Raw genomic sequence first — 115,343 nt, forward strand, 5'->3', positions numbered from 1 at the left:
CGAACCGTAAATGGCCGCCGACGAAGCGTCTTTAAGGACATCAATGGACTCAATGTCATTGGGGTTAATGTCGGCCAACGGGTTGTTTCCGACCGAACCTCCCGCCGAACCCGTAAATACGGTTACGCCGTCAACAATGATCAGTGGATAAACCGACGAGGTGATGGAGTTGATACCACGGATGCGGAAAACGGGCGTGCTGTTCAAGGCGCCACTCGGCTGGACGATGTTGACCCCCGCCGCTTGCCCTCCTAATAACTGGTCGAGACTTTGAGCTGGTCGATTTTCTAACTGCGCCGCCGACACTTTCACGGCTGAGCCCGTAAATGCCTTTTTGCTTTCACTACCGTAGCCCGTTACGACCACTTCCGAAAGCTGCTTGGCGTCTTCTTCGAGGTCAATGACAATGGGGCTTGATTCTACTTTTACTTCTTTGGATTTGTAACCGATAAAACTAACCACGAGCGTAAACGGAAATTTCTGCCCCGTTTGCAGGTGAAAAGCCCCTTCTTGGTTGGTAGAAGCACCGTTGGTTGTCCCTTTGATTTGAATGGTTGCACCGATGACGGGCTCATTGGTACGTTGGTCAAATATGCGCCCGTTTAATTTGGCGTTGATGGTTGGCTCGCTGTTTTGGGCGTGGAGGGTGTACGTTCCCAAGAATGCCAACGCCAAGAGAAGTATGGAGACTGTTTTTCTCATTTTTGTCAAAATGTTAGGTGAGTTAAAACGAAACTGGCAATTAAAATATTTAGACTATATATTTTATATATAAACAAAAAACGGTACAGACTTATTCTCCTTCTCAGGGGTTTTCCCTTAGAAGTATCACGTTCGACTCATTAAATAAGGATTGTTAAATGCCTATAATGTAGTCTTTGCACAAATAAACTCACATCATTGCGCTCTTTAGCCTACTTTCTTTATCTAGGTAGAAGAGACGTGCAAATGTGAGCTTATTTGAAACAAAAAACAAAAAATAAATATGATTTTTTTTAGTAAAACAACCCTTTTCTCTATCTGTTTATAGTACTAAAAATAGTACGTCTGATAGGTAGAGTTTTTCTAAGAAAACGGTTGATTTACCCTTTTTCAATGTGCAATGATGTCATGGAAAGGCTCCCCGAAAGAATATCATCGTTGAAAAAACGTACATTTTCGTCTTCTTCCTGTAACCCTAATACGTAAAGCAAAGGGAAGAAATGATCGGGGGTAGGGATGGCGTTGTTGGCATACTCACCCAGGGATTGGTATTTTAGCAGAGGAGTATGATTTTTATCGGCTATCAACTTGTTGAATTTTTCCTTTGCTTCAATGGCCCAGTCAAACGGCTTGGCATTGTTAGAAGTCGTGTAGAGGTTATGAATAATATTGCCACTACCCAAAATCAGCACCCCTTTTCGGCGGAGCGAAGCCAGTTGCTTACCAAGTTGATAATGGTACTCAGCGGGTTTGGTATAATCGACACTTAGCTGAATCACAGGAATGTTAGCGTTTGGATAAAGTCTCCGAATGACCGTCCAAGCGCCATGGTCTAACCCCCAGTCATGGCTGAATTCCACCTGAGTTGTTTTGATTAATTCACGTGTTTCTTGGGCCAATGACAAGTTCCCTTTGGGCGTATATTTAACATCGAAAAGTTCTTTTGGGAAATTACTGAACGAGTGAATGGTGCGTTGCTCTTCCAAGGCCGTTACGAACGTGCCTTTGGTAAGCCAATGAGCCGAAATGCACAGGATAGCTTTAGGTGGTTCCAGTTTTTGTCCGAGCTCTTTCCATGCGTTGCTGTAGGCGTTATCGGTAATACCATTCATGGGACTTCCGTGCCCAATAAACAACAAAGGGGTTCGGTTGGACGATGGATTGTGGTTGAGGAGTTTCAACACATTGGCGTTCGCAGTGTAACCAGCTAGTGGTAAAAGCGATAAGGTTTGGAGAAATTCTTTCCTTTTCATCGTTGATTTGGTTTTATTTTGATACACCCCAAGGGCTATTTTTTGAATCTCTTTCAATTTTATCGAACAGAAAAAAGAAGCTTCTGCCCCATAATTTTCGGATGTCAGCTTCCGAATACCCTCTTTTTAATAGCTCACGTGTGATATTTTCGGCTTCTCCTACGTTGGCGTAGCCCGTTACTCCGCCTCCGTGGTTGAAATCGGAACTTATCCCAACGTGATCAATGCCGATGCGTTGCACGGCATAATCTACCGAATCCAGGTAGTCGTTGAGTGTCGCAAACTGCCAACCGTTTCGAGAAAATTTCAGGTAGGCTACCTGAAACTTGGCATAATCGGCTTTGCTTAATTTGTCGGCGGGGTTTCCGTCGCTAGGTTTTAGACCAAAAGGAGCATAAACTTGCTTGATATATTCTTCTTGATGTTTGGGGTTGCTGGCCACATAGCTCGAATACGCCACAATGTGCACGATGCCCCCCTTGTTGGCAATGGCCTTCAATTCTTCATCGCTCAAATTTCGAGTATTGTCTATCTTGCCTTGTACGCCTGAGTTGGAAGCGATTACGGGATGTTTACTGGCTTCAACGATTTGTAGCGTGGCTTTTCGGGAAGCTTGTGAAACGTCGATGATGACGCCCAATTCATTGAGTTTTTTCACGGCTTCGTAGCCCAATGGCGTTAGTCCCGAATTTTCGGTATCCCCGTAGGCTGCCACGGGGCGCGACGAGCCCGAAAAAGCATTGTTGCCGACGTGATTGAACGAAAAAATCCGTACTCCTTCGGCGTAAAGTTGGTCGATAACGTTCAAATCGTTGAACCAAAAAGCATTCTGGAATCCTAAGATAATACCGTGCTTTTTGCTGAATCCTAGCCGTTCATAATCGGGCGAGTTATAAACAAATTCCAATTTTTCGGGGTTAGCTTTTACCCATTTTTGGATAGCTCTTAATTTTTGGTAAACGATTTTTTGAGCTTCTTCAAAATTGGCTTTTGTGGGGGCGGAAGTGCGAGCAGCTACTGTCAGGTTCACAATATCTAACTTTCCTCGCTCCAGTTTGGGCAAATCAACTTGGTCGTTTGTCTCCAAGTTGGGGTTGGTAGCTGGACTATTAAAGTCATCTCGTACATCGGCATGAGCGTCAAAAGTGATGACCACCTCATGGAGCGTTTTATAGTCAAGCTCTGAAGGCTTTGTTTCTAAATAATTTGTTTGCATAGTAAATAAGGTTTATATATAGTTTATATAGAATAAATAAGAGCACGTTGCCTTATGTCTTCATTGCCTATTTCTTTCGAGAAAAAAGCGTTGGATTGAACGAAACCATCAAATAACTCCAGACGGGCGTCGCGGTGGTGTTCCGTATTTTTTTCAGTAGCAACGTACTGGACGTGGGGTCGTAAAACGATAGCCCGTAGTTGAGGTCAATGTAGTTGGTTGGTTTATAATTGACGGAGAAATCGGTTTCGTATCCGAGGTATTTTTGAGCTTGGGTTGCCAAGGCGTATTGGCTGTAAAACAAGTGGTTGTCGAGGCGCAACTGTAGTTTTTTGGTGAGGCGGTAAAACAAAAAAAGATAGGGATTAAACAAGCCTTTGTTGGCTACGTCGGTGGGAAACTTTGCGTAAAAGTTCATGTTACCCATAAATTTCCATGCAACCCCGTAGGCGATTTCGTACGAATTGGAATAGCCACTTTTAACATCGGCTGGATTACCGCTAAGCAGTTCAGCTCCCACCCTCAACGTAAATTTTTTAAGCGTAGCGCTGACCTCGGGTTGAATATAATAGGCCCTCACGCGTTGATTTTGTTGGTTTCGTCCGTATTGGTAAAAAGCACTGAGCGTGGTATAAATGCCTTTTAGGTTGTATTCCAATCGGCCACCCGTCGCGTAACGTTTGGCATTAAAATAGGTTTTGTCAAAGAGCTCTGCCGAATTGATGAGGGTATAAGTGAGCTGCTGGTGGGTTCCCTTTAGTTGATGTACCAACAAATACTGGTACTTATGCGAAGCCACGGGCGAATAACTAGCCTCGAAGCGGTTGCCGTAATTTCGCGTGAAAAAGGCAGCAAAATCGGTTCTCAACGAACGGGTAACGTACTGAAGCCGAATGCCTTCGTGCGAACGATGTTGCTGCGACCATGGAGCGGCCGAAAACATCCGTCCGTTGTCTAACTGAAAATTTTGCCGACCAATAAGGGCCGAAAAATGCTTGCCTATTTTTGGTTCGATGTATAATTCATTGAAATTGAGACTCCCTACCTGCGAGCTAACGCCATCTTTTAAGAATAAATGAATTTCCTGAAAAGACACACGGAGGTTAAAGTTTTTGCGTAGATTGTTGATATTAAGCCTGTTACGCTGACTGATGAAGGTCGTTGGGTCAAACGTTTCTTCCGAAGAAAGCCGATAGTTTTCTTTAAATTCTAAGCGCGGACGTATTTCTACGCTGACCGAAAGGTCGTTTTTGACCGAATCTTCTGCGGGTTTTTGAGCAATTAGTAAAGCAGTAACAAGCGCAAGAAAAGACATGATGAAAATTTACGATAGTACGGTTATTTCTCTGGTTTATGCAGGACAGCGCCGTCGGGTTTGATTTGCCACGACGCAATGGCGTTGAAATGGTAGCCTCCGTCCGCACCTCGGGCAGCAATGAGCTGCTGGTACGTAGGTTGAACGTAGCCCGTTTCGTCCGTTACGCGACTCATAATTTCGGTGGATTCTCCTTTCCACTCCCACAAGTACCGAAACTGCACGTGGGCTTTGTCCAAAATCGGTTCTTGCAGTCGGGCCAGTTGCCACGATTTTCCTGCGTTGGTGCTAACCTCTACTTGGACTACTTTGCCGCGTCCACTCCACGCCAAACCTCTGATTTCAACCCAGCCTTTTTCGATGCGTTGGGGATAGGAAGGGTAGGTTATAATGGAACGCGCATCAATGTCAAAGCTGAATTGTCGGATTTTTCCGTTGACACTTTCGGTATATTTAGACGTTTCTTCGCGGGTCATAAAGGGCGCGTCCGACAGTTCGAGGCGGCGTAACCATTTTACACTGGTGTTGCCTTCCCAACCTGGCAAAAATAACCGAACGGGGTAGCCTTGTTCGGGACGAAGGGCTTCGCCGTTTTGGGCGTAGGCAATAATGGCGTCGTCCCAGCCTTTTTTGACGGGAATACTGCGGGTCATCACGGCGGCATCGCCTCCTTCGGCCAAAAACCACGACGCGTTGGGCTTGACGCCAACTTCCCGAAAAAGCGTCGAAAGTTTGACCCCTGTCCACTCACTTTGACTGGTGAGCCCGCAAATTTCTTGGGGCGAGAGCGTTTCTTTGCCCGTGCGGTAGTTGCCCGAACATTCCAAAAAAGCAATGCGGGATACCGAAGGAAAACGTTTGAGGTCAGACAGTTTGAAAACCAACGGTTTTTCGACCAATCCGTGAATCAGTAACTCGTGTTTGTTGGGGTCAATGGTAGGCACCCCCGCGTGGTGACGCTCAAAGTGCAAATCGGAGGGGGTAATCATTCCGTAAAAATCCTGCAAAGGAGAGCGCGACGAAATATCGGAAGGCTTTTTAACCAATTTTTCAAACGAAGAACGGGTACCTACTTCGCCCGCCAGCGTACCTACTACTTTGGTGGGGTCGTCGGGCAAATCGCCGACTGTAATGGCTTGTTGAAGGTTTTTGCCTTGGGCCGTTTGTACGATGGCTACGGCGGCGGTAGCGGCACCACCTAATAATTTTCGTCGGCTAAATTTGGGGGCAATCTGCCCAATCTCAATGAGTTTGTTTTTCATCGTTATTTGATTTCGGGGCCACCTTTGCGGTTGTCGGGAATGAATAGTTGATGGGCAGGCATTACAACCTTGGGCAGACTTTTGGCATCAATCACCGTCGTTTCGTCGATGATTTTGTTGGCATGAAGCAAGTACGCCGTTAGGTGATACACTTCCTCGTCGGTCAACGAGCCAGGGGCGTTGAAAGGCATTGCGCGGCGCACGTAGTCAAAAACCGTGGTAGCGTACGGCCAATAATTGCCAATGGTACGTTCGGGGCGTTTGCCCGCAGCAGGCACCGAAGAGACCAGCGAGCCGTTGGGGCCACCCACGCCGCCTATCCCGTGACAGGGAGCGCATTTGAGCTCAAAAATGGATTTTCCTTTGGCCGAAATGCCCGAACCAATGGGCAATCCTTTGCCGTCGGGGCGGACATCAATGTCTAGTTTTTTGATTTCTACTTGGGTCGCCACTCTGCCAAGTCCGAAAGAACGGGGAAAATGAGCGGTATCCGAAGCAATGTTTTGGGAAGGGGTTTGGGGAGGGTTTTCTGCGTGAAAAACTCCCAAAGTTGGAATCAACAATGGGAGTAATACAACGGTCAAGAGTACCCTGCTTAGAGTTTTGGGCATTTTTTTAATGTTTAGTGGTCTCCGTGGTACTTTTCACCCGCTTTGATGGCTACCTGCAACCGATTTTCTTTGGTAGGCAACGGGCAAGTAGCATACGGGGTAAAAGCACAGGGAGGGTTGTAAGCTTTGTTAAAATCAATGTACGTATATCCCTCAGCGTCGGGGGCAGGCGCGTCCAAGAAACGTCCGCCACCGTAAGTATCGTGTTTGTTGGTCAAATCTCCAAACACAAAGTGAGGACGTTCTTTCGATCCTACTGACTCAAGGCTATATTCTTTGCCATCAATCGTAAATACAAATTTACCAGGAGATGCCTGTTCGTACGACCGTCCAGTGATGTCCAAAATGGTAAGTTTTTTACCTTCCGTCGGAATAAATTTCGCCTTCACTTTCCAGTCTGTCGTAATCGGAAAAGTTTCGATGCCTTTGAATGCCTTTACGTAGGTACCTTCCAAGTCGCGCAAGCGAATGGCAAATTTATCACCCCGTTGGATAATAAACCAGCGCAACGTTTTGTGTTTCAAAACCGTGGGTTTGCCTTGATAGGGGAAAAGTTCGGCGTTGGCGACTGCCTGTTCGCCCAACTGCACCGCTGCTTGGGGTGCTGCTTCAAACGTTACTTTACCATCCTTTAAAATAACTTTTCCCAAAAACGCGTCGCTGTGTTCCGCTGGAAAAACGATGCTATTTTTTTCGTTTCCGCCAATGGTATTTTCGCCTTCTTTGAGCCAAAAAAGCCCCGCCAAGTTGAGCCATCCCTCTTCGGCTTTCAGGCTTTCGATGCGTTTTTGATGCCACGATTTAATCTCGGCTTCGTGCGGGTTATCACTACGAAAAGCCAACAGGCTCACGCCCAACAGGAGAGCGCCTACGAAAGTTACGGGTGTTTTCATTTTTTTTGTTTTGATGTTAGTGGTACGGTATTAATCCAACAAAAGCTTGTTTGTCACAATCTCCACGTTGGGGAGTGGGAATGTGTAATTAGAATCGGTCGGTTTGACCTCGGGAGCGCTCAACGCACTGCTTGACTTGGCAGGGAGTGGCAACAAGTTGCGCAGCAAATCGTTGGAACGAAACCCTTCGCCTAGCAATTCAATGCGGCGCTCTTTTAAAATGGTGTTGACCAAAGCCGTTTGCGTACCAATCGCGCTCTGAGGGAATACATAGCTGGCATCGGAGCGGTTACGCACGGCTTTCAAAAGTTCAACGGCCTTGGTCAAATCGCCCGTGCGAGCAGCGGCTTCGGCGTAGTTGAGCAATACTTCCGAATAACGAATAATCGGCATATAATCCAAGAAAGGAGAAGGCTTGCTATACTTGGTAAGAAACTGAAGCCCCGATGCCGTCCGCGCAAACGTGCGACGAAGGTCGGCCGTCCGCCATTCGGTTTCTCCCCAAATTCCGTTGGGATTGAGGTTGTATTCCGAATTGGCGTTAAAGACGTACGGAAACGACGATTGCCCACCGACATTGTCCAAATCTGTCATCGGCACCGACAGGATAGATTCGGTCGAGGTGTAATTGGTCGTAAAAATTTCGACGATGTTTTGAAGCTTGTGGTTGACGCCCGAACCTGCCGCGTAGGGAGCGGTTTCAGAGACGATTTTCTTGGCTTCTTCAATCACTTTGGCGTAGTTACCGCTGTTGAGATAGACCCGCGTTTTGAGGGCAATGGCCGTATTGCGGTGGGCGCGGGTGGTGTTGAGGAGAGCCGTGGCGTGGTTCAACGGTAAATCGGCTTCGGCTTCGTTCAAGTCTTTGATAATCTGCGCGTAAACTTCGGCTACGGTGCTGCGTTTGAGGTCGTTGTTGTCCGTTGAAGTTTCGGCTTGCAAGCGCAATGGCAGTCCTTTTGACGCGCCTTTGTCTTCGTTGAAGGGGCGGGCGTAGAGGGTGACTAAGGCAAAATAACTCAGCGCACGGGCAAATTTTGCTTCGGCAATGTACTGTTTGTTGAGTGCGGCGCTTACTTTGGTTGGGTTGTCGTTCAGCCCTTTGATTAGAATATTGGCATTGTTAATGGCCGTGTACGCCGCCGACCAAAAACCTGCCACGAAGTTTGAGCCCGAATTAAGCGTTTGATTCCAAGCTTCGTAGGCGGTAAAGGTATTGCTAGTACGGTTGATAAACTCTTCGCCTCGGGCTTCGGTGTAGGTGTAGTAATTGCCCCCGTAGAAGTTGGCGTTTTTGATGGATTTGTAAACGCCATTGACTAACCCCAAAATTCGATCAGGGGTATCAAAAGCATTGGCGCCGCTGATGGCGGTTTCTGGTTGGGGATTGAGTAGTTCTTGGTCGTTGCACGAGGCCGTTGACAATACCAACCCCACGCACAATGCGCCAATGATGCCTCTTTTTCCGATGTATTTCTGACTTTTTTTCATTTTCAATTGATTTAGCGACAAATGTTACGCCTCTACCGAGGCTACTTTGGATTCTTCAAAACCTTTGATTTTCTACAAACGTTGCGCCTCTCCGAGGCTGGTTTGGATTCTTCAAAACCTTTGATTTTTCTACAAATGTTGCGCCTCTACCGAGGCTACTTTGGATTCTTCAAAACCTTTGATAATGAAAGTTTTAGCGGTAAACGATTAACGGATAACGGTTAACAATTAACAGATAACGGCTAACGCCCCCCCTAAAAACTCACATTTAAGCCAAAGGTGAAGGTTCTTGCTTGACCCACCGAGTTCTTTTCGATGCCTGGCGTCACGTTTGAGTTTCCGTTGACCGACGATTCTGGGTCGGTGCCCGTGTATTTGGTCAACAAAAACAAATTAGAGCCTTGGGCATAGACCCGAACCGTGCTAAGTCCGAGCTTCGTGAACACAGGATTGGCAGGAATGCGGTACCCAAGTGATGCGTTTTGCAAACGGAGAAAATCTCCTTTTTCGGCGTTGGTTGATACGGGAAACGACGAACCGCTCGAAAGTTGGTCGTTGTACACCAAGCGCGGGATGTCGGTGATGTCACCTGGTTTTTGCCAACGGTTCAAGATTTCGGTAGAGTTGTTGTAGGCGCGTTGGTCGAGAAGGGTAGCGCGGGTACCGTTCATGATGTAGTTACCTCCCGCAAACGACAAACTCACAGCCGCATCGAAGTTCTTGTATTTGAAGGTGTTGGTCAAGCCACCGTACCATTTGGGAAGTGCGTTGCCAATGAGGTAGTAATCTGCTCCCGTAATGGCAGGTGCTTTTGTGCCGTCCAAGTACGTCCACTGGCTTTGCCCTGGCAATACCACTTGGCTGTACTGCACTTTTTCCCCTTTGGCATTGATAAAAATACGCTGTCCGTTGTCGGGATTGACGCCTGCGGTTTTGGCGCCGTACAAACTTCCTACCGAATAACCCACGCGTGTGATGTTGGTGGTTTCGTACGACACGTGCGTGGTTCCCACGATGTCCGTATTGCCTTGGGCCAACGCCGTTACTTGGTTTTCTAACGAGGTGATATTGAACGAGGTATTCCACGAAAAGTCTCCTTTACGAAGTACAGTGGCGTTGATACCCAACTCAAGCCCACGGTTGTACATCGAACCTACGTTACCCAAAATAGCATTGCCAGGAATCCCTTTGGAAACCGCTTGCGGAGCGCTCAAAATTAGACCGTTGACGTCGTTGTTGAAATACGTGACTTCCACTTGAACGCGGTCGTTCCACAAGCCCAAATCTGCTCCGATGTTGGTTTGATTGCTGGTTTCCCAACCCAAATTGGAGTTGCCTGCTTGCGAAATTCCCCAAGTTGGAACGCTGCCGTAAAGCGAGCCACTGTAGAGTTCGAGCGAACTGTAGGCGTCGTTGAGGTTTCCGTTGCCTACGCGTCCCCAGCTGGCGCGGAGTTTGACGTTGCTTAGCACGTTAGAAAGGGGCAAGTTTTTGTAAAATGGTTCTTCTGACAAGGCCCAGCCACCCGATACACCACCAAAGTTTCCGTATTTTTTACCCGCTCCCAACGCCGAGTTACCGTCGCGGCGGAAGTTGAAGGTAACGAAGTATTTTTTGTTGAAGTCGTAGTTCAAACGGGAAAAGAACGAAAGGAAAGCGCGTTCGCTAATTTCATTTCCAGTCGCCGAGATGGCTCCCCAGTTTCCTTGGTAATTTTCAAAGAATGGGTCGGAGGTTTGCGTGCGCGATGCTCCCCATGCGGTATAGTCAAACTTCTGAATATCATACCCTACCAATGCCGAAGCTGAGTGCTTTCCACCAAAACCAAGGTTGTATGAAAGTGTGTTAGTCCAGTTCCACGTATCCCTGATTCCAGTGGTGTTGGTAGCGTTCCCGCGCGTTGAAAAACCATTTCCTTGGATGGCGCTGTCAAAGCTTACGTTGTCCGTACGGAGGCGGTCAATCGAATAAGAAGAGGTAAAATCGAGGTTTTTAGCGAGATTAGCTACGGCTGAAAGGGTACCAATAATGCGGTCGTTTTCGGACGTGTAGCGGTTTTCTCTCAACAACGCCACGGGGTTTCCCCAGTTGCTTACCACTTGGTTGTTGCCCATGCCGATGGTATTGAGGGCAGAAGGGTTGATGTTGTACGAACCGTCGGCGTTAAAGGCAGGAATGTTGGGCGATAGTGCCGTTGCCAAGCGGGCTGCTCCTACCAAGAAGAAGTTGGAGTTGGGCAATGAACCCGCGTATGGTGATTTGTTGTAACTACTGTTGTACGAAACGCTTCCTTTTAATTTCAACCAAGACGTAATTTCTTGGTCAATGTTGAAACGAATCGCTTTGCGTTTAAACTCGTTGGCGACCAAAAAGCCATTTTGGTTGGTATAGTTAGCCGAAAAGTAGTACGACGTAGTGGGTGTACCGCCCGAAATATTGATGTTATGACTTTGAGATGTCCCCGTGCGGTAAATGTAATCGTACCAGCGCGTGTCAATCGGGTTTTTGTTTTCGTCATAGTTAGGGAAAAATAAAGCCGAAGCGACTCTGTCGTTGTTGGCATTTCCTCCCAAAATTTTGGCATTTAATACTGCTTCGTTTTTGATGGCGATGTACTGTTCGGCGTTCAATAACTCAGGCAAACGCACGACGTTGGATACGCCCGCCCAGGTTTCATACGTAATGCGAGGCTTGCCTGCTTTTCCGCGCTTGGTCGTAATGAGCAATACCCCCGCCGCTGCCCGCGAACCGTAAATAGACGTAGAGGCGGCGTCTTTCAATACGTCAATGGATTCAATATCAGCGGGATTGATGTCGCCAAGGGGGTTGTTAGGAACGGCCGTACTGGTCGAAACGTTGCCCGTGTTGATGGGAATCCCATCGACGACAATCAGCGGATACGAGCTCAACGAAATGGAGTTGACGCCCCGAATCCGAATCACGGGCGGGTTGTTCAAAACCCCGTTGGGTTGACCAATACTCACCCCAGGTGCACGGCCTTGAAGGGCTTGGTCAAAGCTCTGCACGGGCTGTTCTTTGATGGCTTCGCCCGAAACCCGCACAGCTGAACCCGTAAATTCGGCTTTGGTTTGCGTACCATAGCCAACTACCCGAACTTCACTGAGTTGTTTGGTGTCAGATGTTAATTCGATAGAAAAAGTAGATTGATTAGCGACGGCTTTTTCAATGGAAGTATATCCAATAAAAGAAAAAATGAGGGTAGAATTATCGTTAACAGACAGTTTGAAAGCGCCTTGTTGGTCGGAAATGGTTCCCGTTTGCATGCCTTTGACAATGACCGAGACGCCTGGTAGCGCCTCGCCCGTTTCTTTGTCTTTGATGGTTCCTGATACGGACTTTTGGGCCAAAGCAGTAATGGCCGAACTCACTATCAGCAGTAAAATGAATCGTAGTTCTCTGATTTTCATAAAAATAATGGTTAGTACATTGTTAGATAAGTTGTTTTAAATTTTACCCGCGGATTGGCGCAGATTTAATGCCGCAGATATTCGCCGATGAGACTAGCTTCATTGAGTTCTTTATCAGCGAAAATCTGCGTTTGTATTATTCAGCGGGTTTCTGCGGGTAAGAAATGAAATTGTTTACTTGACAATGTAGTTAGTTAAAAATGAGTTTTTAATTGTACTTTCCAGCCTCTAGCGTACTGCGTGACAAAGCATATTTTTTCTCGTAGCGGTCGAGTACGACTCGGATAGAATCTTTGTGTTCGTCAATTCCCGTCAACACCACCCGATTGCCACCGTTCTGAACGTCATACTTTAGAATCATGCGGTTGCGTTTGCCAGGACGAGATTCGGCCTCAATGCCTTTGACGCGGCGAGTTGAATACGCAATGGGTTCAATCTTAGGGGCTTCGGGGCCAATGATGGCCAAAGCTTCTTTAGGAATCCAGTTGTCTTCTTTTTTCTTTTCGTTCTTCTTTTTGCCTGGGGCATTGGTGCGTCCGTCGCCGCCAAAATCGGTTCGATTTCCTAAGAATTCACGCCCTTCTTGGCGTTGCCCACGGTTTTTGTCTTGCAAATACAGCACGCGGTGAACGGTGTCGGCTTCGTAGTAAAACACACGTTGGCCACCCGCTACACCCGTCAATTCAAACGTACGGTTGATGTCGCGCATGGGAGCGCCGCCGCCGTTGGATAAATCCAAATCCACAGGTTTGTTGACTTTGAAGGTAAGCGTGGTCCATTTTTCAAACGTGGCTTGCTGCCAGCGCAAAGTATCCAGCGGCGAAAAAGGAATCACTTGGCCTTTGTGACGAAACTCCGTGACGTGGTAATTTCCCCGCAACTGTGGGATGCCTTTGAGGGCAGGTTGTTTGTAAGGGTCGTACAAAAAGTTGATGACCGACAAGTACGTAAAAACGGGTAAAAACAAAATGAGCGTGCCTGTTTTGAGCGAAATGCGCGTAATACGCTGCCAAGCTTCGGAAAAAGTAGGGTAGTAGGTGGTAGGAATAGTCGGCTTCTCCAAAATGAGCAGGTTGTAGAGTTTTGGAATGTAGTCAACTAATAAAAAGGCCGAAAACAACACAAAGTAAGAGCTGTAAACGTGTACGCCGCCGTCGTAGGAAAAGTTGACATAGACGATGTCGGCCAGTGCGCCAAACAGTAAAATGGCACCCCAAAAGGTAGTGGCTCTAAAAAACAATAACGCTCCCGCTGCTACTTCAACTACGCCCGTAAATACTTCGTACCAAGGCACAATCCCAATCGAAAGCCAGTAGATTTTTTGGAGGGTCAAATCCCCAAAATTGGTATTCAATACCCCCCAAGACGGGTAAGGAAGTTGCGTAGGTGTGAGCTTGGTGAAGCCAAATCCAATGATGCCAATGCCTGCGCGGTAGCGCACAATCACGCGAAGCCAGTAGTAAAGCAAGTTGTATTCCTTACGGTCTTTTTTGGTGACGGTGGCAATGCCCGTCCATGCCAATCCTACAACGATAGCAAACAGGAAGGTAATGACCCAAACGGCGTACCCGTTGAGGGTGCTGCCAAAGATGCGGTTGCCAAAGAAGTTTAAACCAGAACCAAAACGCGCCACGTCGTACAGGTCGCGGTAGTGCAGGTGGAGCCAATCAAACGTCGCCACTTCTTTGTACCAGTCGAGGTTGTTGGGCAACGACATGGCCACAAAAAAGACAAACGCAATGCGGAACGCAATTTTTTTCCACAGCGGCCATGCAGTACCCGACGCCTGTGCTGGTTCTTTGTGTTGCGGAAATGGCTCCGTTACCGATTGTATGTTTAGAGCGGAAGCCGCTCCTAAATCGACCCTTTCCGAAGTGATTTTTAGTGTCTTTGACATAGCAGTAAAGCGTTTGAGTTTAGAGTTTTAAGCCGCTCCGACGTCCTGTTTTTTGCGCTTCGAACGTGAGGTATTTTTTGTTGATTTTGTGCAGTACAGCATACACCGAATCCCGCCGTTCGTTGATTCCCGAGAGGACAATCGTTGAGTCATTGGGTTGAGAATAATGCAATTCAAGGGCTTCGTTCGCGTAGTGCTTGTTACGGTTTTTGAGGTGCAAAACGTGTTGTTTTTCATCCACTTCGTAACTGTAATAATGACGCCCCTGCGAACCTGCCAATTCATAAGTGCGGTCGTCGTCGTTGGTGTGAATCTCTTCAGTGTTGGTCAAATCCAATTTTACCGAACGATTTGATTTAATACTGAGTGTATTCCATTTTTCAAATACCACATCTTGCCAGCGCGTTGAGTCTGTTTTTGAGTAGGGCAGGGGTGTGGAATTGACCTTAAATTCGCTGACGTTGTAAATCCCTTCTGAATGCGGTAAGCCTTGCTTGGCGGGGAATTGGTACGGCCCTTTTTTGTAGGCTGCGTAGGTTTCTGCGCCATACACCACCACAAACAAAAGAATATAAACGGCTTTCAACGCCCAACGAGCTTTTTGCCAATTGGCCTGAAAAACAGGTTGATACTTGTTGGGAAGCGTAGGTTTTTCGAGCGATACCAACGTAAACAAGCGGAGGGCGTCGTACGAAAACAAAAAGAGGGCTAACGTAATGAGGTAAAAACTATAGATGTATTCGCCGCCTTCGTAGGCGATGTTGGAGACAAAGACGTTGCCCGTAAAAGGCAAAATAATGAGCGTACCAATGGTGGCAGTTTTGCGGTGGAGCAACAGAAGCCCACCCACAATTTCGACCAAACCCAAGAACGATTGGTAATTAGGGACGACGCCCAAGCCCAACGAAAATAGTTTCCAAGCCGTGAAGTCACCGTAATTGGTATTGAGGTTGCTGAGTGAGGGGAGGGGCGATTGCAACGGAAAAAACTTAATGAATCCGTAGGCAATCACACCAAGTGCTAAGCGGTAGCGCACCAAAACGCGGATTCCGTAGTAAAGCTTGTTGTAATCAGTCGTTGGTTTGTCGATTCGTGACCAAATGAGCGCACCAATGCCCGCCAAAACGGCCACAATCAGCCAGTTTGCAAAGCTTTCTTGTCCTATGAAATTTGGAGAGTATTTGGACAAATAAAAGATATTTCGGTAGCTAAACGCCCAATCTTCGGTTACAAATAAGTGCTTAAAAAATCGAAGGTCGAGCGGAAGAACCTGAATTAGGAAATAGAGCCCAAAGAATCGAAAAATGTTTTTTTCCCATCCTTGCCATTCGGTAGAATCGTCGAGGAGTAATTCTTTTGCCATGGTTGGTTCTAACGGTTATAAGGTGAATAGAAGTTGTTATGATTTGGACTACCCCCTCACCAAACTCCTCCCCGTACGCCGTTGCGGCTTGTGAGGGAGGATGTTAAGAGGTGTTAGGGGTTAATAGCCAGGGTTTTGTTCCAATGCTTTGTCAGAAAGAAGTTGCTGAACAGGGATAGGCAACACGTAGCGATTAGCCTCCGAAAGACTAAAGACGGCAGGAGCGCGCCCCGTACGGACGATGTCGTACCAACGGTGTGGTTCTAACGCAAATTCTACGCGACGCTCGTTTTCAATCGCCAACAACAAATCGTTTTTGGTAGCGGCTGTACTGGCAGCAATGCCCGCGCGGTCGCGAATCAAGTTCAAATCAGCCAAGCCAAGTGTGAGTTTATCTTGTTGGGCGCGCGCTTCGGCCCGAATCAAAATGATTTCCGCAATACGAAGTACGTAGCTTGGGTCAGAGGCAGGGTTGCGGTAGTACAAATTTCCGTACCAGCGGTTTTGGTTGTCTTTGGCGACCAATGCACTGCGCGTTCCTCCCACGGCGGGGTTGTTGAGCAAAGCCACGAGGGCATCGTTGGGAGCCCACTGGCGTGTACCACCGTTGGTTTGGGGTTGCCATTGTCCACGGTGGCTGTTTACTTCGGTGGTACCGTTGTAAAAAATCTCAAAAATAGATTCAGTCGTTCCGCGGGCATCGTTAGCAAAAAACGCACTAAACGGTTTTGTCAATTTGTAATTAGTAGCGTCACTGATGACCTTATCGGCATATTCTTCGGCTTTGACCCACTCTTTTTGGTACAAATGATAACGCGCTCTCAAGGCCCAAACGGTTTTGCGGGTAGCCCGATAACGGTCAGTGGTGGCGGGTAAAAGTGGTTCGGCCGTTTCTAAGTCCTTGAGTACTTGGGCGTAGGTTTCGGCAACGCTGCTGCGTTTGATTCCGCTGTTGTCGGTGGGGTTGATGGTCGGTTTGGTAATAAGAGGTACACCACCCCACGTCCGAGCCAAGTCAAAATAGGCCAATGCACGCGCAAAATAAGCTTCTCCAATGTACTGATTCCGAAGGGCATCGGTTAGTTGGGCATCTTTAACGGCGGGTACTTTGTCGATGACGTTGTTGGCGCGGTTGATGGTTCGGTAAATCGAAATCCAAGCCGAGCTAATGGTTGAATTGTCGGCATTGACTTTTTTATTGATAAACTCTTGAACCTGCGACTGCGAACCCGTCCAAACGATATTATCGCCCGACAAATAACCAATGGATTGGAAAGAAGTGCCGTAGTAACTGCCGTCGGCGAGGGCGCTATAGACTCCTCTTACGGCTGTTTCGGCCGAAGAACGATCCACAATGGTGGCGGCGTCGGAGATAAATTCTTTGGGCTGAACATCCAGAAATTTTTCGCAAGAACTACTTGCCAGCGCCAAGCTTACCCAGAGTATATGATGTTTGAATTTCATTGTTTTGTTCAATTTTTAGAATGTAACATTGATACCAATCTGTACTCCTAGCGGTTGGGGAGGTGTACCTAAGTCGATGCCTTGCTGGTTTTGGTCGCTGCTTGCACTCGACTCAGGATCTAAACCTGTGTATTTGGTCAATAGCCAAAGATTGGTTCCCGAAGCGTACACGCGAAGCTGGTCAGCTCCAATTTTACGACTAACTGATTTTGGAATCGAGTACCCTACGTTGAGTGAGCGAAGGCGCACAAACGAGCCATCTTCTAACCAACGGCTGCCGCCGTCGCGGTAGTTGTTGACGTTGATGCCATCGGGACGAGGTACGTCGGTGATGTCGCCAGGTTTTTGCCAACGTTGGTTGTTTTTGGCAAAAATGATTCGTGCCGCGTCGCGCGCGCCGCCTCCTTCGCCAAAGAAGCGGTTGTGGTTATAAATCTTGTTGCCGTATTGGAAAGAGAAAAATAAGCCAATATCAAAGCCTTTGTAGGAGAAGTTATTGGTCAAGCCTCCAAAGAATTTTGGCCAAATACTGCCCACAATTTGGCGGTCAGCCACGGTGATTTGTCCGTCTTTGTTGACGTCATCGTAAATGACATTTCCCGTTTGTGGGTCAACGCCCAGTTCTTTATATACCCAGAACGAATACAGTGGCGTGCCCTGTTGCTGTAAAATCAAATCGCGGCTTCCGTAACGAAGGGGGTTGGGTAGTTTTTCAATGTTGTTGATGTTGCGGGCAATGTTGAAACTGGTAGTCCATTGTAAATCACCCTTGCGAATGTTGACCGAACTGATGCCCAGTTCAAAACCTTTGTTGGTGATTTCGGCGGCGTTCGACCAGTAGTTGCTAAACCCTGACGTGGCGGGCAAGGCCAATTGCAGCAAACCGTTGGTGGTGTATTTGTTATAGACGTTAAATTCTACGTTGAGGCGTTGGTCTAAGAAAGAAGCATCAAGTCCGACGTTAAATTGACGCGTACGTTCCCATTGTAAATCGGCGTTACCCAACTGTTGAGGGGCAGTTCCTGCTGAACTTTGGTAGCCCGAACCACCCGTCCAAAGACCTTGCGAGGCAAAGTTTCCAATGCCGTTTTGGTTTCCAATCACCCCGACGCTGGCCCGTAGTTTGAGGTCGCTCAGCACCCGAACGTCCTGCAAAAATGCTTCTTGTTTAATCCGCCACGCGACCCCCGCCGAAGGGAAAAAGCCCCACTTGCGGTTGTTCCCGAAGCGAGACGAACCATCGGCCCGAGCGCTGAAATCAATGAGGTATTTTCCGCCAAAATTGTAATCTATTTTGGCAAAAAATGAGGCCAAGTTGCTTTTGCTCCAACTTTGGGAAGCGGCAGTAGTGGCGGCCGACGAAATTTGGGTAAATTGGTTATTGGCAAAACCGCGCCCTTCGGCATACGTACGGGTCAGCAAATCGCTTTGAAGCGTATTTCCTACCAAAACTCCAAACGAGTGTTTGACCCCTATTTTCTGACGGAAGGTAAGCGTTTGTTCGTTCAGCCAAGTGGTAAATTGACTAATCGAAGACGTTGCCAAACCGTTCGGACTTCCCGAAATCAACAAGTTGTTCCAGTATTCAGATTCGTTGTAGTTGTTGTAATCAACGCCCCAGCTGCTGCGGAATTTTAGGTTGGGTAAAAGTTGAACATCCGCGTATAAGTTGCCAATGTAACGCAAGCTGGCGGAGTTAACGTTGTAATTATCAAGCAATAACGTAAGATTGTCAAATCCTGCGCGCCCCACCAAAACCCCTTGTTCGTTGACGGGCGAAAGGTACGTTGGCGTGTGCAATGCCGCTTGTAGGAGTCCTCCCGCAGGGCCATCTCCCGCGCGGGCTTGGTTGCGGTACGTACGGGTAAAGGTGTTGCTCACGCCTACCTGAACGTTGTCGTTTACTTTCTGGTCAAGGTTAACTTTAAAACTGGCGCGTTGGAACGTAATCGGTTTAATGATAGCTTCTTGCGTGTTGAGACCACCGCCAATGTAGTACTTGGTACTTTTGGTACCGCCCGAAAGCGAAAGGTCGTAATTAGACAAGCTTGCCGTGCGGAACAGTTCACTCAAACGGTCGTACGTTTGTTGTTCTTCGGGTAGCCCACGTCCGCCTTCTGTTACTGGGCGGAAGGGACGGTTGGCAAACGTGCGGTTGAGCGAAGGGGTATCTTTGCCCGTGTTGATCCACCATTCATTGACAAGCTGGGCGTGTTCTGGCCCCGTGGTCAATTCCCACAATTTGGTGGCTTTGGCTTGTCCGTACGATGCGTTCAACGAAATCTTTGGCTTTTGTTCAAAACTTCCGCGTTTGGTCGTAATCAAAATCACCCCGTTGGCACCGCGAGAACCGTACAAAGCCGTCGCTTCGGCGTCTTTGAGGACTTCGATACTTTCAATATCATTGGGATTGAGGTCGGCAATGGGGGAAGTAGCTTTACCGCCCGTTCCGATGGTTTGCAACGAATTATTGTTGATAAACACGCCATCCACGACGTAAAGCGGGTCGTTGTCGGCGTTGATGGAAGTTGCCCCGCGTACTCGAATGTTGACTGCTTCTCCAGGAACTCCCGTGTTGCTGGAAATCTGTACACCCGATACTTTGCCTTGCAATTGGGCGTCGAAACTGCCCGCTTGGATGGTTTTTGATTCGGCAGGGTCAATTTTTGAAATGGAACCAATGAGGTCTTTTCGCTCAAGCGTTCCGTAGCCAACGACCACAACCTCAGAGAGTTGTTTGGTGTCAGGCGCAATTTCAAGAACTACTTTGTCTGAATTGACAATGAGTTCTTTGGTCAAATAACCAATGTAACTGACGACGACCGTGAAGGGTAATTTTTGGCCCGTTCGAAGGGTAAATTTACCATCCGCATCGCTGGTACTTCCGTTGGTGGTTCCCTTGATGACGACCGACGCACCTACCAATGCCTCCCGTGTCTTTTGGTCGATGAGCTTACCCGAAACCGTCGCGTTGATGGTCGGCGTAGTTTGGGCCGAAGCCAGCCATGAGGTAAATAGCAGTAAGCCCCACAGAGATAAAATTTTTTTCATTACTTTGCAGTGGTTAAATAAAACAAATGGTTGTGCCACTTCCTGTGAAGGAAATGGTATCATTTTAGCCAATGAGCCTTTGTTGCTTTAGCTTGTGCCAGGGTAGTTGCCGCTACTCTGGCACGTTTTGTTTATTGGTGATTTAAAAATGGTTACTTCAAAATTTGTTTCTGGATTAAAGACTATCGAATAAATATAGAAATTTTTGTAGGTTTTTCGTTTTTTCTTTATTCTGTGTATATTATCTCATTTGAATGATTTCCTGTAAGCTGTATTTGCCCGTAAATAACTAACCATTGGTTTACTGGTTAGTGGATATTTTTAAAATAAATGGAAGAAATGAGTTTGGGTTTGACCAGAAGCTTACTACCATTGGTATAGAAGCTGCTGATTGTTAATTGTGGGCACAAAGTTGAAAAGCCTGTTTCATATAAACAAGCTTTAAATATAATTTTTTTTATAATTATCACCCTAAAATCTATCTATTTATAGTAAATAAATTAGTCTATATGTAAAATATATTGGCATAAAATCTTCTAAATGTATTATTTATTCTCGTTTTGAGCGTATTCTAGGGGTAAAATGGTACTTTTTGAAGAGTAGTAGCGACTAAATGCCTTGTTTAGACTAAAAAATGAAGGCATAAACTCCTAATAATCAATAGACTAATTGAAATTTCATTTTTTAATTTTTTTTGAAAAATAGTTGGAAAATTGTTTTTTTATTTCTCACCTTTGCATTCACAATCACTGAGCGAAGTGATATACCATTTGGCTATTTATTCAACTAAGCTAAGTTTTGTTCTTCACTTGAAAGTGAAGCTTTTTTAGAAAAAGTATCGCTCATCAAAATTCATCGAAAATTTTTTAACAATTAATCATTTGAATGCAGTCTTTCATTTATACAAAATATCTACAATGTATATAGGAATAATTATTTTTTAAACTTAAATTAAGAAACACCATGAAAAAAGTACCAGTTGTTGTTGCCTCATTTATGTTGTTTGGAGGCGTTTCGCAAGCTCGTCCGTCGAAAAAGGAAAGCTCGTATGCTGTTGATACCCGAAACAGTAAGTTGGTTTGGGTGGACAAGAAAGTGACGGGAGAACACACGGGTTTTGTTCCCATCACCAATGGAAGCCTCGTGTGGGCAGACAACAAGCTCAAAGGGGGGAACTTTGACATTGATGTTAAAAACTTAACCGTAACTGACATTACGGATGCTTCGTACAACGAAAAGTTGGTGGGGCACCTTAAAAATGATGACTTTTTTGCCGTCGCAAAATACCCCAAAGCAAGTTTTGTAATTTCTTCGGTGACGCCCAAAGGGGCTAACAACTACGAAATAGTGGGTAAACTTACCATCAAGGGCATTACGCAAGAAGTTAGGTTTCCAGCCGTGGTAAAAGCCGAGAAATCGCTCCTTACTGCCCAGGCCAAGATTAAGGTGGACCGTACTAAGTTTGATATTCGTTATCGGTCGAGCAACTTTTTCGAAAACTTGGGAGATAAGGCCATCGAAAACGACTTTACGCTTGACGTTAATTTAGTGGCAAATGCCTCGTCAAGCCAACAATAAAAGGGGGGAAGTCCCCAAAAATTAGTCTGTATGTATATTTAAGGTGGGTTAGTTATTTCAAATAACCGTCGGGGGCTTACCCCGACGGAGTATTTTCCTCCACCTCTCTAACATTCCAATCATCAGACACCATGAAAATATACTTTGATAATGCAGCAACTACCCCCATCGACCGTGAGGTATTAGGGGCGTTGATGCCCTATTTGACCACTTTTTACGGCAACCCATCCTCCAGTCATGGATTTGGACGGCAAGCACGCGAAGCCATTGAAACAAACCGAGCCCAAATTGGGAAGCTACTCAATGCGCCTTCTGAGGCTATTTATTTTACATCGGGCGCAACGGAGGCGTTGAATTGGGTGATTACCGCAGCGGTGAATGCGTACGAACTTCGGCACGTCATCACAAGTCCTACTGAGCACAAAGCCGTGCTGCAACCCCTTCGTTGGTTGCAAAAAGAGCATAAAATCCAGCTACATTACGTGGAGCTAGATGAAAAAGGGCAGATAGATATAGGCCATTTGCAAGAATTATTGAAAGAGTTTCCGCATTCATTGGTGGCGCTTATGCACGGCAATAATGAAATCGGAAACCTGCATGATTTGGAGTTGATTGGCCGTCTGTGCCAAGCTGCTGGAGCGCTTTTTTTATCGGATACCACCCAAACAATTGGTAAGTATCCGTTTGATTTACAGCGTCTTCCTGTTGATTTTTTAGTTGGGTCGGGGCACAAGTTTCACGCCCAAAAAGGCGTGGGTTTTGTGTATGTTTCACCCAAACGTAAGATAAAACCTTTATTACACGGTGGAGGACAGGAGCGTTCGCTCCGTTCGGGAACGGAAAATGTAGCGGCCATCGTCGGAATCGGAAAAGCCCTTGAAGTAGCTTACCAAGACCTAGAGGCCCACGAAAAGAGCATTCGTTTTGTGAAAAACCGCCTGATTAAACAACTCGAAAATTTGGGAATAGGCTGTACGTTTAACGGTGAGAGTGCTTCTTCGGAAAATAGCCTTTATACGTTACTCCACGTCGCGTTTCCCGCCTTAAAATCTGGAGAGTCTTTGCTGAGTTACTTGGATTTATACGGCATTGCTGCCTCGGGTGGGAGTGCGTGTTCCAATCTTCAAGCCACTGATTCTCACGTATTGACGGCGCTTCAAGCCGCGCCCGAAGCCCAACATATTCGTTTTTCGTTTAGTAAATACAACACGCCTGGCGAAGTGGATTATGTCACCCAAAGTTTGAGCGAGATTTACGAAAACGACCGCCGAACTTTCCATCCAAAACGCTTGCGAAACGATTTGAATGAACGATTTTTTGAACCCTTAAACGTATTATATCGTCATGTCACTAAAATTTGAAACTTTACAATTACACGCAGGCCAGACTGCCGATCCCACCACCAACGCGCGGGCTGTGCCTATTTACCAAACCACCTCGTACGTTTTTAATAACGCCGAACACGGGGCCAATTTGTTTGCGCTCAAAGAGTTTGGAAATATTTACACCCGTATCATGAATCCTACCCACGATGTGTTTGAAAAGCGTATCGCGGCTTTGGAAGGGGGAGTGGCTGCCCTTGCTACGGGTTCGGGACATGCGGCACAGTTTTTGGCAATCAATAACATTACGACGGTTGGCGATAACTTCGTCACTACGTCGTTTTTATACGGCGGAACGTACAATCAATTTAAAAATTCTTTCAAAAACCTTGGGGTAGAAGCTCGTTTTGTGGACGGCGACAACGTGGATGCTTTCGAGCGGTTGATTGATGAAAAAACCAAGTTTTTGTACCTAGAAACCATTGGAAATCCAGGCTTTAATGTTCCAGATTTTGAAGCTTTTGCGAAACTTGCCGACAAATATGACCTGCCGATTATTGTGGATAATACGTTTGGTGCGGGTGGAGCGATTGCCCAACCCATCAAGTACGGAGCGCACGTAGTAGTATCGTCGGCTACGAAATGGATTGGCGGCCACGGGACAACCATGGGTGGGGGCATCGTTGATGCTGGAACGTACAATTGGGGAAATGGAAAATACCCGCAGTTTACAGACCCCTCGCCGAGTTATCACGGATTGGTGCTCAACGACGTTTTTGGGGTTGGAGGCCCCTTTGGCAACATTCAATTTATCATTCGAGCACGGGTAGAGGGTTTGCGTGATTGGGGGCCTGCTCAGTCGCCTTTTAACTCGTTTTTACTACTCCAGGGGCTCGAAACGCTGACATTGCGCGTAGAACGTATCGGTGAAAACGCCCTTGCTTTGGCGCAGTGGCTTCAAAACCAACCGCAAGTGGAGAGCGTGAATTACCTTGGTTTGGAGGAAAATCCTTACCATGAACTGGCGAAAAAGTACTTTACGCGAGGATTTGGCGGGGTACTTTCGTTCAAATTAAAAGGTGGCCGCGAGCAGGCTGAAAAATTTGTCAATAATTTGAAGTTAATCAGTCACTTAGCAAACGTAGGTGACGCCAAAACGTTGATTATTCATCCCGCTTCTACGACCCATTCGCAGTTGTCGGCCGATGAGCAGCGCACGGCGGGTGTTGATCCTAATTTGTTGCGTATTTCGGTGGGTATCGAACATATCGACGACATCAAAGAGGATATAAGTCAAGCACTTAGCCTCGGGTAATTTTTTATTGAGTCTTTTTCATAGCCCTGTATAGGGAGAGTGAAAGGGAATTTGGGAAATGAGTCAATTTGGGGTAATCGCTTGAATTATCCCAAATTTTATTTTCCAAAGGACATTCCTCAAACTGAATAACGGTCGGACTATCGTCTGACCGATGCCCAGAAGATCAGACGACAGTCAGACCGTATCGTGTGTACAATCTGGCTGAAAAAATTGTATAGAATTCTCGGTCTGACTACCGTCTGACCGATGCCCAGAAGGTCAGACGACAGTCAGACCGTATCGTGTGTACAAGCTGGCTGAAAAAATTGTATAGAATTGGTGGGTTGAATAAAGCAAAAATCCCCGAAGCATTGCTTCAGGGATTTTTTTATGACAGGCAAGAAAAAAAGCTACTCTAATCCTATTTTTCGCCATACGGGCAACAGCCAATCATAGACGTAACAACCCGCGCAAATGCCCGCCAGAGATTCGAGTGCCGCAAAGAAAGTTAAAATGCCTGCCACCCAAATCGCTGAAATACCTAGTAAATGTAAAACGGTGATGGTGACTGAAAAAGCAAATCCAACCCGCGCCGCAAAACGTTTGGGAGGAAAGTAAATGGGTTTGGTTGGAAAAGAAAATAGCTTGACAATTAGGTCGCTTATCCGAGCTAACGGACTGTATTTTCCCGCATCGAATGCGCGTAAACCAAAGTCAATAACCAACAAAATGGGCAAAAGCAGCCAACCTGTTTCGAGATAGCCAATAGCCAGTATCAACACTAAAAAGGCGATAGTACGCACTTTGTATTCGTTGATTTGAGCGATATGTTTGATTTCTGACATGGTGATGGTCCGTTACTTCCCGCCTGTGGCTGCGTTTATTTTGGGAGCTTCAGTCGCAAGCAATTGATTGACATCGTCGTTAAATTCTTTCACAAATTCTTCGTAGTACGCGCCCGTAGCAGGCCCAGTGTAGCCTGTGTGAATCTTGGTCACTTTTCCCGTGCGGTCGATATAAATCGTAGTGGGAAACGAGAGTACTTCGCTCAGTTCAGGCAGCACCGACGACGCATATTTTTTGTCGGCTACCCCCGCAAACAGCAAGTCATAGTCGATGCCAAACCGATTTTTGAGGGCTTCTAGGCGTGTTTTGGCAAAGGCGGGGTCGTTTTTGCGCTCAAATGATAGTCCAATGATTTCGACTCCCCTTGCGCGGTTGGCTTTGTACCAAGGCGCCAAAAATTGCGCCTCATCTACGCAGTTGGGGCACCAGCTTCCCAAGACCGTTACAATCACTGCTTTGCCTTGGTATTTAGGGTCTTTGAGTGACACCGTTTTGCCCGTAAAAGCGTCAGGAAAGGAAAAATGAAGGGTAGAAGCGCCTTCTTTAAGGGTGGTTAGGTGGTAGGCATCAGGAAGGGCGGCTTTTTCATTGCGCGTTCCTTTGAGGAGTTGATTTCCCCGAAAACCGATAAATTCGCCCGTCAATTCGTTTCCTGAGATTTTTCCTTTGATGAGCGTTGGGTTGGAACCACTGAAGGCGGAAAGAAAAAACGCTTCCCCTTTCACCGTGCCTTCTAAATAGCGAAAGTCACCCGTAGTAGTTAGAAATGTCCCCGTTAATTTACTCCCCACTTGTTCAAACACTCCAACCACGTTGCGACCATTGCCTTTGTCGTCGCTGATGGTCACGTCCCATTTGCCTTTGAGGCTGATGTTGGCAACGGGGGTTACTTCAAAAAATCGGTATTTCTTGCCAAACTCGGCTTTAAACGGGATTCCTGCATCGGCTACATTGCGTTTAAAAGCGCCTGAAAGCTGCGTTGGAGAGTCAATCTTAGCGGCCAATACGGCATCATAGACCTCCACGGGAAAAAACAAAGAATCTCCTTTTTGCGTCACTCCTTTTAATTCAAAGCGTTCGGAGCCGTTCAAGAGGTAAGCGGTCTGACCTTTTAATTCAAAATTGAAGGGGGCTTCTTGTCCTGCGGGAAAAGCAAAGGAGCCTCGCCAATGGCCTTGTTGAGGAGCGACTTGGGCTTGGGCAAAACTTGCACCAAAGAGGGCGGTAATCATTGTGAGCTTTTTCATACAATTCTGCTGGTTTAAAGTTGATAAGTGCGTGATTATTAATTGTTAAAATATTAGCTATCAAACCCCATTTCAGTGAGCGCAGCGCGCGCTTTGCTGTCAACGGAGTTTTTGTATTCGTGTTTTTTGTAAGAAATTGCCTTCTCAAAATAGGCTTTGGCTTGCTGGCGTTGCCCTTTTTCTTGGTAGTAATAACCAATCTGCAACGACGCGCTCGGTGCGAAATACCAACTTTCTTTGGCCGACAATTGAATGGCTTTTTCAAACGAAGCCAAGGCTTGGTCACTTTGATGCGTACGTTGAAACACTTTCCCCGCTCGGAAATAATACTCGGCGCGTTCTTTAGGGGTTTCTAGGTCTTTTTCAGTAAGTTGAGTCAGCAATTCCGCCGCTTTTTCGTAATACCCACCGTCAGAAGCATGTTTGATTTTGAGCAGGGTTTTGTTCGGAAGTTGGTGTGTTTTTGAATAGCTTTCGTAGAACTTCTCGGCGGCTTTGTCCGACTCCGCGTAAGCCACGCCCACCGACGGAATCCGCGACAATGATTGTTGAGCCTTCGTTGAATCGCCCGTGAGCCACTGACACAGCGCTAGTTTGTAATAGGCTTCTTTGAGGTAAGATTTGCCTTTGAATTGACGGATATAAAGCGCATACAACCGACTTGCTTCGACGTAGTCGCCTTTGAGCAAATGGGCGTCGGCGCGGTAGAGTGTAAAAATAGAAAGTGCGGGATAGGAGGGGTCAGATGGTGCTTTTTTGAGCAGTTTCAACGCCTGCTCGTTGCGGGTACTTTTGAGCGAAATGGCCGTGGCTAACCAATAAAAACTAAGATTATCCGATTGATTTTCAATTGTATTGAGCAGTTCGGTGTTTTCGCGTTCGTCAAATTTTAAAACAAATTCTTGAATAAAAAAGGACGTAAGCAGTGCTTCGTTTCCCCACTCTTTGTCTTTGGTAGCTCGGCGCAATTCAGCAACGCCCTGAGCAATGTTACCCTTTAAACCCAGCAATTTGAGTACCCAACGGTGGTTGTCGGGAACGGAGCCAATGACGATGTGTAGGCAGCCCAGCGATTTGTACGTTGGTAGAAATTGAGGATACAATTTTTGGTTTTCTTCCAACAACTTCGCCGCTTGAATCACATTCCAAGCCGCTTTTACCTCATTCCCAAAACGAATGCGCACGACTGCCGACAGTAGTTTGATTTCGGCCCGCAAAAACCGATGGTAAGGTGACTGTTCGTCGAGGTCTTCAATGGCGTCGAGGCGTTCATCTTCGTGGGTTAGGAACGCATTATAAGCATCTTCGGTGTCGGTGTTGAGTAAGTGAATTGTTTCGGCATAATGCTCCACGTAAGCCCGAAACGGATTGGTTGATTTTTCGGACGCGGCCAATTTTTTTGCACCTTCCAGCCGAAGTTTAAACACTTCTTGGTGGGCTTTTTGCAGGGTTGGGGTAAAGTCAAAGTCAGCCGCTTGTACCAAAGATACAATCGAAAAATAGCCCACAAAAAGCGCGAAATAGGTTTTTATACTAAACATAACTCAGTTCTGAATGCTTCGGGTAACACATACGGTTGTAGCGATGCTTCGACTTGGACTTCCAGCGTTGCGTTGAACATCGTTGCGGCAACCAATTGAGTCGCAAAACTCACGAGCAAAATGACCTGTTCCTGCGAGTAGCGTTGGGTAAGGGCATCGTACAGTTCATCGGGGATTTTTCCTCCTTCGGTGGCTATTTTTGAGCCAAATAAAATCACAAGCAATTCGTCTTCTTCCACTTCTAACAGGTCGGGATTTTCTCCTAATTCCAGTAAGTTTTTCCTGAAAAAAGCCGAGAAAACCGCGCTTTGAGCGGATTGAGCAATGAGGTAGCCAAACATCAAGGCAAGGCGTTTGCCGAGCAGCTGGTGTACTTGCGTATATTGCTTATCGACAATGCTATGGATTTCGGAAGGGATAAGGACAGGAATGCTCTTTGACATCGGTTCGGTTAGTTTCGGGGTTCGTAGATGTTTGCGGCTACTTTTTCTGTCACTAGTTTGGGGACGTACTTGGGTAGGTGCGCATTGAGGACGTTGAGAAAACCAGGGATGATTTCTGATTTTTTGGCAAACAACCCTTTAACGGCAATCTTGCCTACGGCTTCGGGCGTCATATTCACTTTGGACGCTGTCTTTTTGGTATGTTCGCCCATTCTGGCGCGATAGACAAAATCGGTGTCGGTGCTGCCTGGGCTGAGGGTCGAAACGGAAAGGCCAGTTTCCCTTAACTCAAACCGAAGGCTGCGCGTAAACGACAATACCGCCGCTTTGGAGGCCGCATAAACGGCGAGGTAGGGCACAGACTGGTAGGCAGTTGTGCTGGCTACATTGAGCAAATAGGTTTCTCCGTTGTTTTTTAGGATAGAAACAAACAGGTATGAAAGCCGCACGACCGCTTTGAAGTTGACATCCACCATGTTGAGTTGCTCTTCAATATTGAGGTCGGTAAATCGCCCCGTCAGTCCAAACCCTGCGTTGTTAATCGCCACCTTTAATTTATCCTTGAAGGGAGCCACCCATTTTTCAATGTTGGCGACAGCTTCTGGTTCGGATAAATCTTGCACAAAGGTGTGAACACTGAGCGCAGGGTAGCGCCCGCGCAGTTCGGTTTGGGTATATTCGAGCACCTCTTGGTCAAAATCGACCAAGAGGAGGTGGTACTGACGTTGAGCAAGTTCGTTGGCAATGGCCTTTCCGATGCCTTTGGCCGAGCCTGTTACGAGGGCATATTGGGGATTGTTCATGGGGAAATACGAATTACGAATGAGTGAATTATTACAAGCCAATGGAGCTTATTTAACAACATATTTCGCAAGACGCTGGTAAAAAGGGGTTTTGCTATGTTCGTTTTTGGGTACGTATTTTCCTGTCACGATGGGTACATACATGACGCGACGGCGCGACTGTTCACCCTCAAAAACACTGGCTTCTACCCGATGCCACAAGTCGCCGTCGTGAATGGTCAAATCACCCGCTTCAATATCGAGCCCTACTTCGTTGACGTCGGGCTGGTGGTCGATGAATTGTTTTTTGCGGAAAAGCGTCTGAAAAACGCCTTGGGTGTGCGTACCCGGTAACACCTTGAGACCCCCGTTGCGGCTTAGGCAGTCATCAAGGTGAGTACCGATATTGAGCATTTTGTGAATCTTTTGTCCTAAAAACAAGTCCCGTGGGCTATCGGTATGCCATCCCATAGAGGTAAACTTGCTGTGTTTGTCTCGAACGTAATGGTTAAAGACCAGCCCATCTTTTTCGTCTTCTCCCACGCGGGCATCGCCGCCGATTAAAGCCGTAAGCGATTGGATACGAGGGTCTTGGATATATTCGCGTAGGATGGGGCTAAACTTTGACGCAAAGCAAATTCGCTGAACCAACGGACTGCCGTCGAGGTCTTTGCCAAACTTGAGGGGCACTCCGTTGATTTTTTGTTCGCCATCGGCCAAAATTTGTTCTTCAATCCGCTTGAATTCGTTGAGAAACAACTGAACGGTGTCTTTGGCAATGAAATTTTTGAAGTGTAAAAAACCGTTTTGATTGAAAAACGAGATTTGTTCTTCCGTCAATTTTTCGTTGAAAGTAAAGGTCTGAGTGTCTAATCTTTTCATAATTGTATCAGGTTTTGAAAATAAATATCAATTTTATAGATTTTATAGATTAATTGGTAAAAATAAAACACAAGGCTTAAAAAGCAAACGTTAGTCAAATACCTCGTCTTTTACTTCGATTCGGAGTTGGTGGGTATTAAAAACGTGCGAATTGGGAGCTACACTTTTGGTTAAAAATACGCTGCCTCCAATGATGCTGTTTTTACCAATGACGGTTTTTCCACCAAGGATGGTAGTTCGGGCGTAAATGATGACGTTGTCTTCTACCGTAGGGTGGCGTTTTACTTCGGCCAGCTCCTTTGCTACTTGCAATGCTCCTAGCGTAACCCCTTGATAAATAGAAACATTGTTTCCAATAATGGCCGTTGCACCGATTACAATGCCTGTACTGTGATCAATCATAAACGGGACTCCAATTTTCGCCGCAGGGTGAATGTCGGTGCCCGTATTTCGGTGCGCATACTCGCTCAAAATCCGTGGCAAAACGGGTACTTTTAAGAGCGTTAATTGATGAGCAATGCGGTAAACGGCAATGGCGTAAAAGCCAGGGTATGAAACGATTACTTCGTGAATGCTCGTGGCGGCAGGGTCAAACTCATAGATTTTGGCGGCGTCGGCTCGTAAATGATGATAGACCGTTTCCAATGATTGATAAAAGGCATTGACTGTCCCTTCAATATCGGCTTCCGTAGGGTCTAAGTAGCTCAATAAAATATTCTCAAGGTCGATTTGATTCTTCTTGAGGATACCCACGTAGGTTGCCTTTTTGTGCAAACGGTTGTTGGGAAAAAGAAACTCAAAAAGGTTCGTCAACCAATCAATCGAATCTTGGATTTTTGGCGTTGCTTCCCATTCTGCTTTGTGCGTATGGTGAAGTTTGTCGATAAATTCCTTTACGTCAGACATAATGAAAGAAAGGTTTCAATTCTGAAACCTGATAGGTTTTTAAAACCTATCAGGTTTGGGGTTATTTTTTATGTTGCAAACGATAGAGCGTTTCTACCAACGTGTCGATGTCGGCGCAGGTATTGTAAAACGCCAACGAAGGTCGAACGGTACTTTCCAAGCCAAAACGCCGCAAAATTGGCTGCGCACAATGGTGTCCCGTACGAACCGCAATTCCCTCTTTGTTAAGGGCTTGCCCTACTTCGTCGTTAGTGTGACCCTTCAAGGTAAACGACAAAACACTGGCTTTGTCGGGAGCAGTACCTACCAATCGAAGCCCTGGAATGTCTTTCAACAACTGGGTGGCGTAGTGCAACAATTGATGTTCGTACTGGTAAATGAGGTTCATGCCTAAACCTGTGACGTAGTCAATGGCTGCGCCGAGCCCCACTGCGTCGGCGATGTTTCCCGTCCCAGCTTCAAAACGAGAAGGAGCGGGGTGGTAAACGGTACGCTCAAACGTCACGTCTTTGATCATATTTCCTCCACCTTGCCAAGGTTGAATCTGATTCAGCAAGTCTTCTTTGCCATAAACCACACCAATGCCCGTTGGCCCGAACACCTTGTGTCCCGAAAAGACAAAAAAGTCGGCGTTTAAGTAACGAACATCCACGCTCATGTGCGAAACCGATTGGGCGCCATCGACGAGCACTTTTGCGCCAATCTGATGCGCGAGTTCAACGATTTGCTTAGCTGGAGTAACCGTACCTAAGGCGTTGGAAACCTGCGTGAACGATACGAGTTTGGTGCGGGAGTTGAGCAATTTTACGTACTCTTCCAGGATTACTTGGCCATCATCATCCACGGGAATCACACGCAAACGCGCGCCTTTTTTCTGCGCCAATTGCTGCCAAGGTACAATGTTGGCGTGGTGCTCAAGGTGGCTGACAATGATTTCGTCACCTGCGTTAATAAATTGTTCTCCAAAACTTTTAGCCACCAAATTAATCGCTTCCGTTGCCCCCCGAACAAACACAATTTCGTTGGTCGAAGCGGCATTCAAAAACGCCCTAACTTTTTCGCGGGCGGCTTCGTAGGCATCGGTAGCGCGAGCAGCTAATTCGTGGGCAGCGCGGTGAATGTTTGAGTTTTCGTGTTCGTAAAAATAACTCAAACGGTCGATGACCAACTTAGGCTTTTGGGTCGTAGCCGCGTTATCTAACCAAATCAGAGGTTTCCCGTTGACAGTTTCCTGAAGAATGGGAAAATCTTTCTTGATGAGTGCAGCGTCCAACGGGAGCTTTGGAGTTGATTTTAAGCTACTGGCGGAAGCTGTTGTTGGAGAAACAAAAGGCAATTGCGGTACGAAACCATCCCCTAAGCCGTGCAAAGCGTTACCCGAAAGAAAATAGTAAGGGCTGCCTAGTTGAGGTACTGACGCAATGTGGTTCGACCCCGAAAGTGCTTCCAGTGCGTGTTGTAATTCGGATTCAAACGAAAAATTGGATTGGTAGGGCAACTGTTCTGGGGATGTTTCCCTGCCCGACCCAATAGAGGAAGGGATAGCGTCACTTTTTAAGTTTTCGTCGGGAAAACTGGTTTGTGGATTTTCCAGATTAATGTTGTTGCCGTGCTGAATCGCCGAGGGCGACGCACCGCTTCCCGCGACGGAGCTAGGAATTCGTCCGCCGTTTGAGCTAATGCTGGCAGGTTCGACCACGTGCGGCGTAGTCGGTTCTGTACCAGTAGCGACAAAAGCCGTTGGGTCGTGCAAAGTCGGTGTAATGCCAAGGCCGCCCAATGCAGGCGGCGTGGGTGCGCCGTCTGCAAAATAGAAAGGAACCTCATTGGGAGCACCTGCGTGAACAGGTGCAAGGGCATGAATCGCCTGTTTGGCAAACCCTTGCGCAATCGGATGCTCACCTGGCAAAGCAGCAAAAAACTGATTGGCCAGTGCTTCCAATGCTGCTACGTCGGGCAGTCCTGTCGAGGTATTAATACTTGTACTCATGGTAGTTGCCGATTTCAACGTCTTCCAAAACTGCAATGGCATCGTCCACCAATACTGCTAACGAGCAGTAAAGTGAAACAAGGTAAGAGGCGATGGCCTTGTCGTTGATGCCCATAAAACGAACCGAAAGTCCAGGGGTTTGCTCGCCTTGCAAGCCAGGTTGGATGAGTCCTACAACTCCCTGACGGCTCTCGCCCGTGCGCAGCAAAATAATTTTGGTTTTATTGTTTTGGATAGGAAGCTTGTCCGAAGGAATCAACGGAATGCCCCGCCAAGTAATAAACTGTGACCCAAACAATGAAACAGTTGGCGGCGGTACGCCACGGCGCGTACACTCACGACCAAACGCCGCAATGGCCAACGGGTGGAGCAAAAAGAACCCAGGTTCTTTCCAAACTTTGGCAATCAGCTCGTCCAAATCATCGGGAGTAGGAGGGCCAAGGCGGGTTTTGATGACTTGCGACGGAACGACGCTGTGCAGCAAACCGTATTCTTTGTTATTGATAAGTTCGCTTTCTTGGCGCTCTTTAATGGTTTCAATCGCCAAGCGCAACTGCTCCGAAATCTGATTGTAAGGCTTGCTGTACAAATCAGAAACGCGCGTGTGAACGTCCACAATGGTTTGTACGGCCGACAAATTGTATTCACGCGGATTGTCAATGTAATCGACGAATGTTTGGGGAAGAACCCGCTCGTCGCGCGCCGAACAATCGACTTCAACGCTGTTGGCGTTTTTGACTTTGTTGAGACGGTAAACGCCTGATTCTACAGGAACCCAGTTCAAAAGGCGAGTCAACCAGCGAGGGGTGATGGTCACCATTTGCGGCACGGTACGGGTCGCAATCGCCAGCTGTCTAGCGGCTACGTCGCCTAAGGCCGTTTGCTTGTTTTTGTTGGATGTGTCTGACATAAGATGGATTTATTTTAGTGCAATTTTTACGGCCCGTTCAATTTCTTTTTCTGAAACAGCATATTCAAAGTCCTTGTCAACGTAGTCATAGACGATGTATCGGTTTCGGCTTATGACAAACGTGGCAGGGAAAGGTACATCCTCCGAAATCCCCGCAATGCGGTCCCAAACGGGTTCAAATTCGGAATAGACCCCCAGTGCTTCGCTGATTTTATTGTTTAAATCTTGGACTATGTTAAACTCAATCCCATAATCTTGTACTGTATGAACAATGTGTTTGAATTGCTCAGTGCTGATAACAAGCATGTTAGCGCCTAATTTTGAGATAACGTCAAACGCTTTGTTGAGGCGGTCGAGGTGGGTTGCGCCGTATTTTTCCCATGCAGGACTGTATGTACTAAGTACCAAAGGGCCTTCATTTAGCAAATCGTGCAGATAGAAAAAACTGTTTGATTCCAAATAGACGGGCAGGTTTTGCCATACACCTACCTCGGCATTCACCCGAATGTTGGGGAGAAGTCCGCGATTTTTTACGGGCTGTACTTTTTGATAAGAAGTTGGTAATGATGAGATAAAATAATCTTCTCCAATGTTTTTTATGATGGCTCTCATGTTGTATTAAGAATTTGGGAGGTAAATGTTTCCGTAGAGTAAGCGTAGGTATTGGCGTTCGATGCTTCGTAAGTAAACCAAGGCTGCTACTAATAAGCCCGCCGAAAGTACAAAGGTGGTCGGAGTAGGGTAGTAGTAATAAACGACGCCCATCAAACTACCTATCCGTAGGTATTCGAGGTAAAATACCCATCTGCGTTGTTCTAAGATGGCCCCACTGTTGACCAAGGTCAATAAAATAAACAAAGAAATAGCGAGCTGTACTGGCAGCGGAACGTAGTGTTCTAACAGCAAAAACCAAAAGAGTAAAAAGAGCGTAAACGCCATTTGACCCAGTACATAACCTTTAAATCGGTGAGTGGGAGCTTGTACTTTTCGGTGAGATAAAAAAAGGATTTCTGCTTTTGATCTCATTCGTTCATCAAACTCAGCAGGTTTACCAAATACGACTTTTAGTTTGTTCCAGAACCCTTTTTGTGATGTTACGGCAAGTCCTAGTTCGACAAAAAAGTGAAAGTGTTGCCATAAAAAGCTGTGACTTCCGAGTGGTTTTGTTAGGCCATAGACGGGCGCTTCAGTTTCTTTGGCAAACGTCCCAAACAGTTTGTCCCAGATGATGAACATATCCCCGTAGTTTTTATCGAGATACTGTTCATTGGCCGCGTGGTGAACGCGGTGGTGCGACGGCGTTACTAAGATATATTCTAAGATTCCTAATTTTCCAATGAGCTGTGTATGCGTAAAGAAGGGGTAAATCCCGTGAATGATAAGTACGACCGTAATCATTTCCGCTGGAAAACCAATGATGGGAATGATGGTCCAAAAGAATGTTCGGGCTACGGCCTGAATGATAGTGATTCGGGTACCCGTAGTTAAATTAAAGTCTTCGCTTTGGTGATGAACGACGTGCGCCGCCCAAAAAATATTTACTTCATGGCCAAGCCGATGGTACCAATACCACAAAAAATCAGTAAACAACAGTAAAAGAATCCAATGAAGCAGTGTCGGTTGGATGTCAAGTAGCGCAAAATGCCGATGCAAATAGTCATAGACAAAGTAAAAAGCGCCTGCGGTAAACAGGTCAATCAAGCGCTCTGCAATCCCAACGTTGAGGTTAGCAATGGTTTCATTAAAGTGAAAATACTTTTTCCCTGTTTTTCTAGCTATAAAGTATTCTAATCCGATAAAAAATAAGAAAAGGGGAACAGCAAAGGCAAAGATGTTGATGTTCATGGCGTTGAGCATTAAAACAAAGTCAAAATATTGCGTAGGCTAAGAAGTACAATAACGATTCCGACAATTACCATTAAGATTTTTGGGTTTACTTTCCCGCACACATACGCCGCAAAGGGAGAAGCGATGACGCCGCCAAGAAGTAACCCGATAACCACACGCCAGTTGTCAATGCCAATCAGTAGGGTAAACATCCCTGCTCCTGCAGCTGCGATAAAAAACTCGGCGGTATTGACCGAACCAATGGTGTAGCGAGGGTCACGACCGCTTCCAATCAAGGTGGAGGTAACAACAGGTCCCCAGCCACCGCCTCCAACGGCATCGACAAAGCCGCCAAGGAGTGCCAAAGGCCCGACGTATTTGGTTTTTGCTTTTGCTTTCTTTTTGCCTAAGGCTTTGCGAATCACCACAATGCCCATAACAAGTAGATAAATGGAAATGTAGGGTTTAATCAAATTGCCGTCAAACGAACTCAAAATATAGGCACCCGTGACTGCCCCAATAATGCCAGGAATGAGCAAAAGCTTGAACAGTTTTTTGTTGACATTCCCAAACTTCCAATGCGACAAGCCCGAAGCGCCGCTCGTGAATACTTCCGCAATGTGCACACTCGCACTCGCGGCTGCGGGAGGGACGCCCAAGCTCAACAAAAGTGACGTAGAGCTTATTCCGTAGGCCATTCCTAAAGCACCGTCGATGGTTTGGGCCAGAAAACCTGCCCCAATAAAAAGGAGGGTTTCGGAGGTAAATAAGTCCTTAAAACTCAGTTTCAGGTTGGCTCCCCAAAGCTGCCATCCTCCCAGACCCACGGCGGCTACTAAGATAAAAGCAAAAAGCCCGAAGAGAATGTAATCACCTCCAAATACTCTTTTTTGAACGGATGTCTGTGCCATGGTTGTGTTTGTTTAGGGTTTGAACGAGGGTTAAAAACGAAACCCTCGTTCAAAATACAGTGAGATTATAGCGTGTATCGAAGCGTTACGCCGTAGGTACGTGGATCACCCAAAATACCGCCGATTTGGCCTGCGCTGCCTGGAGCGACCAACAATTGCTCGTAGTAATCTTTGTTGCCTAAGTTTCTTCCCCAGATGAAAATAGACAAGCCATTTGATGCTCTGAAACCTACGCGGCCGTTGAGCAACGCGTATCCTTCAATGTCTAAGAAAGCCGAAGGTGAAGGGCTTGACGAGAATGTAGAGCGGTAATACACATCAAGACCACCGAAGAAATTGCCTTTTAGTCCCAATAGGCTTCCTTTGCCCGTAATTTCAGTACCAAGTGATCCTGCGTATTTTGAAATACCTGGTAACTGACCTCCCGAAACATCTTTGAAAGCTTGTGCGCCACCCACTTCTTCAATTGGCACTGGAGCGTTGGTGAATTTCACGTACTTCCCGTCTGTGTAGGCAAAAGCACCCGTGAAAGAGAGGTGGTTATTTGCTTTGATGTTTCCATCTATTTCTAAACCAATCACTCTTACGCGTTCAGCATTGGCCAAATATCCTCTATTTACCCCAGGTTCAGGAGTTTGTACTTGCGTTTGGTAATCTTTTATGTCGGTGTTATGAAATACGATGTTCAACACGGAGTTGACAGAAGGCTTGGTTTTTAACCCAAATTCAAGGTGAGAAACCGCTTCTGGTTTAACCGTAGCCAATTCAGTCAATACTCGACCGCTTGCCGTTGGCAAACCACCTACGTTGACACCAATTGGTTTATAGCTCAGTGAATACGTTCCGAAAGCATTGACGTTTTTGTTGAATTTATACTGTACCGTTAGCTGTCCAGAGAAATTACCTTCAGAGGCATCAATGTCGAAGGTTTGGTTACTATATACCCCATTTTTCAAGGCCAATAAAGCGGCGTCGGTAGTTTGTAAGCCTCCGTAGGTAACTCGACTGTAGTTAGCTTTCTTTGTGTCGTTGTTGTATCTAATACCTGGTAAGATGTGCAATTTGCTGGTGATGGCCCAGTCCGCTTGCGCAAATAATGCTACGCTGGATGACTTGATGCCGTAGGTAGTTTTGATACCAAAATTATCAAACAAGCCAGGAGTTTTCCAAAGCGCACTGGTAGAGCTTTGGGCAAAACGCCACTGTGCCGAACCTGCTTCTTCAGTGTGCACTGGATCTGTTCTTAGGTCTTGCCACAAACCGAAAGCACCAATTACGCCGCTTAGTTTGTCATTGATTTTTCCTGAATATCTGAATTCTTGCGAAAACTGGTCATGGGCAGAGGTTCCTGACGATATGGTGAAAGAAGGCAAGCCAGTGTAATCGCGGTCGTTAAGGGGATCCCATTTCCAATAACGCCATGCCGTTGTTGAGGTCAACGTTCCTTTGCCGATTTTAAAGTCTGCATTCAAGGACAATCCACCTAATTGGTTACCAGCTCTTGACGGCGTATCTAAGTCTAATATTCTTTCAAAAGCACTTTGATAGGGCAATTTATAGTTCAAATCGGCAATGATGGCGTTGAACTGACGGTAAGCTGCGCGTTGGGTAGTGACTACTTTAGCGACTGGCCAACCGTACCCCACAGGTTTTTGGTCAGTGATGTCAGCGATAAACGTGATGTTTATCTTTTCAGTTGGCTTGTACAAAAACTGCGTTCTGACGCCGATATTGTTGATGTCATTGATATTGGTTTGGGTGCGAGTATTATAAAACAACCCATTTCTTTGTGTACCCGAAAACGAAACCCTTGCCGCTAGTTTTTTGCTCAATGGGCCAGAGATAGAAGTTTTTGCTTGAATGAAGCCGTAATTCCCGTAACTAAGTTCAAAGCTGGCGGTTGGGTCAAAACTAGGAGTACGTGAGGTAATATTGAAGGCGCCCGCAGTTGTATTTTTTCCAAATAATGTTCCTTGTGGCCCACGAAGTACTTCTACCTGGTCGATGTCAATAAAATCGAGGGCAGTAGCTGCTGGGCGAGCATAATACACCCCATCTACATAAAATCCAACACCAGGGTCAATTCCGTCGTTGGTTAATCCGTAGGTTGAGCCTAATCCTCTGATATTGAGGGTGGTGTTTCGAGCGTTTGAGGCATAAAGCTGAACGGTTGGTACCAATTCCTTCAAACGGTTTACGTTAAAAGCACCTTGGTCTTCTACCGTTACACCGCGTACTACTGAAATCGGAATGGGAATGTCTTGTACCGACTCTTGGCGACGACGCGAAGTAACTACCACGTCTTCGAGTTGGTTAGAACCAGCTTCCAAACGAATCTCAACTTTAGGTTCGTTGACAATAAGTTCGCGGGTTTTATACCCAATGTAAGTTACAATGAGGGTAAATGGAAGTTTTTGTCCCGTAACGAGTCGAAACTCACCATTAGCGTCGGTAGAAGCGCCATTGGTGGTACCCTTGATGGACACCGAAGCGCCAATAAGGCGTTCGTTGGTGACGGCATCGATGACGGTTCCCGATAAGGTAGCATTAATAACGGGTGTGTTTTGTGCATTCGATTGAAGTACAAAAAAGAGCAAACCTATCGAATAGAATACTTTTAGAGCCTGTTTCATAATCGTGGCGAATTGGACAGTTTTTGGTGGTTTTTTTTGTGGTTTTAACAAATACTTATATCCTATCGAATATATGTATTATTAGGGCTTTTAAATGGCCAGAGATTTTTTCTCTGGCCATTTTGCTGGTTGCAAAGGTCTAACAGTGATTCGTTAAATCCAACTATTTTATGAAAAATATTTTTTAGATAGATTTTGTATTTTAGTAAAAGTACTTGATAATCAATCGTTTTTACACGAAAAGAGGCGACTTTTCAGCCGCCTCTTTTCGTGTAAAAATATAAAATTAATTACTACTTATTTCTACCTGTCGAAATCATCGCACAACGGAAACCAATCATGGCCGTCGAAGAATCTTGTGATAAGAAACGGCGTGTACCTGGTGATAACCAATAAGCTACGTCGTTCCAAGAACCTCCTTTATACACACGGAGTTTGTCGTTGATTACTGAGTTGTTACCTTTTACGTCATAGCGTTTTTCTTCGTCCAAGAAACCATCACGACGCAACGGGTTCAAGTCTTTGAAGTCCATTGATGACAACGGACGATAAACGTCATATACCCACTCGTTTACGTTTCCAGCCATGTTGTACAAACCGAAATCATTGGCAGGGTATTTATACACCTCTTCCGTGATAATGGCACCGTCGTTTGACTTACCAGCAATACCCGCATAGTCACCTTTGGCACGCTTGAAGTTGGCCATCATTTCACCTTTGTGTTTGCCACGTGGATTACGCAACGATGAGCCATCCCAAGGATAAATACGTTGGTTCGACTGGTTTTCGTCGGCGTACTGTGTACCAATCATTGCTTTGGCGGCATATTCCCACTCAGCTTCGGTTGGAAGACGGTAGTTCGGTAGCACGTAGCCACTTTCTACCGCAGGGCGCGCGTTGGTCATCAATGCTTCCGACTCAGCCATAGCTTGGCCTTTTTTCTTCTTACCACCTAGCGACGATTTCTTTGGTTTGCCCGTAGCTTGTTTGGCTAGGTTATCGTTCACAAAGTTGGTACGCCAGATAGAATAGTCGTTTGCTTGTACCCACGATACACCCACTACTGGGTACATACGGAAACCTGGGTGACGGAAGTAGTACGTTACGTACGAGTCGTTGAACGACAAGGGATCGTACCAAACCGTTGTGTCAGGAAGTGCTTTAGAAGCTACCTCAGCCGATGAGTCGCGCTGTACATAATGGAGGTATTCGAGGTAGTTGAGGTTGGTAATCTCGGTTTCATCCATGTAGAAAGACTGCACACTGACCGTACGCTCACGATTGTCACGAGAGTTCATCACATCCTCTTCCAACGCCCCCATGGTAAAACGGCCTCCTTCGATAAACACAAGGTTAGGACCTACCACTTGCGATTTGTAAGGCATTACTGCGAAGCCTTCTGGCTCGGCAGACGTTGCTGCAACACCTTTCTTCCCTTTTTTGGCTTTGCCATTTTTAGAAGCAAAATCCACGTTCGTTGCTGTACTTTTCTTGCCTGGATTGAGGCTCGAAGGGTGTTTCGACTTACAAGCACTGATCAGCACTGTGGCTGAGAGCACCCAAATCGCCGCTTTCATACTGAATTTGACCATTTAGATTAAATAGTTAATCGTTATTAGTTATCCTTGTAATCGTTAATTACGAATTTTTGTACCTTAAATGTTTGTTTATTAACTCGGCAAAAGTACAATTATTGCCTTAAAAGAACTAAGAATCCGTCGATTTGTTGTCTATCAATAACTTTGCCAAACTTCAACAAGGCCGTTTTTCTTGTTTTTTCGTTCAAATAACGAATCCTATTTTGGCGGTATTGTTATAAGTAAAAAAGATTTTCAATAAAATGTCCCTTCGTCTTTCTCAGTTATACATACGATGTTGGCAATTGCTTCATCTCTGCATGGGTATCATTTGTTGGGGAGCAAGTACCACAACTAACGCCCAAACACCTGATTCGATTGCGTTGGAAGTGAAATTTGCCCTTAACTATTTGGAAAAGAGCCAGTGTGCGCTCACCATTGAAGGCAAAGAATATGCGGGCGAATGGCCTGCTTACATGCAAATGCACACGCGTTTTGTCCTATTAGGTACACGCCACAAGTACCGAGACTCAAACAGTTTTACCACAATTGGTATTCATAACTTGTTGGCCGAAATGTATTTGTCGGACACCGCTTTGCAAGAAATTCGTCCCATGCTGCTCAAAGCCTACCCCGAAATTTGTTCGTACGCGACCGATTTGGAATTTAATTTTTGGAAAAAAATGTCGCCCAATCGTGACTTACAACGGGGGGCAGAACCGCAGCCTGTGCCGTTGGTGCGGCGTCCAACGCAGTATAAATTGAATTCTCGGTATATCAATAATGCTGCCAACGTCGAAAATGACGCCGATGATACGGCTTCGGGCAACTTGGCGATTTGGTACCACAACCGCATCTTTGGCACAAATGACAGTTTGGTAAGCCATCGGCTTTTTGACGCGTTTTTGGACGAAAATCGTAAGAACCGCCATTGGTATAATTACTTATTTAATGGCTTGCCTAATTCAAGTGCTTATATGACTTGGCTAGGAAAGGAGGCGGAATTTAAACGTTGGAATATCTTAAAAACGATTGGACACAACCAGACATTTTTTCTGAAAAGTAGCATTTGCTATCCAACGCCTTATCAGCCTTACATTCCGTACGGTACCAACGACCTAGACGCCGTCGTGAACGCCAACGTACTGACCTATTTGGCCAAAAAAGGGGAACTTCCCCAAAGCCGTGGGAGGGTAGGGGCAAAAAACTTTATTGAACACCAGGCAAAAATGCAGCGTTGGCGGCGAGCGGCGACGTATTATCCCAACCGCTACCATTTTCATTATGCAGTCGCCAAAGCCTTGGCTGCGGGCGATTCTTCGTTACGACCAACTGCCAAAATCATGTTAAGTCACCTCGTGGCGTCGCAGCGGGACAATGGAAGTTTTCGGAGTCGTCGAAAAGTAAATCACCGAGATGTGGTGCAGTCGTCGGCTTATGCGCTGTTGGCGATGTTGTATTTTAAAGAAGCAGGAGTCGATGTTCCTAAAGAAAAAATAGGGTTACTTGTACAGTTTTTAAGCCGTCAAAAACAGCAGGAAAAAGACCAGATTTATTGGAAGGGAGGGGTGTTTTTTTCGGGAGGAACGGTGGTGCGGAATGTGCTTTACTTTACATCCGATGCTTACACAACGGCATTGATTGCCTTGGGTTTGCAAAAATTTCTTCAACTTTACTGAGCGCTTCCAACAGTGGGAGGCGTGGGCTGAATCGTGATTTTAAGCAGGGTTTGGGCGCTACCAATGGCTAATGCGGTGTTTTCGGAAGTAAAAACGGCTTCGTAAATGCTAAATTGGTCGTTGAGTTGTACGCCAAAGCGCTTGTATTTTCCTGTGTTGTCGCCCAATAAAATTTGGCCGTTGCAAGCGGTGTAAAGCTCGTATTTGTGGTTGGTCACGCGCCCCCAAACCAAGCCCGAAAGTGGGATTTCGGAACGCTGCCGATTGCGATGAACGCGCCCTTTTTTCCCAATCCACCCACCCATGGCTACGTACTGCGAAGGGCTGTCAAACTGAATTTCGTGAAAAATACTATTGCCTATTTTTTCCTGACGTTTCCATTGGTCGTTGGATAGGGCGTACAAAAAAGTCTTGTTTGGGGTGTACATCAAGGCATATACTTGCTGATTATGAGGGTTATACTTAACGCACCAAACCATTTGAAAAGGATTGCTATAGACTTTTTTCCAAGTGCGACCTCGGTCAATGGATTTGAGAATAAAACCCAAAGGAACGGTTTTCTGAGAGTGGGCAATGGCCGAATTGCCCCCGCAGATGAACGCCGTAGAGTCGTTGACGACGGCCATATTGTAAAAGCATGCTTTTTCGTAGCCTTTCACCCGTATCACTTCCCACGTTTTTGACACTAAGTTGTGTTTGTAAATCACTCCTTTATCGCCGCAAGCAATCAGATTTTGGTCGTCGAAGCGGTCAAATTTATAAATATCAACGTGTTGGTTGGGGTACGAAATGTCGGATAATTGGCCGTAGGCATCGCTGGCTTTGAGGGTGCCGTATTTCCCGCCAATCCAAAATTGGTTGGCAACGGGAATAATATCATAAAAAGAAGAGTCACTAAAAGACGTTCCTTGTTGGAGAACTTGGATACTAACCTCTTGAGCACAAACGGCCAAGGAGGTTAAGAGTAAGAGGATGATAGACGTTATTTGGGCTGTAAATTTCAACTATACGAGTTTTTTCTTTCCTGCAAAAATACGCAGTGGGCGGTTCTTTCCCAACTATCCTAAAGACAACTTACTGGGCTTTTACCACTATGGAAAGAATAAAACAAAAAAAACGGGCCATTCCAAGGCAGATGGAATGGCCCGTTTTGCTTATGGTACTATCTATTAGTGAAGAGCGTGACGCATACGGGTGGCGTTGTTTTTGACTTTCCGAAAGAACAAGTCACGGTGTGCTTGATCTACGTTTGTGTTGAGTCCATCCTGCTTGGGATGATAAGTTGAATAAAGCAACGCCGATGAAACTGCAAGTCCGATGAGTCCGACGCCCATGATTATTAACAAAATGAGAGCTTCCATACAATTGAACAGTTTTTTAAGTGAAACATCAACAAAAACGTAGTGTAGGGGTGCTAAACAGTTCCTCTACGGATAAACCCAATCAGGAACGAGATAACGGCAAATACCAAAAGAATGTGAATAAGCCCAGAAGCGCTGTAGGCAAATGCGCCAATTAACCAGCCTATTACTAAAATAACCGCGATAATATACAAGAGAGAGCGCATGATTGAAAATGGTTTTAGGTTGAAAAATTGATTGATGCTCAGTAAGTTAAAAACCTTGTTCCAGTGCCAAAACCACCCGAAAAATGGGGAAAATGAGGCGAGACATGGGAGAAAATGTGGAACAAATGCCACAGTTGGGGCAAACAATGGCTTTGGAACGCGTGTTTTATTACTAATAGAAAACATGAAAAACTATGAAAGCACAGATGAATAACCTAGGCGTCAAGACTTTACAGTTGCTTAACTGGGTCTTTTTTGTAGTGATGATTGCGGCCAACTACCTTGCCGTAGCGCTACCTTTAAATCATAAAACCACGGGACAGCTTTCTGACCAATATCCTAATTTGTTTGTTCCTGCCCCTATCACATTTTCCATTTGGGGAGTGATTTATCTTCTCCTTTTTTGGTTTTGTGTCAAACAAAGCAAGTCGATGTTTCAAAGAAATGTGGATCCTGCCACGGGCGAAACGGTTAGAAGTATCGGGTTGGGTTTTGTGACGACCTGCTTTCTGAATGCCTCTTGGATTTGTTTGTGGCATTTTGAATACATCGCCATTTCGGTGGTCGTTATGGTGTTGTTATTGGCCCAATTGGTTCAAATCAACCGTAAAATAGATGGAATTGCCCCTGCGCTTACGCTTGGAAGTCGGGTGGCACTAAAAGCGCCATTTGGGATGTATTTGGGCTGGATTTGCATTGCCACGATTGCCAACGTGACGGCCTATTTGGTGAGTTGGGGCTGGACAGAAAACGAAGTGTCGTGGGCAAGTACGATGGTTGTCATTGGAGCCATTGTGACGGGTATTGCTCTGAACCTACTGCGCAATGGCTACCTGAGCCTTTCAGTTTTGTGGGCTTTTACGGGCATCCTCATTGCACGTCATCAAGCAGCAGAGTACCACCGTATTTTGGTGTGGGCCACGGTGTTTGCCATGCTGCTTGTGGTGGGTGCGTTGGCGATTGAGTTATTGCGGTCGTTGTTCCGAAAAACAATCATCAGACCATTTCCTCCTCAGCAAAGGACGTATATTTCGCAAGTGGAAACATCACAGTAAAAGTAGTGCCTTTTTCAAGTTCGGATTCGACTTCGACCGTCGCTTGATGCGAATGTAAAATGGTAAGCGTAGCGGCCAGTCCCAGCCCTAAACCGTTTGTTTTTGAGGTGAAATAAGGCTCAAACAAACGGTTTAGGTTTTCTGGACTAATGCCCGAGCCATTGTCTTGGACTTTGACAAAACAAGTTTCGTCGTCGATGTACGTAACAATGGTCAGCACGCCCGATTCGGGTTCCATGGCCTCGATGGCATTGATAATAAGATTGAGTAGGGCAATTTTAATCTTTGACGCATCCAATTCCAAAAGGCACGCTGGCCCAAATTCTTTGATGAGCGTTATTTTCTTCAAATTGATGCGGTCGATGGCCTCAGCAAGCGCTGCTTCCAAAATATCTTGAATAGAAACGTGTTTGAGAATCGTTTCTTGGGGTTTAAACGAATTGAGGAGTTCGGTAATAAGACCGTTGATTCGGTGGCCGTTACGTCGAATAATATCCGTAAAAAGGCGCAAATCTTCGTCTTCAAGCTCGGGTTCTAGTTGGTCGAGCGACAAGTGAATGTTGGTAAGGGGATTCCGAACTTCGTGGGCAAGCGTTCGTACAAGACGGGCCGTAGAAGCGGCTTTTTCGGCCAATAATCTGTCCCGTTCAAGTTTTTTACGGGCCGTAATGTCCTGAATAACAATCATAATGTACGGAAGCCCCTCGCTGTCGGTATGCCTGCTGATGTGGAGCGAGCAGAGTGTCCGTTCGTTGTTTTTACGGAGCAATAGCGCATCGAAATGGTCCAACGAATCGCGGTGTTCAAGCGCCAGCACGTAGCGGTCGTAATCAGAAACGGTGACAAACAAATCGCGAAAATGAAGCTGTCGGATGTCAGTTTCGTCAAACCCAAGGAGGGTGAGGGCGGCGGTATTGTGGTAAAAAATGAGTCCATTGGGGCGCTTCAAAAGAACAGCATCTTTTATGTGTTCAAAGATGTTGCGCAGTCGGGTTTCGCTTTCTCGAAGCCGCCGAACACTCTCTGCACGCTCCAATGAGTACCGAATACACCGATTTAATTTCTCAGAATCCAACTCACTTTTAACCAGATAATCCATCGCCCCAAGACGCATGGCTTCGAGGTCGATGTGCTGGTCGCCTTTGCCCGTAAGCAGCACAATGGGGCAGCTTACACCCCTGTCGAGGGCCATTTTGAGCAAGTCGATACCCGTTTTTGCTCCCAACAAAAAATCAAAAAAACACAGGTCGAAGTTATCCTGCGTGAGTTTTTTGATGCCCTCGTTAAATGAGTTTGCCCAAGTGATATCAAACTTCTTGGAAGGTATTTCTTTGATGTAATCGGAGGTCAAATAAAAATCATCTTCGTCGTCGTCAACGATGAGGAGTTTGAGGGTTTCGGTGCTCATGTGCGTTAAAAAAGCTTACTTACGATTTTGAGGAAGTTGGACAATATCAAGCCAGTAGTGGCCGAGGGTTCGGGCTATTTCGGTAAATTCGGTGAATGTGACGGGTTTGGTAATAAAACTATTTACCCCCAATTGGTACGTTTTTAAGACGTCCTGTTCGGCTTTGGACGTAGTGAGGGCAACGATTGGTATGGTACGGAGCGTTTCGTCCGACTTAATTTCTTTGAGGGCTTCGCGACCGTCCATTTTGGGCATATTGAGGTCAAGCAAAATAAGCGAAGGACGTGGTGCATCGGCGGGTTCGGCGTATTTGTTGCGTTTTTTGAGGTAATCAAGCAACTCAAGACCATCGTTTACAAAGCGAATGTCAATATAAGAACGGGCTTCTTCAAAGGCTTCTTTGGTGAAAAGTTGGTCGTCTTCATCATCCTCGGCGACCAAAATTAATGCTCGATTTTTGCTGTAGTGGGTGTCGTGTGCTTCCAAAATGGTTGGTGTTACAGGTTAAACATAGGTTAAAATGAGGCAGTTATTTGACAGGCAAGTAAAAGACGAACTCGGCTCCTTGCTCTTCTTGGCCTTCGGCCTCGATATATCCTTGGTGGGTTTCCACAATTTTTCGACAAATGGCCAACCCCAAGCCCGTTCCTTCGTACTCGGAGCGCCCATGAAGCCGTTGGAAAATCCCAAAAATGCGTTGATTGTATTCGGGCGCAAAGCCAATGCCGTTGTCTTGGACCGAAAATTTATAATAATGTAGCTCAGAATTAAGCTGAGGGTTGTATTTTATGTCATTTTTACTGACCTCAGCTGCCGAAATTTCAATGCTTGGTTTGGTGTCTTTTTTGCTGAATTTCAGAGCGTTGTCGATGAGGTTTTGAAATAACTGACGCATCTGAACGGGTTGGGCGTCCACCGTTGGCAAGTCACCAATCGTGACGGTGGCTTGTTTTTCTTGGACTTTCAGTTCGAGGTCTTCAAGTACTTGTTTAATAACCTCTTGTAGCGAAACCGTTTGCAGCGATTCCATCTGGCGTGATGCCCGCGAGTAGGTCAGAAGCCCTTCGATGAGGTGGTTCATCCGTTGGGCGGCATTGGTCATGCGGCCGAGCAAAAAACGCCCGTCGTCGCCGAGACTTTCTTGGTATTTCTTTTCGAGACGTTCGCCAAACGCAATGATTTTGCGCAGTGGCTCTTGTAAATCGTGGGAAGCTACGTACGCAAATTGCTCCAGCTCACGGTTACTTTTATTGACGGCTTCGAGTTGGCGTTCGAGTTCGCGTTTATAAATTTCAAGCTGAGTGACGTCAATGCAAACTCCAACGATTTTTTGGACTTTTCCGTGTTCGTCAAAATGGCTTTTTGCCCGAATAGAAATGTACTTCAAGTCGCCATTTTTATCAACCAAGCGGTGGTTGAGTTCGTTGATGGCATTTTTTCCTGCCAATAATTCGGCCGCAAAATCATCAATGGCCTTGATGTCGCTAGGATGTCCAAACTGATTGTAAAACCCTTCGGGAACAGTATGGTTGGGACACGTGCTTGAGTCAATGCCTAGCAAATGAAACATACCTTCCGACCAGCGAAAACTTTGTTGGCCCAACTGCCACTCCCAGCTTCCAAACTTAAAAATGGATTCTGCCTCTTCCATTTGCGCCTGCTGACGTTCGAGCTCGACAATTTTTTTGGCAAGTTCGTCTTCGTAGCGCTTGGTCAAGGTAATGTCCGAAACGGTGCCAATCAGCGAAAAGCTTTGCTCGTCAAAAAAAGCATGGGTGCGAAGCAAAACCTGTTTTTGTTGGCCATTGGTGTCAATCATCCCGTGCTCAATTTCATAGTACGGGTCTTTGGAGGCAAGGTGAGCTTGGGCAATGGCCTGAACGCGCTCACGCTCCTGCGTGGGAATCAGCTCCGAGTAAGTTTGAAACGGAACAAAGCTGTCGGGATAATCTTTGACAGACAGCCCCGTAATATCAAAAACACCGTTGGACCAATACACCTTGTCGTTGGCGGGGTAATTGCTTACAGCCCATGAGCCAAACTTAAGTGCGCGCTCGGTGTCTTCGATGTGTTGTTGTTTTTTATAAATTGTTTGCTCCCTGAGTTGCGACTGAGTGACGTCTTCGGCAGTAAGAATCAGGTAGTGGTTATTTCCTTCTTCGTCTTTTTTAAGGACAGTGCCACGGTTACGAAGCGTAAGAATGTCGCCATTTTTGTGGCGAAATCCCATCATAAATTCTACATTTTCTCCGATCTGAAGGTTGTGGAATTTTTCTGAGATTTGCGTTGAAAAATTAGCACGGTCTTCAATAATCATAATCGGCCCAAACGTGTCGCCCATGTCGTGAATATCGTCGAGCGAATACCCCAGCAATTCAGTGACTCGGTCACTGACAAATGCTAACTTGTTGATTTTTAGGTCAATCACGTAAATAAGGTCAGGTAGAATACGGCAAAGCAATTCTACTTGGCTTCCAATCAAGTCGAGCTGAAATGTTTTAAGCGGATTATCGTAGGGTACGGTCATGGTATCTTAAATGCCAAAAACAGCTAGGAGTGCTAGCTGTTTAAGTTGAGGCTTTTCATTTTGTTATAAAGCGTTTTTCGGTCGATGCCCAAAGCGGCGGCTGCTTTACTTTTATTGAAATTAACCTGCTTCAACACATTCAAAATCATTTCGTATTCGGCTTCCAACGCGGCGGCTTTTAGGTCGGTTTTGTTAAACACAGCTTTCGCGGCTACGGGTACCGCCACGACGGGTTGGGGCGGTGCATAAATGGGTGCTTCTACGGGCGGCGGTGGTATGGAGGCTACCGCAGGGGTACTGGGTTCTAAAAATAGCAATCGACTGTAATTCAGCAATTCAAATGGGAGCGTTCGGGCTTCTATCATGCTTCCTTCCGATAGCAACGTGGAACGTTTGATGACGTTTCGCATCTCGCGGAGGTTGCCAGGCCAAGGATATTCTTCAAACGCCTGAATGACTTCGGCCGAAAAACCACGGACATTTTTCCCCAATTCCTCGTTGGTTTTATCAAGAAAAAACTGGGCAAACGCCATGAGGTCTTGCTTGCGATCACGAAGCGGTGGGACATCGATGCTAAACTCGTTGAAACGGTAATACAAATCTTCGCGGAATTTTCCTCGGCGGGCGGCTTCGATGAGGCGCTCGTTGGAGGCAACAATGATGCGAACGTCAACTTCGAGTTCGCGATTTCCGCCTATTCGACGCACTTTCCGTTCTTGCACCACGCGGAGTAAAGACACTTGAACATCGTAAGGTAAATTTCCAATTTCGTCCAAAAAGAGCGTACCGCCATTGGCCATTTCAAAATGACCGATTTTTTGGGTGAGTGCGCCCGTAAATGAACCCTTTTCGTGCCCAAACAACTCACTCGCAGCCAAGTCGCGAGAAATAGCCCCGCAGTCCATGGCCACAAACGGCCCGTTGGCGCGCTTGCTTCGGCGGTGGATTTCGAGGGCAACGGCTTCTTTTCCTGAGCCACTTTCGCCGTAAACGAGAACGCTATAATTGGTCGGGGCAACCAAGTCAACTTGTTTGTACAACTGCTGAGATTCGGGGCCATTTCCTAAAATATAAGCAGGCGCGGGGCCACTGCTTTTTTTACGGGACGACGATGGGCTGTTGGTTTCTTCCTCGACCGAAGCCGCCGCAGGCACAATGTGGTGGGTGGGCTGGCTGAGGGCTTTTTTGATGGTCAATAGAATTTCGTCGGGAAAAAGGGGCTTCGTAATGTAATCATAAGCCCCTTGTTTCATGACGTTGATGGCCACTTTTATGTCGGAATAACCCGTTATAATGAGCACTGGAACGTAAGGAAACCGCTCTTTGATTTGGGCTAATATCGTAACGCCGTCCATATCTCCTAGCTTGAAATCCGTCAAAACAAGGTCTGGACGAAAGTCGTCGAGGGTGGCCAAACCAGTGACACCATTGTGCGCAATGGCCACATCAAACCCATTTTTACTTAAAAAGCGGCGTAAAAGTAAGCAGATGTCGGTGTCGTCGTCGATGACTAAGATTTTTTGTGCCATGAGATGCAAAAACTAATTAAAATCAAGTAAGTACGTTATAAAATTCGCCGCATGGTTGCGGACGGAATATCGAGTAAATCGCGGTATTTGGCGATCGTTCTACGAGCCAATGAATACCCTTGTTGCGCCAAAAGTTCCGTTAATTGGGTGTCGTTGAGCGGCTGAGATTTGTCTTCTTGCCCCACCAACGCGACCAAAGCGGATTGAATCTGGCGGTTGGAAACTTCTTCGCCGTTGTCGGTTTTAACACCTTCGGTAAATAAGTCTTTTAAATGAATAATTCCAAACGGAGTTTGGGCATATTTTCCACTTGTGGTTCGCGAAATGGTTGATACATCCATTTTGATGCGTTCGGCAATGTCGCGCAACACCATTGGTTTCAAGTGCCGTACATCTCCCGTCAAAAAATACGCACGTTGCAAATTTACAATGGTACGCATGGTTTTGAGCATGGTCGCTTCGCGTTGCAAAATGGCTTCGATTAACCACTGGGCGGCCGAAATTTTTGAGTTGACGTAACTAGCCGCCGAGCGCGATGTGCCCACAGATTTGGCATAATCGGTATTGACCTTCAGCGGTGGAATCCCGCGCGTGTTAAGTCCAACTTCGATGGCCTCGTTTTCGACTGTTATGATGTAATCAGGCACAATGGTTTCTTTCATCACCATGGCTGAACTGCTGCCGCCATCGACAATTGGGTAAGGGCGGAGGGTGCTAATGAGCGCAATTGCCTCTTTCAATTCGTGCTGTTGCAGGCCGCTCATGCGCATAATTTTATCATAATTACGGGCCGCAACTTCCTCAAAAAGGTCATCGACCAGCCACGAAGCTACGCCCGCAACGGGACTTTTTTCGCGGGCCAACTGCATCAACAGGCAATCTTTTAAGTCGCGCGCTCCCAAACCAATAGGCTCCATTTTTCGGAGACAATCAACCAAAAAATGCACGTCTTCTTCTTCCACAAATACCCCCGTCGTAAACGAAACGTCATCTGCTAGGGTGCTTACTGAAGCAGGTAAATAACCTTGGTCAGTGAGGGAATCTATCAGAAAATCAGTAAGTTGAAGTTGCTTTTCTGAAAACGGCAACAAGTGAAATTGTTCTTTTAATTCACTCCGCCAATCGGTGGTTTCGACCACCACAGGCGTATATAGTTTGTCATCGTCGGAGCCATGGTCAATGCGCGTCCGATAGTCGGGTAAGTCATCGTTGCTAAACTCGTCCCAGTCCATGTAGTCTTGGGTACGGTCTTCGGCTTGTGCGCTCGACGAAAACTCCGCGTCGTTCGCCTCTCCGTCTTGCTCGTCGTTTTGGCGTTCTTCCAAGAGAGGATTTTCTTCCAACTCGTTTTTGATGTACTGCTCAAGCTCCAGTGAATTCAATTGCAGAAAATTCAGCAACTGAATTTGGGAGGGCGAGATTTTAAGCGTTTGCTTTTGCGATTGTAACAGGTTAAAGGCAGGTGCGGCCATGGTGTGGTATGGGAATTGTTCTGTGGTTGTGGTATTAAAAAAATATGCCCAAGTTTCACTTTTGGGTATTTTTTTTGAAAAATGGGGCAGCAAATTTTAGTTAATTCTAAAAAAATGCTGAATTTTGATAGACTTGGTAACAGTTTCGCATGAGAACAAGAGCGCAGAAAATTAAAGTGTGGTTTTTGATTCGTTTTTTACCCAAATTGGGGAAATATTTCCACAGTTTTTCGGGTAAAAAAATTCCCAATTTGAATCCTTTGTATTCCGTCCCCAGTGCTCTTTTTACCATTATTTTGGCGACGTTTGTCAGCTTACTTTTATTGGTTTTTTTGAGTTGGGTTACCTTCAATCACTTTGAAGAGATGGGAAAACGGACGAATGATGTGGCGCATTCGTACCAAATCCGATTTTTGAACAAAGAACTAATCAAGACATTAGTTGATATAGAAACAGGTCAGCGGGGTTTTCTACTGTCGCATCAGGAGCATTTTTTGGGGCCTTACCAACAAGGACTCGAAAACATAAAGCATTACCAGTCGGACTTGCGGGCGCTCGTGAGCGACAATGATACCCAATTGAAGCGGCTAGATTCACTTGATTTATTTATAAAACAACGGTTGATTTTCATTAGAGGGAACATTGCCCGTGCGAAAGAAAATATCCCAATCGACCTAAAGACCTTGAATTTTGGAAAAGGGTATATGGATAAGATTCGGGCTACCTCCGAGCGTTTTGATCAGCAGGAAAAAGGTTACTTAGAAGTCCGCATTGAATTACAAAAAAGTGCTGACCACAACATGTCGCTGTATCTATTGGGGCTGTGTGGGTTAGCCTTGGCTTTTTTGGCCGTCTTTTTCCGTCTTTTGTACGTTGAATTGAGCCGTCGGATTGGGTTTCAAACGGAATTGGAAAATAAATTGTCAGAACTCGAACGTACCAATGCCGAATTGGAACAATTTGCTTACGTAGCTTCGCACGATTTGCAGGAGCCGTTGCGGAAAATTCGAGCATTTAGCGAACGATTGCAGGTTCGGCACGCGCCACAGCTCAACGAAGATGCCCAAAATAGCCTGGTGAAGATAAGTCAGTCGGCGATGCGGATGCAAAACCTCATCAATGACCTCTTGGCATTTTCAAAAGCGACCAATCGAAGGGAAGAAAATTTTGAAAAAGTGGACTTAAACGAGGTGCTAAAAAATATACGAGAAGAATTGTCGGAGCGAATTGTACAGAAAAATGCACGCATCATAAGTCAGCCACTTCCTGAGGTGTTGGGGGTACGAAGTCAGTTTGAACAATTGTTTACTAACCTGATTTCCAACTCAATGAAGTATTGCCACGAGGGCGTTGCCCCACTGGTGACGATTGACTACCAACAGGTAGCGGGGGGAGAAATACCGAATGCGGGCGATTTGCAGAGCGAAAATATATACCACCGAATTACGTTTATAGATAACGGGATAGGTTTTGAACCTCAATATGCTGAGAAAATTTTCGTAATTTTCCAGCGATTACACAGCCGTAACGAATTTGAAGGAACGGGAATTGGTCTTTCGTTGTGCCGTAGAATTGTCACCAATCATAACGGATACATACTGGCCGAACCTCGTCAGGGAGAATCGGGGGCCATTTTTCACGTTTACCTTCCCAAATAACCTAAACGAATGAACAAAGCAATAACGATTCTTATTTGTGACGACGACGAAGATGATGTGTATTTATTGAAGTCGGTCATGGAAGAATGTGGTATAAAAAATCCGATTGTGTATGCAAAAAATGGGCTTGAAGCAATAGCAAACCTCAATTCTCCTGCGTTGCAAAACAGAATTGGTTTGGTACTGCTCGACCTAAATATGCCAAAAATGGATGGGAGGGAAGTGCTAAAAGCCGTAAAATCGGATGGATTGTTACGGCGTATTCCTATTGTGATTCTGACGACATCGAGCGCCAGTGAAGACATCGACAATTGCTATTCGATGGGGGCCAATTGTTTTATTACGAAACCTGCTTCGTACGAAAACTTCAACGATACCGTCAAAACGTTGCTTAAATTTTGGACCCAACTGAGTCGTTTGCCCGTGGGGGCTAATTAGCGCTTATCGGTTGCTTTTTTAAACCACCTCAGTCCTTTTTCTAGGAACGATGTGCTGTTGCGTTGAATGACGTTGGCGGCGGCATTTTGAACCAAAAAAGGAACAACTAGCCGTGGCAACCAACCTGCTTTTTTGAGTAAGCGACGGCGAAGCAACAGGTCAACACCGATGCCAACGCCCACGTAAAGAAGGCCTTTGCGGGGTCTAGCAAACACATCTTTCACGACACCCAGGGCTTGCCGAGCAGGATTAAGCTCCTGTTGAATGGCTTGTACACGGGTGTGCATGTGAAGTTGTGACAAAGCTAATTTATTCTTCAAATTGGCGCGTTCGGCCCGAATATCTTCGATGGTTTGGATGTTATTTTTCATAATAAAATTGTTTGATAAAGGCATTGACAACGGGAACCCGAATAAATTGGTCTTTGACCCAAAATAGAACGAGTCCTACAATTCCATAAAAAAGACCCACTAAAAAAAAGCCTTTGGCGGGGCTATGAAGCCATTCGCCTAGCAACCAAGCTACTCCCAAGCTGAGAAATAAAAGCACGATAGTGCCGATGGTACCTAAAATCAACAACGACACGACGTGAGAAGCGGCGCGGGCTGATTTTTCTGAGAGGTCGAGAACGCCTAAGTTCCAACGGGCTTCGAGGTAGGTAGTGGCAGAATCGAGCCAATCGGTGGCGTTATCTTTGATTTCATGGGCTGATTTGATGACTTCCATGGCGGTAAGGGAAATGACCAAGCGAGCTGCCTCGCTTGGTCGGGATGAATGAAGGGGTTATGATTTGAGCGAGTTGGCAAATTGCCCTGCTTCCGATTCTACTCGGTCTTTGATTTCAGCTACTTTGCCTACTACTTTCGATTTTGCATTTTGCGCAGCGTCTTCTACTTCTTCGGCGACTTGGGCGTATTGTGTACGTCCATTTTGGAGCGCGTCTAGCAAATCTGAAGCGAAATTATTCGCGGTTTCGCGAAGTTTTTCACGGATATCGCTTCCTTTTTCTGGCGCAAACATCATTCCGATTACGGCACCTGCTGCGGCTGCCGCAGCTACGCCCAATACTACTTTTGAATTGTTAGTCATGGCAATTATTTGTTTAAATGATTTGTGATGATTTATTCATTTACTGATGAATTCGAACAATAAGATAAAAAGGCTGTTCCAAAGCCAAGAAGGGGGATTTGAGTGGAAAATTGAGGCATTTTTACCCCGATTGGGGAGATTCTACCAAAACCAGCCCGTATTTCTACGTGCTACTGGCACGGTTTTTTAATGTTAATACATATATTGCTTACCACTACCGTAAGCATCCCCACTACTGAAAGATTAGCCTTTTATTTAATGATTTATTGAAATGGATAATGCGAGTTTAGAGAAGGTCTATGAGAGAGCATTGATAATCGACGACGAACTGGATACGTGTCTATTATTAGGAATGTTTCTTAAAAAATACGGTATCGTGTCGATGCGGGCCCACAGCCTTGCAGATGGCCTTGCCAAGCTGACCGCGGAAGCCCCTCAGTTGATTTTTCTGGACAATAACCTTCCCGACGGAACGGGCATTGATTATATCGCACAAGTGAGACAACAAATGCCGCAAGCCAAACTCGTGATGATGACGGCCATGAGCGCCTTACGCGAACAAGCCCTGGCACTTGGCGCAGATGGTTTTGTTGAAAAGCCGCTGGATGTGAAGAAGATAGCGAGTGTTTTGTAATGATCGTTTTTTGAATGAGCGATTGGCGTTCATTCTTTTTTTTGCTAAAAAAAAAGCCTGCGAGCATTGCTCACAGGCGCGTTTGTTTTAAGACGTTTAGCTGCTAAGCGGATACATCTTCTTTGATTTCTTTCGTTTTCTTTGATATTTTTTCGCCTACCTCGTGGGCTTTTTCTTTGGTTTTGTCCCACGCATCTTCAGCCGCGTCTTTGGCATCTTCCCAAATATCTTCGGCTTTTTCTTTGGCGTCATCCCAAGCGTCTTCTGCTTTGTCCTTAAATTGTTCCCATTTGCTGTCGGCTTTTTCAGCTGCTACTTCAGCTTTGGCTTGGGCCTTGGCTACTGCTACTTCCACTTTGGCTTCTGCTTTTGTGGCGGCTTTTTCCATTTTTTCGATGCCTTCTTGAGCGGTTTCTTTGATTTTTTGTTCTGTGGTTTTCATGTTAATTGAGTTTTATGGTTTTCAAATTTATTTTCCAATGGTGGTGTCACTTTCGGTGACGATGGCGGAGTCTGTAGGCTGCACTTTGCCAAAACGCTGTTCGTTGGGGCGGGTTACAAAACCTGCGAAATACGCGGCTACCATTAACCCGATGCCTACCAACAAAACGGTAAGCGTGATTTTGGAGGCGGAATACTTCCTCGACTCCGCCGAGTCTCTTGCACTTTTTCTTTCTATGTTATTCATGGTTGCTGTCTTTAATTTGTGGTCATAACTGTTTGGTAATGAATTGTATAAAAAATAAATACCATACTTATTTGTGAGAAAAAATGAGGTGTATTTTCCCCAATTTGACCTTTTAGGGACTTTTTTAGCGTTCTAATTCCCCAATGTGCTTCCTAAAAATGGGTGGAACTGTTTTGTTGGCTTATTGGCTACTCATTCACTAAACAACGTAAGACCATGATACAGAACGAAGTAATAACACGGACGCTCAATGAGCTTTTAAGAATTAACAACGACCGTCTTTCTGGTTATCAAATTGCCGCTTCTGATACCAAAGACGAAGGCTTGAAAGTTATTTTTTCGAGTATGTACAATGAAAGCGTCAATTTTGCGGAAACCCTAGCCGCTTACATACGCGAAGCGGGTGAAATCCCCGCGAATGAAGGAACGTTGGTAGGGATTCTCCACCAAGCTTGGCTCAATTTTAAAGCGGCTGTGGTGGGTAATGACCGAAACGGTATTTTGAGCTCGTGCGAGTTTGGGGATGAAGCGGCTATTGAGGCGTACCAAGCAGCACTGGAAGTGGAAGATATTCAAGCAAACGCTGAAATCAAGGGGGTATTGCTGGGACAAAAGGGGAGTATCGAACAATCACTTAAAGTGATTCAGTCGCTCCACCATAGCCAAGCGGCAAATACCTACGAGCAAGAAACCATGAAGCTGATGGAAGAGTAGAAGAGCATTAGGAATTACGAATTGGGGGATTAGAAATGCTAAATCCAACTATCGTAATTCCTAATTTTTAACTCCTAATTTATTTTTTCCCCATTTCAATGTCGATGATTTGTTTTCCTTTGTCTTTCAAGTAACTCTTTACCAAAAGGTCGTAGGCTTTGTAGCCGTCGTCGGCATTGGTAAAAATAAGGAGTCCTTCGCGGGTTTTAGGAAAAATAAACACCAAGGTTTTAACGCCTTCATCGGCGCCACCGTGCGAAAGCGCATAGTCTCCATTGGCCAATTCATACATTTCCCAGCCCAGTCCAAAGTATTTGTTTTCTTTGGTTTTAACTTGGTGTTTCACCATTTCTTCGGCCACAGCTTTGCTAAGGCCCTCGTTGTTGAGTACCGAAACCAAAAACTTGCCATAGTCTTCGATGGTCGTTACCAAGTCGTCGGCTGCATTGGGTGTGGTGGTTTTGTTTATGTTGTATGGAATACCTTGCGTATTATAACCCACGGCAAAACGACTTTCGTCAAACGAGCCATCCCAGTAAAAGTGCGTGTCTTTCATTCCGATGGGTTCCAGTACCCATTCTTTGGCAAGTTGGTCTAGCGACTTTTTAAATTTCTTTTCCAACGCTTTGCGGAGGTATTCCAACCCCTCGCCCGAATACCCATAGGCAGTACCTGGGTCGGAGTTAAAGGCTAATTTTTGGGTAGGGTGATTCCGACGCCAGTTTGGAAAGCCCGTTTGGTGTGACAAAACGTGCCGCGTGGTCAATTGGGCGTGGCGCGGGTCATTTTTAAGGTCGGGGTCAATCCAATAATTGGCCAAGGGTTCGTCCAACTTCCATTTTCCTGCACTCACCAAGCGAAGCGTCAAAATGGCTACGACAGGTTTTGTCAACGATGCCACGTTAAAAAGGGCATTGTAGGGCGCCGTTTCTCCTTTTTTTATTTCCCCATAGACGTTTATTTCTTTTAATTTCCCCTCACGAATAATCCCTACTCCCAGCGCTGGAATGTGGTTTTGGGCGAGCCATTGTTTGATTCCTTCTTCATTTTCAAACGTATTTGCTTCTTTATCAGGTGCATCGGTGGTTTGGTGGTCGAAACTAAGGCCACGTGCAAACCGCCATTTTCCCGCTTCCAAGAGCCACAAATGCGTAAATCGGGCAATGCTTGCAAACCGTTCGGGTTGGCCTTTATTGGTTTCATAAAACCGATGCCGCCCCGACTGAATTGCCCCGTAAATGACGCCATCTTTGGCCAGAGGATAAACTTCCATACTGCCTTTTACCAATTCACGGCGCGACTGATAACGCTCTGGATGGGCACAAAGGCCATTTTTAAGGCTATTGATGAAAGCACGTTTTCCCATCGTAATGCCACCTTTGTCGTGGTAAAACTCAAAGTTTTCGCTAACAAGTTCTTCCAACGGTCCTAAATCGCAGGTGTTGAAAGTAATGTTGAACATAATACTATCTTGGCCTTGGATGGCTTTGAAAAGATTATCTGTTTGGGCGTTGGCTGTGAAGAAGAAGAGGATACTCGACACAAGAATTAAAGTAATACGTTTCATGGCTGTTTGGGAGAAATGAATTTACTATCTTATTTATTTAACTTTCGTTCGATTAAAAAGCTGATAATGAGGCTTATACCGCCAAAAAGGAAAATCATGGATAAAAAAGCACCTTGAGGAGGTACATCGAAATGGGTATGAGCAAAGTTGCCAAACAAAATGCCGACGCCAATGCCAACGAGCAATAAACCGTACCTTAGGGTGGCAGATAAGGTACTTTTTTGGTTAAAAAACTCAGCGGTAGAAAGTCCGCGTTCCATAAGCGACATGCGTTCGCGGTGGCGGGTCATGAGCAATACGTAAAGAGTTCCGAATACAGAACCAAAGGCCGTAATTGACACAATACAATCTCTTAATATCTCGTCCATAACAGTTAATTTTTAGGTGACTGCTCATAGGACACGAGAAGTGCAAGACTGGTTACAAAATTCTATGATTACTTATGTGAAAATTCTACAGTGCCCTATGTGTTTTATGAGGTAACCACATAGTTCACACAGTATTTTTCACATAGAAAACAGAGTTCAAAGCTGTATTCTATGATTACTATGTGAAAATTCTAACGTGCCCTATGTGTTTTAAAATGAATGCCCTAAATTCCGCAGTATAATTCACGAATCTGTAACCAATGCTCTCAAACGCCTGTCATATGTAGGAATGGAACAGCAAGACTACAAATACATTGACCAAGTTCTGAAGGGCGACCATCGCGCGTATGCGTATTTGGTGGATAAGTATAAGTACATGGTTTATACGATTGCGGTAAAAATGGTGGAAAACGAAGCCGAAGCCGAGGATATTGCCCAAGAGGTTTTTATCAAAGCGTATCGTCAGCTTTATCGTTTTGAACGACGGTCGAAGTTTTCGACGTGGCTATACACCATTGCGTACCGAACGGCAGCCTCAAAGTTGAAAGAAAATGCGTTGGATACGGCTCCGTTGACGGACGAATTATCGGATACGTATTGGTCGGAGGAAACCTCCACGGAAGCACCACCGATGGAAGCCTCTGAACAACAACGGTTTGTCAGAGACGCCATTAGTCAATTGCCTAAGTTAGAAGCGGTGGTCGTAACGCTTTATTATTTGGATGAACGTTCGGTCAAGGAAATCCAAGAAATTACGGGCCTGACGGCCGAAAATATTAAAATTCGACTGTTTCGCGCCCGAAAAAAGCTGGAACATTCCTTGCGTTTTTTGTTGGAGTAGGCTCAAACCGTTGCAGTTAGACTTATATGCCTTATATGGTTTTATAAAATTATACTCGTTGATTAGGAAACTAAGATGGAAGAGGAAAAAGAAAATAAGCTGCAAGAACTTCTGAAAAAAGCTGATTGGGACGCCCCAAGCCCGCTTTTTACGGACAAACTTATGCTAAAAATTGAGGCAGAAGCGGCGTTGTCGGAAGTAAAAGAACCTGCGCTTCGGATGTTGTTGCAGCAGCATGGCCTCGAAAAAACAGCTCCCGATTTTACGAAAAATGTGTTGACGCAAATCGCACCTCCCAAAACCGTATTTGCGCCTATTATACCCACCTACGTGTGGTACATGGTGGCAACTTTTGTGGGTGCATTGCTGGTTTTTGGGTTGTTTTTTCCACAAAAAAACTCCTCAGGAACTGTGCCCCGAGGAGTGAAGTTGATTTCCTTCGACGTATCAAAACTTACTTCTGCCATACCCGACCAATTGTTGATGGGTGCAGTGGCTGTTTGTGTTTTGTTGGTGTTTGATTACGTGATTCGGTACGGCAAAAACAACGTTCAACAAGTCTAGGCTTTTACCCGACTCTTCTCGCTGTCGGAGCCACCCGTTTGACGAAGGTTGAGCGTTTTTCCTTTGTTAAATCGGTACGAAAAGGTGAGCGTAGCCACGCGGGTATCCAAATAGCTAAACCAATTGGCTTCGGCATTGGCTATGTTTCGGATGTCTCCTTTGATTTGATTGGTATAAAATACGTCGCTGACGTTCAATTTTAGCGTGCCTTTGTTCTTCATAATGCGTTTGGAAACCCCTGCTCGTACGTTTCCAATGGGATAAATGAGCAATTGACCTAACAAAAAGGTGGTTTGGTAGGAGCCTGCCAACTCCGCCGCCCATCCGTCTTTGAGCTGAAATTGGTTGGTAGGAACCACAGCCCAATAAAACCGCGAATCGTCGAGTTTTTGGCCGTAGAGTGTCGCCTTGAATCCGTTACTGATGTATTCAGTATAAAGGTTGAGCGACCACCATTTGGCCAACTGAAAGCTTCCATTTACAGAAATGCCGTACGAAATTCGCTGCCCAAAATTTCCTGGGCGACTGTAATAAATAGTGCCGCGTTGTTCGTTGGTTTCGGAAATGACGTTTTTGGCGATGCTGTATTGAAGCGTCGTCGTAATGCGTTGTTTGAAGGTGTGAGACAATTCAAAATTATACGAGAAAGTAGGCTGTAAAAATGGGTTTCCGCCGTAGTACGTAAAACGGTCGAGCGGGTAGGAGAAGGGGTTCATGTCCTGATAATTAGGACGTTCAATGCGCCGCCCAAACGAAAAACCTAACAAGTGCACCGCCGCTGAGTCCAACCGATACTGCATGTACAAAGTAGGGAACAAGTTGTTGTAGTTGCGAGTAAACGTCGAATCTTTGGTTTGTTTATTTCCTAACTGATGCCCGCGAATATTGGTGTTTTCAAACCGAAGCCCTGCTTGAACTGTCAATCGACGCAGTTCTTTTGCATAATTGAGGTAGCCTGCGTTGATGTTTTCGTTGTAGTTGAAGCTATTGGTAAATTCATAATTGGGGAAAAGTTTACCGTCAACTTGGTCAGAAAAATCAGCGACGTTGCCCGTACTGATAAAACTTGTTTTGACACCCGTTTCAAATTTTCCGCCGCTAGCCAACGGATGCACATAGTCAATTTTGGCCGTACCGATGTCGATGTTTGTGGGCAAAGAAGACACCAAAACCGACTGACTAACGAATTTATTTTGGGCATCAAAAAGTGAATTGGTGAGCGACTGTACCGTGGTTGCTTGGTAGTGAATATAGTCAACGTTGGTAGAAAGCTCTTTGCCCGTGCTGTCAAGTTTGTAGGCGTAGTTGAGGTTGATGCTGCCGTTTTTTAGGGTCTTGTCCGTCGGGCTGATGGCTTCCACCAAGCTAGTAACTTCGTTGGAAGCGTTGAAAACCTTGGCTTTGTTGGTGACATCCACGTGCGATGGATTAATAAAGCCCGTAAGAACGACCCCAAATGTAGCTTTTTTAGAGGCATAATAATCAAAACCCACTTTGGCATTGTTGCCGCCAATGTTCCGTTGAATGTAGGAATTTTGGGTAAATGCCGAGGAAAAAATGGTCGTATTGGGCTGAAAATACCGCCGCCAAATGGTTAAATCTTGGTAGCTATTGTTTTGATTTACACTCAGGTTACTAAAAAAGTTAAACTTATTGATGCGGTAATTGAAGTTAAAGCTGTTGTTGGAACGACGATACGTGCCTTGTCCGTAGCTCAGGCTGAGTCCACCATTAAAGCCTTTGACGGTATTCTTTTTAAGACGAATGTTAATCACCCCTGCGTTGCCAGCGGCATCGTATTTGGCGGGAGGGTTGGGCATAATTTCGATGGTTTCGACCGAACCCGCGGCCAATGACTTGAGGTAGTTCGACAAATCTTCCGCCGACAAATAAGTGGGTTTGTCGTCGATAAAAACCACGACGCCCGTTTTGCCCTTGAGGCGAATCCCTCCGTTGGGGTCGATGGCCAAGCCTGGTGATTTTTCCAGCACATCCATGGCATTGGTACCTGCGTTGCTAATCAGGGCATCAACATTAATAACTGTTCGGTCAATTTTGGTTTCTACAAAGGGTTTTTTGCCCGTTACTTTCACTTCGGCTAACGTTTTTTCGCCCTCACTGAGTTGAATTAGGGGCAATACAAGGTCAGATTGCCCCACTTCAAAGGCTTTACTTAGGTATTTTTGATAGGTTAAGTGTGAAATGCTTATGAGGTAAGCGCCTGCTTTGATGTTTAGAAGTTCAAAATTACCGTTTGGCTCAGTAATGGCTGCTTTAACGAATGTGGAATCTTTGGATTTTAACAGCGAAATAACGGCGCCATCGAGGGGCTGCTGGGACGTATTAGCGACGTTTCCGCTGATTTTGGCAGTTTGAGCGAGTAAGAAATGGGTGGATAGTAACAGTAAAAAGATAGCTCTTGTCATTGGAATTTGGGTTGTTGAAATAATGATGTGTCACTAAAGTTGTGCCAAGATTAAAAATGGTTTGATATACAGGTAGTTGAGTGAATATGTGAATGAGTTCTTGTCCGAAACTGAACAATTTCTGTGCAAAATCGGACGTTGCTCTGGGCCTTTTTCGCACCTAAGGGGTCAGATATGAGTATCCTCCCGCACGTTTGGTGCCGTTGGTTTCTCCAAACCAACGCAGAGGTTTCTCAAAACCTCGTGATGGGTCGGATATAAGTATCCTCCCGCACCTTTGGGTCGGATATGAGTATCCTCCCGCACGTTTGGTGCCGTTGGTTTCTCCAAACCAACGCAGAGGTTTCTCAAAACCTCGTGATGGGTCGGATATAAGTATCCTCCCGCACCTTTGGGCCGGATATGAGTATCCTCCCGCACAGTTGGTGCCGTTGGTTTCTCCAAACCAACGCAGAGGTTTCTCAAAACCTCGTGAACCGTTATTGAAGGTTTTGAGAAACCTTTGGGGCGGATATAAGTATCCTCCCCAAAGGTTGGTCGTGCTGTTGGTTTCTCCAAACCAACGCAGAGGTTTCTCAAAACCTCGCGAACCGTTAGCAAAGGTTTTGCGAAACCTTTGGTGGTCGGATATAAGTATCCTCCCGCACGCGTATCCTCTCGCACGGGCAGGGTTAGTGCGTCGAACGGTAAAGCCATTGGCCAAAATCATAGCCACTTCCAAAAATTTTAAATAGGCAAGCGGCTATAAATACCACTACAAAAACTTTGAATAGCTTGGATTTTACCAGTTGAGAAGTTTCCATCGTTGTGAGTCGTTTAGTTTATGCTTTCTTTTTGAGGGCTTTGAAGATGCCATTAGGTTGGGTTAGCAAAAATTCCTTCGCATCTTGGCTGAACGAAATCGAATAGCCGTTCAATCCCTTTAGCCGAAACTTTCCTTTCCCGAGCGCTTCTAATTCGCGGGTAGGCTGGTTGGGGAGCGATAGGTACAAAATTTCGTCAGCATTAAGGTCCACTTTCATGGCCATACCATTGAGATTATACTCGCCTACGTAGCGTTGAAGGACAACTTTGGGTAATTTTTTGACTTTAGGCAACCACGTAAATTCCAGCGGATGAATCAATTCAGGTTCAAAAGCAATGGAAGCACTGGCTATTTCGGCCTCAGTATTTTGGTTAAATACAATTCGCTGAACACTACTTTCGGATGCCACTTTTCCATTTTTATCGACAGGTAAGGCGTCAAAAACGTCGTGCCCGTAGGGGCGTAAATACCATTGCTGCAACGGAAAAACGGCAAAAAGCGAGTCATTACGGTTCACAATTTCAAACGTTCCGTATCCTTTGTGTTGGAAGTAACCCTCGTATTCGTCTGCTGGATGCGCGGGCTTGACGTTGGTTTTGGTCAAGCTCGCCATTTGGCTCTTGGCACTCTTGGCAGCGTTTTTGGCCGCCATGTCGGAGGTGTACAGGTAGCTTTGCCAATCTTTGTCGGGGAGGCCGAGCATTCGGTCGGCGAGAATGTTTCGAACAACGGACGGAACCCGCGACACGGCTTGGTTGCAGAAAACAACAATGCCTACGCCGTCGGTGGGAAAGAAGCAAGTGTTGGTCGAAAATCCTGAGATATTTCCGCCGTGTTCTACCCGATAATGTCCGCGATAGGAAGATAAAAACCAGCCAAGGCCGTAATTCTCAAAGTGTAATGAGGGGTTGCTGGTCGATGGGGCAGCGTCACGCACAATCATTTGGGAACTGATGGCTTCGCGTACGTAGTCGGCAGGGAGGAGGCGTTTGCCTTTGTAAATGCCGTTGTTTGCCCACAACATGACCCATTTGGCCATTTCACTGACGGAAGTATTAATACCTCCCACTGCCGACATCACATCTAGGTTGAAGTAATCCAAGGGTATAATTTTGTCATCTTCAGAAACGGTATAGCACAACGAACGGTCGTTGTAAAGCGTCATGCTATCGACCGAAAAAGTAACGTCTTTCATTCCTAAAGGCTGAAAAATGCGTTCCCTTACAAAAGCACGGTACGATTGCCCAGAGAGGTTTTCGACCATTTTTCCCTGTGCCGCAAACATGAAATTGTTGTATTGCCATTTTTCGCGCAACCCATAATTAGGCTCTAAGTACTGAACCCGTTTGAGCAACGTATCCACGGAATGGGTGGAAAATAGCGCCCAGGCTTGGTCGTGGCGAGGCAAGCCCGTTCGGTGGCACATCAAGTCGCGAACGGTGATGTTTTTGTTCATCTCCTCGTTGTAAAACGACAATTGAGGTAAATATTCGCGGACAGAATGGTTAAAGTCAATTTTATTTTCGGCTCGTAGCAAGCCTAAAGCGGTGCAGGTAAAGGGTTTGGTACAGCTTCCTGCGGCAAATTGGGTGTACTCGGTGACGGGGCGCTTGGTGTCGATATCGGCATAACCAAAGCCTTTGGCATAGATAATTTTGTCTTTTTCCACCACTGCCACGGCAAAACCTGCGCATTTCCATTCGTTGAGGACGCGGGCAAAGAGGGTGTCCAATCCTGCAAAACGGGCGTCGGGAGTGGGTTGCTGGGCAAAGGCAGTGCTTACTAAAAGCGTCAAAAATAGGATAGTTTTCTTCATCGTAGTGTGTTTTCAAACTGTGGGGTAAAACTACGGCGAAGCTGAGGAAACGGTTTGTCAAATCCTGCTAATTCGTAAAAATGATAGGTTGAACGCATCAAAATAGAAAGTAACTATTTATTGCTCCAGAGGAGCCATATCTTAGTAGAAAGCAATAATTAGGTTCTTCAGAAAGCCCCATGGGGGTGACCTCTTTCACCGAGTATTGGCCGCTCCGATGGGGCTTTGGGAAGGGGGTATTTACATTTTCTACAAATGTTTCGCCTCTCCGAGGCTGTTTCTTTAAATGCGTTTAACCTGTAAAAATGACGGCTTTTTATGGAGCAAATAAATTGTATCCCACAGATACTCACAGATTGAAAAAACACAGATGCACGCAGAAACTTAGGGCTAGAAACTTTCTTTTTGAAGCCAACTGGTGGGGGAAATACCAAAGTGTTTTTTAAAAGCTTTGCTAAAGGAATGGATGTCAGCAAAACCAGAGGCTATTGCTGCTTCAGTCACCGATGCTCGTTCGCGACCAAGCAACTGAGCGGCATGATTTAGGCGTTTTTGGTGGAGGTATTGGTGGGGAGTGTGGCCAAAAACTTGTTTAAAAAGACGAAAAAAATGATACTCTGAAAGGCAAGCCTCGGTAGCGACGGTTTCGATGGCTAGTGGAAATTGAAAAAGCGCGTCGATGCACTCTTTGCCCCGATGAAGTCGGCGGTAGAGGTCTTTCTTTGTGGAGGGTTTAAGGCTGGGGATGGCATGAAGTTGCTTAAAAACAGGTATTTGGTCGGCAACGATTAGCTCCGAAAGCGTATAAAAAAAATCGTTTTCAATGGGGGAGTTCAATAAGTCATTCTGTAAAAAATCTGTATGAAGTTGCCGTAATAGGTGCCCTAAGCGGGTGTTGGTGGCCGAGTATTGTTGTTCCAAAAAAAGATGTGAGCTAAAAAAATGGCCTAAATTCGCGTCGGGATAAGCCGTATCTGGTCGCTGGCGACTGGCGACGACGTCGGCCAATAATTCAGGGACTATATTGATGCAAATTCCTTTCACAAATTCGCCTTTGTCTATTTCTACGTGACCATCGCTGGTATTGTTAGATAGCAAATAGTTGCCCGCCCCCACGGGATACGCCTGCCCGTTGAGGGTATAATGTTCGACCCCGTTGAGCACGTATTTAATGGCAAAACCGTGTGATTTGATGGGATGGTAAAATTCTTTCAATGACGAAACCACCAGCAAATTGTTGCGGAAATTGACTCCCTCCAATACATTTTTGGTTTGCTCCGATAAATGAACCATGGCGTTTTAAAGCGATAATTTTTCAAATAAAGTACTTATCCATTGCCGACAACCGATTATTTGATGAGTGGTGTAATTTTAATTTTTATGTACATTTGAACGTCCACCTACCCATCAAGCAACAAACCTCTTACATCTATGATTGAACATTTTCCTTTTTTTCTCGCGCTGATTGTCGTCATTTTGTTACTGATTATGCTGGCCGACAAGATAAAAGTAGCCTATCCTGTGCTGTTGGTCATCACGGGCTTAATCATCAGTTTTTTTCCTGGTATCCCAAAAATACAAATCAAACCTGAGCTAATTTTTATCATTTTTCTGCCGCCGTTGTTGTACGATGCTGCCTTTGCCATGTCGTGGAAAGAACTGTGGCGTTGGAGGCGTATTGTTGGCAGTTTTGCATTCGTTGTGGTATTTTTAACGGCCTTTTCGGTGGCGTTGGTGGCCAATTGGTGCATTCCTGGCATTTCGTTGGCATTGGGCTTTTTGTTGGGTGGTATTGTTTCCCCGCCCGATGCAGTAAGTGCCAGTGCCATCTTAAAATTTGTGAAACTTCCACGACGAATGTCCTCCATCATGGAAGGAGAAAGCCTACTCAATGATGCTTCCTCGCTGATTATCTTTCGTTTTGCGATGCTCACCGTCGCCACGGGTCAGTTTGTTTGGCACGAGGCGGCGTTAAGTTTTGGGTGGATGGTCATTGGGGGTTCGGTGATTGGATTAGCGGTAGGTTGGTTGTTTATGAAAGCCCACCAACTATTGCCTACCGACGCCAACATTGACATTGTACTTTCGTTTGTGACGCCTTATGTGATGTACATCGCGGCCGAAGAAGTCCACAGTTCGGGGGTCTTGGCGGTCGTGAGTGGTGGGTTGTTATTGGCCAACCGCAGACATATTTTTCTCTCAAGTTCGTCACGTTTACGGGGGGTAAACGTGTGGCAAAGCTTTGTTTTTGTGCTCAACGGCGTGGTCTTTTTACTGATTGGCTTGGACTTGCCCGAAATCCACGAAGGGCTGAAACAAGAGGGAATTGCGCTCCCGTTGGCCATTGGATACGGCTTGGTCATTACCGCCGTGCTTATTATTGGGCGGATTATCGCTTCATTTGGCGCTGTGGTTACGACCAAAATAATGAGTCATTTTATACAAGTAGCTGATCCCAACCCAGGCTGGAAAGCCCCAGTTTTATTGTCTTGGTCAGGGATGCGCGGCGTTGTGTCGTTGGCGGCGGCGCTTTCCATTCCTGTAGAGGTAAACGGCGTTCCTTTTCCCCACCGAAACCTTATTTTGTTCATTACGTTTGTGGTGATTCTTACGACGTTGGTACTCCAAGGGCTTACGTTGCCGTGGCTGATTAAAAAGTTGGAACTGCCTGATTATGGGGATTATTTGCCCGAAGAAGAAACCGAAGCAATGCTAAAAAGGGGAATGGCCGAACATTCGTTGCACTATTTTCACCAAAACTATCGTAAACACCTCGTTACGAATGAAATACTACGGACTAAAGTGGCATTGTGGGAGCAAAAAAGCCATGAGGAACCTGAAGAACTGACCGAAGAAACCAAGCGCATTTACTTGGATGTATTGGAACAACAGCGGCTTTGGCTGCAAAATAAAAACAATACAGATGATAAAATCGACGAAGAAATTGTGCGAAAACTGTTGCACGGAATTGACCTAGATGAAGAGAAACTGAGGTACTCGTAGCAGTGAAGAGGATGTTGGCGGTGTGGGAAGGATGTTAGCGGTGTGGGAAGGATGCTTACATCCTCCCCAACAGCATTGCCTAGAACGTAAAACCTACGCTGATTTGTCCCACGGAATTTTTGGCGTTACCCATAAATACCTTGGCGGCATCGCTCGTTGCTACTGGACGAAGCCCGTAATTGTAGCGAGTACCAATCATTAATTTGCCAAAATAGATGCTCAAACCTGCCGAAAGTCCGTAATCAATTTCGTTGAAATTGCCCTTGCCGAGTTCGATTTGAGTGGATCCTACATCGCTTTTACTTTTGGTGTTGGCATTGAGCAAATAGCCCCCGTAACCACCCGCGTGTAGGTCAACAAAATTGCCAATTTTATACGTTAGCAACACAGGAACTTCTACATAATCGAGGCTAAAAGTATTTTCTCCTTGAAACGTATTGAGAACGTTGTATCTGGCCGTCGTTCCTTTGTTGCTGTACCCAATTTCGGGTTGGAGATACAATTTATTTTTCACCAAAGGTAATTGGGTAAATAAACTGGCGTGAAAGCCGTAGCGAGGGTTGCGGTCGGTAACTTCATCGATGTACATATTCGAGGCGTTTAGACCACCACGGATACCTGTTCTTGCTCTGTTTTCAGTGTCTTGAGCGAACGAAGTAAGGGCTGATGCTACAAAAGCGATGGCTAAAATGATGTGTTTGCGATTCATGGCGATTGTTGATTTTAATGTTTGATAATGGTTGAATTTGAACAATAAAGAGTTGTGCGTAACTCGTTCCACTTAAAAAGCATATCGGATAGAAATGGCGGCTTCGTCGCCCCAGAACCCATTGTCCACGCTGAAATTGAGGGTTGGTTTCCAGTCAATGCCGATGTTGATGGGTACTTCACGGAAGTTGTATTCTAGTCCTAAAATAGCATCTAGTCCTGCGATGCTAGACCGTTGGTAAGGCGCGTAGCCACGGTTTCCTTCTCCCCAAATATAGACGTGGGCTCCTGCGCCATAGATGAAATTGAGGCGATTGATTCCCAAAAAGCGGGTGTGCCCTTCGATAAGTCCCGTCAGACCTACACCCCGCCAACGGGTAGAAACAATTCCTTCGAGGGCTACGTTACGCTTGGTAAAGTGCTTGATGGTGATCCCGTTGGTAGAACCTAAACGTAGTCCCACGGCCGTACGGTAATCTTGGGCAGAAGCACTAAAGGCTGTGCTTAGGGTGGCTACTAAAGCGATGATGAAGAGGCGAGTTCTCATGGTTTTGGTATGTTAAAATAAGTTAGGTATGGTGCTTACTGGGCATTAAAGGCCGATTGAGCGGCTTGTTGTTTTAATTTTTCGTTGGCAAAAATTCCAATTTCTACCCGACGGTTTTGCTGGCGTCCCGTTTCGGATGCGTTGCTTGCTATGGGATTTGCTTCGCCCAAACCGATAAGTTTTACCCGATTTGAGGCAACACCTTCGCTTACCAAGAAATTGGATACGGCAGCGGCGCGTTGTTCTGACAAGGTTTTGTTGAAGGCTTCGCTACCCACGTTATCGGTGTTTCCTTCAATGAGCAAATTGGTGTGGTCGTCGCTTTTGAGAGTGGCGGCCATTTTTCTCAAATTACCGAGTGTTTCGGGACGAAGTTTGGCCGAGCCAAAGTCAAACAGGAGTTGGTCGTTCATCGTGAGTTTTACCCCTTCTCCAACGCGTTCTACTTTGGTATCAGGACCCAAATCTTGGCGAAGTTTTTCGGCTTTCTTGTCCATCGACTGCCCGATGATGGCACCCGTTGCGCCACCGACGGTTGCCCCAATGATGGCCCCAATGGCGGTATTTCGGTTGTTTTTACCAATGATTCCTCCAATAACCGCTCCTGCTCCTGCACCAATCAAAGCGCCTGACTGCGTTTTTTTGAGCTTGGTTTTGGTCGTTTTTTTCTTCGAAGACGTTTGGGCTTGCGATGGTATATAGAGGCTCGGTGCTACTAATCCGAAACAAAGTAAGTAGGTGATTATGCTCGTTTTCATACTGTGTTGATGTTAAAGATTGACGCAGTAAAAGCTAAAAAAGCTGTTCCAGTTATTGTTGAATTTTGTACTAAGAAGTTGATATTCAAGGTTTTGATGTGGTTTTTGTTGGAGTTGTGGGTGAGGAAAAAGTGTAGAATATTTGCCCCATTTTTCCCAAATGGCCACAAAAAAAGCTACACCAAAATTGATGCAGCTTTCGAAACATATAAAAAGCGGAAACCTTATTATTCTTGAAAAACTTGTACATTGACCGTGAGCGATTGCAAATTAGCCGCTCCAAACTGCGTGACCATGGCTACGTCGGCGGCATCGCGGCCGTAGCCAAGTACGACCCGACAGCCTTGCGTTTGCGGTTGAACAGCATCAAAGGTGTACCATTGATTACCGACATACGCTTCAAACCAAGCGTGCAGATCCATGTATTCGAGTTGGTCCAAAAAGCCGACCGTCATGCGGGCTGGAATGGACAAACTGCGGCACAATGCAATGGCAAGGTGGGTGAAATCGCGGCAAACCCCCACGCGTTGTTGCGCCGTATCGAGGGCTGTGGTAGTAGCGTTGGTAGTGCCATATTGGTAGCTAATCGACTGATTAATCCATGTCCTTATTGCTTCCACTTGGGCATAACCTAGTTCGCTATTGCCAACAATTTCTCTGGCAAGATTTTGAATATCAATTAAATCGGATTGGCAATACCGACTAGCCAACAAATACATCATCACTTCATTGGGAAGCTCGGCTACAGGAATATAAACGGGTAGAGGAATGGCTGGCGCCAAATAAGGCTGCACAAGTGCCTCCACGTCGGTCGTGATAGTGACATCGCCAGCGGGTAAAATCGCACGCTGACATTGATTGCCGTAAGCATCAATGTATTCGGTAAAAGGTACGCTTGGCTGGATGCTAAACTGCTCCTTTACAATGGATTGCCCATCGTGGCGATACGGACGAAGCATCATCTGAACAGGCACAGGCTGGGGAATTTGGTAAATGAGGGTACTTTGGCCTTGGAGTTTCATGAGAGGAAGTGAAAAAGTCCAGCTCCGTTGTGGAGCTGGACTGGGGTGTAATGGCTAGTTTTCAAAATCTTTTTGCATGGCGTCAATGCGGTCGTTAAGGTCGCGTTTAAACTGTTTCCAGTCGCGCTTAACGTCTTTTTTTACTTCCGCCAAATCATCGTTTAGGTCGTTCAAGTTTTCTTTCAACTTGTCACGTTTTGCCTCTAATTTATCCTTTTCTTTGGCCGACGCCTTTTTGATTTTTGCGTTTAGCTCGTCAAGCTCACTGTTGATGATTTGACGGCGATTTTCAATTTTAAGCGATAGCTCTTCACGGGCTTCTTTTATTTCTTCCGCCGTTTCTTCTTTGGCTTCTTTTACGTCTTCGGCTACGTTATCAGCCGCATCTTTTACCTCATCTTGGGCATTTTGTACGTTGTCGGCTACGTCGCGTTTTTCTTCGCGTGAGCAGCTTGACAATGAGATGGTTCCGAATGCCAACATGGCGGCGACGATGATGGTTGCTTTTTTCATGATTTTGTGATGTTTATGAGTGAAATAGTATGTTATTCTTCGAGTGAATAAATGAGGGCAGCATAAGCTCCCAAGGGAACTTGGACCAATAAATGTTTGGGGTCTTCGACCCCAACAGAAATGAAATCACTGGTAAAATGGTTGTCAAAATCGGCGTCGTAGCCGTCCCAGTCGCTGTTGAAACGCAGTCGCCAGTGCCCTCTTTGGGGAAAACGAATGCCAAAATCGTGGGCAGGTTCTTGCGAAAAGTTAATGATAACAAGGGTGTTGTCGTTGTAGCCACCGTTTCGGAAACGATAAAAGACGATAATTTTAAGTTCATGGTCAAGGTGCAATACCATCGCGTGTTGTCCCGAAAGCCCAGCTGTGGTTTGGTGTTTGTTGAGCCTTAGATGAATCAAATCTCGGTAAAGTTTGGCAATACCTTTGTGGGCCGAAAGCCGATTCCAATCAATTGGGTCGGTATCATCAAACCATTTGTCTTCGAGCAATGCCTGTCCTTGAAAAAGCATCGGAATGCCTGGCGATGTGAGCGTAAGCACGGCTCCTAAGATGGAACGTTTCTTGGCATACCAGTTATCGACGTCGCCTTCACCCGCAATTTCCTGAACAACCCGTGCCTTGCCGTTGGCCACTTCATCGTGCGATTCGGTATAAATGACCCGTTGAAAAGCGTCGTTGTTGTATTTGTGCGTAATGGCATGGGCAATCGCATCCATGTTTCGGTCGGCGTCGTGCATCGCAATGATGGCCTCCCGTACGGGGTGGACAAACTGTGCATCCCATTGGCTACTGTACCCAAGCCCACCGTTTGATACACTATCGGTGATGGATGAAAGGGTGTGGAGGTCTTCGGCAACGGTAAATTTGTGGGGAAATTTTTCCCTGATTTCCGAATTAATCCACTGTATCAATGAATAGCCTTCCGCTAAATCGTTGTCGGGGTTTCCGTCGGCGTTGACATTCCGCATGTACGGAATCATGTCCATTCGGAGGCCATCCAAACGATATTCTTCGAGCCACATGAGGGCATTGTCACGAATATACTGGCGTACTTCTGGCCGACCGTAATCGGGACGCGTGTCTCCCCAAGGGGTAGTGGCTCGCCAATCGTTGTAAAAATAAATTCCTCCAAGATTGTTCTCACTCCAGCCGTCAAACTGCCATAAGTCCATGTCAGTGGGGCCAAAGTGGTTATAAACGACGTCCAAAATAACGGCAATGCCTTTTTCGTGGGCGGCTTTTACAAAACTTTTCAACCCCAACGGCCCACCATATTCCGATTCTACGGCGAAAGGATGCGCAGGGTTGTACCCCCACGAGTACCCGCCAGGAAATTCGGCAATGGGCATAATTTCTACAGCATTGATTCCTAGTGCTTTAAGGTAGTCGAGGCGTTCGATGGCTGAATAAAAATCGCCAATTTGACCTTCCCCTTTTACGTTAAAAGTTCCAATGTGCAGTTCATAAATGACCATTTCGTTCCAGTTGGGCATCTGAAATGAGTCATCATTTGCCCAATCAAAATGTGGGTCATGCACGATGCTGTTGCCAACCGAATTGGTCAATTGTCGGGCATAAGGGTCGTTGCGCATCAATTCTGTAACCTCCGTGAAAAGCACGTATTTGTATTCCTGTCCAATTGTTGCGTCTGGAACATTGACCGACCAATACCCATTTTCTTCGTGCGAAAGGGGCGTTGCTTCCTTGTTCCAACTGTTGAAATCTCCAACTACCGATACTGCTTTGGCGTTGGGAGCCCAAACCCGAAACGAAACACCTTCCGAATGTGGTACGGCTCCCATGCCTGCAATGGTACTTGCTTGTATGTCTGAGATTTCAATTGTTTTCATGGCCTATTTGCTGTTTTCTAGTGGTTTAGAGTCTTGCTATTTAATATAAAAATCGTATGCCAAGCCCATTTGCTACCAATATTGGGTAAAAAATGGGGAATTTATTCCCCGATATTACGATGCTTTTTTGACAGGTTTTTTCTTGTGGAAAATAGCCTTTACTTCATCGGTAGTTTCGTGGATGGTTTCTACCAGTTCTCGTTCGAGGGCCTGAATTTTGGTGCTTTTTAGTTCGCGTTCTTTGTCCACCTCAGGTTCTCCCAAGACGTAACCGTAGGGTTTTAGGTAAGAAACTGAGTCAAAAATGACTTTCAAGATGGCCGTAAGTGGTAAAGCGAGGGCCATTCCTGCAATGCCCCACAGCATTTCGCCAAGAAACAGCGCTACAATAGCAGCCAGTGGGTTGATGCTGATTTTGGAACCCACGATGTAGGGCGTAATAAAATTTCCTTCTAAAATTTGGACAAAGAAAAAAATGCCAGCCACGCCGAGTGCATACATGGGCGATTCTTTGGTAACAAGCGCTACTACAATGGGCAGGATAGAACCGATGAGTATCCCAAAATACGGAATGATGAGCAAAATGGCCGCCAAAAAACCAAAGAAAAAGGCCGATTGAATACCCAAAGCCAATAGCCCAATTGAATTTAGCGTACCTACAATAAGCGTCACCAGAAACAAGCCGTAGAGGTAATTGTGTACGACTTCATAAATTTTGCTAAAAACGCCGTTCAGCTTTGACTTTGGGGTGTTGCTAAAAACCTTGTACAAAAACTGCGTAAGCATGTTGCGGTAATACAACACAAAAAAGATAAAAACGGGAACTATCGCGAGCATTCCGAGCATCGAGCCCGTGGTCGTAACGGCTGAACCAACCATATCGCCGCTTTTGGAGCTTAGGTTTTGGGTATATTCTTGCAGCTTATTCACTTGCATTTTGTGGGAAATCTTCAAATGCTCGTACGCCCATTGCTGTATCTGCGCCGCGCACGATTCCATTTTGGAAAGCATTTGAGGGAGCATTTGCATAAATTCGTTGACCTCGTACCCAATCACAAAGCCAATCCCTACAAAGACGGCCGTAAACGCTAAAATAGCGAGGGTGATAGCCAACGTACTCGGAAGTCCCTTTTTTTCGAGCCATTGGGTAAGGGGAAACATGGCCATCGACAAAATGATGGAGAAGAGCAGCAGGGTAACAATAGACCCCAAAATATGCATCCAGTACACCAATAATGTGACACTGAGCAATACGAAACCCAAACGGGCAACGTACGGAAGCTGAAACGCGGTAGGAGGTGTTGTAGTCGGTGGCATACGAGTAAAGGTTAAAAGACCTGTACTATACGCTTAAATCATTGTTCCAGTGGTTCGTGTGGCGAGTTCGTAGATGTTTTTCCCCACCTTCCCGAAAGTTTCAAACTTTCGGGAAGGTAGCTGTTAACTTTCGGGAAGGTGGAAAAAATTACTTGATTCGTCCTGGATTTTCGCTGGCAAAGGCTGACCAACCGCCTTTTTTTGCGCCTTTCTTTTTGGCTGCTGCCGATGGTAGGGCGTTGGCGTGGTAATGATGGCAAATCGCGATGGCGACGGCGTCGGTGGCGTCGAGGTATTCGGGTTGTAGTGGCATTTTTAGGATACTTTCCAACATAAAAGCCACTTGTTCTTTAGACGCATTGCCGTTGCCCGTTACCGACATTTTTACGGTCTTGGGCGAATATTCCACAATCGGAATGTTTCGGTTGAGCGCAGCGGCCATCGCTACACCCTGAGCACGCCCCAATTTGAGCATCGACTGGGGATTTTTTCCGTAAAAAGGGTCTTCGACGGCCATTTCATCGGGCAAAAATTCCTCGATAAGTTGGGTGATACGGTCAAAAATTTTCTTCAGTTTTAGTTCATGGCTACTATATTTGTCGAGTTTTAGGACGCCGTATTGAAGTAAGTCGATACGAGCACCGATAATACGAATGACACCGTATCCTGCAATACGGGTTCCAGGGTCAATCCCTAAAATAATTTTTTCAGTCAGATTTGATTGTTGATCTTGCATGACGCAAAGTAACAGCCCTTCGTGGTTTTCTCGGCTTTCTTCGCTCAAAAAAATCACTTGGGTGTTCAAATGGCTCCTTTTTTTGGGGATGCTGCTCTACCTTTACGTCAGTGTGGAGGCCAAAGGACAAAGTTTGGGGGAAGTATATCGGCTTCTGCGTTTTCATTTGCAGCAAGGGCATTGGGGAATCCTCGGATTCGCCCTTTTTCTGACCCCCATCAACTGGGCTTGCGAAAGCCGTAAATGGCAACTTTTGGCCCAAAAAATCGAAAAAATCAGCTTTGGACAAGCCTTTCAAGGGGTGCTTTCGGGACTTGCACTGGGGTTTTTGATGCCCAACAACGTCGGTGATGCGGCAGGAAGGGTACTTTCGTTACAAAGTCACCAACGCCTGTCGGGGGTAGGGGCGGCACTGCTTTCCAATGGATTACAGTTTTTTGTGTCCTTGTTTTTTGGTACGTTGGGTTGGGGTTTTTGGGTATATCATCAAGCTACTTTACAACAATGGCCGCAGCTATTGCTTCTGCTGGTTTTGGTGATGACCCTTGTTTTTGGCGTGGTATTGATGGCCAAACGCGGCGAAGCCGAGCAATTTTTGGTTCGTTTTCGATTGTTTCGATGGGTGGATCCTTACGTAAAAGTCATTGCCGAATATACACTATCCGAAATTGGCCAAGCGTTTCGTTGGGCAATCCTGCGTTATGGCGTTTTTACCCTTCAGTTTGCGTTGCTACTTTGGCTTTTTGAGGTAAATCTCCCTTTAGATGTTGCCATAGCGGGTATATTTCTGGTATTTTTTGCCAAAACCCTCATTCCTGCCCTCAATTTTTTGGGCGATTTGGGTATTCGAGAAGCTTCTTCCCTTTACGTTTTTAGCTTTTACGACGTCGAACCCGCGCGTATTTTAGCAGTAACGCTGACGCTTTGGTGTATGAATATCCTTCTTCCTGTACTGATAGGAACGGTTTGGACTTTTAAACTAAAATGGTGGAATTGAGGGCATATGTGAGTCAGGTTGCTCACAACCTGACCAACGTATTGTTCTGATTGTGTTAAGGGTTGCTCACAACCTACCCCTGTTTATTCAAAAACCTTGAGCAATTGACTCACTGTTTTGTCCGAAAGCTGGAAGAGGCTATTGGGCAAAATCCCGATGAGGAACGCCAACAATCCAAGCGGCACCAACATCCATTTTTCACGTGCATCGAGGTCATACAAAACCGCCAAATCGTCTTGATTTTTGGCCCATAATTTCCCCAAAAACATCCGTTGGAGTGTCCATAAGAAATAAGCGGCGGCTAAAATAATGCCTACGGTGCCAAGGGCTGCTACCCAAGTTGGAACTACTGCCGATTTGAAACCTCCCATGAGGGTGAATAATTCGCCCACAAAGCCCGAAAAACCTGGCAAACCCAGCGAAGCAAAGAAGGCCACTCCCGTAAGTACAGTATAAACAGGCATTGGGCCAATCAGCCCACGGTAGCTGTCGATGAGGCGGTTGTGGGTACGGTCGTACAGGACGCCCACCACCAAAAATAACATGGCCGAAAGCACCCCGTGGCTTACCATTTGATAAATGGCACCGTTGATACCCTCCGACGTAAGCGAAGCAATTCCGAGTACGACAAAACCCATGTGCGACACCGACGAATAGGCAATCATTTTTTTAAGGTCGTTTTGGGCAAGGGCATTAAAACCGCCGTAAACAATGGAAATGACGCCCAAAAGTGCCAAGACGAAGGCATATTCATTGGCTGCATCAGGAAAAATAGGGTAGGCGATTCGCAACAAACCGTAGCCCCCAATTTTTAGCAAAATCCCCGCAAGCACCACCGATACAGGCGTTGGGGCCTCTACGTGGGCGTCGGGTAGCCACGTGTGCAAAGGGACAATGGGAAGTTTGATGGCAAAACCAAGAAACAGCAACCAAAAGGCCAGCATCCGCGAAGGAATTCCAAATAAATAAACCTCGCCCGACAATGATAATAAGCTGTTGGGCAAGTAGTTGCGCATATCTGTCATGTAACGAAGGTCGAAGGTGTGTACCAACGTTTGGGTTAATTCTGACTCAACAGGGTCGATAACCGACAAATACAGCCCAATCATTACAATCAGAATGAGCAAAGAACCGACAAGCGTATAAAGGAAAAACTTAATCGACGCATATTCGCGGCGGGGGCCTCCCCACAGCCCAATCAAAAAATACATGGGCAGGAGCATAAACTCAAAGAAGAGGAAAAATAAGAAGAAGTCAAGGGCGATAAAACATCCTGTAATACTGGTAGTTAACAGTAAATACAAGGAGAAATAAGCCTTCTCGCGTTTGTCAATAGTCCACGAAGAAATCGCTCCCACCAGCATGACGACCGACGTTAGTAAGACCATCGGAAAACTGATACCGTCAATTCCGAGCAGGTAATCAATAGAAACGGTGCCCATTTTGCCCAACGAAAGCGTAATCCAATCTGCTTTTTCTACAAATTGGGGGGCTGGGTTGGAAGGGTCGTACATGGCGTATAAAACCCCCGATACAAGTACTTGACAAGCTGTAAAAAACAACGTAATCCATTTGTACGTGTGTTTGAAACGGTTAGAAATCAGGAGAATAGCAATCGTCCCTACTAAGGGGTGAAATACAAAAAAAGAAAGTAGATAAGGTATCTTCATAACTTAGTTTCAGTGGAGTACCCACAGGATAACAGCGATAATTCCTACGAGAACGACTACAAAATAAGATTGGGCTTGGCCGTTTTGGAGGTTGCGGGTTCGGCTGCCGACAAACCTTGCCAGCCAGGCCGCACCGTTGACTGCTCCATCGACGACCATTCGGTCAAAACGACCAATAATATGAGCGATAATGACGGTTAAATAAGCAAATCCATTGACGGTTACATCCACAATTTTACTATCGAGATGATACAGCCATTGTCCAATTTTTTGGAGAGGACTTATTAAAAATAAAAACTGCTCCGTTTCGGGGTCATGCTCCCTCAGAATTTGGAGTTGATGCTTGACCGAATCCCACCCTTGTTCGTATGCTTTTTTGATGGCATCGTGCAAGGTTCCAAATTGCTGAACAAGAGATGGAATGTTGTGATTAAAAGTACAAATGTATCCCAAACTAATGCCTATTGTTGCGACAATTATTGATAAAGTAGCAACAATAGTATGCCATTCATGGCTAACTTTGCTAGGAAAAAGTTGGAAAAACCAACCGTGTGCGGCGTCTAAAGGGTTGACTGAAAACCACACAAAAACCGACAATCCTGCCAACAAAACCATCGGGAGCTGCATGAGCTTATCGGCTTCGTGTATGTCAGGCGAGTGAACCACCGTTCCGGAGGCAGGTCGGGATAGAAAGACCAAACGCCATTGTTTCGTAATATAAAAGGCCGTTAATCCAGCTGAGAGAAGCGCTGCAATGGGTAACACGTACGCAATAGCAGTTCGTTGCGAAGCCCAGGCAAATGCTTCTACCAAAATCGCATCCTTCGATAAAAAGCCCGAAAAGAACGGTAAGCCTGCCAATGCAGCCGCGCAAATCGAATAAGCAATGAAGGTGATTTTCATTTTGGGGCGTAAATTACCCATTTGTCGCATGTCTTGTGTATGCACCGCGTGGATGACAGCTCCTGCGCACAAAAATAGCCCTGCTTTGAAAAAAGCGTGGGTTAGTAAGTGAAACAAAGCCGCTTCGCGCGCGCCAATCCCCATTCCGAGTACCATCAAACCTAATTGTGAAATGGTGGAGTAGGCCAAAAGTTTTTTGATGTCTGTTTGAAAAATGGCGCGATAAGCACCCATCACCATGGTAATTCCGCCAATGAGGGCGATGATGGTAAGGGCATCGGGCGTCAATAAAAAATAAATTCTTGCTAACAAAAAAATCCCCGCTGCCACCATTGTTGCGGCGTGAATCAGTGCCGAAACGGGCGTTGGGCCTTCCATGGCATCGGGCAGCCAAGCCGAAAGGGGAAATTGTGCCGATTTTCCTACCGCTCCACAAAAAAGCAGCAAGCCAATGAGTGTCAATTCATTATCAGAAACTGTAAACCGTAAACTGTTAACCGCCAACTGCGAATTTAGCACCGATAGTTCGCTCGTTCCGAAATACCAAAATAAGAGCAAAATTCCCATTAAAAAGCCTGCGTCGCCAATTCGGTTGAGGATAAAAGCTTTTTTTGCCGCCCAAACGGCTCGTGGTTTTTCGTACCAAAATCCAATTAATAAATAGGAAGACAAACCCACTAATTCCCAACCTACGTACATTAGAAATAGGTTGCCAGCGAGCACAATCAATAACATCGAAAAGACAAACACGCCCAAAAAGGCAAAATACCGCCAACGACCCGCATCGTCGTGCATGTAGCTGATGGAGAAAAGCTGAACCAACAACGCCACAAAATGCACAAGAACAAGCATGATGAGCGTAAGGTTGTCGGTTTGAAGCGATAACGTAAATGATTTTTCTTTGAGCTGAAACCACTCAACGGCAAACTGCTGCGGAGCATGTACCCACGATTGAAACAGATAAAGAGAGATACCAAGCCCGAGGAGAGAAACAAAGGATGCGACACAACCTGCCCAAGCATTGGCTTTTTTGCCTACTGACAACAGCCCGAGGCAACTAACCAAGGGCAAAAAAAGAAGAATGAGTAGCTTTGAAAACATTCAAACGTTAGCCTTTTGCGAGGGCAAAAGTAAAAACTATCTGCCAACTTTCAGAAGTTTACTGCAAAGCTGTTTCTAAAAATTCGCAGAAGAGTAATGATTTTGACTAAGTTTCTTTAATTTTCAACTGAATTTACTCGTATGTAGTACTACGAATCGCAAGTGGTGGTAAGGGAAATGGCTTTTATGATAAAAAATGGACTTTTGTGGGTGGTATTTGTGCTGATGACGGCATCGTCGCTGGCGCAGAAGCCCGCTATTGAACGTCCTGACCCCCGAAAAACGACAAAAGTCAAAGACACAACGCGCGTTTCTCTGCCCATTGATAGCCTTTTTAAAGCGAAACTAGATGCCCCCACCGCCAAAGATACCGCCTTTGGGAAAACGGCTAAAAAGGTGATTCCCAAGACGTTTTACAATGTATTGTTTCGAGATATTGATCGGCACATCGACTCGGGACAAGTGGCCCAAATGGAACAAAATCCGCATTTGCCGTTTGCGGGTCGTTGGATTCGCGAAATCCATATCCATAGTTTAGATGTTTTTGGTTACAGTGTGCATGATACCTTACAAGTACCAGGAAATTGGACCGAACGCACGGGAAATAAATTGCACCGAAGTACCCGCGAACGAACCATTTTAAGAAATTATCTTTTTTTTGAGGAAGGCGACGTTATTGATCCCGAAAAAATGCGCGACAATGAGCGTTATTTGCGTCAACAGGGAATTTTTCACGACGCACGCATTGTCATTGTACCCTTTCGCAATGCCAAAGATGCCGTCGATGTCCACGTTTATACCCAAGATTTGTGGTCGCTGCTGCCCGATGGGTCAGCCTCAAATTTTGATAATTTTACGATTGGCATAGAACAACGAAATTTTCGCGGCCTGGGGCAGTCGTTCAAAAATACGGTTTCGTACAACGGCCGCGACGAACGACAGCGTTTGGAATATGCTGGGCGCTATTTTATTCCTTCTTTTGGCAAAACGTTTGTGGCAGGGGAGGGGATACTCAACGTGCAGCGCGACCAAAAACAACTTTCTTTTAAAGCCTATCGTCCTTTCCTAACCCCCCAAATGAAATATGCGGGAGCCATCGAATTGGGATACTACAATCGTCGGTTGTTTGAATTTACCCTCGATTCCCTGACTGGGCGCTCCGTTAGGAATTATTTTTGGTCGCAATACGTATTGTTTGATGCGTGGATGGGACGCTCTTTTCGTATATTTTTTGGAGATGATAAACTGCGTGAACGGGCTCGGTTTGTGGTGGCTTTGCGGCATACTCGCCAATCTTTTTACAATCGTGACCGCAGCGTGACCGATAGTACCAACCAACTTTTCCAAAACACCCGCCCCACTTTGTTGAGCATTGGGTATTCTAATCGCCGATATCAGCGCGATTTGCTTATCTATGGTTTTGGCCGAACTGAAGACGTACCTGTGGGAGATTTGGTGTCGTTTGTTTATGGCAGCGACCCTGCCGAATTGGGTGACCGAAAGTACATAGGTTTAAAATATTCAAGGGCGCGTTACATTAAAATTGGGTACTTATATAACCTTACTAACATCGGCACTTACATAAAAGATGGCGCTACCGAGCAAGGGGTTTTTAGCACCGAAAACAATTACTTTACTCCATTGCATCGCTTTGGAGGAGAATGGTACGCGCGGCATTTTATCAACCTCAAATTTGCTTGGGGGTTCAATCGGTTTGCCAATGAATATTTTAACATAAGTGGCAACGAAGGCATTAGGGGTATTTCCAGCGACGAGCTGCGCGGTACCCGAAAATTGGTCATTGGTGCGGAGACGGTTTTCTTTAGCCCTCTCAATTTTTTGGGTTTTAGGGTAGCACCTTTTACTTTTGCCGATTTGGGATGGACTGCCTTTAGTGGACAATACCTCTTCCGAAACAAACCTTTTGCTGGCTATGGACTCGGATTTAGGTTCCGAAACGAAAACCTGACGTTTACAACTTTTCAGGTTCGACTGAGTATTTATTCGGGAATCCCAGACATTGGGCAGCCATTTCGGGCCAATTTTGATGGAGTCCCACCGTTAAGATTTAGGGATTTCGATATTTCGGCTCCTGAAATCGTCCAGTTTAAGTAAAAAGAAAATAATTGTTGAAATTTTGTTAATTATCTAATTGGATGATTATCAAAGAGATAAATTTTTATTTTCAATTTTTTCTAAAAAAATAAATTAAATGTATTGACATATAATGTAAATACATCATATATTTGCAACGTCAAATATGACACACGTACCATGTCTATCGAAACTGACATCAAACAAACAAAGTTTAAAAACCCGTATCAGCGAGTCGCAATTAACTTGCTTTATACAACAAACTGGTTATCAAATAGTCAGGCTTGTCTATTGAAGCCCTACGATTTGACTCCTCAGCAATACAACGTATTACGCATATTGCGAGGTCAACATCCGAAGCCAGTACGAGTAAATGACATCATTGAGCGGATGCTCGACAAAATGTCGAACGCGTCTCGCTTGGTGGATAAACTACTGGCAAAAGGCTATGTTCGTCGTACAGAATGCCCCAGCGACCGCCGAGCGGTAGATGTAGTAGTTACTGACGAAGGACTAAAGATTTTGTTGGAACTGGACAACATGCAACAAGAATGGGAAAACCAGTTGAAGCGGCTGACCGAAGAAGAAGCGAGCACACTAAGCGACTTGCTTGACCGCCTCCGAGGGTCATGCGCTGCTGAAGAAGGCCAGTGCCCATCTGTCGAAGAATAGGTTGATGCGAACTAATTTTGCACATTTAACTGTTGTAAAATCAAAACCTATTAATTCGATAAACCTAGTTTATAATTAGTACATTTTTAACGTTTAAAACTTTCAAAATTCACAATAAACACTAATTTTTTTAACTACAATTAAGTACAATGAAAACAATGAAAATGATTGCAAGTGTGTTGGTAGCTGGTTTGTTGGCCGTTAGCGGTGCTTCTGCTACTGAAAAAAATAGCTCGAAAAAAGCAGTTGCCTACAAAGTTGATGCGTCGAAAAGTGTGGTAAAATGGCACGCGAAAAAAGTAACTGGTGAACACTACGGAACAGTAGCATTGGCAAATGGTTCGTTGAACGTGGACGGCGCTAAAGTAACTGGCGGTTCTTTTGAAATTGACTTGACAACCATCAAATGTGATGACTTGACAGATGCAGGTTACAACGCGAAATTGGTGGGTCACTTAAAATCAGATGATTTCTTCTCGGTAGAAAAGCATCCAAAAGCAAAATTCGTCATCAAGAAAGTGGACGGAACTGGTGCTAACATCAACATCACTGGCGATTTGACAATCAAAGGAATTACTCAAAGCGTAACTTTCCCTGCGACAGTGAAAGCAGATGCGAAAGGCGTAAGTGCTAACGCGAAAATCACGCTTGACCGTACAAAGTGGGATATTCGTTATGGCTCAAAAACATTCTTTGCTAACATCGGTGACAAAGCGATTTATGATGATTTCGCTATCGACTTGACATTGGCTGCTGCAAAGTAACTTGACCTATTTTGAGAAATCAGAAAGCCTCTCCTGAGTTTTGGGAGAGGTTTTTATTTTTTCAGGGGAATGTAATTTTTGAACCTACCCATCGTTTTTTCAATAATGCGATTCCTGACTGCGACCACTTATGAAACGCCTAATCTGCCTATTAACAGCTCTTTCAAGTTATTCGTTTGCCCAATCTCCTGCGGCAACTCCAAAAACTGACACTTCGGAGGATGATGCCTTCGTTTGTCATTATTTTGGATTCAAACAACTCCAATCGCCCAAAGACATTTGTAACTACCTGAGCTTTCGCTCCAACCAACATGCAGAAGCGGTCGTGGACCGAATCTTAAAGCAAGTGGGCTTGTTGCGAAACTTTATCGTGGTCGAGTGTCCCAACACCGAAAACTGCTTTGCGACGGTGGTGGACGGCCAACGCTACATCGTTTATGACGGTGCGTTTATGAAGCGCGTTGAAAACGTAACCCACACCGACTGGTCGGCCATCAGTATTGTAGCGCACGAAATTGGGCACCATTTACAAGGCCACACCATTGATGGAAAAGGGGCGCGTCCGCAAAAAGAACTCGAAGCCGACCGTTTTTCAGGTTTTGTCATGCAGCGCCTTGGGGCTTCCTTAGAAGAGTCGCTGGTGGCCATCAAAACCTTGGGTGACGACAAAGCCACGTATTCTCATCCTGCCAAAACATACCGCATTGACGCCATTCGGCAAGGTTGGATGGATGCGGCAGGGCTAACAACGACCGCCACACCGTCGAAATCAGAAGCACCCCTAACGGCCAAAAATCAAAGTAAAATTCCCGTAACTGTCGCCTCTACAAGCACGGGTTCGTTTCCAGCTTCCGACGATGACGAGGAGGAAGAAGAAGACGACAAGGTAGGGTGTACTGCGGGAAATTGTGAAAATGGGTACGGCATTTATGTACACGAAAGCGGCGAGCGATACGAAGGAGATTTTCGGATGGGGCGACGCCACGGCATTGGAGTTCAATACTATCCCGACGGAAAAATGAAGTACAAAGGTGATTTTCAGGCCGACCAACGTGCGGGCTACGGCGCTTATTATTTCCCCAATGGCGATAAGTACGTCGGAATTTTTCAAAATAATTTACCCAATGGAAAGGGAACGTACTATTACGTGGATGGTGATCGATTTGTGGGTATCTTTGCCAACGGAAAACGCAACGGACAAGGCGCATTTTATCACCGTAATGGACGCAAAGAAGTTGGAGTCTATACCAACGACGAGCGAGTAAAATAGAAATTACCTGTTTTATCAAACATAATAAACATCATTTTGTTGTAAATTGGCGAGCCGCTGTAAAAAGCGGCTTTTGGTTTTTTAAAGCGAATACCTACATGGATTTTGGAAAATTAACGGATATTTCGGGGGTTAATTTTGCGCTACCCACTGACCCAGTTTTCAATCAGAGTGTGTTAAAAGGAACTCCCATTGCGGGAGAAAAACAAGTATTTGTTGGGCCACCCATTTGGGCCAATAAAGAATGGGTGGGGAAAATTTATCCCACCACGGCCAAAGAAAAAGATTTCCTTTACCATTATAGTCGTCAGTTCAATACGATTGAATTAAACGTAACGCACTACCAAATTCCGTCGGAGTCCACCATTCAGCGGTGGAAAGAGTCGGTGCCTGCTCATTTTAAGTTTTGCCCCAAATGGCCCCAAGAAATAAGCCATGACCGCCAATTGCGCGGTTGTGAACCTTTAAGCGACGCATTTACCAAGTCGGTGTTGGGCTTAGAGGCTAATCTTGGTATGACTTTTCTTCAACTAGGGCCGTATTTTGACGCGCGCCAATCCAAGGTGTTAATGACTTTTTTGAAACAACTCCCCCCTAAATTTCCCATAGCGGTCGAATTTCGTCACCCCGATTGGTTTGCGCAACCAATGATTTGGCAAGAAACCTTGCAGATGCTGCACGAGCTAGGCGTGGGCACAGTCATGTCGGATGTGGCAGGCCGCCGCGATGTGGTTCACATGGGCCTGTCAAATTCAACGCTTACGCTCCGCTTTGTGGGCAATGAACTTCACCCGACCGACTACAGCAGGGTGGACGAATGGGTACAGCGTTTAAAAAATTGGTTTGAAACGGGGTTGTCAACCGCCTACATTTTTGTTCACTGTGGTGAAAATCTTCATGCTCCCGAGCTGTCGAGCTATTGGATTGAGCAAATAAATAAACACTGCCACTTTGCACTCTTAGCTCCTCGTATTCAGCCTAAAGTAATCCAAGGCTCGTTGTTTTAATTGCTTCTCTTTTGCTACAAGGCATAAAAAAAAGTGCCGTTCACGCAACCATATCGGTTGGAGACTCGTAGATACGTTCAAAAGGAGTTTTTAACCAACAATCCATTTTTCTTTCAACATGAAAAATCAAACCATGAAACGAGGACAATTTTTGCGCAATTTGGGGCTTAGTAGCAGTGCGTTAATGGCATTTTACTGCATGGGAACAACCCTGACAGCTTGCTCAAGCGGGAGTGTTGACCCAGATACTTCTGGAACAGGCTCAAACACAGGGACAAATACAGGCACCACTGGCTTGACTGGTAACGCGGATTTGAGCAAAGGAGCGATTAGTTTTACCCTTGATTTAACGTCAAGCACCTACTCAACTTTAAAAACGGATGGACGCTTTGTGGTAGTCGGTAGTGTGATTGTGGCCAATGCCAAAGGCACCATCGTTGCCCTTTCAAAAACGTGTACCCACGAAGGTACAACCATTGATTACCGCTCGGCTCAAAATGATTTTTATTGTAGCAATCATGGTTCAGAATTTAGCACAACAGGTGCTGTAGAAGTCGGACCAGCTACCAAAGCCTTGACAGTATATAAAGCCCAACTAAGTGCCAATGGCAATACGCTCACAGTAAGTGCCTAATTTCCGAAGTTCCTCAATTAATAAAAAGCTTGTAACACATTTGATATTCCCAGATTATGAAAGTAGTTGCTAAAATAGCCCTATTGTGGCTAGTGATAGGTATGGTCAAGGCAAATGCCCAAGATGACTTGACAAAATTGCTGGAGCAAGAAACTCCCAAAACAACCGACTATACCTCTGCGACCTTCAAAGGGACACGGATTATCAATGGGCATTCGGTTGAAACAGTGAAGAAAAATCACCTTGATTTTTTGATTCACCACCGTTTTGACCGCCTCAATTCGGGTGCCTATAATTTGTTTGGACTTGATTATTCTACTGTCCGTTTGGGGTTTGAATACGGTCTGACCGACAACATCATGATTGGAGTTGGGCGTAGCAGTGTCCAAAAAACCTACGATTTCTTTGGGAAAGCCAAGTTGTTGCGGCAGGCAAGTGGAACAAAAAATATCCCCGTGTCTATCACAGGTTTGGTTAGCGCAGTCATCGAAACCCAAGATAAGACGCTTTCTACCCAAGACAAAACCTCGTACTGTACGCAATTGCTGATTGCAAGAAAATTTAATGACAAGCTGTCGCTGCAATTGAACCCAACGTTATTGTACCGCAATCGAGTGGCTACGGCTGCGCAAGAACGCGCGTTGTTTGCCCTTGGTTTTGGGGGACGAATGAAAGTCAGTAAGCGCGTCTCGTTGAATGCCGAATACTATTGGGCTTTCCGCGATCAAGATATTATCAATGACCTTGGCGATAAGTACAATAACTCGTTGGCAATTGGCTTTGACATCGAAACGGGTGGGCACGTTTTCCAGCTCCACTTCACCAATTCATCAGGTATGGTTGAAAAACAATTTATTGGCGATACGGCGGGGAGTTGGGGCAAAGGCGATATTCGCTACGGATTCAATGTGTCGCGTACGTTTAGCTTCGACAAGAGAGCTAAAAGCATGATGAAATAAAAACATACAATCATCTCAAACCTATTTGAATGGCTATGAAAACACGCATCAAACTTTTCTTGGGCTACCTGCTATTTGTGGGTTCGCTGCAAGCACAGGGGATATATCTGACCAATAAGGGAGAAACCACTTTCTTCTCAGAAACCCCCGTCGAGGACATTTCGGCAGTGAATAAGAACAGTGTAAGTATCATCAACACCGCAACGGGGGACGTAGCCGTGCAAATGGTGATGAAGCAGTTTGATTTTCCCAATAAGTTGATGCAGGAGCATTTCAACGAAAACTACATGGATTCGGACAAGTATCCCAAAGCCGTTTTTAAAGGAAAGTTGGTAGAAAAAATTGATTACACGAAAAACGGGACGTACGACGTCTCTGCCACGGGTGATTTAACGATTCATGGAGTGACAAAACCTCGTACCCTCAAGGGAAAACTCACTGTGGCTGAGGGAACAATCTCCATTAGCTCTGAGTTTGACGTTGCCTTGGTAGATCACAATATAGAGGTGCCACAGATGGTTTTTGTGAAAATCGCGCAGGTAATTAAAGTGAAATGTAAGTACAGTATGGCGCCACAAGCTGCTAAAAAATAAAGTAAAATAAGTATAGGTGTCGCACAGATTCCTTTTGATGAGTGGTCTTAACCAAGACTACTCATTTTTTGTTTCTCTTAATTTATCACTTTTAGTATCATGACAAAATTCAAATTCACACTCGTTTTTGCAGCAGCAGCGCTTATTTTGACCTGCGGATTTGTGCAAAAAAAAGGAAAATGGCAAAAGCTTTTCAATGGTAAAGATTTCAGCGGTTGGCACAACTTTAACAAGCAAGGGCAGCCCGTGTCGGATAAATGGAAGGTAGAAGATGGTGCAATGACCCTTACTGCCAGAGGCGGTGGTGATTTAGTAACTGACCAGGAGTTCGAAAATTTTGAGTTGGAAATGGAGTGGAAAATCGCCGAAAAAGGCAATAGCGGCGTGATGTGGGGCGTAGTAGAAGACAAAAAATATTGTTGCCCTTACAGCACAGGGCCAGAAATGCAAGTATTGGACGATGCCAAACACCCAGATTCGTTTGCAGGTAAAAATGGTAACCACAAAGCAGGTTCATTGTATGACATGATTCCACCCGCAGACCTGACGGCCGTGAAGCCCGCAGGAGAGTGGAACAAGGCTAAAATGGTTATTTCAAATGGACAAGGAACATTTTGGTTGAACGGTAAGCAAATGGTGACATTCCCAACCAAAGGAGAAGGATGGGATGCCTTGGTTGCCAATAGTAAATTTAAGACTTGGGAAGGATTTGGAAAATTTGCAAAAGGCAAGATTGCGTTGCAAGATCACGGCGACAAAGTATGGTACCGCAATGTCCGTATTCGTGAACTGTAGATAAAAACACAAACCCAGCTGAAACAGCTGGGTCTGACGTTCCTATCCACATCATTTTAAAACAGATTCTTGTAAAACCTCGCAGCTACACAAACCCCTAAGGTAGCGCGAGGTTTTTTTCATCATAGGTCAAGTTGTGATTGAATCAACACTGCAAAAATATGCAAACTTTTTGTTTTAATGCAACTTTTTTTTGCATTTTTTTGCAAAGAATTTTCAATACTTTGCAAACGATACTTGGATACCTGTCAGACACGTTAACCTATGATTAAAGAAGAACGCCAACGGCTCATTATTGAGAAGCTCAATCGTGACCAAAAAATCAATTTGTTGGAGTTGAGCCAATTGTTGAATGTCTCCTACGATAGCATTCGTCGCGATGTCATTGAGCTAGAAGACAAGGGGCTTTTGAAGAAAGTCCACGGAGGTGCGGTGGCCAATTCGTATTTATCGTTTAAAAATACGCACAATTATAGCGCCGATCAGCAAGAAGTAGTGATGCTGACCCGAAAAGCTCAAAAGCTTTTTTACAATCACCAGACAATACTCATGGATGGTGGGACAACCAATTTTCATATTGCGGAGCAGTTTCCTAAAAATCTGGAAATGACCGTGATTACGAATAGCTTACCCTTGGCCGCGGTATTGAACGAACATCCCAAAATCGAGACCATCTTACTGGGAGGCACTTACCATAAACGCTATCAAATCACGATTGGTAACCAAGTAATGAAGCAACTTGAGCATATTCGGGTGGATTTGTACTTGATGGGTTTTAATGGGCTAGATCCCGAAGTGGGCGTTACGCTACGCCATTATGAAGAGTCGGTCTTAAAACAGAAAATGGCGCAAGCAGCCAAAAAAGTAGCTATTTGCGCCATTACTGAAAAGCTGCATACAGTAGAAACCTATAAGGTATGCGACTTACAAGATATTGATATTTTGATAACAAGTTTAAAGCCTTCTGACGTCACTTTAAATGCGTTTCGACAGCAAGGTATTGAACTCATCTAAAAACATTGCAAAAGTTTGCAGTTGTTAAAGAATACCTTCGTCAGGGGTACGTTGTACAAGAATTTTGTCAATACGACTTTTATCCATGTCGATGATTTCAAAGCGATATTCCTGCCAAGTAAAATGTTCGCCAGTGGCAGGAATATCCTTGATAATGTGCAAGGCAAATCCGCCGAGGGTATTAAACCCAGTCAGTTCTTTGTTGTCTTCGACCACAATATCAAAGTGGTCGAGGAAATCTTCCCAAGGAAGCTGTGCATCCACCAAAAAGCTGCCGTCTTCGCGCTCAACGATGTCGTAGTTAAATTCATTCGTTTCTGACAAATCACCCACCAGAACGTCCATAATGTCGTTGAGGGTGGCAATGCCTTGCATGGCGCCGTATTCATCGACGATGATGCCAAAGTGCACGCGTCGCTCCTTAAATTTTTCTAAAGCTTGGTACGCTTTTATATTTTCGGGAATGTATAAAGTTTCTCTCGCCAACGTCTCCAACCGTCGAAGCTGACCGTCGAGGTCTTCGCCGAGCAAGTCTTTGACATAAATTAAACCAACAATATTGTCGATTCCGTCATTACAAAGGGGATATACCGAATGTTTGGATTCTAAGATTTTTGCCCTATTCACGTCGGGTTCATCGGCGGCATCTAGCCAAGTCACTTCTTGGCGATTGGTCATCAATGAAACAATTTTGCGATCGCCGAGGTGAAATACGTTTTCAACAATTTCTTGCTCGATTTCATCAATGGCACCTCCCGTGGTTCCTTCTTGGATAATTGTTTTAATTTCTTCCTCCGTGATTGCTTGGTTTTGTGGCTTAATGCGCAGCAATTTCATAATCAAATCGCTCGATTTGGCCAACAACCAAATAAACGGGGCCGTAAGGGTCGAAAGCCAATTCATTGGCGTTGCCATAAACTTGGCAATAGCTTCGGGGTTGGCCATCCCGATTCGTTTAGGAACAAGTTCCCCAAGTACCAACGAGAGATAAGTGACAAAAAGGACAACACCCCCAACGGCAATGCTGTGGGCGTAGGGTTTAAGCAACTCAAACTGTTCGATGTACGTTTGAAAATCAGTTGTAATACGTTCGCCACTGAATACCCCGTTGAGGATACCAATGAGCGTGATACCAATCTGTACTGTGGATAAGAAGCGATTGGGAGAGTTGGCAAGTTCAAGCGCGTGCTGGGCTTGACGGTCACCGTTGCGGGCCGCGGTTTCCAATTTCGACTTTCGCGATGAGACAAGCGCGATTTCCGACATGGAGAAAATTCCGTTAATGAGAACGAGTAGAACGATTACAAGTAGTTCCACGAAGGGGGGATGGTTGGTACAATTGCAAAATTATCAAAACTATTTGCTATCCAAAACAATCGCATTTGCTAATTTTGTCAAGTTTTACTTTCCATAGCAGAATGATTATTTTTATCAAAGACCGACCTATCCGAATTTTAAGCGAAAAGGCTGCCCAAAAGCTTCCCGATAGAAGCACTTTTGACAAGGTAGTGGATGCTAACCTAGAGATGTTGAAAGTGGCTAGTTTGCGCGGCCATTTGCTGATTTTAAACGCCACTCCCATCACGGTTGAAAAGTTGTTTCATTTTTTGAACAACTTCGATTTGCCTGATTTACAGTCGGTTTATTTGGTGCCAAAAGATAAAGAGGCCGTTGAAAAGCGCCTCAAAAAGATGTTTACGGTAGTAAAAGCTGCGGGTGGGGTAGTAACCAAAGGCGAGCAGTTTTTGATGATGTTTCGGCGTGGTTGCTGGGATTTGCCCAAAGGAAAATTGGACGAGGACGAAAAGTCCAAAAAAGCCGCTTTGCGTGAGGTAGAAGAAGAAACAGGCGTGAAAGCCGAATTGGTTGAAAAAATTTGTACCACGTGGCATACCTACAGCCAAAATAATCAAAAATACCTCAAACGAACAAAGTGGTACTTGATGCGCAACGTCAATGATAAAAAAATGGCGCCGCAACACGAGGAAGGAATTGAGCAGATTGTATGGATGACCGAAGCGGAAGCGCGTCAAGCCCTTGTCAACTCTTTCAGCTCAATTCGCTACGTGGTGGATTGCTTTCTGGGCCAAGAAGTGGACATGGATTAAAAACGATGTATCCTAAAACGCTACTTATCGCTGTTCTCTTGCTCGTGGCGCTGCCATCGGCTTGGGTGCGGGGGCAGCGTATTTCGGGGACGGTGACCGCGGCAACGACGGGCGAAAAACTGCCTTTTGTGAGCGTATTTTTGAACAATACCTCCATTGCGTCCGAGACAAACTTGGAGGGTTTCTATTTGCTAAAAAATATTCCTGTCGGCACCTACAGTCTCGTCGTTCGTCAAGTCGGGTTCAAACCTTTTACCCAAAGAATTGTCGTTGAAAACAACACGGAGTTAAAACTAGATGTCAGGTTGCTGACAGATGAAAAATTGCTGGAAGAGGTAAAAGTATCTCAGAAAAAAGACAAAGTTTGGGAGCAACAATTTGAGCAATTTGAAAAGCAGTTTTTGGGTGACAAATTAGCTAAAAACCAGTGCCGTATCGTCAATCCGTGGGTACTGGAGTTTAGCGAAGAAAAAAACGTACTCACTGCCAAAGCCAAAGACATACTCGAAATCAACAACCAATGGCTAGGGTATCAGATACGTTATTCGTTGAATGAATTTCGCTACGATGGCGCCCAAGTATTTTTTAGTGGTTTGGCCGAATTTACGTCGTTATATACCAATGAGGCTTCTCAAAAGGCAGATTGGGAACAGCATAGAGCAGAAGCTTACCGTGGTTCGGATGTTCACTTTTTTAAATCATTACAAGGTAAAACTTCTGCCCAAGAAGGCTTTGAGTTTTTTGTCGATAAACCAGGCGAAGACCCGACCAAGCGAACGCCTTTCTTTCACCAAAATCAAGTAAAAAAACTATCAAAAATACAGCTTGATAGTGCCGTGAAAGCGGTGAAAAACATTTACAGTTTGGCCTTGCCTGCGCGCATTGAGGTGCATTACAATGGGAAAGAAGGCGTGTTTTCGATTTACAAAGACAAAGCTTGTCAAGTGGCTTGGATTGAGACCAATGGTCAGCCTTTATTGTTTAACAGTCAGGGTATTATCTTGAATCCACAAGCGTGTTCGGTCTCTGGGTATTTGGCCGAAAACCGTATTTCTACGCTCTTGCCGCTGGATTATACGCCTCCTACAAACGCTACATACAATCCGCCAAAATCTCATATTAGTCTAAGTGAAGCGGCTTATTTTACGACAGACAAGCCTTACTATTTTACCAATGACGTCGTACAAGTAAGCGGTCAAATGCGCTATTCGTCCGAAGAGGGAGCGGATACACTGAGCCAATTGGTGTATATCGAATTGGTACAACCTGCGACTAAAAAGGTGCTTGTACAACAGCGATTATCGCTGGAAAATCGCCACTTTACTGCCCAGTTTTTACTACAGGATTCTTTGATTACACCTGATACGTACCTGCTCCGCACCTATACCAAATGGGGGAAACATCAGTCGGACAGTACTTATTCCTACCGCTGGATTCCCGTGCTGAAAAATGAGGAAATGGCGGTGTACTTGCCCACTGTATCCACGGATTCGATGTCGATAAAAGTGGAGGAGTTACATGATTCCTTGGTTGTTTCACTACCCTCTGAGGGATTTTCTTGGGGCACAATGACCGTTCTTAGGGGAAATGTTGGGGCAAGGCATCCGCTAACGAGCCTCAATGAGCTGGTTGCTTGGCGTAACGGCCCTATTGAACGAGGAATGGTGGTTGCGGGAAAAGTACCAAATTATCGCCCCAATAAACATGAGTCGGTTTTGATGGTATTGCCCAGTGCCAATTTGAGTTTTTTTGCTTCTATCAACTCCAAAGGCCATTTTCAGTTTACAAATTTACCGTTGGAAGGGAAACAACCTGTACTATTGCAAGTAACCAATGCCAAAGGAAAGCCCGCACTTGATGCCACCCTTAGCGTCGATTCGTTGGTTTCGCCCAAGTGGCTGCCCGTACTTTCCTCAAACCAGTGGAAAATTGTGCCGATGTATTACGATGGGCTAGTCAAAGGCATTACCGTGCAGTTGAATGAAGTGCAAGTAAAGGCAAAATTGCCCCCCAAACCCATTACTTCAATGTATAAGGAGGCCGATTATGTACTTCAGGGAAAAGATTTATACGAAAATGCGGTTGGAATGAATATTCTATCCGCGATTCAGGGCCGAGTGCCAGGGCTACGAATTGTAGAATTTCCTGAGGACAACGGACTGACCAAATTGGTCATTACGATGCGCATGGGGGCATCGGCGGGAGGTTTTGTGCGAACAAAACTACCTCAACCGCTGGTACTGGTAGATGGGGTCGGATTTGATAACATTAACCTTATTTCTCAAATACCCGCTTCTCAAGTAGAGCGGGTGGAAGTGGTCAACCGAGCTGAGTCCTTGTTGGGGCTTAGGGGCTATGTAGGGGTTATTTCCATTATTACTAAGCACGCGGGTGCAGGACTTGGAGAAGTAAGCACCAACGAACCCAAAGGATTTCAAAAGTTTATGGTCGATGGGGTGTCTCCGAAATTGACACCAAAGTTGGGGCAGTTAGTTGCGTATTGGAACCCCTCTGTTTTTCCTTCATCGTCGGCAATAACGACCATTAAAGTCCCTAAGCCACCAAAAAATGGGCTGTACAGCATTTATTTTGAAGGGCTCACCTACGGTGGTAAACCAGTGGTGGCTAAAATGCACTACACTGCCCATTAGCTGGGTTTACTGCTGCTGCATCCAGTTGACGGTCATTTCGATAATGGCAGCGTTGAAATTGTGGGAAGCAAAATCTTTGTATTTCCCCTTTTGTTGGAGCTGTTTATATTCTGTAAATGAATTTACCCTTGCCATAAAGTGGTCGGCATTTCTCAGTAATTTGTAAGTACCTTTGTTAGGCAACGACTCATTGACGATTTGGGCAATCTGCTGCGCTGCTTCTGGACTAATCGCTTGGCTGTCGAATTCTCCGTGGATGGCCAAGGTAGGTACATTCGCTTGTGCCCACGTTTGTAGAAGGTTGACGCGGTTTAAATCAGCAAAGTACCCCGCCGAACGTCCCCAAAATGTCCCTCTCCGATAGCCGAGTGGGTTTTCTTTGGAAGTAAGTATGGCTTCAAAATCGGGGACACTGAGCAAATCGGTGGCACTACGGCCTTGTACTAGCCATTCGTACAAGAGTGGTGTCATCATGCGGGCATTGACATCAGAAGGTAAAAGTGATTCTTTGTAGAGCAGGGGTTGCTTGCGAAACACATCAAGCATGTGCTCAAACCAAGGTTTTACTACCGTACCATACACCATCACGCCACGTGGCTTGAGCCGCGCTTTCAGGGCGACAATGGGGACGGCCGTTCCACCGATTGAATGTCCAAAAATAAAAACCTTTGAGCTGTCAACAAAGGGAAGTTTTTGGGTAAAACGAAACGCATTCTGAAAAGCGGCGAGTTCTTCTTGGTAATCCAGTCTTGCACAGTCTTTGGTGCCAGCACTTTCGCCCACACCAGGCTTTTCGACCCGCACCACGGCATAGCCTGCTTTCACCCAGCCATCAACCAATTGTTTGGTAGGAGAGAGGCTATCTTTTGAAAAATCAATGGAACCACAATCAAAATCTTGGATATAAAATACGGCAGGAACTTTGTTGGGGCTGGAGGGGCGGTGCACGATGGTGCGCAAATACCCACGTTGGTACGGAACTTCGTCGTAAAACACTTCGCCTGCGGAGTTTTCGCGGGGGGCAGGTTTGACGATGCCCACGGCACGCGTTTTACGGTTTTTACGGAGATAGGTAATGGAGATGGGGTCGTTTTCTTTGAGCTGTTGTTCGAGGTTATGGAAATCAAAAAGATAGAGCGAGTCTGTTTCGTTGATGGATACCAAAATATCGTCAGGACGGATACCCAACTGTGCGGCTGTTGATTCTGGATGAACGCTTTTTACCCAAATACAATGGGCTTCCTCTATTTTGAGGGCATTAAGGAGAGAATCTGGTGCTTCGACGTAGTCAATTCCTAATGATCCTTTGCGGTGAAGGTGTTGGGCCTGAGCGGTTGATACAAAGGCAATCAACAAGATGAAAATTCCGTGGCTGAGTTTTGCGTACATCTGAATCTAAGATAAAAGTAAAGCAGGAGACACTGCAATTTGGTACAAAATTTACGCCAAAAATTTTGATAGAAAAAATCACTAAAAATTAGTCTTCGAGCTTAATTTTTAGCCCATCGAATCCCAACCTAATGTGAGCGGGTAGTTCTTTTTCTACTTCGGCATGGCGGCCCATTTTATGACTCAGATGGGTAAAATAGGTCACTTTGGGCTTCAAAATTGACACAACATCAATGGCCTGTTGCAAATTAAAATGCGAAATGTGCGTTTCGCGCTGCAAGGCTCCTAAAATCAGAACATCAAGGTTTTGAAGTTTCGCCAGTTCTGCTTCGGGAATATGATTAACGTCGGTTAGATAGGCAAAATTGCCAATGCGGAAGCCAAAAACGGGCAAGCGATGGTGAAGCACGTCGATGGGGGTAAACGTAACGCCCAAGACGTCGAAGGGGGTATTGGTAATTTCGTGGAGCTGAAGTCGCGGAATACCAGGGTAGCGGTAGTCGGCAAATACGTATTCAAACTCGCGTTTTAGCTGTTCTAAGACCTGCAAACGCCCATAGACGGGCATGTCTTTGTTTTGAAGAAAATTAAAGGCACGGACATCGTCTAAGCCCGCGGTATGGTCTTTGTGCTGGTGCGTAAAAATGACGGCATCCAGTTGGGTGATATCTTCACGCAGCATTTGCTGACGGAAGTCGGGGCCTGTGTCGATGACAAAACACTTGCCTTGTGTTTCGACATAGATAGACACCCGTAGGCGTTTGTCGCGGTAGTCCAACGACCGACAAACGTCACAACGACAACCAATCAATGGAATTCCCGAAGATGTCCCTGTCCCAAGGAGCGTAATGACCATTCGTTATAAAATAGTGAGGATGCGCAAAAGCATTTTTACGCATCCCCATCGTTCGTTATTATTCTGCGGCAGTCAGTTCATTTACAATTTCAACGAGGCGGTCAAAATTGAGCGGTTTTACGAGTACATCGTTGAATCCTGCGGTAGTAAAATCTTCTTCAGAGTAGTTTTTAGCATTTCCAGTAATAGCTACCACTGGAAGTTGAGCTTTAGCTTTGTTGGCTAGTCCCCGAATTGCCTTTACACATTCCATACCATCCATGATAGGCATGTTAATGTCGAGCAAAATGATCTCAAAATCTTCTTTATCCAAAATTTGTAGCACTTGCTCGCCATTTTTGACGGCGGTAATTTCAAAGTTTTGGAACTCCAAAATTTTCTTTGCTAGGTTTTGGATTACAGAACTGTCTTCGGCAATAAGTACGCGCTTTTGCGACATGGTAATAGGAAGTTTTTGGTGGTTTAAAGCTTTGCTTGGCAAACATTCAAAGAAATGAGACACTAAGTAAACCGAAAAATTTTAAACTGAAAAATGTAAAATGTAAAAGTTAGCGCTTTTCTTAATCAACTCAATTTTACCTACACCTTTTAAAGGGCGAGGGGAGGGGTAAAAACAAAAAATCCCGCACCTAAGTGCGGGATTTTTTGGTATGAGAGTCAACCGATTAGTTGAAGATATAGCGGATACCGAATTGGCCTTGCCATACGTTGTTGACGTTGATACTCTTTACAAAAGCATCTTTCAACAAGATTGTTTCGCTGTTTACAACTTGCGTTGCCATACGATAAACAGGAACACCTTGCGCGCTTACGCTTGCCATTGTCAATGGGTTTGTACCAGTAGTTGTGTAAGCTACACCCCATTTGTTGTTAAGCAAGTTACCTGCGTTAAGAAGGTCGAAACGGAAACGAAGGATGTTTTTCTTGCCTTTTGAACCGACAGAGATGTTGAAATCTTGTTCAACTGTGAAGTCGAAACGAGTCAACCAAGGTACAGCAGCACCGTTACGTTCTGCATATTGACCACGACGAGTACTCAAGTAAGGGTGGTTGGTGATGTATTCGTCAAAAGCAGCGGCTTGTTGTTCTGGCGTAAATGTTTTACCACCTGAAGTAAGCGATGTGAAAGTCAAATCAGAACCTTTGTTAGGAACGAAGATAAGGTCGTTGTTCTGACCGTCACCGTTGATATCGCTACCAGAAATATAAGATACTTTGAAACCACTGTTTGATACCATACCCAACGTGAACATGGTAGAACCACCCAATTTGCCACCGTAGTTGATACGGTAGTTCAAATAACCTACGATACGGTGACGAAGGTCGTTATCAGACCATGATGGCGTCAAGTAGTTTTGACCTGCTACCGTTGGAATGTTAGCCAATACCGTACTTGCTACTGACTGAATGTCTTTGGCTACTGCATAGGTGTAACCCAACATACCACTGAATCCTTGCGTTGCTGTTTTTTCCAACTTACCTGTCAATGAGTAAGAATATCCTTCTTTCGTATTCGTCAAAATGAAGGCGTTGGTGTTAGCAGCGTTGATAAAACGAGCTGGGTTCACTGCTGCACCTGACAAACCTGATGCAGGGAAACGACCGCGGGTATCTGGGCCAGTAAATGTTGTGCTTGAGCCTTTCAAGTTGGCGTCGATGTAGCGAAGAGCCTGTACGTTTTTGTTGTAAATACCTTCTACGGTAGCAATCAAACCGAAAGGAAGTTTTTGGTCAATCGCCAAGTTGGTTTTCCAGATAACTGGGTTTTTCAAACCATCTACCGAAGCGTTGATTACGTATGCAGGTAATTTGGTAATGTCAGTCGTAGCAGGTCTGTAACGGCTAGGGTCAGTTGTGAACGGATAAGCCGTAGTGTTAGTGAAGTTAAGAACGGCAGTGTTTACCCCGTTGTTACCCAATTGGTTAGATACCAATACTTGTGGAATACGAGATACAAAAATACCTGTTCCTCCGCGTACCTGTGTGGTTCTGTCTCCTTTTACATCGTAGTTAAATCCAAGACGTGGAGAAACCAACAATTTGTTGCTTGGGAAAGCGCCTGTGCTTACTTTAAGGTCTTTACCATTTTCGTCTTTGTAGGTCAAACCTGCCACAACTGGGTTGTTAAAGTCTTTGGCCAAGTCATCGTTGTAGTCAAACAAATCGAAACGAACACCACCAGTCAATTTGAATTTGTCACTTACTTGGAATTCATCTTGGAGATAAGCAGCATACGTTGATTGCTTCAATGTTTGCAATGGCTCAGCTCCGTCTGGCAAGAGTGAATAGCGGTAGTTGAAACGTGCTACTGGTACTGGTGAAGTGGCCAAGTTTGGATTGGCTTTATAGGCCAACGCTGCCGTTTTGAAATCTGCGATTGAGTTAAATACCCATACCCCGTTTGATGCAGGGAAGAACACGTTGTTTGATGTAAAGTGTTCGTACGAAAGACCTAAAGTGATGGTGTGCTTCCCAGCGAAGTAGCTCAAGTTGTTGGTAAAGTTCAACGTTGAGTAGTTCAACTTGTTGTTAGGCGTAAATGGATCAAAACCTGTTGAAGTATAAGTACTACCGTCTTTTAAGATGTCAATCGTTGGGAAAATGTCATTTTTATACTGACGATCTTCGATTTGCTTGTTGTAGGTAGCGATGAAGTTGTTGGCAAATTTACCACCAAAGTTAGAGTTCAATTCGGCTACAAACGAACGAGTGTTATCAGCGATTAAGTAACCCGTATTTTCTGGTGAAAGTGCCAAGTTTGAGTTAGTACGGTTACCGTTACCTGCGGTGTTACTACTGTTACTGTTACTGATGATTGAACCCGACTGTGAGTTGTGGTGTGAATAGCGAACCGACAATTTGTGGTTGTTATTGATGTTGTAATCAAGACGAACAAGGCCTTTTTTACTTGTTACATCGTTGTTGAAGTTATCAATCGCACCTGACTCGTAGTTGAAGTTGGTCTTCATGAAGTTCGCAATGTCATTCAAATCATCTGCTGTCACGCGTGATACGTTACCTGTAGCACCTGAGCGGTTAGCTACCCAGTTGAGGGCAGGCGTAGAACTTACGAAGTTCTCAAAGTTGGCAAAGATAAAAAGTTTGTCTTTGATGATAGGCGCACCAATACGGAAACCAAAAGTCTTTTCGTTAAGGTTTACCGTTGGAAGCGACTGTCCGTCTGCTTTTTTACCAACTAGGCTGCTACCTCTTGTCAAATAGTAGGCAGAACCTGTTACTTCGTTTGTTCCAGAGCGAGTTACGGCGTTGATACCCGCACCTGCAAAACCTGACTGACGAACGTCGAAAGGAGCGATGTTGATTTGAACTTGCTCAATCGCGTCCAAAGAAACGGCGGTTGTTCCTGTACGGCCACCAGCTTGTGAAGAAGAACCCAAACCGAACCCGTTGTTGAACACCGAACCGTCGATGGTAAAGTTGTTCAAACGGCTATCTTGACCACCAAATGAGCGGCCGTTGCTGTAAGCATTGTATTTTGTAATATCATCGATGGTACGACCGATGGTTGGCAAGCTGTTAACGGCATTCAAACCCAACGTAGTGGCAGCACCCGTACGGCCCGATGAGAAAATGTCCGAACGACCGCTTGTTACTACTACTTCTTGAAGTTCTTTTCCGTCTTCAACCAAGCTGAAGTTTGCATCGGCAGCGGCTCCTAAGTTGGCGTAGATATCGTCTTTAGATTGCTCTTTGAAACCGACAAATGTAACAACAACTTTATAAGGACCACCTACACGAACCGAAGGAAGAACAAAACGTCCTTTGTCGTTGGTAACAGTTCCGTATTTAGAACCAGATGGTGTGTGGATAGCCACGACAGTAGCACCAGGCAACTCAGAGCCTTTCGTGTCTTTGACAACACCTCTGATTGAAGAGGCCGTCACCTGTGCGTTGGCGGAAGATAAACCCATAAAAACAGCGGCAATGACTGCGAAAAGTCCAATTACTGCTTTGCTCTTTCGTAGAAGTTGAAAGTTCATACAATTTGGGAAGTTGGTTAGAATTATGATTTGGTTTTTAATTGCTGATAAGCAATGAAATGCGGTGCAAAGAAACAAGAAAATTGATTGACAAACAAAAGCCAATTCTTAATAAAATACCAAGTTAACATTGGGAACTGCTTGATTTATTGGAATAAACCAATTTTTTATCACAAAATTTCAAAAAAAGTAGGTTAAAAAATTGTTACCTTCAACTTATTTCTAAACCTATTTGGTTGAACATACAACAGTGTCACGTAAAAAATGTTTACTTGCACTTCTTTTAGACCGAAGATTTGAATCACTGATGACAACTGACTTAAAATCGTACAAGTTGACCCAATACAGCCACGGAGCGGGCTGTGGCTGTAAAATATCCCCTAAAGTGCTGGATGTAATTTTAAGTCAACAGTCCACAGTTGGCAGTCCAAAGCTTTCCAGCGACAAGGCTCAATCGCTCCTTGTCGGAAATGACTCTCGGGATGACGCTGCCGTGATGGATTTAGGAAATGGGGAAGCGATTATTAGTACCACCGATTTTTTTATGCCCATCGTTGATGACGCCTTTGATTTTGGTCGAATTGCTTCGGCGAATGCTATTTCGGATGTCTATGCCATGGGTGGAATGCCGCTTTTGGCCATTGCTATTTTGGGTTGGCCTATTGATAAACTCCCGCCTGAAGTGGCGGCGCAGGTAATAGAAGGAAGTCGGTCGATTTGTGCGGAAGCAGGTATTCCGTTGGCTGGCGGGCATAGTATTGATAGCCCTGAGCCCATTTTTGGTTTGGCCGTGACGGGTAAAGTCGCCATTCCCAACCTCAAAAAGAACGATACCGCCACTGAGGGCTGCTTGTTGTATTTGACCAAAAAACTTGGCGTGGGTATTCTGACAACGGCGCAGAAAAAAGGGATTCTCAAGGACGAACACGCCGATATTGCACCTCAGCAAATGATGCAACTCAACCAAATCGGGGCAGTATTGGGTACGTTACCCTACGTGACCGCCTTGACGGATGTAACGGGTTTTGGGTTGCTAGGGCATTTGATTGAAATGGCCGAAGGAAGTGGGCTGAGTGCTGAAATTGATTTTGAAAAAGTACCCAAATTGCCTTTTATAGAAGATTATTTGGCCCAAAAGTCGTTTCCAGGTGGGACAGTTAGGAATTGGGATAGCTACGGTCATAAAATAGGGGAGGTGTCAGAATTGCAAAAGTTCATTTTGGCAGATCCTCAAACCAGTGGTGGATTGCTCATTGCGGTAGAACCAGATGCCCAAGAGGAATTTGAGGCATTGATGGAAGAACGTGGCTTTGAACTACAAACCTTTGGAAAACTGGTAGAAAAACGTGAAAAAGTTGTTTATGTGAAATAAAACGCAAGGTTCTTTGTTGGGATTAGTAACTACCCAGTTGCAAAAAGGGGATGTGAGAGATGCGTCTAAATGATAAGTTTGTAAATTTGCCAAGAACATTAAATTTAAGCTGAAAATGACAACCAAAGCAATAAGTGTTAACAAGCTGTCAACGTCAAGAAAAACAGCTAAGACTATAGATGATGGTACTGTTGAAATGGGGGCTATTCAGGAGAGTATGAAGCCTTCTGATCTTTTCAGGGGAGTTTGGAGGAAAAATAAAAAAAGACTTTCGGCGAATGAAGTACGTAATGAGGCATGGCAAAGAAACAAGTAAAAAATGTCATTATAGACACAAATATTATTTTTGAACTACTTGCGGAAAACCCTCTCTTTTTAGATGAAATAGATATTATTGGCCATGAATTTCTTTTTGTTTCTTCTGTAAGCGTTTTAGAAACTTATTACGGTATGCGCAAAAACGAAGAACGGCAAACAAAAGAATTGTTTAAAAGTCTCAATCGTATCTACATTGATAAAGAAATAGGAAAAAAAGCGGAAGAAATTATGTTTCAATATCGAGGAAAGAGACCCCAACTGCCCGATTGTTTGATTGCGGCGACTTGCCTTGTATTCAATCTTGAACTTTATACTCTCAATCTGAAAGACTTCGATTATATCAAGGGGCTTAAACTTTATAAGCCTAAAAAGTATTTTCAACATTCCCCTTTTTGAGACGTGTTATTGTTCTTGAGACCTAGGTCTCGGAGCTACACATAGTCTTCCAACTGTAAACAATCAACTGTGAATCCGAAATTATATCTTGTACCTACGCCCATTGGCAACCTAGAAGACATTACCCTACGCGCCATTAATGTCCTCAAAAGCGTGGATGTGGTATTGGCAGAAGACACCCGTACATCTGGAAATCTGCTCAAACACCTCGGGATTTCAAAACCCATGCAGAGCTACCATATTCATAACGAACACCAAACTGTTCAAAAAATCATCGCTCGAATCTTGAAAGGAGAAAGCATGGCCTTGGTGTCGGATGCGGGAACGCCTGCGGTATCAGATCCAGGGTTTTTGTTGGTACGCGAATGCCTCAAAAACGGCATTGAAATTGAGTGTCTCCCTGGCCCGACGGCTTTTGTACCTGCCTTGGTCAATTCGGGACTGCCTTCTGACCGATTTACGTTTGAGGGTTTTTTACCCCACAAAAAAGGCCGACAAACGCGCTTGACCGAACTCAAAGAAGAAGAACGAACGATGATTTTCTACGAATCACCGCATCGCCTTTTGAAATCGTTGGAACAATTTGCGGAGTATTTTGGGGGCGACCGTCAGGCGTCGGTTTCGAGAGAATTGACAAAAATGTTTGAAGAAACCGTTCGAGGAACATTAACCGAAATTATTGCTTACTTTACCGAAAAAACAATCAAAGGTGAAATCGTTATTGTCGTATCAGGGAAATAGGAGTTTCCAGTTTCCTGTTTCCAGTTTGGGGTTTGCTGTTTCGGAGTTACTATTTCTGTCATATCGACGAAGGAGGTATCTAACTCCATCCGTTTTTTCACTGTTCGCTGTTTGCTGCCTGCTGACCGCTTCAACCCTCTCCGCTCAAACCCTTACCAAAGAGGCCAAAATCAGCTTGGTGACCATTGCTCCTGGAAACAGCGTATTTGAGGGAAGTGGTTTTGGACACAGTTCCTTGTGGGTTTCGGACCCAGCCAATGGTATCAACAAAAATTACAATTACGGTACCTTCACTTTTCAAACGGGCAACTTTTTACTGAAGTTTGTGCAAGGGACGTTGCCGTACACCATTTCGGTAATTCCGATGGAATACGTAGTGCCGCATTACGAAGCTGAGCGACGGGACATGACCGAACAAGTGCTGAACCTTTCGCAAATGCAAAAACAGCGTCTGTACGACTTTCTCGAAAATAATGCCTTACCCCAAAACCGCGAATACCAATACCGTTTCTTTTTTGACAACTGTTCTACTCGTTTGCGGGATGCACTCACGGCGGCTTGTGGCGATAGTTTGGTGTATTATAACAAGCCTATCGAAGGAGAGGCCAAAAGTTTTCGGGAATGGATGAACGACTATTTGGTGGAAAAACCTTGGGAGCGATTTTTGATGAATTTGGCCTTAGGACTTCCTTCGGATGATGTCGCTACGCCAATGCAAGAAATGTATTTGCCGTACAATTTGATGCACCATTTTGACAAAGCCAAAGTCGGAGGTAAGCCGCTCGTAAGTGCAACGCAGCCTTTGGTAGTGACCAACTTCTCGCACATGGCACAACGGTCGCAACCGTGGTATCTTAGTCCGCTATTTTTGTTGATTTTGTTAGTGTTAGGCACCATTTGGCATACCCGCCGACAGCAACAACAGGTAAAAATCGGCTATACCTTTGATAAAATACTCTTCACGGTTGTTGGACTCATGGGATGGGTTTTGTTTGGACTAGCCACCGCCACCAACCACGGTGTCACGGCTTGGAATCCGCACATTCTCTGGATGTTACCGCTTCATTTACCTTTGGCTTTTTTCTTTGCTAGCGTTCAACAAGGGGGCTGGGTGCTAAAATACCTACAAATTACTTTTGGGCTGGTGGGGCTTTATTTACTCATCGTAGCAGTGGGGAGCGTCATCAAAGGCTCATTTGTCGGGATGCCTGTAGAGGCATGGTTACTCATTTTCTGCCTTGTGCATCGGTTGTTCTTTTTACTTAAAACAAAGCGTTAAAATCATTGTACATGAATCTCGAAAACATCACGTTACAAACCATAGAAATTGTCCGCCAAGCGGGAGGATTTATCAAACAAGAAGCGGCCAAATTTGACCGCTCACAAACCGAATACAAAGCTGCTAACAACCTCGTTTCGTACGTTGACAAAGAAACCGAAAAAATGTTGGTTGCAGGTTTGCGCCAAATTTTACCAGAAGCAGGTTTCATTACGGAAGAAGGTACGGCGGGCGAAGAATCAAACCTGAATGAGTTGTATTGGGTCATTGACCCTTTGGACGGAACTGCCAATTTTATCCACGGCCTACCTGTTTATTGCGTAAGTGTGGGGCTGGTTCAAAATAGCATTCCAATCGCTGGTGTGATTTATCATTTAGGGACAGAAGAGCTTTTTTATGGCTGGCAAGGCGGTGGTGCGTGGAGTTTGAGCCTTCGGTATATGTTGGGTGGATTACCGTTGGACGAATCATTTTTACAAAATGCCAATCGCCTGAAAGTGTCGGCGGCGTCAACGCTTGGAGATAGCCTTTTAGCGACAGGTTTCCCTTATTATAAATTTGAAAAGCAAGACCGTTACCTCAAAATTTTGGAAACACTCATGCAGCGCTGCCACGGTTTGCGACGCATGGGAGCTGCTGCCATCGACTTGGCGTATGTGGCGGCGGGTCGTTTTGAGGCTTTTTATGAATATAATCTCAATTCGTGGGATATGGCGGCGGGAGCACTCCTTATTTTAGAAGCAGGTGGGCAAATTACCGACTTTTCAGGTGGCCAGAATTGGTTGTTTGGAGGTGACGTAATTGCGGGCTGCGCTGCCCAAACCGAATTACTTGAGGTGATTCAAGAACATTGGGGATAATTCCTGAACGGCGTGTTAGCTAAGTTTGTTAAAAGTTTTACCCGCTGATTAGCGCAGATTGAGAAGCGCAAATAACCGCAGATGTAATTTCTTTTTCAGCGAACATCTGCGTTTGTATTAATCTGCGGACTTCTGTAGGCGAAATAATGAAATTATTTGCTTAACAATGTGTTGAATTACAGGTAATTGTTGTTTAAAAAAGGCTTTCATGGGTAACTCACAAACGTTGCCAACATGAAAGCCTTTTTGATAGTTAGTCTCTTTCTCGTAAGCTTTTCGCTTTACTCCCAAGTGCCTGAAGAGTATCCCGTTCATCCCGATGCAAAAGTCAAAGAGGGAGTGCCGAAAGGGGAAATTCTTAAATTTACGTTCGAAAATTCAAAATTCTTCCCAGGTACTTGGCGGGAGTATTGGGTGTATGTTCCTGCCCAATACACGCCTTCGCAACCTGCTTGTCTGTATGTCAACCAAGATGGGATTCAGTGGCAGGCGCCTACGGTTTTTGATAACCTTATTCACCAAAAAGCAATGCCTGTTACCATTGGGGTGTTTGTGATGCACGGGCGCGTCAAAGCCGAACAGCCAGAGAAAGCCTTAGATCGTTTTAATCGTAGTTTTGAATACGACGGCCTCGGCGATACCTACGCTCGTTTTTTACTGGAAGAACTTCTGCCCGAGGTAGAAACTAAAAAAACGTCGGATGGAAGAGCTATTCGACTGTCGAAAAACGGCAATGACCGCGCCATCGGTGGGTCGAGTAGTGGAGCCGTGTGTGCGTTTACGGCGGCATGGGAACGCCCCGATGCCTTCAGTCGGGTTTTTAGCGCAATTGGTACGTATGTGGGCTTGCGTGGAGCCGACCGTTATGCGACGCTGGTTCGAAAATACGAACCCAAACCGTTACGCATCTTTTTGCAAGACGGCACCAACGATTTGAATATCTACGCGGGTGATTGGTGGATGGCCAATCAGACGATGGAGCGGGCATTGATTTTTTCGGGTTATGAAGTGCAGCACGTGTGGGGCGAAGGAGCGCACAATGGCAAGCATGGTACGGCTATTTTTGCGGATGCCATGCGTTTTTTATGGAAAGGCTGGCCTCAAAAGCCCAACATTGGTTCAACCAAGAACCCCATGCTCAACGATATTTTACTACCCAATGAAGACTGGCAATTGGTAGGCGAAGGTTATAAATTTGCCGAAGGCCCCGCCGTGAATGCCAAAGGTGAGGTGTTTTTTGCGGATGGCGATGCCGCCACGTTTTGGAAAGTGGGTACTAACAACCAAGTGGGGGTATTTGCCAAAAATACGGGAAACTCTTACGGGTTAGCTTTCAGTCCCGACGGGAAGATGTATTCTTCTACCCTAACAACCAAAGTAATCAATGCGTACGATGCGGGGGGAAAACGTACAAAAATCACCGAAGGGTTTGCAGGAAATGATTTGGTAGTAGCCAGCAACGGAAATATTTACGTCACAAGCCCGTCGTCTGACCCAAAAGTGCCAAGTAAAGTGTGGTTGGTGCGTCCAAATGGGCAAAAATTGGTGGTGGACGAGGGACTAAAATTTCCGAATGGAATTACCCTATCGCCCGACCAAACGCTGCTGTATGTGTCTGATACGCGTTCTCATTGGGTATATAGCTATTCGATTTTATCGGATGGTACGTTGGCCAACAAACAAAAATACTACTGGTTACACGCGCCCGACACCGCCGATGACGCAGGGGCAGATGGGATGAAAACCGACCGAGATGGCCGCCTATACGTGGCGACCCGTTTGGGTATTCAAGTGTGCGACCAAGCGGGGCGGGTGAATGCCATCATTCCGACTCCCAACGGCGACGTGTCTAATCTTTGTTTTGGGGGCGAAAATTTCGATGTCTTGTACGCTACTTGTGGCGATAAAGTGTATAAACGCAAAGTGAAAGTAAAAGGGGCGACAGCTTGGGGAACACCAAACAAACCCGCCCCGCCGAGGCTTTAATCCTAATTACACGGATTTACCTTGATTTCAGCCGTAAAAACAGTTGTGTTTTCGGCCGTGAAGCCTGGCTCTAACGTAATCGCCTGGCCTGCTCGATAAATGACATTGGTCGCATTCCCACTGATTTTATTGGTGGCTTTTACCGTTTTGGTGGCTTTCTTGGTGGTGGTTCCTGCGGGGATGTTGTCGATGGGACTTGCCATTACGATGGCATCGGGGCAGGGTGTGTATTGAATATTCCACGAAACCAAGTATTGATGGGTGGTTGGGTGAGTGTCAGATTTAGATAAGGTCGTTTTATCAATCACTTTTGCCACCAAGGTGTTGCTGCCAGAGACGAGGCTACTGGTGTTTAAAAGATAGGTGTCGCTATTGGTTACCAACGAATTGCCGTTGAGCGTCCACGTGATTTCGAGCGTATTTGGGACTGGTTTTAAAGTAGATAGTGCAAAGTTAAGGTTGGAATTGGCCGTAAGGGTGGCACTGTTAGCGGGGCTGAAACCCGTAATGGGACTAGCCAAGTTGTGGATTTGCTCAACGATGGACTCTCGACACACGGAGCAAAAATTGACGCCCAAAAAGCGCATTTTGCAGTTTTGGTGGGGGCGATACCAAAGGGCTTGGTTTCCGCTTGTACCATGTTGAAAAACGCCTACGCTGTTAAGCCCGTACCAGTTTTTCCATTTAACCAAACTAGGGTTGGCTTGTTGGGTCATGTTGGCCGATTCGCGGGCGTAAACATCTCCAGCCCAATATTCGTCAGAAAGAGCTGAAAAAGAGTGGCCTAGCTCATGTACTGCAATTTCAAAAGCACTAGCGTTGATGGAAGTAGTGGCATAAGCGCCTCCCGAACCGCCGTATTCGGTGGAGTTGACAATGATTAAAACTTGGTCGTAATCAGGAAAATTACTGGCCAATACCGAAGAAATAGCGGCGTATTTGGTCGGAACTAAAAGTCGGTGAATGTTGCCATAGTCAAAAGTTGAACCAAAATAATTGTCTGGGTTTGAAGCAGGAATGACGGGTTCATTCACATCGGTGGCCGTCGCAGGGTGTTTGGCACCCGATTGATTGGAAGGCACCTTGACAATATCGACGTTGAAGTAGTTTTTGTATTCTTTAAACGGAGTAACTGAGAATAAGTAATTGGTGATGTTTTGGGCATCGGTTTTAAATTGGTCTTGTTGCGCTGCGGTATATCCGTCGCCCAATACGACGATATTTATCAACTTATTTCTGTCGCCGTTGTTAAGCAGAGATTCTGTCGGAAAAGTTTGGGCAAACGAGAGACTAGCACTTACCAGCCACCCAAATAGGAGTATATATTTTTTCATTTTATAAGTCCATGCTAAAGGTGGAAAAATTTTGTACCCTTGCTCGTTTGTTCTGGGGTTGCAAGGTTAGTTTTTTCATTTGGCTGGTGTATTGCAAACGGACCATAAACTCGGAGGATTCTTGCGTAGCAACGTGCCGATGAATGGTGCCATCAGGCTCAAACGATTCAATGGACGTGCTCAGTGGGTTATCAATTTCAAGGCTTTTGGCCAATTGCTGTTGCGCGTCCAGAATGGAAAAGACAAGCTTGTCGGGAGTATGCGAATGCACCCTTTTATTTTTGATTTTTCCATTCACAATTTTTTTGTCCAGAAGTTGAATTTGAAAGTCATCCCCGTTTTTCACTTTGGAGATTTTAAACGTCAAAAACATGATTTTGGCTTCTTCTTGCGCTTGTAACTGCGTAAAAGCTCCAGTAATCATAAATAATAGTAGTAATAGCCTCGTCTTCATGGAAAGGACTGTTTGTTAAAAATCAGTGTAAGGTATCAATAGTTTAGTCAGATAGTACGCCAAGTCATTGAAAATTATCCAACGGTTTTGTGGGAATTTACCTAAAAATGTCTCAACTTGACCATAGATGAAAAATTTGTTTTTTTTCAATCTCGACGCAACCTTTCCAACTTTCTTTCCGTAACGCTATATTGAATGTTATTTTCTCGTGCGTTGAAAACATTACCGGAACTTCTTGAGGGCTGCTTGCGCAATGACCGTAAGTGTCAAGAATTGCTTTACAAGCAATTTTATGGCTACGCTATGGGAGTGTGTATGCGTTATGTGCCCAATCGAGATGAGGCGCTGGAGGTTGTCAACGATGGTTTTTTAAAAGTTTTCCAAAAAGTGCAGATGTATGATGCCGATAAACCTTTCAAAGCATGGCTCAAAAAAGTCATGATTAATACGGCATTGGATTTTTATCGACAAAACGTAAAATTTCAAAATCACGATGACATTAGCAGCATTGAGAATACGGCAGTAGCCTCGGAGAGTCAATCTGCGTATAGTCAATTGGAATACAATGAGTTAATTGGGTTGATTCAACAACTGACGCCTTCGTACCGAGCCGTGTTTAATTTATACGTAATCGACGGTTATTCACACGAAGAGATAGCCCAAAAACTGGGTATTAGTGAGGGTACTTCCAAGTCAAACTTGGCACGGGCCCGCGAAAATTTAAGAAGTATGTTACTGAAAAAGGGAAACGATGAGTATGCAAGAGTTACCAGATGACAGACTGGACGAACTCTTCAGAAAATCGTCTGAGGAGTTTGAGCCAGAGTTTAACCCAAAAGCATGGGAAGCCATGCGTCGTAAGTTGGACGACGAGGACAAAAAGCCAGGAGCTTGGTGGTGGCGCCGCGCAGGGGTCATCGGAGGCATGGTGTTGCTTTTAGGTTTGGGAAGTTATTTGTTTTGGCCTAATACAAGTGAAATAGAGTTTGTTTCTCCGAAAATAGAAATAATGCCAAAGGAGTCTCAACGAAATGCTCCTAAGGTAAGTGACCCAAGCCAATCACAAAAGAAAGCCGAAGAAGTCAATGCTTCTGAAACGGAAAAAGCCAACCCTGAGGCAGGGTACGAAGAAGGCTCTACACCGAATGAAAAACCGCGCCTAGCGTTGGAGGAAAAAGAAAAAGAGCAGTTAACACCAGTACAAGAAGCTAAAAAACAGTCCATTGCGTCTAGTAAAAAGCAGTCCAATTCAGTAGGTGTAACCCGCCAAAAATCGTTTACCCTTAAAAATACGCGGGAGCCTGTTTTAAAACAAACCGATGAAGAGAGCCAAACGGCCCGCTGGGTAAAGGATTCAAAAAACAAACGAGTTACGTCAGCAAAGGTAAGTTCGACGTCTCTGTCGGATGTTATTTCCTCAGAAAGCAAGCAAGCTAAAAAGAGGAATACGATGGTTTCGGTTGTGTCAAAAGATACAGAACCCGACGAGCGTGTGCCTCAGGCTTCTTCCAATGAAGCTCAAGAATTTATAAATTCCAATGTTACATTAAATGAACTTTTGGCTAAAAACTGGAAGCTGCTTGCTGTACCCGTTGCAGAGCCAACGGTAGCGTATTTACCACCCGCTCCGCCTCCTGTTGTAAAGAAAAAAGAATCGGCCGAACCTCCCACCGCTTTTCAAAAAGGGTTGAGTAGTCGTGTAGTAGCGACGCCCGATTTGAGTTTTATCTCGTCAAGCGAAATGCTTAAAAACCCTCGTTTGGCTCTGGGGGTGATGTTGGAGCACCGTTTTGCACGCCGCTGGAGCATTCAGGTGGGCGTTATAAAAAGTGATAAAGTCTATACTGCCACGGGCGAACAGTACAAATGGCCTGAAATTTGGAATTCTCAAAAAGCCAGACCTACCGAGGTGGCGGCGAATTGTAAGGTATTAGACATTCCAATTAATATCCGATTTGATGTATTGGAAGGCCGCCGAAGTCGGTGGTTTGTATCGTCGGGTGTGTCGAGCTACAAGATGATGAATGAGAGGTATGATTATACCTACCCACCACATTCTTATCCAAAATGGATGAACTGGGAGGGCTCAACGGGCAATTATTGGTTGGGCGTGTTGAATGCTTCGGTGGGAGTGGAACGACAAATTGGTCGTAATTTTTCTCTCCAAGTTGAGCCGTTTTGGAAAATTCCCATGGCCGAAGTGGGCTTTGGGAAAATTAAACTTCAGACTTCAGGCATTTTTATTTCGGCTAAATATCGTTTATCGCGAACAGGGTTTTGAGAAACCCTTGGCGCTGGTACTCGGCGGAGTGGTCGGGTTTTGAGAAACCCGACCCACTGTGCCGAGGGTTTCTCAAAACCCGAGTAACCGTGCAAGAGGGTTTCTCAAAACCCGACCAAAACAGCGAATCAAGGCTGATTTCTTAAAAATCAATCCGATAAAAGAATACAGGCAAAAACCCAAGCTGGTATTCTTGCTTAAAGTATGGCGCTTGCGGGATATAGCTTAGACTCAACTGATTTTTGTTGCCCAGTACATTCACGATGTCCACCGCAATGGTATGCGTCAAACGGTTTTTGTTGATTTTGTATTCTGTTTTTAGGTCAAAGCGCTTGTAGGGGTTGAATTGCAGTGAATTACGCGTGGCATCGGCATAAATAATTTCCTGTGCCAACCGCGATTGCGTTGCATCCACAGGGCCGTACCAGCGACCACCTGTAGCCGTGAACTTCGCACCGATGTTGAGACTTTTGCGTTTGTTGAACGTAAACTCTTTGGAAAACAGCGCGTTGAAGGCATATTTTCCGTTGAAATCGGTATTTCTCCAAATTTTATCCGAGCCTTGGTATTGGGCATCAAACAACGACGCCGTTACCAAAAAATAGTAGCCTTTGCTGAAAAACTTTTCCAAAGTCATTTCAACTCCGTAGTTCCGACCGATGCCACCATTTTGAAGTTGGTTGGGGAATAATCGTGAAAAGCCTGCCCCCGAGTTGACCAAGGAATACGAAGAAATGGTTTTTTCAACGGGAATATCGAAGAGGTTTTGGTAATAGGCTTCTACCAGCAAGCGCAAATTATCCGCTAGCATCTTACTATACCCCGCCACAAAATGCCAACTTTTGGAGAAACCTACGTTTTTGACGGGGAATCGCGTACTGGCATTTGCCCCACTTTGGTCGTAAAAATAAAGGTAAGAAGGCAGCCCCTGGCTATGTAATCCCGTGGCAAACGTGAGTTTTTGACGGTGGGGAAGTTCCAAAGCAAACCCAACTCTTGGTTCGATAAGGGAGTAACTATTGGTATTGATGGAGCTGTAAAGGCTACTTAGCCCCGCGTTGAATGAAAAGTTTTCGGTGAGGTAATGTTTGAACTGAACGTAAGGCTGTAGTAATACATAGGAGGCATTGTTGGTGTTCCAACGGGTTACCCAAGCGTTCCATTTTTGGGTGGCTTCATTAAAAGATCGGGCTTGGTCAAAAGCCGTAAAGCTGTATAAGTCAGCCGTTAATCCTACTTTTAATGTGCTTTTTGCACCCCATTTTTTGTTCAAATACGTAGCCAACGAATATTTGTTTTCGGTAAACTTGTAATCTAATAATGGCCGAAGTGAGTCAATCACAAAGCGTTTGTTTTCAATCAGCGGGTCTCCTTGGGCATTTTTGCGTAAAAATAAAAAATCGTGATTAGCATCTTGGCTGTTGGCAGAAACGGCTACGGTTGCTTTAAAAAATGTACTTTTATTAAGGGGTTTGTTCAGCGTGATTCCGCCCACGGCCATGTTGGTAGAGAAGTACTGGTCGCGGTCGTTTTGCCCAAAAATGTTACGGTCGGATGCTTCTTGTTCGCTAATCAAAATATCAATCGTGCTTGCGCCGCCCACGCCCCAAATAGCGACGTTTCCGCCTTTTTTTAGTGGAAAATTAAAACGTGCAAAGCCGTCGGCGTAGGTTGGGGTGGCTTCGGTGCCGATGTCGATGCCCGCTTTTTTGAACAGCCATAAGTTGGCGTAGCGGCCTGTCACCAAGTAGGAAGCTTTGCTTTTTTTCGACAACGGCCCTTCGGCTAAAAATTCAGTGCCCAGAAAGCCAAATTGGGCCGAAAGTTGGTGCTTTTCGTCGTTGCCGTTGCGTAATTTTAGGTCAAAAACGCCTGAGGTTGTGTTGCCAAATTCGGCAGGAAATGCGCCCGTAAAAAAGTCGGAATTGGCCAAATACTTGTTGTTGATAATCCCCACGGGCCCGCCCGACGTTCCCGAAATGGCAAAGTGGTTGGGATTAGGAATGTTGATGCCTTCCAGTCGCCAAAGCACGCCCGAAGGCGAATTTCCCCGAATCACGATGTCGTTGCGCGAGTCATCCGCCCCTTGTACACCCGCAAAGTTGGAGGCCATCCGAGCAGGTTCTCCGCGACTTCCCGCGTACCGCCCCGTTTCTTCTACCGAAAATTGACGCGCGCTGACCGTCGCCATTTCGTTGGCTGCTTCGCCATTGCGCTTCACTTTCACGACCACCGTATTGAGTTCTGTCACAGATTCTTCCATTTCGAGGTTCAAAACCGTTTCGCGGCCTGCTTCTACGACGATGTTGTTGAGCAAAATTTCTTTGTAACCTACCAACGTAAAGCGCAACGTTTGTCGGCCTACGGGGATGTTCGGAAGCCGAAAATTGCCATCCATGTCCGTCACCGTTCCTACGGGCTGCGTAGCATTATTGACCAAAAGGGCTGTCACGCCGACCAATGGAAATTTTGATTCTTTATCAACAATTTTGCCGCGAACGGTTTGAGAAGGTTGGGCAAAAGTGGAAAGAGCAACTAATAAAAAGAAGGTGGATAGAAGTATGTTTTTCATTATTATCAACTTTATGAAAGCGAGGAAATCAACACCAAAAAAGCGGTTACTAAAACAGTCCCCAACGCTGTGCGCCAATACCGTCGCTTCTCTCGTTTGCGTTCGTCTGGTGTCATTTCTTTGAAGGGTTTCATGTTTTTATCAATGGCCCGTCCTAAGAAATAAAAACCACCCGCCAAAATGCCTAAACCCAACAACAGCACGGCCACCGCTGCCAAACCGATACCCGCACAAGCAAGGTTACAGGCTAATATGGCACTAATGTAAGCGAGCGCCACGCCTGCGACAAACAGCAAAATATAGCCCAGACGTAGCAATCCCTCATTCGACGA

99 protein-coding genes (2 of these 99 running past the window's edge) are annotated in these 115,343 nt (G+C 45.4%); 34 read left to right on the top strand and 65 right to left on the bottom strand.

Features of this window, described 5'->3' with window-relative positions; translation table 11 throughout:
* The 13 genes from FHS57_RS18995 to FHS57_RS19060 form a co-directional block, all read right to left on the bottom strand.
* On the bottom strand, positions 1-702 hold the beginning of the coding sequence (locus tag FHS57_RS18995; protein WP_183976458.1) for a SusC/RagA family TonB-linked outer membrane protein. Its footprint begins 2,484 nt before the window's first position; only the first 702 of its 3,186 coding nucleotides appear in the window; it begins with the start codon at positions 700-702; its stop codon lies beyond the left edge, outside the window.
* Positions 703-1,082: 380 nt separating this feature from the next.
* On the bottom strand, positions 1,083-1,955 hold the full coding sequence (gene ygiD / locus FHS57_RS19000; RefSeq protein WP_183976460.1) for a 4,5-DOPA-extradiol-dioxygenase: 873 nt from the start codon (positions 1,953-1,955) through the stop codon (positions 1,083-1,085).
* A gap of 13 nt (positions 1,956-1,968) precedes the next feature.
* Positions 1,969-3,171, bottom strand: coding sequence for a dipeptidase (locus FHS57_RS19005; RefSeq protein ID WP_183976462.1), 1,203 nt, complete (start codon positions 3,169-3,171; stop codon positions 1,969-1,971).
* 67 nt (positions 3,172-3,238) lie between these two features.
* Positions 3,239-4,486 (bottom strand): alginate export family protein, encoded by a 1,248-nt coding sequence (locus tag FHS57_RS19010; RefSeq protein WP_183976464.1) that lies wholly within the window; start codon positions 4,484-4,486, stop codon positions 3,239-3,241.
* Positions 4,487-4,509: 23 nt separating this feature from the next.
* Entirely contained in the window at positions 4,510-5,748 is a 1,239-nt protein-coding gene (gene soxC / locus FHS57_RS19015; RefSeq protein WP_183976466.1) for a sulfite dehydrogenase, read from the bottom strand.
* A gap of 2 nt (positions 5,749-5,750) precedes the next feature.
* Entirely contained in the window at positions 5,751-6,359 is a 609-nt protein-coding gene (locus tag FHS57_RS19020; protein WP_183976468.1) for a c-type cytochrome, read from the bottom strand.
* A gap of 11 nt (positions 6,360-6,370) precedes the next feature.
* A complete protein-coding gene (locus FHS57_RS19025) occupies positions 6,371-7,252 on the bottom strand; it encodes a DUF1684 domain-containing protein (RefSeq protein WP_183976470.1) in 882 nt (293 codons plus the stop codon).
* Positions 7,253-7,282: 30 nt separating this feature from the next.
* A complete protein-coding gene (locus FHS57_RS19030) occupies positions 7,283-8,743 on the bottom strand; it encodes a RagB/SusD family nutrient uptake outer membrane protein (protein WP_183976472.1) in 1,461 nt (486 codons plus the stop codon).
* A 254-nt stretch (positions 8,744-8,997) separates the two neighbouring features.
* Positions 8,998-12,171 carry a SusC/RagA family TonB-linked outer membrane protein gene (locus tag FHS57_RS19040; RefSeq protein WP_183976476.1) on the bottom strand — a complete coding sequence of 1,058 codons (3,174 nt, stop codon included), beginning with the start codon at positions 12,169-12,171 and terminating at the stop codon, positions 8,998-9,000.
* Positions 12,172-12,379: 208 nt separating this feature from the next.
* Positions 12,380-14,068, bottom strand: coding sequence for a hypothetical protein (locus tag FHS57_RS19045; RefSeq protein WP_183976478.1), 1,689 nt, complete (start codon positions 14,066-14,068; stop codon positions 12,380-12,382).
* Between the two features lie 19 nt (positions 14,069-14,087).
* A complete protein-coding gene (locus tag FHS57_RS19050; RefSeq protein WP_183976480.1) occupies positions 14,088-15,431 on the bottom strand; it encodes a DoxX family protein in 1,344 nt (447 codons plus the stop codon).
* 120 nt (positions 15,432-15,551) lie between these two features.
* Positions 15,552-16,895, bottom strand: coding sequence for a RagB/SusD family nutrient uptake outer membrane protein (locus tag FHS57_RS19055; protein ID WP_183976482.1), 1,344 nt, complete (start codon positions 16,893-16,895; stop codon positions 15,552-15,554).
* 15 nt (positions 16,896-16,910) lie between these two features.
* Positions 16,911-19,946, bottom strand: coding sequence for a SusC/RagA family TonB-linked outer membrane protein (locus FHS57_RS19060; protein ID WP_183976483.1), 3,036 nt, complete (start codon positions 19,944-19,946; stop codon positions 16,911-16,913).
* A gap of 963 nt (positions 19,947-20,909) precedes the next feature.
* Between FHS57_RS19060 and FHS57_RS19065 the strand changes: the two genes are divergently transcribed.
* The 3 genes from FHS57_RS19065 to FHS57_RS19075 all read left to right on the top strand — a co-directional run bounded on the left by FHS57_RS19065 (position 20,910) and on the right by FHS57_RS19075 (position 24,161).
* Positions 20,910-21,524, top strand: a complete 615-nt coding sequence (locus tag FHS57_RS19065; RefSeq protein ID WP_183976485.1) for a YceI family protein — start codon at positions 20,910-20,912, stop codon at positions 21,522-21,524.
* 131 nt (positions 21,525-21,655) lie between these two features.
* On the top strand, positions 21,656-22,885 hold the full coding sequence (locus FHS57_RS19070) for a cysteine desulfurase family protein (protein ID WP_183976487.1): 1,230 nt from the start codon (positions 21,656-21,658) through the stop codon (positions 22,883-22,885).
* Positions 22,869-24,161 carry an O-acetylhomoserine aminocarboxypropyltransferase/cysteine synthase family protein gene (locus FHS57_RS19075; RefSeq protein ID WP_183976489.1) on the top strand — a complete coding sequence of 431 codons (1,293 nt, stop codon included), beginning with the start codon at positions 22,869-22,871 and terminating at the stop codon, positions 24,159-24,161. Before FHS57_RS19070 ends, FHS57_RS19075 begins: the two co-directional genes overlap by 17 nt.
* A 392-nt stretch (positions 24,162-24,553) precedes the next feature.
* Here FHS57_RS19075 and FHS57_RS19080 read toward each other — a convergent pair whose 3' ends face one another.
* The 14 genes from FHS57_RS19080 to gldJ all read right to left on the bottom strand — a co-directional run bounded on the left by FHS57_RS19080 (position 24,554) and on the right by gldJ (position 40,653).
* Complete coding sequence (locus FHS57_RS19080; RefSeq protein WP_183976491.1) at positions 24,554-24,988, bottom strand: DUF4395 domain-containing protein; 435 nt, start codon at positions 24,986-24,988, stop codon at positions 24,554-24,556.
* A 12-nt stretch (positions 24,989-25,000) separates the two neighbouring features.
* Positions 25,001-26,236, bottom strand: coding sequence for a peroxiredoxin family protein (locus tag FHS57_RS19085; protein ID WP_183976493.1), 1,236 nt, complete (start codon positions 26,234-26,236; stop codon positions 25,001-25,003).
* A gap of 53 nt (positions 26,237-26,289) precedes the next feature.
* Positions 26,290-27,777: a tetratricopeptide repeat protein gene (locus FHS57_RS19090; RefSeq protein ID WP_183976495.1), complete on the bottom strand. Its 1,488-nt coding sequence runs from the start codon at positions 27,775-27,777 to the stop codon at positions 26,290-26,292.
* On the bottom strand, positions 27,765-28,220 hold the full coding sequence (locus FHS57_RS19095) for a carboxymuconolactone decarboxylase family protein (RefSeq protein WP_183976497.1): 456 nt from the start codon (positions 28,218-28,220) through the stop codon (positions 27,765-27,767). The genes FHS57_RS19090 and FHS57_RS19095 overlap by 13 nt, the downstream gene beginning before the upstream one ends.
* An 8-nt stretch (positions 28,221-28,228) precedes the next feature.
* Positions 28,229-29,023: an SDR family NAD(P)-dependent oxidoreductase gene (locus FHS57_RS19100; protein WP_183976498.1), complete on the bottom strand. Its 795-nt coding sequence runs from the start codon at positions 29,021-29,023 to the stop codon at positions 28,229-28,231.
* Between the two features lie 48 nt (positions 29,024-29,071).
* The gene (locus FHS57_RS19105; RefSeq protein WP_183976500.1) at positions 29,072-29,884 is read right to left on the bottom strand and encodes a phytanoyl-CoA dioxygenase family protein; all 813 of its coding nucleotides are present in this window, start codon (positions 29,882-29,884) and stop codon (positions 29,072-29,074) included.
* Positions 29,885-29,974: 90 nt separating this feature from the next.
* Positions 29,975-30,790 (bottom strand): serine O-acetyltransferase, encoded by an 816-nt coding sequence (locus FHS57_RS19110; protein ID WP_122931086.1) that lies wholly within the window; start codon positions 30,788-30,790, stop codon positions 29,975-29,977.
* A 61-nt stretch (positions 30,791-30,851) separates the two neighbouring features.
* Complete coding sequence (locus FHS57_RS19115) at positions 30,852-32,780, bottom strand: family 2A encapsulin nanocompartment cargo protein cysteine desulfurase (RefSeq protein ID WP_183976502.1); 1,929 nt, start codon at positions 32,778-32,780, stop codon at positions 30,852-30,854.
* On the bottom strand, positions 32,764-33,690 hold the full coding sequence (locus tag FHS57_RS19120) for a family 2A encapsulin nanocompartment shell protein (protein WP_183976504.1): 927 nt from the start codon (positions 33,688-33,690) through the stop codon (positions 32,764-32,766). The genes FHS57_RS19115 and FHS57_RS19120 overlap by 17 nt, the downstream gene beginning before the upstream one ends.
* Positions 33,691-33,699: 9 nt before the next feature.
* Positions 33,700-34,302, bottom strand: a complete 603-nt coding sequence (locus FHS57_RS19125; RefSeq protein WP_183976506.1) for a redoxin domain-containing protein — start codon at positions 34,300-34,302, stop codon at positions 33,700-33,702.
* 6 nt (positions 34,303-34,308) lie between these two features.
* Positions 34,309-35,535 (bottom strand): sterol desaturase family protein, encoded by a 1,227-nt coding sequence (locus FHS57_RS19130; RefSeq protein WP_183976508.1) that lies wholly within the window; start codon positions 35,533-35,535, stop codon positions 34,309-34,311.
* 11 nt (positions 35,536-35,546) lie between these two features.
* Positions 35,547-36,428 carry a sulfite exporter TauE/SafE family protein gene (locus FHS57_RS19135; protein ID WP_183976510.1) on the bottom strand — a complete coding sequence of 294 codons (882 nt, stop codon included), beginning with the start codon at positions 36,426-36,428 and terminating at the stop codon, positions 35,547-35,549.
* A gap of 65 nt (positions 36,429-36,493) precedes the next feature.
* On the bottom strand, positions 36,494-39,061 hold the full coding sequence (locus FHS57_RS19140; RefSeq protein WP_183976512.1) for a TonB-dependent receptor: 2,568 nt from the start codon (positions 39,059-39,061) through the stop codon (positions 36,494-36,496).
* 293 nt (positions 39,062-39,354) lie between these two features.
* The gene (gldJ, locus tag FHS57_RS19145; protein ID WP_183976514.1) at positions 39,355-40,653 is read right to left on the bottom strand and encodes a gliding motility lipoprotein GldJ; all 1,299 of its coding nucleotides are present in this window, start codon (positions 40,651-40,653) and stop codon (positions 39,355-39,357) included.
* Positions 40,654-40,901: 248 nt separating this feature from the next.
* Between gldJ and FHS57_RS19150 the strand changes: the two genes are divergently transcribed.
* Complete coding sequence (locus tag FHS57_RS19150; protein WP_183976516.1) at positions 40,902-42,317, top strand: prenyltransferase/squalene oxidase repeat-containing protein; 1,416 nt, start codon at positions 40,902-40,904, stop codon at positions 42,315-42,317.
* Here the strand turns inward: FHS57_RS19150 and FHS57_RS19155 are convergent.
* The 3 genes from FHS57_RS19155 to FHS57_RS19165 all read right to left on the bottom strand — a co-directional run bounded on the left by FHS57_RS19155 (position 42,311) and on the right by FHS57_RS19165 (position 43,884).
* Positions 42,311-43,321: a WD40/YVTN/BNR-like repeat-containing protein gene (locus tag FHS57_RS19155; RefSeq protein WP_183976518.1), complete on the bottom strand. Its 1,011-nt coding sequence runs from the start codon at positions 43,319-43,321 to the stop codon at positions 42,311-42,313. The two genes, FHS57_RS19150 and FHS57_RS19155, sit on opposite strands and share 7 nt — an antisense overlap.
* Positions 43,322-43,486: 165 nt before the next feature.
* Entirely contained in the window at positions 43,487-43,678 is a 192-nt protein-coding gene (locus FHS57_RS19160) for a hypothetical protein (RefSeq protein ID WP_183976520.1), read from the bottom strand.
* Positions 43,679-43,731: 53 nt separating this feature from the next.
* The gene (locus tag FHS57_RS19165) at positions 43,732-43,884 is read right to left on the bottom strand and encodes a lmo0937 family membrane protein (protein ID WP_122931076.1); all 153 of its coding nucleotides are present in this window, start codon (positions 43,882-43,884) and stop codon (positions 43,732-43,734) included.
* Between the two features lie 194 nt (positions 43,885-44,078).
* Here FHS57_RS19165 and FHS57_RS19170 point away from each other — a divergent pair, with 194 nt between their 5' ends.
* Positions 44,079-44,939: a TspO-related membrane protein gene (locus FHS57_RS19170; RefSeq protein WP_183976522.1), complete on the top strand. Its 861-nt coding sequence runs from the start codon at positions 44,079-44,081 to the stop codon at positions 44,937-44,939.
* On the opposite strand, the gene FHS57_RS19175 is transcribed toward FHS57_RS19170, so the two are convergent.
* The 5 genes from FHS57_RS19175 to rpoN are packed head-to-tail and all read right to left on the bottom strand — an operon-like array spanning position 44,881 to position 51,875.
* The gene (locus FHS57_RS19175; protein WP_183976523.1) at positions 44,881-46,347 is read right to left on the bottom strand and encodes a hybrid sensor histidine kinase/response regulator; all 1,467 of its coding nucleotides are present in this window, start codon (positions 46,345-46,347) and stop codon (positions 44,881-44,883) included. The two genes, FHS57_RS19170 and FHS57_RS19175, sit on opposite strands and share 59 nt — an antisense overlap.
* A 15-nt stretch (positions 46,348-46,362) precedes the next feature.
* Entirely contained in the window at positions 46,363-46,833 is a 471-nt protein-coding gene (locus FHS57_RS19180) for a response regulator (RefSeq protein ID WP_183976525.1), read from the bottom strand.
* A gap of 43 nt (positions 46,834-46,876) precedes the next feature.
* Complete coding sequence (locus tag FHS57_RS19185) at positions 46,877-48,874, bottom strand: PAS domain-containing sensor histidine kinase (RefSeq protein WP_183976527.1); 1,998 nt, start codon at positions 48,872-48,874, stop codon at positions 46,877-46,879.
* 32 nt (positions 48,875-48,906) lie between these two features.
* Positions 48,907-50,403 carry a sigma-54-dependent transcriptional regulator gene (locus FHS57_RS19190; protein ID WP_183976529.1) on the bottom strand — a complete coding sequence of 499 codons (1,497 nt, stop codon included), beginning with the start codon at positions 50,401-50,403 and terminating at the stop codon, positions 48,907-48,909.
* Positions 50,404-50,438: 35 nt separating this feature from the next.
* Positions 50,439-51,875 carry an RNA polymerase factor sigma-54 gene (gene rpoN, locus FHS57_RS19195; protein ID WP_183976530.1) on the bottom strand — a complete coding sequence of 479 codons (1,437 nt, stop codon included), beginning with the start codon at positions 51,873-51,875 and terminating at the stop codon, positions 50,439-50,441.
* A 149-nt stretch (positions 51,876-52,024) separates the two neighbouring features.
* Between rpoN and FHS57_RS19200 the strand changes: the two genes are divergently transcribed.
* Together FHS57_RS19200 and FHS57_RS19205 are read left to right on the top strand one after the other, a co-directional pair.
* Complete coding sequence (locus FHS57_RS19200) at positions 52,025-53,533, top strand: sensor histidine kinase (RefSeq protein WP_183976532.1); 1,509 nt, start codon at positions 52,025-52,027, stop codon at positions 53,531-53,533.
* Positions 53,534-53,542: 9 nt separating this feature from the next.
* Entirely contained in the window at positions 53,543-53,971 is a 429-nt protein-coding gene (locus tag FHS57_RS19205) for a response regulator (protein WP_183976534.1), read from the top strand.
* Here FHS57_RS19205 and FHS57_RS19210 read toward each other — a convergent pair.
* Genes FHS57_RS19210 through FHS57_RS19220 form a run of 3 tightly spaced genes read right to left on the bottom strand, consistent with a single transcriptional unit; the run spans position 53,968 to position 55,060 of the window.
* Positions 53,968-54,342, bottom strand: a complete 375-nt coding sequence (locus FHS57_RS19210) for a hypothetical protein (RefSeq protein WP_183976536.1) — start codon at positions 54,340-54,342, stop codon at positions 53,968-53,970. The genes FHS57_RS19205 and FHS57_RS19210 overlap by 4 nt on opposite strands.
* Positions 54,332-54,697 (bottom strand): phage holin family protein, encoded by a 366-nt coding sequence (locus FHS57_RS19215; protein WP_183976538.1) that lies wholly within the window; start codon positions 54,695-54,697, stop codon positions 54,332-54,334. Before FHS57_RS19215 ends, FHS57_RS19210 begins: the two co-directional genes overlap by 11 nt.
* Positions 54,698-54,754: 57 nt before the next feature.
* Positions 54,755-55,060 carry a YtxH domain-containing protein gene (locus FHS57_RS19220; protein ID WP_183976540.1) on the bottom strand — a complete coding sequence of 102 codons (306 nt, stop codon included), beginning with the start codon at positions 55,058-55,060 and terminating at the stop codon, positions 54,755-54,757.
* A gap of 271 nt (positions 55,061-55,331) precedes the next feature.
* On the opposite strand from FHS57_RS19220, the gene FHS57_RS19225 reads away from it, so the two are divergent.
* On the top strand, positions 55,332-55,694 hold the full coding sequence (locus FHS57_RS19225; RefSeq protein ID WP_183976542.1) for a response regulator: 363 nt from the start codon (positions 55,332-55,334) through the stop codon (positions 55,692-55,694).
* Between the two features lie 103 nt (positions 55,695-55,797).
* Here FHS57_RS19225 and FHS57_RS19230 read toward each other — a convergent pair whose 3' ends face one another.
* Both FHS57_RS19230 and FHS57_RS19235 read right to left on the bottom strand, forming a co-directional pair.
* Positions 55,798-56,136, bottom strand: coding sequence for a YtxH domain-containing protein (locus FHS57_RS19230; protein ID WP_183976543.1), 339 nt, complete (start codon positions 56,134-56,136; stop codon positions 55,798-55,800).
* Positions 56,137-56,163: 27 nt separating this feature from the next.
* Positions 56,164-56,382: a hypothetical protein gene (locus FHS57_RS19235; RefSeq protein ID WP_183976545.1), complete on the bottom strand. Its 219-nt coding sequence runs from the start codon at positions 56,380-56,382 to the stop codon at positions 56,164-56,166.
* A 216-nt stretch (positions 56,383-56,598) separates the two neighbouring features.
* On the opposite strand from FHS57_RS19235, the gene FHS57_RS19240 reads away from it, so the two are divergent.
* Complete coding sequence (locus FHS57_RS19240; RefSeq protein ID WP_183976547.1) at positions 56,599-57,096, top strand: ferritin-like domain-containing protein; 498 nt, start codon at positions 56,599-56,601, stop codon at positions 57,094-57,096.
* Positions 57,097-57,175: 79 nt separating this feature from the next.
* On the opposite strand, the gene FHS57_RS19245 is transcribed toward FHS57_RS19240, so the two are convergent.
* Positions 57,176-58,663: a serine hydrolase domain-containing protein gene (locus FHS57_RS19245; RefSeq protein WP_183976549.1), complete on the bottom strand. Its 1,488-nt coding sequence runs from the start codon at positions 58,661-58,663 to the stop codon at positions 57,176-57,178.
* A 29-nt stretch (positions 58,664-58,692) separates the two neighbouring features.
* The gene (locus tag FHS57_RS19250; protein ID WP_183976551.1) at positions 58,693-59,031 is read right to left on the bottom strand and encodes a DUF6249 domain-containing protein; all 339 of its coding nucleotides are present in this window, start codon (positions 59,029-59,031) and stop codon (positions 58,693-58,695) included.
* Between the two features lie 289 nt (positions 59,032-59,320).
* Between FHS57_RS19250 and FHS57_RS19255 the strand changes: the two genes are divergently transcribed.
* Together FHS57_RS19255 and FHS57_RS19260 are read left to right on the top strand one after the other, a co-directional pair.
* Positions 59,321-59,872, top strand: coding sequence for an RNA polymerase sigma factor (locus tag FHS57_RS19255; RefSeq protein ID WP_183976553.1), 552 nt, complete (start codon positions 59,321-59,323; stop codon positions 59,870-59,872).
* Positions 59,873-59,947: 75 nt separating this feature from the next.
* Complete coding sequence (locus FHS57_RS19260) at positions 59,948-60,436, top strand: hypothetical protein (RefSeq protein WP_183976555.1); 489 nt, start codon at positions 59,948-59,950, stop codon at positions 60,434-60,436.
* On the opposite strand, the gene FHS57_RS19265 is transcribed toward FHS57_RS19260, so the two are convergent.
* The 4 genes from FHS57_RS19265 to FHS57_RS19280 all read right to left on the bottom strand — a co-directional run bounded on the left by FHS57_RS19265 (position 60,433) and on the right by FHS57_RS19280 (position 66,776).
* Positions 60,433-62,862, bottom strand: a complete 2,430-nt coding sequence (locus FHS57_RS19265) for a TonB-dependent receptor (protein ID WP_183976557.1) — start codon at positions 62,860-62,862, stop codon at positions 60,433-60,435. The genes FHS57_RS19260 and FHS57_RS19265 overlap by 4 nt on opposite strands.
* A gap of 168 nt (positions 62,863-63,030) precedes the next feature.
* On the bottom strand, positions 63,031-63,558 hold the full coding sequence (locus tag FHS57_RS19270; protein ID WP_183976559.1) for a hypothetical protein: 528 nt from the start codon (positions 63,556-63,558) through the stop codon (positions 63,031-63,033).
* Between the two features lie 125 nt (positions 63,559-63,683).
* Entirely contained in the window at positions 63,684-65,483 is a 1,800-nt protein-coding gene (locus FHS57_RS19275) for a serine hydrolase (protein WP_183976561.1), read from the bottom strand.
* Between the two features lie 390 nt (positions 65,484-65,873).
* Positions 65,874-66,776: a helix-turn-helix transcriptional regulator gene (locus FHS57_RS19280; protein WP_183976563.1), complete on the bottom strand. Its 903-nt coding sequence runs from the start codon at positions 66,774-66,776 to the stop codon at positions 65,874-65,876.
* A 138-nt stretch (positions 66,777-66,914) separates the two neighbouring features.
* Here FHS57_RS19280 and FHS57_RS19285 point away from each other — a divergent pair, with 138 nt between their 5' ends.
* The gene (locus tag FHS57_RS19285) at positions 66,915-68,486 is read left to right on the top strand and encodes a Na+/H+ antiporter (protein WP_183976565.1); all 1,572 of its coding nucleotides are present in this window, start codon (positions 66,915-66,917) and stop codon (positions 68,484-68,486) included.
* 79 nt (positions 68,487-68,565) lie between these two features.
* On the opposite strand, the gene FHS57_RS19290 is transcribed toward FHS57_RS19285, so the two are convergent.
* From FHS57_RS19290 to ruvC, 8 genes are all read right to left on the bottom strand, one after another.
* Positions 68,566-69,195: a porin family protein gene (locus FHS57_RS19290; RefSeq protein WP_183976567.1), complete on the bottom strand. Its 630-nt coding sequence runs from the start codon at positions 69,193-69,195 to the stop codon at positions 68,566-68,568.
* Positions 69,196-69,267: 72 nt separating this feature from the next.
* Entirely contained in the window at positions 69,268-69,741 is a 474-nt protein-coding gene (locus tag FHS57_RS19295; RefSeq protein ID WP_183976569.1) for a hypothetical protein, read from the bottom strand.
* Between the two features lie 35 nt (positions 69,742-69,776).
* Positions 69,777-70,499 (bottom strand): YiaD family glycine zipper/OmpA-like lipoprotein, encoded by a 723-nt coding sequence (locus FHS57_RS19300; protein ID WP_183976571.1) that lies wholly within the window; start codon positions 70,497-70,499, stop codon positions 69,777-69,779.
* Between the two features lie 227 nt (positions 70,500-70,726).
* Positions 70,727-71,521: a transglutaminase domain-containing protein gene (locus tag FHS57_RS19305; RefSeq protein ID WP_183976573.1), complete on the bottom strand. Its 795-nt coding sequence runs from the start codon at positions 71,519-71,521 to the stop codon at positions 70,727-70,729.
* Positions 71,522-71,575: 54 nt separating this feature from the next.
* Entirely contained in the window at positions 71,576-72,034 is a 459-nt protein-coding gene (locus FHS57_RS19310; RefSeq protein WP_183976575.1) for a hypothetical protein, read from the bottom strand.
* A 32-nt stretch (positions 72,035-72,066) separates the two neighbouring features.
* Positions 72,067-73,887, bottom strand: coding sequence for an alpha-amylase family glycosyl hydrolase (locus FHS57_RS19315; protein WP_183976577.1), 1,821 nt, complete (start codon positions 73,885-73,887; stop codon positions 72,067-72,069).
* A gap of 114 nt (positions 73,888-74,001) precedes the next feature.
* Positions 74,002-75,204 carry an AI-2E family transporter gene (locus FHS57_RS19320; protein WP_183976579.1) on the bottom strand — a complete coding sequence of 401 codons (1,203 nt, stop codon included), beginning with the start codon at positions 75,202-75,204 and terminating at the stop codon, positions 74,002-74,004.
* Positions 75,205-75,352: 148 nt separating this feature from the next.
* Positions 75,353-75,940, bottom strand: a complete 588-nt coding sequence (ruvC, locus tag FHS57_RS19325; protein ID WP_183976581.1) for a crossover junction endodeoxyribonuclease RuvC — start codon at positions 75,938-75,940, stop codon at positions 75,353-75,355.
* Here ruvC and FHS57_RS19330 point away from each other — a divergent pair.
* The gene (locus FHS57_RS19330) at positions 75,939-76,937 is read left to right on the top strand and encodes a lysylphosphatidylglycerol synthase domain-containing protein (protein WP_183976583.1); all 999 of its coding nucleotides are present in this window, start codon (positions 75,939-75,941) and stop codon (positions 76,935-76,937) included. The two genes, ruvC and FHS57_RS19330, sit on opposite strands and share 2 nt — an antisense overlap.
* Before the next feature lie 83 nt (positions 76,938-77,020).
* Here the strand turns inward: FHS57_RS19330 and FHS57_RS19335 are convergent, their stop codons facing one another.
* Together FHS57_RS19335 and nuoL are read right to left on the bottom strand one after the other, a co-directional pair.
* Entirely contained in the window at positions 77,021-78,607 is a 1,587-nt protein-coding gene (locus FHS57_RS19335; protein ID WP_183976586.1) for a complex I subunit 4 family protein, read from the bottom strand.
* Positions 78,608-78,616: 9 nt separating this feature from the next.
* Positions 78,617-80,611, bottom strand: coding sequence for an NADH-quinone oxidoreductase subunit L (gene nuoL / locus FHS57_RS19340; RefSeq protein WP_183976588.1), 1,995 nt, complete (start codon positions 80,609-80,611; stop codon positions 78,617-78,619).
* Positions 80,612-80,797: 186 nt separating this feature from the next.
* Here nuoL and FHS57_RS19345 point away from each other — a divergent pair, with 186 nt between their 5' ends.
* From FHS57_RS19345 to FHS57_RS19390, 10 genes are all read left to right on the top strand, one after another.
* Complete coding sequence (locus tag FHS57_RS19345) at positions 80,798-82,726, top strand: BamA/TamA family outer membrane protein (RefSeq protein ID WP_183976590.1); 1,929 nt, start codon at positions 80,798-80,800, stop codon at positions 82,724-82,726.
* A gap of 159 nt (positions 82,727-82,885) precedes the next feature.
* On the top strand, positions 82,886-83,377 hold the full coding sequence (locus FHS57_RS19350) for a MarR family winged helix-turn-helix transcriptional regulator (RefSeq protein WP_183976592.1): 492 nt from the start codon (positions 82,886-82,888) through the stop codon (positions 83,375-83,377).
* A 149-nt stretch (positions 83,378-83,526) separates the two neighbouring features.
* On the top strand, positions 83,527-84,141 hold the full coding sequence (locus FHS57_RS19355; RefSeq protein WP_183976594.1) for a YceI family protein: 615 nt from the start codon (positions 83,527-83,529) through the stop codon (positions 84,139-84,141).
* A 130-nt stretch (positions 84,142-84,271) separates the two neighbouring features.
* The gene (locus FHS57_RS19360; protein WP_183976595.1) at positions 84,272-85,411 is read left to right on the top strand and encodes a hypothetical protein; all 1,140 of its coding nucleotides are present in this window, start codon (positions 84,272-84,274) and stop codon (positions 85,409-85,411) included.
* Positions 85,412-85,509: 98 nt separating this feature from the next.
* Positions 85,510-86,418, top strand: a complete 909-nt coding sequence (locus FHS57_RS19365) for a DUF72 domain-containing protein (protein ID WP_183976597.1) — start codon at positions 85,510-85,512, stop codon at positions 86,416-86,418.
* A 133-nt stretch (positions 86,419-86,551) separates the two neighbouring features.
* Entirely contained in the window at positions 86,552-87,052 is a 501-nt protein-coding gene (locus FHS57_RS19370; protein ID WP_229601397.1) for a QcrA and Rieske domain-containing protein, read from the top strand.
* Between the two features lie 56 nt (positions 87,053-87,108).
* The gene (locus FHS57_RS19375; protein ID WP_183976601.1) at positions 87,109-88,011 is read left to right on the top strand and encodes a DUF5777 family beta-barrel protein; all 903 of its coding nucleotides are present in this window, start codon (positions 87,109-87,111) and stop codon (positions 88,009-88,011) included.
* Positions 88,012-88,046: 35 nt separating this feature from the next.
* On the top strand, positions 88,047-88,604 hold the full coding sequence (locus FHS57_RS19380; RefSeq protein ID WP_183976603.1) for a YceI family protein: 558 nt from the start codon (positions 88,047-88,049) through the stop codon (positions 88,602-88,604).
* Between the two features lie 99 nt (positions 88,605-88,703).
* The gene (locus tag FHS57_RS19385) at positions 88,704-89,399 is read left to right on the top strand and encodes a 3-keto-disaccharide hydrolase (RefSeq protein ID WP_183976605.1); all 696 of its coding nucleotides are present in this window, start codon (positions 88,704-88,706) and stop codon (positions 89,397-89,399) included.
* 264 nt (positions 89,400-89,663) lie between these two features.
* Positions 89,664-90,413, top strand: coding sequence for a DeoR/GlpR family DNA-binding transcription regulator (locus FHS57_RS19390; protein ID WP_183976607.1), 750 nt, complete (start codon positions 89,664-89,666; stop codon positions 90,411-90,413).
* 24 nt (positions 90,414-90,437) lie between these two features.
* Here FHS57_RS19390 and FHS57_RS19395 read toward each other — a convergent pair whose 3' ends face one another.
* Positions 90,438-91,730, bottom strand: a complete 1,293-nt coding sequence (locus FHS57_RS19395) for a hemolysin family protein (protein ID WP_183976609.1) — start codon at positions 91,728-91,730, stop codon at positions 90,438-90,440.
* A gap of 101 nt (positions 91,731-91,831) precedes the next feature.
* Between FHS57_RS19395 and FHS57_RS19400 the strand changes: the two genes are divergently transcribed.
* The gene (locus tag FHS57_RS19400) at positions 91,832-92,521 is read left to right on the top strand and encodes an NUDIX hydrolase (protein ID WP_183976611.1); all 690 of its coding nucleotides are present in this window, start codon (positions 91,832-91,834) and stop codon (positions 92,519-92,521) included.
* Positions 92,522-92,526: 5 nt separating this feature from the next.
* Entirely contained in the window at positions 92,527-95,172 is a 2,646-nt protein-coding gene (locus tag FHS57_RS19405) for a carboxypeptidase-like regulatory domain-containing protein (RefSeq protein ID WP_183976613.1), read from the top strand.
* Positions 95,173-95,178: 6 nt separating this feature from the next.
* On the opposite strand, the gene FHS57_RS19410 is transcribed toward FHS57_RS19405, so the two are convergent.
* The 4 genes from FHS57_RS19410 to FHS57_RS19425 form a co-directional block, all read right to left on the bottom strand.
* Positions 95,179-96,561, bottom strand: a complete 1,383-nt coding sequence (locus tag FHS57_RS19410; protein WP_183976615.1) for an alpha/beta fold hydrolase — start codon at positions 96,559-96,561, stop codon at positions 95,179-95,181.
* Between the two features lie 88 nt (positions 96,562-96,649).
* Positions 96,650-97,417: an MBL fold metallo-hydrolase gene (locus FHS57_RS19415; RefSeq protein ID WP_183976617.1), complete on the bottom strand. Its 768-nt coding sequence runs from the start codon at positions 97,415-97,417 to the stop codon at positions 96,650-96,652.
* A gap of 58 nt (positions 97,418-97,475) precedes the next feature.
* The gene (locus FHS57_RS19420; protein WP_028526095.1) at positions 97,476-97,856 is read right to left on the bottom strand and encodes a response regulator; all 381 of its coding nucleotides are present in this window, start codon (positions 97,854-97,856) and stop codon (positions 97,476-97,478) included.
* Between the two features lie 226 nt (positions 97,857-98,082).
* Complete coding sequence (locus FHS57_RS19425; protein ID WP_183976619.1) at positions 98,083-101,418, bottom strand: TonB-dependent receptor; 3,336 nt, start codon at positions 101,416-101,418, stop codon at positions 98,083-98,085.
* 307 nt (positions 101,419-101,725) lie between these two features.
* On the opposite strand from FHS57_RS19425, the gene selD reads away from it, so the two are divergent.
* The 7 genes from selD (at position 101,726) to FHS57_RS19460 (ending at position 108,370) form a co-directional block, all read left to right on the top strand.
* A complete protein-coding gene (gene selD, locus FHS57_RS19430; RefSeq protein WP_183976621.1) occupies positions 101,726-102,790 on the top strand; it encodes a selenide, water dikinase SelD in 1,065 nt (354 codons plus the stop codon).
* Positions 102,791-102,905: 115 nt separating this feature from the next.
* Complete coding sequence (locus tag FHS57_RS19435) at positions 102,906-103,106, top strand: hypothetical protein (RefSeq protein WP_183976623.1); 201 nt, start codon at positions 102,906-102,908, stop codon at positions 103,104-103,106.
* Positions 103,088-103,504: a type II toxin-antitoxin system VapC family toxin gene (locus FHS57_RS19440; RefSeq protein WP_183976625.1), complete on the top strand. Its 417-nt coding sequence runs from the start codon at positions 103,088-103,090 to the stop codon at positions 103,502-103,504. Before FHS57_RS19435 ends, FHS57_RS19440 begins: the two co-directional genes overlap by 19 nt.
* Positions 103,505-103,573: 69 nt before the next feature.
* Entirely contained in the window at positions 103,574-104,245 is a 672-nt protein-coding gene (rsmI, locus tag FHS57_RS19445; protein WP_183976627.1) for a 16S rRNA (cytidine(1402)-2'-O)-methyltransferase, read from the top strand.
* Entirely contained in the window at positions 104,214-105,524 is a 1,311-nt protein-coding gene (locus FHS57_RS19450) for a lipoprotein N-acyltransferase Lnb domain-containing protein (protein ID WP_183976629.1), read from the top strand. Before rsmI ends, FHS57_RS19450 begins: the two co-directional genes overlap by 32 nt.
* Positions 105,525-105,535: 11 nt before the next feature.
* Positions 105,536-106,384, top strand: coding sequence for an inositol monophosphatase family protein (locus FHS57_RS19455; RefSeq protein ID WP_183976631.1), 849 nt, complete (start codon positions 105,536-105,538; stop codon positions 106,382-106,384).
* Positions 106,385-106,618: 234 nt separating this feature from the next.
* Positions 106,619-108,370: an SMP-30/gluconolactonase/LRE family protein gene (locus tag FHS57_RS19460; RefSeq protein WP_183976632.1), complete on the top strand. Its 1,752-nt coding sequence runs from the start codon at positions 106,619-106,621 to the stop codon at positions 108,368-108,370.
* Between the two features lie 2 nt (positions 108,371-108,372).
* Here FHS57_RS19460 and FHS57_RS19465 read toward each other — a convergent pair whose 3' ends face one another.
* Together FHS57_RS19465 and FHS57_RS19470 are read right to left on the bottom strand one after the other, a co-directional pair.
* Positions 108,373-109,704, bottom strand: coding sequence for a M64 family metallopeptidase (locus tag FHS57_RS19465; protein WP_183976634.1), 1,332 nt, complete (start codon positions 109,702-109,704; stop codon positions 108,373-108,375).
* A 1-nt stretch (position 109,705) separates the two neighbouring features.
* Positions 109,706-110,158: a hypothetical protein gene (locus FHS57_RS19470; protein ID WP_183976636.1), complete on the bottom strand. Its 453-nt coding sequence runs from the start codon at positions 110,156-110,158 to the stop codon at positions 109,706-109,708.
* A 195-nt stretch (positions 110,159-110,353) separates the two neighbouring features.
* On the opposite strand from FHS57_RS19470, the gene FHS57_RS19475 reads away from it, so the two are divergent.
* Together FHS57_RS19475 and FHS57_RS19480 are read left to right on the top strand one after the other, a co-directional pair.
* The gene (locus FHS57_RS19475) at positions 110,354-110,935 is read left to right on the top strand and encodes an RNA polymerase sigma factor (RefSeq protein WP_183976637.1); all 582 of its coding nucleotides are present in this window, start codon (positions 110,354-110,356) and stop codon (positions 110,933-110,935) included.
* On the top strand, positions 110,916-112,439 hold the full coding sequence (locus tag FHS57_RS19480) for a porin family protein (RefSeq protein WP_183976639.1): 1,524 nt from the start codon (positions 110,916-110,918) through the stop codon (positions 112,437-112,439). Before FHS57_RS19475 ends, FHS57_RS19480 begins: the two co-directional genes overlap by 20 nt.
* A gap of 142 nt (positions 112,440-112,581) precedes the next feature.
* Here the strand turns inward: FHS57_RS19480 and FHS57_RS19485 are convergent, their stop codons facing one another.
* Complete coding sequence (locus tag FHS57_RS19485; RefSeq protein ID WP_183976641.1) at positions 112,582-115,011, bottom strand: TonB-dependent receptor; 2,430 nt, start codon at positions 115,009-115,011, stop codon at positions 112,582-112,584.
* An 11-nt stretch (positions 115,012-115,022) separates the two neighbouring features.
* Positions 115,023-115,343: the end of a hypothetical protein gene (locus tag FHS57_RS19490; RefSeq protein ID WP_183976643.1), read on the bottom strand. It continues 435 nt past the right edge of the window; 321 of the gene's 756 nt are visible here — the last part of the coding sequence; its start codon lies beyond the right edge, outside the window; it ends in the stop codon at positions 115,023-115,025.

It is taken from the genome of Runella defluvii (genome assembly GCF_014195535.1).
GTDB lineage: Bacteria > Bacteroidota > Bacteroidia > Cytophagales > Spirosomataceae > Runella > Runella defluvii.

Bases quoted from the DNA above. Each gene is read 5' to 3' on its own strand.
- FHS57_RS19085 (WP_183976493.1), bottom strand. From the start codon at position 26,236: ATGAAAAAGCTCACAATGATTACCGCCCTCTTTGGTGCAAGTTTTGCC.
- FHS57_RS19290 (WP_183976567.1), bottom strand. From the start codon at position 69,195: ATGAATCGCAAACACATCATTTTAGCCATCGCTTTTGTAGCATCAGCC.
- FHS57_RS19285 (WP_183976565.1), top strand. From the start codon at position 66,915: ATGATTGAACATTTTCCTTTTTTTCTCGCGCTGATTGTCGTCATTTTG.
- FHS57_RS19090 (WP_183976495.1), bottom strand. From the start codon at position 27,777: ATGTTTAGTATAAAAACCTATTTCGCGCTTTTTGTGGGCTATTTTTCG.
- nuoL (WP_183976588.1), bottom strand. From the start codon at position 80,611: ATGTTTTCAAAGCTACTCATTCTTCTTTTTTTGCCCTTGGTTAGTTGC.
- FHS57_RS19020 (WP_183976468.1), bottom strand. From the start codon at position 6,359: ATGCCCAAAACTCTAAGCAGGGTACTCTTGACCGTTGTATTACTCCCA.
- ruvC (WP_183976581.1), bottom strand. From the start codon at position 75,940: ATGCAAGATCAACAATCAAATCTGACTGAAAAAATTATTTTAGGGATT.
- FHS57_RS19375 (WP_183976601.1), top strand. From the start codon at position 87,109: ATGAAAGTAGTTGCTAAAATAGCCCTATTGTGGCTAGTGATAGGTATG.
- FHS57_RS19455 (WP_183976631.1), top strand. From the start codon at position 105,536: ATGAATCTCGAAAACATCACGTTACAAACCATAGAAATTGTCCGCCAA.
- FHS57_RS19150 (WP_183976516.1), top strand. From the start codon at position 40,902: ATGTCCCTTCGTCTTTCTCAGTTATACATACGATGTTGGCAATTGCTT.
- FHS57_RS19295 (WP_183976569.1), bottom strand. From the start codon at position 69,741: ATGAGAACTCGCCTCTTCATCATCGCTTTAGTAGCCACCCTAAGCACA.
- FHS57_RS19465 (WP_183976634.1), bottom strand. From the start codon at position 109,704: ATGAAAAAATATATACTCCTATTTGGGTGGCTGGTAAGTGCTAGTCTC.
- FHS57_RS19125 (WP_183976506.1), bottom strand. From the start codon at position 34,302: ATGAGAGCCATCATAAAAAACATTGGAGAAGATTATTTTATCTCATCA.
- FHS57_RS19160 (WP_183976520.1), bottom strand. From the start codon at position 43,678: ATGGAAGCTCTCATTTTGTTAATAATCATGGGCGTCGGACTCATCGGA.
- FHS57_RS19225 (WP_183976542.1), top strand. From the start codon at position 55,332: ATGGATAATGCGAGTTTAGAGAAGGTCTATGAGAGAGCATTGATAATC.
- FHS57_RS19165 (WP_122931076.1), bottom strand. From the start codon at position 43,884: ATGCGCTCTCTCTTGTATATTATCGCGGTTATTTTAGTAATAGGCTGG.
- FHS57_RS19415 (WP_183976617.1), bottom strand. From the start codon at position 97,417: ATGGTCATTACGCTCCTTGGGACAGGGACATCTTCGGGAATTCCATTG.
- FHS57_RS19170 (WP_183976522.1), top strand. From the start codon at position 44,079: ATGAAAGCACAGATGAATAACCTAGGCGTCAAGACTTTACAGTTGCTT.
- FHS57_RS19075 (WP_183976489.1), top strand. From the start codon at position 22,869: ATGTCACTAAAATTTGAAACTTTACAATTACACGCAGGCCAGACTGCC.
- ygiD (WP_183976460.1), bottom strand. From the start codon at position 1,955: ATGAAAAGGAAAGAATTTCTCCAAACCTTATCGCTTTTACCACTAGCT.
- selD (WP_183976621.1), top strand. From the start codon at position 101,726: ATGACAACTGACTTAAAATCGTACAAGTTGACCCAATACAGCCACGGA.
- FHS57_RS19095 (WP_183976497.1), bottom strand. From the start codon at position 28,220: ATGTCAAAGAGCATTCCTGTCCTTATCCCTTCCGAAATCCATAGCATT.
- FHS57_RS19045 (WP_183976478.1), bottom strand. From the start codon at position 14,068: ATGTCAAAGACACTAAAAATCACTTCGGAAAGGGTCGATTTAGGAGCG.
- FHS57_RS19255 (WP_183976553.1), top strand. From the start codon at position 59,321: ATGGAACAGCAAGACTACAAATACATTGACCAAGTTCTGAAGGGCGAC.
- FHS57_RS19135 (WP_183976510.1), bottom strand. From the start codon at position 36,428: ATGGCACAGACATCCGTTCAAAAAAGAGTATTTGGAGGTGATTACATT.
- FHS57_RS19440 (WP_183976625.1), top strand. From the start codon at position 103,088: ATGGCAAAGAAACAAGTAAAAAATGTCATTATAGACACAAATATTATT.
- FHS57_RS19405 (WP_183976613.1), top strand. From the start codon at position 92,527: ATGTATCCTAAAACGCTACTTATCGCTGTTCTCTTGCTCGTGGCGCTG.
- FHS57_RS19220 (WP_183976540.1), bottom strand. From the start codon at position 55,060: ATGACTAACAATTCAAAAGTAGTATTGGGCGTAGCTGCGGCAGCCGCA.
- FHS57_RS19250 (WP_183976551.1), bottom strand. From the start codon at position 59,031: ATGGACGAGATATTAAGAGATTGTATTGTGTCAATTACGGCCTTTGGT.
- FHS57_RS19315 (WP_183976577.1), bottom strand. From the start codon at position 73,887: ATGAAAACAATTGAAATCTCAGACATACAAGCAAGTACCATTGCAGGC.
- FHS57_RS19005 (WP_183976462.1), bottom strand. From the start codon at position 3,171: ATGCAAACAAATTATTTAGAAACAAAGCCTTCAGAGCTTGACTATAAA.
- FHS57_RS19190 (WP_183976529.1), bottom strand. From the start codon at position 50,403: ATGGCACAAAAAATCTTAGTCATCGACGACGACACCGACATCTGCTTA.
- FHS57_RS19245 (WP_183976549.1), bottom strand. From the start codon at position 58,663: ATGAAACGTATTACTTTAATTCTTGTGTCGAGTATCCTCTTCTTCTTC.
- FHS57_RS19365 (WP_183976597.1), top strand. From the start codon at position 85,510: ATGGATTTTGGAAAATTAACGGATATTTCGGGGGTTAATTTTGCGCTA.
- FHS57_RS19175 (WP_183976523.1), bottom strand. From the start codon at position 46,347: ATGAGCACCGAAACCCTCAAACTCCTCATCGTTGACGACGACGAAGAT.
- FHS57_RS19345 (WP_183976590.1), top strand. From the start codon at position 80,798: ATGATAAAAAATGGACTTTTGTGGGTGGTATTTGTGCTGATGACGGCA.
- rpoN (WP_183976530.1), bottom strand. From the start codon at position 51,875: ATGGCCGCACCTGCCTTTAACCTGTTACAATCGCAAAAGCAAACGCTT.
- FHS57_RS19360 (WP_183976595.1), top strand. From the start codon at position 84,272: ATGAAACGCCTAATCTGCCTATTAACAGCTCTTTCAAGTTATTCGTTT.
- FHS57_RS19240 (WP_183976547.1), top strand. From the start codon at position 56,599: ATGATACAGAACGAAGTAATAACACGGACGCTCAATGAGCTTTTAAGA.
- FHS57_RS19105 (WP_183976500.1), bottom strand. From the start codon at position 29,884: ATGAAAAGATTAGACACTCAGACCTTTACTTTCAACGAAAAATTGACG.
- FHS57_RS19060 (WP_183976483.1), bottom strand. From the start codon at position 19,946: ATGAAAAAAATTTTATCTCTGTGGGGCTTACTGCTATTTACCTCATGG.
- FHS57_RS19335 (WP_183976586.1), bottom strand. From the start codon at position 78,607: ATGAAGATACCTTATCTACTTTCTTTTTTTGTATTTCACCCCTTAGTA.
- FHS57_RS19235 (WP_183976545.1), bottom strand. From the start codon at position 56,382: ATGAATAACATAGAAAGAAAAAGTGCAAGAGACTCGGCGGAGTCGAGG.
- FHS57_RS19025 (WP_183976470.1), bottom strand. From the start codon at position 7,252: ATGAAAACACCCGTAACTTTCGTAGGCGCTCTCCTGTTGGGCGTGAGC.
- FHS57_RS19140 (WP_183976512.1), bottom strand. From the start codon at position 39,061: ATGAAACAGGCTCTAAAAGTATTCTATTCGATAGGTTTGCTCTTTTTT.
- FHS57_RS19110 (WP_122931086.1), bottom strand. From the start codon at position 30,790: ATGTCTGACGTAAAGGAATTTATCGACAAACTTCACCATACGCACAAA.
- FHS57_RS19380 (WP_183976603.1), top strand. From the start codon at position 88,047: ATGAAAACACGCATCAAACTTTTCTTGGGCTACCTGCTATTTGTGGGT.
- FHS57_RS19040 (WP_183976476.1), bottom strand. From the start codon at position 12,171: ATGAAAATCAGAGAACTACGATTCATTTTACTGCTGATAGTGAGTTCG.
- FHS57_RS19310 (WP_183976575.1), bottom strand. From the start codon at position 72,034: ATGAAAAAAGCAACCATCATCGTCGCCGCCATGTTGGCATTCGGAACC.
- FHS57_RS19275 (WP_183976561.1), bottom strand. From the start codon at position 65,483: ATGAAGAAAACTATCCTATTTTTGACGCTTTTAGTAAGCACTGCCTTT.
- FHS57_RS19420 (WP_028526095.1), bottom strand. From the start codon at position 97,856: ATGTCGCAAAAGCGCGTACTTATTGCCGAAGACAGTTCTGTAATCCAA.
- FHS57_RS19480 (WP_183976639.1), top strand. From the start codon at position 110,916: ATGCAAGAGTTACCAGATGACAGACTGGACGAACTCTTCAGAAAATCG.
- FHS57_RS19305 (WP_183976573.1), bottom strand. From the start codon at position 71,521: ATGAAACTCCAAGGCCAAAGTACCCTCATTTACCAAATTCCCCAGCCT.
- FHS57_RS19330 (WP_183976583.1), top strand. From the start codon at position 75,939: ATGACGCAAAGTAACAGCCCTTCGTGGTTTTCTCGGCTTTCTTCGCTC.
- soxC (WP_183976466.1), bottom strand. From the start codon at position 5,748: ATGAAAAACAAACTCATTGAGATTGGGCAGATTGCCCCCAAATTTAGC.
- FHS57_RS19350 (WP_183976592.1), top strand. From the start codon at position 82,886: ATGTCTATCGAAACTGACATCAAACAAACAAAGTTTAAAAACCCGTAT.
- FHS57_RS19270 (WP_183976559.1), bottom strand. From the start codon at position 63,558: ATGGCTTTACCGTTCGACGCACTAACCCTGCCCGTGCGAGAGGATACG.
- FHS57_RS19355 (WP_183976594.1), top strand. From the start codon at position 83,527: ATGAAAACAATGAAAATGATTGCAAGTGTGTTGGTAGCTGGTTTGTTG.
- FHS57_RS19425 (WP_183976619.1), bottom strand. From the start codon at position 101,418: ATGAACTTTCAACTTCTACGAAAGAGCAAAGCAGTAATTGGACTTTTC.
- FHS57_RS19215 (WP_183976538.1), bottom strand. From the start codon at position 54,697: ATGGAAGTCATCAAATCAGCCCATGAAATCAAAGATAACGCCACCGAT.
- FHS57_RS19400 (WP_183976611.1), top strand. From the start codon at position 91,832: ATGATTATTTTTATCAAAGACCGACCTATCCGAATTTTAAGCGAAAAG.
- FHS57_RS19435 (WP_183976623.1), top strand. From the start codon at position 102,906: ATGACAACCAAAGCAATAAGTGTTAACAAGCTGTCAACGTCAAGAAAA.
- FHS57_RS19065 (WP_183976485.1), top strand. From the start codon at position 20,910: ATGAAAAAAGTACCAGTTGTTGTTGCCTCATTTATGTTGTTTGGAGGC.
- FHS57_RS19470 (WP_183976636.1), bottom strand. From the start codon at position 110,158: ATGAAGACGAGGCTATTACTACTATTATTTATGATTACTGGAGCTTTT.
- FHS57_RS19115 (WP_183976502.1), bottom strand. From the start codon at position 32,780: ATGAGTACAAGTATTAATACCTCGACAGGACTGCCCGACGTAGCAGCA.
- FHS57_RS19475 (WP_183976637.1), top strand. From the start codon at position 110,354: ATGTTATTTTCTCGTGCGTTGAAAACATTACCGGAACTTCTTGAGGGC.
- FHS57_RS19265 (WP_183976557.1), bottom strand. From the start codon at position 62,862: ATGACAAGAGCTATCTTTTTACTGTTACTATCCACCCATTTCTTACTC.
- FHS57_RS19130 (WP_183976508.1), bottom strand. From the start codon at position 35,535: ATGAACATCAACATCTTTGCCTTTGCTGTTCCCCTTTTCTTATTTTTT.
- FHS57_RS19055 (WP_183976482.1), bottom strand. From the start codon at position 16,895: ATGAAATTCAAACATCATATACTCTGGGTAAGCTTGGCGCTGGCAAGT.
- FHS57_RS19010 (WP_183976464.1), bottom strand. From the start codon at position 4,486: ATGTCTTTTCTTGCGCTTGTTACTGCTTTACTAATTGCTCAAAAACCC.
- FHS57_RS19120 (WP_183976504.1), bottom strand. From the start codon at position 33,690: ATGTCAGACACATCCAACAAAAACAAGCAAACGGCCTTAGGCGACGTA.
- FHS57_RS19230 (WP_183976543.1), bottom strand. From the start codon at position 56,136: ATGAAAACCACAGAACAAAAAATCAAAGAAACCGCTCAAGAAGGCATC.
- FHS57_RS19485 (WP_183976641.1), bottom strand. From the start codon at position 115,011: ATGAAAAACATACTTCTATCCACCTTCTTTTTATTAGTTGCTCTTTCC.
- FHS57_RS19200 (WP_183976532.1), top strand. From the start codon at position 52,025: ATGAGAACAAGAGCGCAGAAAATTAAAGTGTGGTTTTTGATTCGTTTT.
- FHS57_RS19280 (WP_183976563.1), bottom strand. From the start codon at position 66,776: ATGGTTCATTTATCGGAGCAAACCAAAAATGTATTGGAGGGAGTCAAT.
- FHS57_RS19080 (WP_183976491.1), bottom strand. From the start codon at position 24,988: ATGTCAGAAATCAAACATATCGCTCAAATCAACGAATACAAAGTGCGT.
- FHS57_RS19030 (WP_183976472.1), bottom strand. From the start codon at position 8,743: ATGAAAAAAAGTCAGAAATACATCGGAAAAAGAGGCATCATTGGCGCA.
- FHS57_RS19100 (WP_183976498.1), bottom strand. From the start codon at position 29,023: ATGAACAATCCCCAATATGCCCTCGTAACAGGCTCGGCCAAAGGCATC.
- FHS57_RS19185 (WP_183976527.1), bottom strand. From the start codon at position 48,874: ATGACCGTACCCTACGATAATCCGCTTAAAACATTTCAGCTCGACTTG.
- FHS57_RS19260 (WP_183976555.1), top strand. From the start codon at position 59,948: ATGGAAGAGGAAAAAGAAAATAAGCTGCAAGAACTTCTGAAAAAAGCT.
- FHS57_RS19050 (WP_183976480.1), bottom strand. From the start codon at position 15,431: ATGGCAAAAGAATTACTCCTCGACGATTCTACCGAATGGCAAGGATGG.
- FHS57_RS19300 (WP_183976571.1), bottom strand. From the start codon at position 70,499: ATGAAAACGAGCATAATCACCTACTTACTTTGTTTCGGATTAGTAGCA.
- gldJ (WP_183976514.1), bottom strand. From the start codon at position 40,653: ATGGTCAAATTCAGTATGAAAGCGGCGATTTGGGTGCTCTCAGCCACA.
- FHS57_RS19210 (WP_183976536.1), bottom strand. From the start codon at position 54,342: ATGAAAAATAACATCCAAACCATCGAAGATATTCGGGCCGAACGCGCC.
- FHS57_RS19385 (WP_183976605.1), top strand. From the start codon at position 88,704: ATGACAAAATTCAAATTCACACTCGTTTTTGCAGCAGCAGCGCTTATT.
- FHS57_RS19410 (WP_183976615.1), bottom strand. From the start codon at position 96,561: ATGTACGCAAAACTCAGCCACGGAATTTTCATCTTGTTGATTGCCTTT.
- FHS57_RS19070 (WP_183976487.1), top strand. From the start codon at position 21,656: ATGAAAATATACTTTGATAATGCAGCAACTACCCCCATCGACCGTGAG.
- FHS57_RS19370 (WP_229601397.1), top strand. From the start codon at position 86,552: ATGAAACGAGGACAATTTTTGCGCAATTTGGGGCTTAGTAGCAGTGCG.
- FHS57_RS19460 (WP_183976632.1), top strand. From the start codon at position 106,619: ATGAAAGCCTTTTTGATAGTTAGTCTCTTTCTCGTAAGCTTTTCGCTT.
- FHS57_RS19320 (WP_183976579.1), bottom strand. From the start codon at position 75,204: ATGCCACCGACTACAACACCTCCTACCGCGTTTCAGCTTCCGTACGTT.
- FHS57_RS19205 (WP_183976534.1), top strand. From the start codon at position 53,543: ATGAACAAAGCAATAACGATTCTTATTTGTGACGACGACGAAGATGAT.
- FHS57_RS19390 (WP_183976607.1), top strand. From the start codon at position 89,664: ATGATTAAAGAAGAACGCCAACGGCTCATTATTGAGAAGCTCAATCGT.